General features: G+C 38.0%; 72 protein-coding genes, 1 tRNA gene, 2 pseudogenes and 3 riboswitches. Of the genes and pseudogenes, 19 read left to right on the top strand and 56 right to left on the bottom strand.

Going from position 1 to position 115,343, the window contains the following annotated elements:
• The first annotated feature begins 201 nt into the window (after positions 1-201).
• From BGC7_RS03445 to BGC7_RS03435, 3 genes are all read left to right on the top strand, one after another.
• Entirely contained in the window at positions 202-795 is a 594-nt protein-coding gene (locus BGC7_RS03445) for a hypothetical protein (RefSeq protein WP_157258649.1), read from the top strand.
• A gap of 166 nt (positions 796-961) precedes the next feature.
• Positions 962-2,992 carry a TonB-dependent receptor plug domain-containing protein gene (locus BGC7_RS03440; protein ID WP_050700171.1) on the top strand — a complete coding sequence of 677 codons (2,031 nt, stop codon included), beginning with the start codon at positions 962-964 and terminating at the stop codon, positions 2,990-2,992.
• 7 nt (positions 2,993-2,999) lie between these two features.
• The gene (locus BGC7_RS03435; RefSeq protein WP_050700170.1) at positions 3,000-3,635 is read left to right on the top strand and encodes a YiiX/YebB-like N1pC/P60 family cysteine hydrolase; all 636 of its coding nucleotides are present in this window, start codon (positions 3,000-3,002) and stop codon (positions 3,633-3,635) included.
• A 62-nt stretch (positions 3,636-3,697) separates the two neighbouring features.
• Here the strand turns inward: BGC7_RS03435 and tsf are convergent, their stop codons facing one another.
• The 11 genes from tsf to ruvA all read right to left on the bottom strand — a co-directional run bounded on the left by tsf (position 3,698) and on the right by ruvA (position 22,133).
• Complete coding sequence (gene tsf / locus BGC7_RS03430; protein ID WP_050700238.1) at positions 3,698-4,522, bottom strand: translation elongation factor Ts; 825 nt, start codon at positions 4,520-4,522, stop codon at positions 3,698-3,700.
• A 111-nt stretch (positions 4,523-4,633) separates the two neighbouring features.
• Positions 4,634-5,485, bottom strand: a complete 852-nt coding sequence (rpsB, locus tag BGC7_RS03425) for a 30S ribosomal protein S2 (RefSeq protein ID WP_050700169.1) — start codon at positions 5,483-5,485, stop codon at positions 4,634-4,636.
• Positions 5,486-5,674: 189 nt separating this feature from the next.
• Positions 5,675-6,061, bottom strand: coding sequence for a 30S ribosomal protein S9 (rpsI, locus tag BGC7_RS03420; protein WP_050700168.1), 387 nt, complete (start codon positions 6,059-6,061; stop codon positions 5,675-5,677).
• A 6-nt stretch (positions 6,062-6,067) separates the two neighbouring features.
• Entirely contained in the window at positions 6,068-6,523 is a 456-nt protein-coding gene (rplM, locus tag BGC7_RS03415) for a 50S ribosomal protein L13 (RefSeq protein WP_050700167.1), read from the bottom strand.
• A 243-nt stretch (positions 6,524-6,766) separates the two neighbouring features.
• Complete coding sequence (locus BGC7_RS03410; RefSeq protein ID WP_050700166.1) at positions 6,767-8,491, bottom strand: LIC_10190 family membrane protein; 1,725 nt, start codon at positions 8,489-8,491, stop codon at positions 6,767-6,769.
• Positions 8,492-8,685: 194 nt separating this feature from the next.
• Complete coding sequence (locus BGC7_RS03405) at positions 8,686-10,410, bottom strand: LIC_10190 family membrane protein (RefSeq protein ID WP_050700165.1); 1,725 nt, start codon at positions 10,408-10,410, stop codon at positions 8,686-8,688.
• Positions 10,411-10,457: 47 nt separating this feature from the next.
• Entirely contained in the window at positions 10,458-11,252 is a 795-nt protein-coding gene (locus tag BGC7_RS03400; protein ID WP_050700164.1) for a thymidylate synthase, read from the bottom strand.
• A gap of 187 nt (positions 11,253-11,439) precedes the next feature.
• Positions 11,440-12,156, bottom strand: coding sequence for a response regulator transcription factor RprY (locus tag BGC7_RS03395; RefSeq protein ID WP_050700163.1), 717 nt, complete (start codon positions 12,154-12,156; stop codon positions 11,440-11,442).
• A 27-nt stretch (positions 12,157-12,183) separates the two neighbouring features.
• On the bottom strand, positions 12,184-13,764 hold the full coding sequence (locus BGC7_RS03390) for a sensor histidine kinase (RefSeq protein ID WP_050700162.1): 1,581 nt from the start codon (positions 13,762-13,764) through the stop codon (positions 12,184-12,186).
• Positions 13,765-13,925: 161 nt separating this feature from the next.
• A complete protein-coding gene (gene sprA, locus BGC7_RS03385) occupies positions 13,926-21,416 on the bottom strand; it encodes a T9SS outer membrane translocon Sov/SprA (protein WP_087880037.1) in 7,491 nt (2,496 codons plus the stop codon).
• Between the two features lie 135 nt (positions 21,417-21,551).
• The gene (gene ruvA, locus BGC7_RS03380) at positions 21,552-22,133 is read right to left on the bottom strand and encodes a Holliday junction branch migration protein RuvA (protein WP_050700160.1); all 582 of its coding nucleotides are present in this window, start codon (positions 22,131-22,133) and stop codon (positions 21,552-21,554) included.
• A gap of 315 nt (positions 22,134-22,448) precedes the next feature.
• Here ruvA and BGC7_RS03375 point away from each other — a divergent pair, with 315 nt between their 5' ends.
• The 3 genes from BGC7_RS03375 (at position 22,449) to BGC7_RS03365 (ending at position 28,165) form a co-directional block, all read left to right on the top strand.
• A complete protein-coding gene (locus tag BGC7_RS03375) occupies positions 22,449-24,542 on the top strand; it encodes a M3 family metallopeptidase (protein WP_050700159.1) in 2,094 nt (697 codons plus the stop codon).
• 122 nt (positions 24,543-24,664) lie between these two features.
• Positions 24,665-27,085 carry an alpha/beta hydrolase family protein gene (locus tag BGC7_RS03370; protein WP_050700158.1) on the top strand — a complete coding sequence of 807 codons (2,421 nt, stop codon included), beginning with the start codon at positions 24,665-24,667 and terminating at the stop codon, positions 27,083-27,085.
• 180 nt (positions 27,086-27,265) lie between these two features.
• On the top strand, positions 27,266-28,165 hold the full coding sequence (locus BGC7_RS03365; RefSeq protein ID WP_050700157.1) for a PfkB family carbohydrate kinase: 900 nt from the start codon (positions 27,266-27,268) through the stop codon (positions 28,163-28,165).
• Positions 28,166-28,192: 27 nt separating this feature from the next.
• On the opposite strand, the gene BGC7_RS03360 is transcribed toward BGC7_RS03365, so the two are convergent.
• Positions 28,193-29,410, bottom strand: coding sequence for an MFS transporter (locus BGC7_RS03360; RefSeq protein ID WP_050700156.1), 1,218 nt, complete (start codon positions 29,408-29,410; stop codon positions 28,193-28,195).
• Positions 29,411-29,572: 162 nt separating this feature from the next.
• Here BGC7_RS03360 and BGC7_RS03355 point away from each other — a divergent pair, with 162 nt between their 5' ends.
• Positions 29,573-30,949 carry a C1 family peptidase gene (locus tag BGC7_RS03355; RefSeq protein ID WP_050700237.1) on the top strand — a complete coding sequence of 459 codons (1,377 nt, stop codon included), beginning with the start codon at positions 29,573-29,575 and terminating at the stop codon, positions 30,947-30,949.
• Positions 30,950-31,245: 296 nt separating this feature from the next.
• Here the strand turns inward: BGC7_RS03355 and prmA are convergent, their stop codons facing one another.
• Complete coding sequence (gene prmA, locus BGC7_RS03350; protein ID WP_050700155.1) at positions 31,246-32,085, bottom strand: 50S ribosomal protein L11 methyltransferase; 840 nt, start codon at positions 32,083-32,085, stop codon at positions 31,246-31,248.
• A 182-nt stretch (positions 32,086-32,267) separates the two neighbouring features.
• Between prmA and BGC7_RS03345 the strand changes: the two genes are divergently transcribed.
• Positions 32,268-33,119 carry a hypothetical protein gene (locus tag BGC7_RS03345; protein WP_050700154.1) on the top strand — a complete coding sequence of 284 codons (852 nt, stop codon included), beginning with the start codon at positions 32,268-32,270 and terminating at the stop codon, positions 33,117-33,119.
• 121 nt (positions 33,120-33,240) lie between these two features.
• Here the strand turns inward: BGC7_RS03345 and BGC7_RS03340 are convergent.
• The 18 genes from BGC7_RS03340 to BGC7_RS03255 form a co-directional block, all read right to left on the bottom strand.
• Positions 33,241-33,316 (bottom strand) — tRNA-His (locus BGC7_RS03340).
• 285 nt (positions 33,317-33,601) lie between these two features.
• Complete coding sequence (locus tag BGC7_RS03335) at positions 33,602-34,828, bottom strand: glycoside hydrolase family 88 protein (protein WP_050700153.1); 1,227 nt, start codon at positions 34,826-34,828, stop codon at positions 33,602-33,604.
• 38 nt (positions 34,829-34,866) lie between these two features.
• Positions 34,867-36,534 carry a glycoside hydrolase family 43 protein gene (locus tag BGC7_RS03330; protein WP_050700152.1) on the bottom strand — a complete coding sequence of 556 codons (1,668 nt, stop codon included), beginning with the start codon at positions 36,532-36,534 and terminating at the stop codon, positions 34,867-34,869.
• Positions 36,535-36,553: 19 nt separating this feature from the next.
• Complete coding sequence (locus BGC7_RS03325; RefSeq protein ID WP_050700151.1) at positions 36,554-38,917, bottom strand: heparinase II/III domain-containing protein; 2,364 nt, start codon at positions 38,915-38,917, stop codon at positions 36,554-36,556.
• 4 nt (positions 38,918-38,921) lie between these two features.
• On the bottom strand, positions 38,922-40,478 hold the full coding sequence (locus BGC7_RS03320) for a glycoside hydrolase family 28 protein (protein ID WP_242034392.1): 1,557 nt from the start codon (positions 40,476-40,478) through the stop codon (positions 38,922-38,924).
• 7 nt (positions 40,479-40,485) lie between these two features.
• Complete coding sequence (locus tag BGC7_RS03315; protein ID WP_050700150.1) at positions 40,486-42,417, bottom strand: glycoside hydrolase family 127 protein; 1,932 nt, start codon at positions 42,415-42,417, stop codon at positions 40,486-40,488.
• 147 nt (positions 42,418-42,564) lie between these two features.
• The gene (locus BGC7_RS03310) at positions 42,565-45,036 is read right to left on the bottom strand and encodes a glycoside hydrolase family 95 protein (protein WP_050700149.1); all 2,472 of its coding nucleotides are present in this window, start codon (positions 45,034-45,036) and stop codon (positions 42,565-42,567) included.
• 6 nt (positions 45,037-45,042) lie between these two features.
• Positions 45,043-46,965, bottom strand: a complete 1,923-nt coding sequence (locus BGC7_RS17575; RefSeq protein ID WP_082206449.1) for an alpha/beta fold hydrolase — start codon at positions 46,963-46,965, stop codon at positions 45,043-45,045.
• The gene (locus BGC7_RS03300; protein WP_050700148.1) at positions 46,962-48,578 is read right to left on the bottom strand and encodes a hypothetical protein; all 1,617 of its coding nucleotides are present in this window, start codon (positions 48,576-48,578) and stop codon (positions 46,962-46,964) included. Before BGC7_RS03300 ends, BGC7_RS17575 begins: the two co-directional genes overlap by 4 nt.
• Positions 48,575-49,990 (bottom strand): glycosyl hydrolase family 28 protein, encoded by a 1,416-nt coding sequence (locus BGC7_RS03295; protein ID WP_050700147.1) that lies wholly within the window; start codon positions 49,988-49,990, stop codon positions 48,575-48,577. Before BGC7_RS03295 ends, BGC7_RS03300 begins: the two co-directional genes overlap by 4 nt.
• A gap of 1 nt (position 49,991) precedes the next feature.
• On the bottom strand, positions 49,992-51,971 hold the full coding sequence (locus tag BGC7_RS03290; RefSeq protein WP_050700146.1) for a glycoside hydrolase family 97 protein: 1,980 nt from the start codon (positions 51,969-51,971) through the stop codon (positions 49,992-49,994).
• Positions 51,968-55,105, bottom strand: a complete 3,138-nt coding sequence (locus BGC7_RS03285) for a glycoside hydrolase family 2 TIM barrel-domain containing protein (protein ID WP_050700145.1) — start codon at positions 55,103-55,105, stop codon at positions 51,968-51,970. The genes BGC7_RS03290 and BGC7_RS03285 overlap by 4 nt, the downstream gene beginning before the upstream one ends.
• Positions 55,106-55,196: 91 nt before the next feature.
• Positions 55,197-56,438 (bottom strand): alginate lyase family protein, encoded by a 1,242-nt coding sequence (locus BGC7_RS03280; protein WP_050700144.1) that lies wholly within the window; start codon positions 56,436-56,438, stop codon positions 55,197-55,199.
• 24 nt (positions 56,439-56,462) lie between these two features.
• Entirely contained in the window at positions 56,463-57,653 is a 1,191-nt protein-coding gene (locus BGC7_RS03275) for an alginate lyase family protein (protein ID WP_050700143.1), read from the bottom strand.
• Positions 57,654-57,704: 51 nt separating this feature from the next.
• Positions 57,705-59,153, bottom strand: a complete 1,449-nt coding sequence (locus BGC7_RS03270; RefSeq protein WP_050700142.1) for an Ig-like domain-containing protein — start codon at positions 59,151-59,153, stop codon at positions 57,705-57,707.
• A gap of 30 nt (positions 59,154-59,183) precedes the next feature.
• Positions 59,184-60,908 carry a RagB/SusD family nutrient uptake outer membrane protein gene (locus BGC7_RS03265; RefSeq protein WP_050700141.1) on the bottom strand — a complete coding sequence of 575 codons (1,725 nt, stop codon included), beginning with the start codon at positions 60,906-60,908 and terminating at the stop codon, positions 59,184-59,186.
• 12 nt (positions 60,909-60,920) lie between these two features.
• Positions 60,921-64,115, bottom strand: a complete 3,195-nt coding sequence (locus BGC7_RS03260; protein ID WP_050700140.1) for a SusC/RagA family TonB-linked outer membrane protein — start codon at positions 64,113-64,115, stop codon at positions 60,921-60,923.
• Positions 64,116-64,255: 140 nt separating this feature from the next.
• A complete protein-coding gene (locus tag BGC7_RS03255) occupies positions 64,256-68,323 on the bottom strand; it encodes a hybrid sensor histidine kinase/response regulator transcription factor (RefSeq protein WP_199318972.1) in 4,068 nt (1,355 codons plus the stop codon).
• A 267-nt stretch (positions 68,324-68,590) separates the two neighbouring features.
• On the opposite strand from BGC7_RS03255, the gene BGC7_RS03250 reads away from it, so the two are divergent.
• Entirely contained in the window at positions 68,591-69,655 is a 1,065-nt protein-coding gene (locus tag BGC7_RS03250) for a linear amide C-N hydrolase (protein WP_050700139.1), read from the top strand.
• A gap of 88 nt (positions 69,656-69,743) precedes the next feature.
• On the opposite strand, the gene BGC7_RS03245 is transcribed toward BGC7_RS03250, so the two are convergent.
• Positions 69,744-70,067 carry a hypothetical protein gene (locus BGC7_RS03245; RefSeq protein ID WP_050700138.1) on the bottom strand — a complete coding sequence of 108 codons (324 nt, stop codon included), beginning with the start codon at positions 70,065-70,067 and terminating at the stop codon, positions 69,744-69,746.
• A 384-nt stretch (positions 70,068-70,451) separates the two neighbouring features.
• Between BGC7_RS03245 and BGC7_RS03240 the strand changes: the two genes are divergently transcribed.
• A complete protein-coding gene (locus BGC7_RS03240) occupies positions 70,452-70,820 on the top strand; it encodes a DUF1801 domain-containing protein (protein ID WP_050700137.1) in 369 nt (122 codons plus the stop codon).
• Between the two features lie 36 nt (positions 70,821-70,856).
• Here the strand turns inward: BGC7_RS03240 and BGC7_RS03235 are convergent, their stop codons facing one another.
• From BGC7_RS03235 to BGC7_RS17570, 22 genes and pseudogenes are all read right to left on the bottom strand, one after another.
• Complete coding sequence (locus tag BGC7_RS03235; RefSeq protein ID WP_050700136.1) at positions 70,857-73,604, bottom strand: substrate-binding domain-containing protein; 2,748 nt, start codon at positions 73,602-73,604, stop codon at positions 70,857-70,859.
• Between the two features lie 92 nt (positions 73,605-73,696).
• On the bottom strand, positions 73,697-74,584 hold the full coding sequence (locus BGC7_RS03230; protein WP_050700135.1) for a carbohydrate kinase family protein: 888 nt from the start codon (positions 74,582-74,584) through the stop codon (positions 73,697-73,699).
• 40 nt (positions 74,585-74,624) lie between these two features.
• On the bottom strand, positions 74,625-75,788 hold the full coding sequence (locus BGC7_RS03225; protein ID WP_050700134.1) for an MFS transporter: 1,164 nt from the start codon (positions 75,786-75,788) through the stop codon (positions 74,625-74,627).
• 12 nt (positions 75,789-75,800) lie between these two features.
• Positions 75,801-78,017, bottom strand: a complete 2,217-nt coding sequence (locus BGC7_RS03220) for a glycoside hydrolase family 32 protein (RefSeq protein ID WP_050700133.1) — start codon at positions 78,015-78,017, stop codon at positions 75,801-75,803.
• A 7-nt stretch (positions 78,018-78,024) separates the two neighbouring features.
• Positions 78,025-79,515 (bottom strand): glycoside hydrolase family 32 protein, encoded by a 1,491-nt coding sequence (locus BGC7_RS03215; RefSeq protein ID WP_050700132.1) that lies wholly within the window; start codon positions 79,513-79,515, stop codon positions 78,025-78,027.
• Positions 79,516-79,585: 70 nt separating this feature from the next.
• Positions 79,586-80,956: a DUF4960 domain-containing protein gene (locus BGC7_RS03210; RefSeq protein ID WP_050700131.1), complete on the bottom strand. Its 1,371-nt coding sequence runs from the start codon at positions 80,954-80,956 to the stop codon at positions 79,586-79,588.
• Between the two features lie 36 nt (positions 80,957-80,992).
• Positions 80,993-82,669 carry a RagB/SusD family nutrient uptake outer membrane protein gene (locus tag BGC7_RS03205; protein ID WP_050700130.1) on the bottom strand — a complete coding sequence of 559 codons (1,677 nt, stop codon included), beginning with the start codon at positions 82,667-82,669 and terminating at the stop codon, positions 80,993-80,995.
• A gap of 20 nt (positions 82,670-82,689) precedes the next feature.
• A complete protein-coding gene (locus BGC7_RS03200; protein WP_369799069.1) occupies positions 82,690-85,821 on the bottom strand; it encodes a SusC/RagA family TonB-linked outer membrane protein in 3,132 nt (1,043 codons plus the stop codon).
• Positions 85,822-86,093: 272 nt separating this feature from the next.
• Positions 86,094-86,453, bottom strand: coding sequence for a hypothetical protein (locus tag BGC7_RS03195; protein ID WP_050700128.1), 360 nt, complete (start codon positions 86,451-86,453; stop codon positions 86,094-86,096).
• A gap of 195 nt (positions 86,454-86,648) precedes the next feature.
• Positions 86,649-88,583: a glycoside hydrolase family 97 protein gene (locus tag BGC7_RS03190; protein WP_050700127.1), complete on the bottom strand. Its 1,935-nt coding sequence runs from the start codon at positions 88,581-88,583 to the stop codon at positions 86,649-86,651.
• A gap of 109 nt (positions 88,584-88,692) precedes the next feature.
• Complete coding sequence (locus BGC7_RS03185) at positions 88,693-89,700, bottom strand: GRP family sugar transporter (RefSeq protein ID WP_050700126.1); 1,008 nt, start codon at positions 89,698-89,700, stop codon at positions 88,693-88,695.
• Between the two features lie 26 nt (positions 89,701-89,726).
• Entirely contained in the window at positions 89,727-90,737 is a 1,011-nt protein-coding gene (locus BGC7_RS03180) for a nucleoside hydrolase (protein WP_050700125.1), read from the bottom strand.
• Positions 90,738-90,747: 10 nt separating this feature from the next.
• Complete coding sequence (locus tag BGC7_RS03175; protein ID WP_050700124.1) at positions 90,748-92,355, bottom strand: DUF4832 domain-containing protein; 1,608 nt, start codon at positions 92,353-92,355, stop codon at positions 90,748-90,750.
• A 6-nt stretch (positions 92,356-92,361) separates the two neighbouring features.
• Positions 92,362-93,981 (bottom strand): DUF4832 domain-containing protein, encoded by a 1,620-nt coding sequence (locus BGC7_RS03170; protein ID WP_050700123.1) that lies wholly within the window; start codon positions 93,979-93,981, stop codon positions 92,362-92,364.
• Between the two features lie 52 nt (positions 93,982-94,033).
• Entirely contained in the window at positions 94,034-95,446 is a 1,413-nt protein-coding gene (locus BGC7_RS03165) for a RagB/SusD family nutrient uptake outer membrane protein (protein ID WP_050700122.1), read from the bottom strand.
• A gap of 13 nt (positions 95,447-95,459) precedes the next feature.
• Complete coding sequence (locus tag BGC7_RS03160; protein WP_050700121.1) at positions 95,460-98,402, bottom strand: SusC/RagA family TonB-linked outer membrane protein; 2,943 nt, start codon at positions 98,400-98,402, stop codon at positions 95,460-95,462.
• A gap of 18 nt (positions 98,403-98,420) precedes the next feature.
• A complete protein-coding gene (locus tag BGC7_RS03155; protein ID WP_050700120.1) occupies positions 98,421-99,581 on the bottom strand; it encodes an Lcl C-terminal domain-containing protein in 1,161 nt (386 codons plus the stop codon).
• Positions 99,582-99,598: 17 nt separating this feature from the next.
• Positions 99,599-100,534, bottom strand: coding sequence for a ribokinase (rbsK, locus tag BGC7_RS03150; protein ID WP_050700119.1), 936 nt, complete (start codon positions 100,532-100,534; stop codon positions 99,599-99,601).
• A 21-nt stretch (positions 100,535-100,555) separates the two neighbouring features.
• Positions 100,556-101,485, bottom strand: a complete 930-nt coding sequence (rbsK, locus tag BGC7_RS03145; protein ID WP_050700118.1) for a ribokinase — start codon at positions 101,483-101,485, stop codon at positions 100,556-100,558.
• A 226-nt stretch (positions 101,486-101,711) separates the two neighbouring features.
• Complete coding sequence (locus BGC7_RS03140; protein WP_050700117.1) at positions 101,712-103,259, bottom strand: hypothetical protein; 1,548 nt, start codon at positions 103,257-103,259, stop codon at positions 101,712-101,714.
• 300 nt (positions 103,260-103,559) lie between these two features.
• The gene (locus tag BGC7_RS18020) at positions 103,560-103,748 is read right to left on the bottom strand and encodes a hypothetical protein (RefSeq protein WP_050700116.1); all 189 of its coding nucleotides are present in this window, start codon (positions 103,746-103,748) and stop codon (positions 103,560-103,562) included.
• Positions 103,749-104,372: 624 nt separating this feature from the next.
• A pseudogene (locus BGC7_RS17570) lies at positions 104,373-104,571 on the bottom strand (histone H1).
• A gap of 118 nt (positions 104,572-104,689) precedes the next feature.
• Positions 104,690-104,898, top strand: a riboswitch (cobalamin riboswitch).
• Positions 104,899-104,963: 65 nt separating this feature from the next.
• Between BGC7_RS17570 and BGC7_RS03130 the strand changes: the two are divergent.
• The 7 genes and pseudogenes from BGC7_RS03130 to BGC7_RS18280 all read left to right on the top strand — a co-directional run bounded on the left by BGC7_RS03130 (position 104,964) and on the right by BGC7_RS18280 (position 110,182).
• Positions 104,964-105,188 carry a hypothetical protein gene (locus BGC7_RS03130; protein WP_050700115.1) on the top strand — a complete coding sequence of 75 codons (225 nt, stop codon included), beginning with the start codon at positions 104,964-104,966 and terminating at the stop codon, positions 105,186-105,188.
• A gap of 153 nt (positions 105,189-105,341) precedes the next feature.
• Positions 105,342-105,544: riboswitch (cobalamin riboswitch) on the top strand.
• 114 nt (positions 105,545-105,658) lie between these two features.
• Complete coding sequence (locus tag BGC7_RS03125) at positions 105,659-105,898, top strand: thioredoxin family protein (RefSeq protein ID WP_050700114.1); 240 nt, start codon at positions 105,659-105,661, stop codon at positions 105,896-105,898.
• A 6-nt stretch (positions 105,899-105,904) separates the two neighbouring features.
• Complete coding sequence (gene nrdI, locus BGC7_RS03120) at positions 105,905-106,294, top strand: class Ib ribonucleoside-diphosphate reductase assembly flavoprotein NrdI (protein ID WP_050700113.1); 390 nt, start codon at positions 105,905-105,907, stop codon at positions 106,292-106,294.
• A pseudogene (nrdE, locus tag BGC7_RS03115) lies at positions 106,263-108,353 on the top strand (class 1b ribonucleoside-diphosphate reductase subunit alpha). Before nrdI ends, nrdE begins: the two are co-directional and overlap by 32 nt.
• 18 nt (positions 108,354-108,371) lie before the next feature.
• On the top strand, positions 108,372-109,376 hold the full coding sequence (gene nrdF, locus BGC7_RS03110; protein WP_050700112.1) for a class 1b ribonucleoside-diphosphate reductase subunit beta: 1,005 nt from the start codon (positions 108,372-108,374) through the stop codon (positions 109,374-109,376).
• 1 nt (position 109,377) lies between these two features.
• The gene (locus BGC7_RS03105) at positions 109,378-109,917 is read left to right on the top strand and encodes an epoxyqueuosine reductase QueH (protein ID WP_050700111.1); all 540 of its coding nucleotides are present in this window, start codon (positions 109,378-109,380) and stop codon (positions 109,915-109,917) included.
• A 37-nt stretch (positions 109,918-109,954) separates the two neighbouring features.
• A complete protein-coding gene (locus BGC7_RS18280; protein WP_082206448.1) occupies positions 109,955-110,182 on the top strand; it encodes a cysteine-rich CWC family protein in 228 nt (75 codons plus the stop codon).
• Here the strand turns inward: BGC7_RS18280 and BGC7_RS03100 are convergent.
• Positions 110,160-110,630: an Lrp/AsnC family transcriptional regulator gene (locus BGC7_RS03100; protein WP_050700110.1), complete on the bottom strand. Its 471-nt coding sequence runs from the start codon at positions 110,628-110,630 to the stop codon at positions 110,160-110,162. The genes BGC7_RS18280 and BGC7_RS03100 overlap by 23 nt on opposite strands.
• 159 nt (positions 110,631-110,789) lie before the next feature.
• Here BGC7_RS03100 and BGC7_RS03095 point away from each other — a divergent pair, with 159 nt between their 5' ends.
• Together BGC7_RS03095 and metE are read left to right on the top strand one after the other, a co-directional pair.
• Positions 110,790-111,911, top strand: a complete 1,122-nt coding sequence (locus tag BGC7_RS03095; protein ID WP_050700109.1) for a 5-methyltetrahydropteroyltriglutamate--homocysteine S-methyltransferase — start codon at positions 110,790-110,792, stop codon at positions 111,909-111,911.
• A 23-nt stretch (positions 111,912-111,934) separates the two neighbouring features.
• A riboswitch (cobalamin riboswitch) is annotated at positions 111,935-112,123 on the top strand.
• A gap of 40 nt (positions 112,124-112,163) precedes the next feature.
• The gene (gene metE / locus BGC7_RS03090) at positions 112,164-114,458 is read left to right on the top strand and encodes a 5-methyltetrahydropteroyltriglutamate--homocysteine S-methyltransferase (protein WP_050700108.1); all 2,295 of its coding nucleotides are present in this window, start codon (positions 112,164-112,166) and stop codon (positions 114,456-114,458) included.
• Between the two features lie 19 nt (positions 114,459-114,477).
• On the opposite strand, the gene BGC7_RS03085 is transcribed toward metE, so the two are convergent.
• Positions 114,478-115,248, bottom strand: coding sequence for a formate/nitrite transporter family protein (locus tag BGC7_RS03085; RefSeq protein WP_255351450.1), 771 nt, complete (start codon positions 115,246-115,248; stop codon positions 114,478-114,480).
• Positions 115,249-115,343: the final 95 nt, after the last annotated feature.

The raw sequence follows: 115,343 nt of genomic DNA, 5'->3' as shown, positions 1-115,343 counted from the left end.
TATCACGATTTACTTAATGCGGGGCAAAGATAGTATTTTTAATTGGATGTAGTGTTTTTTGAAATTATTTTTAAGGATAGAGTTAATTAAGCAAAATCTGATTTTCTAGTTTTAAATAATATTGGCTTGTATGTCGTTGAATATAGTACCGCTTATTCGTTTTTTTATATTATTTTCGTGGTGTGTTTCAATTTTTATAAAATGAGATATTTTTGTTTATTCATCCTATCGGTATTTTTATTACCTCTTCTTTACTTTTCGTGTGCGAAAGTGGAAGAAGATGATAAAAATAAGCCTACATTGTCTGATATTCATTTCAATATAAATGATACAATTGTATATTATACAAAAGACGGTGTTAGAAAGACCATACGGCTAAACGATAGCTTGTATCTGGAGGCTGGCAGAACGGATACTATACCCGTTGGCAAGTGGTTGTATATATCAGCCCATTTTGCAGATGATGTTGCTCTGTCTACATTTACAGTTAGGGGCAAGGTAGTGTATAAGAGTACAAAAACGAATGTGAAAGATTCGATTATGGAATTTGTGAGGCCGGGACGTAATATATTTGGAGAAAAAGAGAAATATGTATTTCGAAACCGCCTCATACAGATTCAAGATACATTGAGAGCCTCTATAAATAATACTATGACAAATTTTTTTATCGACACGGATAGGCCGATAGATTTATTCGTTGTCTGTATGGATAAAGCCGGAAATAAAGATTCTGTACAGGTTCCTGTAAGAATGCTGAGACGGAGCGAAATTATTTCTGCATTAGGAAATAAATAGTATAAATATTGAATTTCACAATACTTCTTTATATATAGAAAAATAGAGAAACTAAAAAATTAGAAGCATGAATCATTATTTGATTCATGTTTTTTTATTGCTTTTTTCATGCCTGACAGTATATAATGCCTACTTTTGTGACGATAATTTTAATTTTTTTAATAAAATGAAACAAAGACATTTTAAAGAACAAAAGGCTTATCGTTTTAAACGGTTTGCGAGAAAAGCCTACAGTGCATTCAACAGCATGCACAAGGTTGTAACCATTGGTGTTGTCACAGGCTGCGCCATCGCGTTTTTGCCAACAGGTACTATCAACGCTCAGAAGAAAACGGACAACGACCAGCAACAAAAAGTGATGGAAAAAGAGCTGGATGAGGTCATGGTCACGGCTTCGAGGGTAGAGATTCCTATCAATCAGGTGGCAAAGTCGGTGACCATAATCTCTAAAGAACAAATTGAGCGAGCACCGGTACAGAGTATTCAGGATTTGTTAGTTTACGCCGCTAACATAGATGTAATTCAAAGAGGCGGACACGGTGTACAAGCCGATATTTCTATTCGTGGCGGATCATTCGATCAAAACGCAGTACTTCTCAATGGAGTTAACTTATCTAACGCACAAACAGGACACTACAGTTTCGACATTCCCATCAATCTTTCAGATATAGAACGCATCGAGGTCATTCATGGCCCTTCGGCTCTGATTTATGGTTCGAGTGCTTTCTCGGGAGGAATCAATATTATAACTAAAAAGAATACCGACTATAAGGTCTATGCAAGTATTGAGTCCGGTATGCATAAACTACGAGGTATAGAGGTACGTGGTACTGCGCAGACGGGTATTGCTGTACATAGTCTTTCGGTAGGTAACAATTCTTCGTCCGGTTATATTGCCAATAGCGATTATGATATATATAATATGCTATGGCAGACACATCTTAAATTGCCAAATCGGTCGAAAGTAGATTTTCAATTAGGTTATAATGACAAAAAATACGGAGCAAATACCTTCTATTCAGCTGCATATCCTAATCAATATGAGCGCACAAGCTCTTATGTAAGTTCGCTGAAAGGAGAATTTGGCTCAATGCTAAAAATAATACCTATCCTATATTGGAGCAGGCATCACGATCAGTACGATCTGGTAAAAGATACTGACTTTGGACGTAATTTCCACCGTAACGATACTTACGGAGCCAATCTGATTTTTTCTTATAAATCGAAATTGGGAACTACTTCTCTGGGCGGAGAGCTCCGAAGAGAAGATATAATGAGTACCAATCTGGGGCAATTAATGAGTAAACCCCATCGAAAATATATAAAATACGATGATCGCACCAATACAAGTGTGTCTTTGGAACATACTGTAAATTTAGAAAAAGTTGTTTTGTCGGCAGGGGCTTTAATGAATCATAATACGCTATTGAATGGTAAATATAAATTCTACCCTTCGGTAAGTGTGACCTATAGGCCTATCGACAACTTGAATATATCGTCCTCGTGGAGTAAATCTACACGTATGCCCACATTTACAGATCTTACTTACAAAGCTCCTACACATGTCGGACGAAACGACCTTAAACCCGAAAAATCTGAGTCTGTCGAATTGGGGATCAAATATAAGACAGAGATGTTTAATGCTTACCTTACTGGCTTTATGCAGTGGGGGCGAGATGTTATAGACTGGGTAAAGGTTAATCCCACAGACAAAGAGTACACAGCATGGAATATGAGTAAAATAGATGGCAAAGGATTGGAAATGGGTGTTAACTTCCAGTTGGGAAGTCTACTTACTGTTTTGGGAGAGCAGTCTTCTTTGGCCTTAGACTATACCCGTATGTATCAGAATAGCAACACGGGAGAAATGATCTCTTTGTATTCTCTCAATTATCTTAGAGATAAATTTACAGTTAAGTTTAATCATGATATATATAAAGGCTTGTCTGTCGGATGGTTTTTCCGTTTTCAGAAACGAATGGGGATATATGAAAAGTATCAAGGGAAAGGTGTAGATCCTATAAAAGAGCATTTTCCGGCTTTTTCCACTCTTGATCTAAAGTTGAATTATAAATATAAGGACATTGTATTCAATTTGAATTTTAATAATTTATACGATACCTACTATTATGACAGAGGTGATATTCCTCAGCCCGGATTTTGGCTTATGGGAGGTATTAGTTATACACTAAAATAAAAAGACGATGAACGTATTATTATTAATCTGTATTTCTTTACTGGGAGTAAAGTCGGATCGACCTTTTGAACTTCGAGACGGAGATCTTATATTTCAGGAAGAATGTAGTGTAAAGACAGATAATACGATAAAGGCTGTGACATCGGGTATAGGAGATTATAAGTTCACTCATGTTGGCATTGTTTATATTGATGCCAAAGGTAGTGTATATGTTATAGAAGCTACTCACCCCAAAGTGAAAGTGACACCTTTGCAAGATTATTTGTATCCCAAAGACTCAGATGCTTGTCTGCCTGTATCTGTGGTTGGAAGGCTAAAGCCTGAATACAAGCATTGTATCCCACAGGCTATAGAAGAGGGTTTGTTGTTGGTTGGTAAAGATTATGACTATGGCTATGTATTGAATAATGATAAGTATTATTGTTCAGAACTTATCTATCATATTCTCTTGAAAGCCAACGAAGGTAAACCTGTTTTTTCCTTGAATGTTATGACTTTCAAGTCTCCCGATACGGGAAAAATAACTAAGGGTTGGGAAGAATATTTCGGAAGGTTGAACTTGCCTGTTCCAGAGGGAGAATTGGGCATAAATCCGGGGGCAATGTCCCGATCAGACGTTATTGATATTATACATAAATATTAAATGCAAAAAAGGTGCGATTATATAACAATCGCACCTTTTTTATATTCCAATGTATATCTGAATTATTCAGCGTTTAAAGTAAAACGTTTGAATGCAGTAACTGTCAATTCTTTATCGTGTGAAGCGATATATTGAGCAATTGTTTGTTTTGGGTTTTTCACAAACTCTTGTTGAAGAAGAGTAAATTCTTTGTAGAATTTAGTTAAAGCTCCTTCAGCTATTCTGTCAAGTAGGTTTTCTGGTTTACCCGCTTCAATAGCTTTTTCTCTAGCCAGAGAAAGTTCTCTCTGTTTTACTTCATCCGAAACGTCTTCAGGTACAAGAGCTACAGGGTTCATAGCAGCAATTTGCATTGCTATGTCTTTAGCTACTTGTTCGTCTACGTTAGGTTTGCTGAAACCTACGATTGCAGCAAGTTTGTTTCCCGGGTGAATGTATGCTACTACAGTAGGTGCTGTAACTTGCTCGTATACATTCAACTCCATCTTTTCACCTGTAACACCCATTCTGTCTGTTACAAGTTCTGTAATAGAACGATCTCCTACTTTCAGAGCCTTTAGGGCATCCAAGTCAGCAGGTTTGTTAGATATAGCAGCATCAAGAATAGATTTTGTCATACCTACGAAATCTCCGTTCATTGCTACAAAGTCTGTTTCGCAGTTTACTGCTACTATTGCAGCAAAATCTCCGTTAGTAGCTGCTAGTACACAACCTTCTGTTGCATCACGGTCTTCACGTTTTGCAGCAAAAGCTTGTCCTTTTTTACGAATTATTTCAATTGCTTTATCAAAATCGCCTTCTGCTTCATTTAAAGCATTTTTACAGTCCATCATACCTGCGCCTGTCATTTTACGAAGGTGTTGGATGTCAGCCATAGAAATTGCCATGTTTTTCTCCTTTTTTATTTGGTTTATAATTATATTCTTCAAAAAAGAAAGACCAAGAATTAGTCTTTAAGAAAATCTCTTAAAGGCAAATTCTTAGTCTTTAAACTTTATTTATTCTTCGCTATCTTTCGCAAACTTACTTGCTACAGCAGCGTTAATCGCGTCTTGATCTTCTTTTGTTACAGCTTTCTTAGCACCTGCTCTAGCTTTACGTTCTCTTTTAGGAGCTTCTTCGCCATCCTGTGCTTCAGCAGCGTTTGCATCAGCTTTTTCTATCTTTCTTTCTTCCAAACCTTCTTTGATAGATTCGCAAAGGCTTCCTAGAATAAGTTCGATAGATTTTCCTGCATCATCATTTGCTGGGATTACGAAGTCGATATCTTCAGGGCTAGAGTTTGTATCTACCATTGCAAATACAGGTATTCCCAGACGAGATGCTTCTCTTACAGCAATATGTTCTTTCATTACGTCTACAACGAATAATGCAGATGGAAGACGCGTAAGGTCTTGGATAGAACCAAGAGTTTTTTCAAGTTTAGCACGTTGGCGTGTTACCTGAAGTCTTTCTCTTTTTGATAAAGTATCGAAAGTTCCGTCTTTTACCATTTTATCGATAGTTGACATTTTTTTTACAGCCTTACGGATTGTAGGGAAGTTTGTCAACATACCACCTGGCCAACGTTCTACAACGTAAGGCATATTTACAGAAAGAGCCAAGTCTGCAACGACTTGTTTTGCTTGTTTCTTAGTTGCAACGAATAATACTTTTTTTCCTGATTTAGCTATTTGCTTAAGTGCAGCAGCAGCTTCTTCAGTCTTAGCTATTGTTTTATATAGGTCAATGATGTGGATACCATTGCGCTCCATAAAGATGTAAGGAGCCATAGCCGGATTCCACTTTCTCTTCAAGTGACCGAAGTGTACACCAGCATCTAATAATTGGTCGAATTCTAATTTTGCCATTTTTGTTTTTTGTTTCGTTTACTTTCTTTTTCTGTTAGCGAATTGTCGGGTAGCTCATTTTTGAAGTCCCGGCAATTTAGATACTAAACGTAATTTAAGAGATGAGGCCGACTCATCATATATTAACCAATCTGTAACTTTTAAGCGGCAAAAGCCGACAAAGCGTAATTGGGTAAAATAATATCCAAATTAACGTTTTGAGAATTGAAATCTTTTTCTTGCTTTTGGTTGTCCCGGTTTTTTACGTTCTACAACACGAGGGTCGCGAGTCATAAATCCTTCAGCTCTTAGAGCAGACTTATCTTCCGGATTGATCTTAACCAATGCACGTGCTATTCCAAGACGAGCAGCTTCTGCCTGTCCTTTGTAGCCTCCACCGTTAAGATTGATCTTGATATCGTATTTTTCAGCAACACCTAATTTGTTTAGAGGTTGTTGTACAACATACTGAAGAATAGTTGAAGGGAAGTAATTGTCTAGTTCTCTTTTGTTGATAACTATCTTTCCGGTTCCTTCGCTTACGAATACGCGAGCTATAGCAGCTTTACGTCTTCCTATTGCATTTACTACTTCCATTAATTATTATTTAAGAGAGTTAATATCTATTGATTTTGGTTGTTGAGCTTCGTGCTTGTGCTCATTGCCTGCATATACATGAAGGTTTTTCAGTATAGCTGCACCAAGACGATTCTTAGGCAACATTCCTTTTACTACCTTTAGTACAAGACGGTCAGCTCCTTTTTCCATCAATACGGCTGGAGTTGCTTCTCTCTGACCTCCGGGATAACCTGTATATCTTAGGTATACACGATCGTTCCATTTGTTTCCTGTAAGAACAACTTTATCAGCATTGATGATGATTACATTGTCGCCACAGTCTACATGCGGAGTGTAATTTGGTTTATACTTCCCTCTCAGAAGTTTTGCCACTTTGGATGCCATGCGTCCAAGTGTTTGGCCTGTTGCGTCAATTACAACCCATTCTTTATTCACGGTTGCACTGTTCGCAGAAATGGTCTTATAACTTAAAGTATCCACTTACTTAAAAATTAATTTGGTTAATGACTTTTTTTGACTCACACAACTTTTATCCGCTTATCGAGCTAAGATATGATAAACGATAATCGTCTGTTTGTCAATTTTTTACGCTTTTATTCGTAATAATCGGCTCGCAAAATTACAAATTATCAACGAATTAACAAAGAAATACTAATGTTTTTTCTTTAATGGTTGAATTATAGCTGTATATGAAAATCATGTTGTTTTCGAACTTATTTGCTATTATTTGTTTTCTTTTGCTTTAAAACCATCTTGATATGTGTTGCCTCGAGCTTCGAATAAATAGTATGATGTAAAGTTACCATAATGGAGGTCGGGAACTAATGGGAATTTGTCATAATCATACGAATCTTCCCTTATGTAAAATACAACATTTTCATTCAATCTATACTTGGGTTTAGCCTGGTCTGTTGTATAAGAATCTTTATAAAAATCTATTATAGTGTAAGGTGTACATAAAATATTATTTATAGATGAAGATTTATATAATTCTTTTTCGATTAGGTTGTTTTTTAAATTTGAGTAATATGTTATAGTGTATATTGTTATAATGATTAAAAATGTCGAGGGGATAATATATGCCAGTTTATTATTTAAATATAGATTTTGAGTTTTGAATATAATAGTTAGGTTTGTGATCAATATTATTCCCATTATGTATGGTACAAAGCGGAAATCGGGCCCACTAAAGAACCAGGATATGACTGTTGCCACAAGACAAGCAATGACAACAATGAAAGAAGCGGGTATCTCTTTCCTCTTTTTTATGTATTTATATATAGCTATGGGGGTAGTGATATACAATGAAGAGTATAAAATGAATATTCCAAAATCAACAAGTTGCGGGTCGCGATAGGTTTGCATAAGTTCTATTGCTTGCACTTTGAAAAACTGCTTGCCTACTATTTCTATATATTCTAGTTGCGATTGGGCTGCATCTATAGGAAGCTTCCAATCTACATCAAATAAATCTATTTGATAAAGTGGGTAAACCAAATAGCCTGAAATAATGATATTTCTAATCAACCAACATATTAATATAATGGCACTTGTGACACTTAAAAATAGAGTGCTTTTTATTTTTTTCTCTTTTATCAGATAAATAAAGATACATAGGCTTACTATCCCGAATATGGCGAATGATAGTTTGAATGTAATTAAAAGGAATGGTGTTGTAAAGAGCAGTAGTTTTGAGTTCTTCCAATCGAATCCGAATATACAAAAGCGGGATATTAAATAATAGATTATTGTATTGGGTAAAATGTCGGTAGAAGTATTATTTATGAAAATAATAGATAGGAGAGAAGATATCATAAATCCCGATAAGAATAAGGTTTCCATCATTCGGTATCTGGAACGAATCCATTGACGGATAAGCCATATGAAAATTAATAAAACAAATAACTGGTTAAGGGTATATATGTCTTTGTTGAATAAAAATCGTAAAGTATAGATTGATTGCAGTAGTAAGATGTTGGAATTAAAGCCAAAACGATCTTCTATGTTTGCAAGTCCGGGCACAATGGCGAATTCTTCGTTCCAGCGTATGTTTTGATAGTGGTAGTGTAGTGAGTCGTAAACATCTGGTTGCCAAAGACAATATGTAATGAAAACTACAGAAATGATCAGATATATTATTATCTCCTTTGATGTAAAGTTGTATAAGAATCTTTTGAGAGGGGGAAAAGATTTTTTTTTGAATACTTCGACTAGGTAATAGCAGCAACAGAGAGAAAAAATAATAAATAGGAAAATATGATTTGATGGTAGAAATAGCGACCAGATAGATAGGGGGATAATGATAGCTGTCATTCCCACAATTATCTGATCGATAAAACCATATGTTTCAGTTTGGGCTGTTATTCTATTATATAAGTTAATGAATACTCTTCCTGTTGTATACAAGGTAAATGTAATTATGATCCAAGATAATAATATAGATATCATATTTTAGGTAAGAATGTAAAATATTAAACTACCATTCAATAGAATAGATTCACTATACATAATGTTATTTTTTTGCTTAATATTTTAAGTACAGAATAAAATAATTAGATTAAGTTCACAAACTTATGAAATTATACATAAAATAAAGAACCTAGTCAGATATTAATCAATAATGCTTAATTGTTGATATGAGATTAGCACCCGGATTTCGCTCTATATCCTTCTTGTATGGTATTGCCTCTAGCCTCTATACAGTTTAGAGGGAGAAATTTGGCATAATGATAGTCTACGGTTGCCGGCAAAAAAATATCATATGGCAGTCCGTAGCTCACACTTATTGATAATCCATTGTTTATTGGTTGTTTCCAAAATCCACCGGGCATATCTATTCCTTTGGCTACCGCCTGATCTTTTATAGTGAAGGGTCTTATCATTTGTTGACTAAGCGGGTATATATTTTTATTAACGACTTGAGGCGCAAAGTAGGTGTAGCGAGAACCTGTCCATAAAACGATGCCAATAATAAATAGACAAATGGATAATTTCCCTAAGAGCCTAAACTGTCTCTCTTTGCCACGCAGAAGTATTGTACTTCCTATCAGTATGACAGAACATAATATTCCCGAGACGAACCTTATATCGGGACCTCCGAAGAACCAAATTGCCAGAGCAGCTACGGATGAGCAAAAAAGGAGATTTAGAGGGATGTTGCTGGAGTCCTTTTTGTTTTTTACGATATAATAAGCCGTGGTAATGATTGAAGCAAAGGCCAATATGTAAATAATATCTGTAAGTATATTTATAGTCCATGTGTCTCTTATGCTTTCGCCGGGGTATTTGAGTGCTATTCGCAGAAAATAATATCCTACCGAGCTTATATAATCCTTTTGTCTTATTGCAATATCGACAGGAACTTTCCAGTCGAAGTCGAACAAATCAACCTGATATAAAGGGTAGATAAGATAACCCGAAACTATAACGTTTCGTATCAACCAAGGAATAAAAATAAGAAGACAAATTATGAGAGCACTAATAACAGGCTTATATTCCTTCTTCTTTATTAAAGTATATATGAGATATAGACTGATAAAGCAGATGGGTAGAAAGGAAAGTTTACAGGTTACCAAGAATACAGGTAATATGATTCCGATCAATATGTTGTTTTTTAGTAAATGGGGATATAATAATATTCGGGCAAAGATGTAGAATACAACGAAATTTGGTAATATATCGGTAGATGTGTTTTGTAGGAAATAAACAGATACCCAATATAGTAAAAGAAAGGATGCAAATATTAAGATGCGCTTTATTTCGTATTTAGACTTGAACAGTTCGTACAAGATCCATCCGCCGCAAAGGGTTATAATGAGCGAATGAAGAGGAAAAAGAGCTTCTCCTAATATAAACCTAAATGAAAATACAGCACTCAACAGGAGGTAGTTGGAGTTGAAGCCCAATTTATCGTCCAAGTTGGCCAAGCCCGGAACAACTGCAAATTCTTCGTTCCATCTTATGTTTTGCATGTGATAGAAAGCCGAATCGTAGATATCCTGAATCCAGCTGAAGAAGAATAAAGAGGAGAGGGTAAAAGCAGTCCAAATTACGATCTCGAATAAAGGCACATCTTTTATCGACGTATTTCTTATTTTAGAGAATATCTTGCCGGCTCTTTTTACGTTGATAGTCCAGTAACAAATACAAATAAAGAGAACTATGGCTAGAAAGAGCTGGTTGGAAGGTAGCCAAAGCGACCACAGAGATAGAGGTATAATAAGAGCACATAGGCCTAACAATACTTTGTCGATAGGATTGTACTGTTCTTCCCTATGGCATAACTTGTTATATAGAGCAAGCAACATTTCTCCGAATGTGAAGAGGGCAAATGCTAAGACTATCCACGCGAGTAATGTTGCAAGCATATATTGGTTTCTATAATTTATTGATAGAAAATTCGTTTTTTCTCAGATTACACTGCCACTTCTCCTTTGATATGTGGATGTGGATCGTAGCCTGTCAGTTCGAAATCTTCGTATTTGAAATCGAAAATACTTTTTACATCCGGATTGATTTTCAACTCGGGCAATGGACGAAGTTCTCTGCTTAGTTGCAATTTTACCTGTTCCAGATGATTTGTATAGATATGTGCATCTCCCAATGTGTGTACAAAGTCTCCGGCCTCTAGTCCGGTTACTTGTGCCATCATTTTGAGTAGTAGGGCATAAGATGCGATATTGAACGGTACACCGAGAAATATATCGGCACTACGCTGATAGAGCTGAAGACTTAATTTGCCATCTGCCACATAGAACTGAAAAAATGCATGACATGGAGGTAGATTCATATTAGGAAGATCTGCCACATTCCACGCATTAACAATCATACGGCGCGAATCCGGATTGTTTTTTATAGTATTCACCACTTCTGTAATCTGATCTATATGCCCTCCGTTATAATCAGGCCATGATCTCCACTGGTAGCCATATATATGTCCCAAATCTCCATTTTCATCAGCCCATTCGTTCCATATCCGTACGCCATGTTCTTGCAGGTATTTCACATTTGTGTCTCCGGCGAGGAACCAGAGTAGTTCATATATAATAGATTTTAGATGTAGTTTTTTAGTGGTCAGTACAGGAAAACCTTCTGTCAGATTGTATCTGCTTTGATGCCCAAATACGCTGATTGTCCCTGTGCCTGTACGATCACTTTTAGCAGTACCTTCTTCTAAAACCCTTTTTAATAAATCGTGATATTGTTTCATTGAGGATATTATATTATTAGCATACAAAAATAGTGAAAAATAAGAGATTTTGTAGCATTATTTTATTTAGGGAAAATATGCTTTACTTTTTTGTAAGCAGAAGGTGTTGATATATTATTGGTTCCCTATTTAAAAAAAGCCGATGAAGGAATATTCACCGGCCTTTTACTTTTATAGGAAGTTGTTTTTATTCTGCTCCTTCTGCTTCTTCGTTTACAGGCGCAATAAGTTTGTAACCTTTACCATGTATGTTGATAATTTCTATACTTGGATCTGGTTTAAGCAACTTACGTAGTTTCGTGATATATACGTCCATGCTTCTTGCATTGAAGTAGTTATCATCTACCCATATTTGTTTCAGTGCATGATTTCTTTCCAGAATATCATTTGCATGAGCACACAATAGAGCTAGCAACTCTGCTTCTTTGGTGGTTAATTTAGTGCTTTCTCCTTTGATAGTCAAGATTTGTTTTTGAGTATCGAAGCTCATATCACCAAATTGATATACTTGCTGTTCTTTAGCTCTTTTACCTTTCACACGGCGGAATATAGCTTCGATACGAAGTACCAGTTCTTCCATGCTGAATGGTTTAGTGATGTAGTCGTCAGCTCCGGCCTTAAAACCTTCCAGGATATCGTCTTTCATATTCTTAGCTGTTAAGAATATGATAGGTATCTCAGTGTTTATCGCCCTGATTTCTTTAACCAGCGTGATACCGTCTTTCTTTGGCATCATTACATCTAATATACAAAGGTCATATTTTTCTTTAACAAAACCTTTATAGCCGACTTCGCCGTCTATGTAGAGGTCAGTGTCATAACCCTTTGCCTGAAGATATTCTCTTAGTAGCATACCAAGATTTTCGTCATCTTCGCATAAAAATAATTTTAACTTTTCTTCCATAACTTATTTACTTATTTACAATATTACTTATTCATTACTATTTTTCATAACAGGCAAGCAAATAATAAATTTGGTGCCTTTCCCCAGTTCACTTTCGGCCTTTATCGTTCCTTTATGATCTTCTACAATTTTTCTCACGTAAGCCAGACCAAGTCCGAATCCTTTTACATCGTGCCTGTTTCCTGTAGATACGCGATAGAAGCGTTCGAAGATTTTCTTCACATATTCTTTTTTTATACCTATACCGTTATCTTCTACCGATATATATAGTTTATTATTGTTGTTCCATGTACGAATCATCAATTCTAATGGAATATCTTCTCTTCTGTATTTTACAGCATTGTCTAACAAGTTGAACAATACGTTCGTAAAATGCATTTTATCTGCATTTATAGCTGATTCTGTAGCTTCAAGATCTATATCGAGATTACCTCCGAATTTTTCCACCTTCAATTGAAATGTATTGGCTACAGTAACCACTATATCGTTGGCATCCAGTTCTTTCAGCTTTAATGTAGCTCTTTGTTTTTCGAAAAGAGACATTTGCAGAACTTTTTCTACCTGAAAGCTTAAGCGCTCTGTTTCATCATTTATTACACCCGAAATGTGTTTGAAAACCTCCGGCGATTTGCTTATAGATCCGTCTTTAAGCATCTGTGCTGCCAGCGATATTGTAGATACCGGTGTTTTTAACTCATGGGTCATATTATTCATAAAATCACTCTTCATTTCTGATAAACGTTTTTGTCGGAACGTTATATATATCATTATTATGAATGTAACTAATAGTATAAAAGTGAATAGAATAGCCGGATATAGGAAAGATACTTCACTAAACAGATAACTGTCTTTGTCCGGAAAATAAACTTTCAGATATGCAACTTTGTCTGGTGGATCGTTCGGAAACAAAGGTTGAGGGTAATAATCCCTTTTGTTTTTTACCGAGAACAAAGGTTGTTGATATATCGGCTTGTCATTCCTGTCTACTACTTCGTACTGAAACGGCAACTCTATGCCATTCGATTTTATTTCGTTTCTGATGCTTGATTCAAGCCCTTTAAGGTTTACTCTTTCTTCAATAGGTAAATTACTTGCTGTATTTATTATCCTATTGGCTACTTCATTCATTATCTCGCTCTCATACAAGAATCTCTTTTTCTGTTCGTCTTGCATATCGAATATTGTTTTCGATATCGCATTCGTTCCACTCTTGCTAGGGGGTTGAAACACCTGGCTTTTAGGCCTCGATTGTACAGTACTTGATGTACTGTATTCTGCATTGAACTCAGACCCATCAGGAGCAATTACTTTAAATCTCTGTTGCTGGGTTACAGTCTCTTCCTGCAATTGGTTCCTTAATGTTAAAGATCTATTATATGCCGCAGTTTGCTTCTTCTGTGTTTCTATAAAGGCTTCGTTCAGATATTTTTTAGTCTGGTCTAATTCCAGATTTCTCGAAACCTGATATAAACTCCTATTTATAGCTCCATCAAATTGATCGCTCCTCAATCTTATCGATTCTCGGAGGTATGTTATTTGTAAGTACAATAGGCCAAAGAATGCAAATGCCATAATTGCGGCAAGTATCCATATTGTTGATTTTTTCATTTCCAGCCCTCTACTCTAGCTTTTAGTATCCATTGCAAATTAAAATGTAATATTATCTTCATTTGTAATTTCCTATTTAACAAATAAGACAAAGATATTGTTTAACATTTGAAAAAATAAACTTAAAGTAATATTTTTTTATTCAAACGAATCAATATCCTTTATTGAATCAATGTGAACTTCAAACTTATGCCGAAATTACTGTTGGTAGTCGGATATGCTGAAGTGGATATTAATGGTTTGTTTAGTATTCTGTCATAAAATGCCCGTAATGTAAGGGAACGGCTCATGGTATAATCTGCCGATATTTTTAGCGTAACGATAGTAACTCCATTCGTTGCCTGAGTGAAGTTCTCCTGTATCTTGCGAAGCAATGACTCAGTTGTTTTGTGAGACAAATCTGCTTTTATATTCAGGTCGTTGTTGAATTGCTTTGCACTGCGTTGATTTAGTCCTATCAAACGGTTAAATTCATTGATTCGATAGCCGAATCCTACCACCAGTTCTTTCTGTATAGATTCTATTATCTGATAAGATGTCATATTCAGACTTAGTGTACGGGCGTTATTGTATCTGGCATTTACCGACATATTGTTATTCAGAGTACCTTCTGCTCCGAATAGGGGGTTGAATACTTCTGCTATACCCACCGAGCTGATATTGTAAGGTGATGATGGTACAGGGTTTCCGCTTAGTACGTCTCGTATAAAACCAAGATCATCTCCGGCTTCCATCCAGTTAGAAAAAGAATTGTAATTACTTACCTGATAAAAGCAAGTGTATGCGTGATTGAGACGAATAGATTTGAACTTTTCTTTAATGAACGGTATAGTAGCCAGTCCGTCATAGGCTATTGTCCAGTTTGGTAATATGGATAGTAGAGACGGAAATGCCGATAGGGTTACTTTATTTGCACTTTTTCCTGTATAGGCTGATATAAAGGCAGGAATAAGCACATCGGCAGAGTTCAGATCTACTTCTCCGTTTGCTCTGTCGTATTGCTTATCTGATAATCCCGGGGTGTTTTCTCCGATAAAGCCTCCGCCAGGGTAATGCGTATCTGCATATTTAGCTTCGAGTCTGTCTTTGACGATATAGCGGTTCTTTAAAAACTTATCAAAAGCATCTGATTGATAATTTTTTCTGGCATTACTGCCTTTCAGTGCTGTGGATAAGGCAATCGTTGTCATAGAAAAATTACCGCCAAGAGATTTTGGTGCTCCGTCAAACATGTATTGTACTTCGGTGCGTTTATTATTTTCGTGGTTGGCATTCAGTTCTATTTTCAGATTCTTAAACGGTTCTATCTGTGCTCTGAATTCAAATTTTTCGGCACTGCTGAATATTGCCGGAGTGATGTTCATTTCGTTCATCACTAACCAATCTCTATCCAATGATTTGTTTATGAAATCTTCACCTCCATCTAATCCAAAAGCAAAACCAAGTCCCGGAACCATTCCGTAATCAGAACCTTTTTGTCCGAAAGCATCTCCTGTACCCGGTTTGAATCCTGATATATATGTTTCGTCTCGTCTCGAATAATTGAAACTGACAGTACGAATAGACATAAGGGCTCTTGCCGAATATTCTGCAATTTCCTGAAAAACCTTGGATGAACCGGTCTCTTTATATTTTCCTTCTATGCTCAATTGTATATTGGCAGAATCTTTGTTTGTGATAAGAATAGAATTCTCGTCTACCTTCTTAAATTTGATAGGATATGTTTTTCCATCCTTTTTGGCCAGTACTTCTATGTTTTTTGTATTTAGCTTATGGCTGATTGTGATTTTTCCTTCTTTAGTCAACATAACTTGTTGAGTAAAGCGTCGTCGTTGAGGCTGTTGTTTCTGCCTTTCTCTCTGGCTTGGCGATTGAGTTCTTTTTCGCCCGTCAAATCGGTCGTTTACACGTTTAAGGAACGAAGATTTATTGTACAGGTTTGTTAAGTTAAATCTGTTGTTTAACTCTAACGTTATATTGTTGTTGATACTGTTACCTATTTCTACACTGTCTATTTTTGCTCCGCGCTCCCATTGATATCCGCTTGTATATCCGGCATTGGAGTTTATCCACTCCAGAGCAGGAATATTGCGGAATGGTAATTGGTATGTAACCTTCGCTATTTGTCTGTAAGATAGTGGATCTCCAAGGCTTTTGAGGCTTCTTATTACTTCATCCTTCCATATTTCATAGTCGCCTCTGTTGAGTTCTTTGTTCACCTGCAAATAAGGTTCTTCTATTTCGGCTCTTGTACCCGATTGAAAAGAGAATTTGAGGTTGCGTGTGAGATCCCAACTTATATTGAAATCTCTATCCCACAGGAATGACTGGCTCCACGACAGGAATTGTTTATTTTCGTTAGCTCCGCCCAAAGAGTAATTCTCAATATCTCGCAATGCTGTTTCGGTATAGTAGCGGGTGATTACAGAATTGAAGTCTATACTACTTGGTATGTAGTTGAACCCGATAGATTTTGCAAATTTGGCTGCTCCCGACTTGCTCTTGGTTTTCTTAAATGGCTCCCATGTTTTTACCAGAGGTGCATACGAGTAGTTGAATGTAGCCTTATAGTTCTTGGTCAAGTCATATACAGTGGTTGGATTTTTTGTTTCACTATGGCTATACGAATATCCCAGACTGAAATTTGCAGGGTCGTAAGGCATAGGGGTTTTGCTTTGTATATTTACTTTTACATTGTTGAGGCTGATACTTCTTGTTGTTGTCTTATCCTGAGCCAGGCTTTTTATAGAATCTTTTTCTACTTTAGTTTCTACCAGATTAATGGACTCTTTCAATGTTACATCCTGATCGAATGGATCATACTTTGGAGTTGTCGTCTGGTTCGAATACGAATAGTAGAGAGGTAAACTAACCTTAGCTTTTTCGGGAAAGAATTTACCCAGTTCTACACTTGCTGCAACGTTGTATGTGTAATAATCGTCGGAACGCCTTTCCATCAGGCTTTGATCTAAAGCACCAAACCCTACAGTTTCTTTTCGTCCCGATATATTGATCGTACCCAGATCGGATAATGCTATGTTTAGGTTACCTTGAGCAGCCCATCCGCCTTCTTCGTCAAAGTCGGTAAGGCGTAGCTCGTTGATCCATATTTCACCCGACTTAGTCAGTCTGCTGTTGTTTCTTACACCTATCATTATCACATTTACTTCCGACAGAGACGGATTACCTATAACGCTTACCTTGTTTGCTTTTTTTTCAGGATCATATTCATGATATAAAGTAGTATAAGTCACTGTCGATCCTGCTTTTCTCTTTTCCCTGTTGCGGCTTAGTTTTACATCTTTCAATAGGTCTAGCGGGAAGTCGAACATATTGCTTGCAGGCCACACTGTATTTCTGTCGTTGCTGCTATTGTTGCTATATACTCCTTCGGGTGTTACAGTTAACGGAATTTCGTATTCGTAATAGTTGTTCTTGTAGTCAGAACCCAACCTCATAAATACAGTAAGATCTCCTTTGGCAAGATCTTCTTTGTTAATTAGCTTTTCGGCATGTACAAACATTTGAATACGTTTGTAGCGTCTTAGGTCATAATATGTATTCTTATAAATGGCACGGGCGTCTTCTGAGTCGAGGTCAGTGATTCGCATAGACAAAGCCTGCTCGTTTTCTTTTATCATTTGGGCCTGATTAGGGTCTATAGAGCGGCTAACACCCGGAGGCACTACATAATTGACAGGTTTACGATCCGAATTTTCTTCAATGTTTACTGTTGCTATATCTATAATTCCGCTACCCGATGGTTTGTTTTCTTTGTTCAGAGTTTGCTCATAGGCACGCCAGTCGCCACGTACAAGTTGTAACGTACCGAACCTCAGAAATGTATTTTGCGAAAAGTCGGTAAGGAACATACGCATAAACCGTATGCTCTTAAAGTCTTGTATATTACCTATCCTCTGTCCTTGACGAACCGGAATCTTAAACTGATACCATGTTACTTCCTCTTCTTTGCCATTGCGCAGGGATACTCTTACCTTACGGCTGTCAACGATGTAATTGTTCGCTCCTACATTCATCTTATTAGGCTTGAGTTCTATTTTATACTGAAAATATGCTTCTGTTTCGTTGAGCGTATTGTCCTGATCTATGTCTTCTACATCGGGTACTGTACGGGCAGCAGTAGAGTAGCTTTCTCCCGACTGATCTGTTGCCTGAGAGTTTCCTTCTGTATTATTGTAATATTTGTAACGGTCGAGTACACCTACTTGCTCTCTGTCGAAATCTGAGCCTCTATAGAAGTGATAGTTATCTCCGGCAGGGTCATTTAATGGAGAGAATTTATTGTTTCGTAAATCCTCCATAGCTGTTGTCGAGAGCTTGGTTTTGTAGCTCTCCAGATAATTTTTATATGCCGGAAAATCAAACTCTTCTGCTGTGCTAAGTCCGTTTAGCCCCACATCTTGTTTTATACGGGCTTCGGGGCCCAAATTATCGTCGAAAGCATATACTGTCGATTGTCGTCTAGGCACTTTTCCCCATGCTGTAGTGTCTACTGCATTGATATCATCATTTACAGGAAGTCCGTTTTCAAAAAACTTTTTACCATCTTTAAGAACATCTTCCGATATTTCTCCGAGGTTTATATATAGATCACCTCCTTCGTTTGGCGTGGCGGTTCTGTCGTTGTAAACGAAAGGATCCATCAACCAGAATTCGATATATTCTACATTAGATGCTTCAAAATCGCGTACATCCATTTTTCGGGTAATTCCTCCCCAGCGGGTTTCAGGTTTTAATAGACTCCCGTCTGTGTCTATATCTTTGGCATCGAGATTATAAGGACCTCTTTCGGTAGGGTAAAAAGAAAGGTTGAGAGCCGGTATTGTTGCAGCCTCGTTATATGCGACATCTCTGTTAGGGTATATCTCACTCATCAATATCTCTCGAACGAAATGATTTGATAGCTGGTCTTTATCATTTTTTATATGTTCGGGAGTCAAGGAAGAGCCTTGTCGTGTAAACAGTCCGTCTATCATAAACCAAGCAAGCCTTGCTCTTCGCATACCATATCTGACGTCGTTATTATATACAGCTTCGGGAAACAAAGGGGTGGCAGATGTTTTATCTAATGGGGTAGAGGCCAAAGTCCATGCGTAAGGGCTTTTGATGTCTATTCTCGATTGTGACGATTCGAAATCGTCCAGATATGAATGTCCTCCGGTTTCTTTATTTTCGTAGTGTCCCGGAATCATCTGAGCAAACTCTGCATTGAAACTAATTTGAGAAGGTTGCGTAGCTTCTACAAAAGGGAGTTTGTCTACCAGATTTGTGAGCCACATAGATTCGGTCTTGAATGATGTATTGAGTCCCCAAAGCGTATTTTTTACTGATTCATTACCTATTTCAGTTTTCATGGTCAGAGGTTTCTCATAATAATGCATTATGGTACCGCCGATATTGAAATTTTTGGAAATATCGTAACTTAGGTTTAGTCCTAAGAGAGTTTTTCGTTGCATACCTGTAGAAAATCCCTCATTCGTGACCTGAATAGGGACATCGGAGTCTAGCAAATTCTGATTGATAATGGTTACTTTTCCCGATATATAGTCGACTATATAGTCAACACCTTCCACCAAAGCTGCTCCTCCGGCTGTAAGCCTTACCGATCCTTGAGGTATATTGGTTGCATTCAGGTCTATTTCGGCATTGTTAGTTCCCGAACCCCGATATGAGCCGAATATCTTAAATTTATTTTTTTCTGCTATCTGTCTGGCAACAGTAAGAGTAGAATCATATAGTTCCTGATACACATATTTGTCAGCAATAGCTGTATTACCTATCTTTTTTCTTAGATGCGATCCGAATGGCTCCACTACAGGGAAGAATATACGCCCGTTCTGAGCCTTAACTGTATAGTCTTCTACAAAGTCGAATATTCCATCTCCTTTCGATCCGTTTTTGTCCGATACTTCATTGTTTCGCGAATCCAGTCTGTCCAGATTCATTACCCGTAATAGAAGTTCATTTTTGATACTACCTTCGGGTATGTAGTTCAGGTATGTACCCAGCGTATCGGACTGATAAGAGATATTGAGCCTGAAACGATCTTTCTGTATGGCGTTGTCGCTTATCTTATACACGTTTTTCATCATTAGATTCCATGTATAAGAATGAGGGGTGAGCGAAACAGGCTTTAGAAGTTTTACGAGCAATGCACCTGATTTGGGATTCGAGGCATCATATTTGTCTACTATATCGGTCGAAAACTCTCCTACCTGATACGTGCTTCCATTCATCGTGTATTCGTATGCTACGGCCAGTACTTCGTCTGCTTGCAATGCAGAAGTCAGGGAAATATATCCCAGTTGAGGACTGAATGTGTATTCAGACGTGCTAAGCATGCGTGCACTTTCTACTTTTTCGTAATCTTTGCCTCCTTCTATAAATCCATTGAACAACGACGTTACCTGAGAAATATCTCTTGCAGCAGAGTAAGAGCCTGTAATTGTAGAATATAAGTTGTTAGCATTATTATAGGGAGTTTGTATAGCTCCGTTTGGTGACCACAGAGGTGGTATGCTTTTTATCTTATATTCAGCTATTTCGGAGAAGGCGAGTATATTCCGTGCCTGAGTATAGTCGTTCATTCTCTTATTGGTAATCCATACCTCAATACGGGTAATGTTCACAGGTGATTGTATATACGGCAACTTGCTCATAGCCTTGTCGTAGTTGTCTCTGAAATAATGCCCTAAAAAGAAATGCCTGTTTTCGTCGTATTGGTCGGCTTTTATTTCATACTCTAATGTTTGTATACCACCTTTCGAGTTTGTGGATTGCGATTGAGATTCCTGTTGTGACACAACAGTATTTATTCTCAACTTCCCGAATTGTAATTCTGCATTGATACCAAATAGGGCAGTTCCTCCATTGATGAGAGAGTTGGTAGTAGACATACTTACATTTCCTGCCTCTATCCGTTTTATTATTTCGTCCTCTTTGCCTTCATAGGCCAATTTTAGTTTTTTAGAGTCGAAGTCGAACAGTGCTTTTGTGTCGTAGTTCATCCCGAAGTTTATTTTATCTCCGACCGAAGCAGTTACATTCATCTGTATATCTTCGTTGAACTCAAAAGCTGTTTTACTTCTGTTACGTTCCGATAGTGTAGGATTTTCCGAGCTAGAGTGTTTTATACCCATTCTGGCTTCTACATAACCTTGTGTATTTACTTTCACTCCTCCGGGGCCAAATAGTTTCTCGGCAGGCCCTATATTCAGTTTAATATCTTTAAGAGAAAACTCTTCTTTTTCCTCTTTTTTATCGTAATTTTCAGAATTCTTGGTCTTAAAATAATTAGCCATAGATTGTCTGAGAGTATAGTCCATATACTGTTCGGATGTAAGGGAAAAAGGAGTGGATATTTCCTCATCGCCCACCTTTGTTCTGAATATATACAATTTAGTATTAGGATCATATTCCACTGTCGTTTTCACGTTCGACGGATTTTTAAGGTCGGCAGGAGGATTAGCCTCTAAATCTTTGTAAGTGTTTATTTGTGTCTTTTTTACAGGAAAGCGTGGGGTAGTGTCGTTTGTGTTTAGATCGGGTGATATTTGTTCCGTATCGACAAAAAAATAGCCTGATTCTCCCGATATTTCGGAGAATAAACTTGCTGAGCCGATAAGAAGCATTAAAGCGAATAAATATTTGATATATTTTTTCAACTTTGTATTATGTTATAACAGTGTACGATGTTTATTATTTGATTTTTATTATTAAAACGAAAAGCAGAAATAAAGTTGTATTGTGCTTGTAAAAAAGTCCGATTATAATATCTTCAGTGCCGATTTTATTATCTGCTCTACTGTGCTGTCCGGTTTGTCTTTCAGAATTCTTCCCACAGCTTTTTGAGAGGCCTGTTGAGGAAATCCTAACATAACCAAAGCAGCTACAGCTTCTTCTGCCGACGGACTAGAAGCAGCGAGTGTGTCTATGTGCTCTATATTGCTTACTTTAATTTTATCTTTCAGATCTACAATTACACGTTGTGCGGTTTTCATCCCGATACCTTTCACTGTTTTTAGCATATCGACATTTCCTGAGGCTATCACATTGGCTAACTCTGTCGTATTTAGTGATGATAACATCATGCGGGCGGTTCCGGCTCCAATACCTGATACACTGATAAGAAGTAAAAACATTTCACGTTCTTGCTTATCGGAAAAACCGAACAATACATGAGCGTCTTCGCGTATTGCCTCGTATACAAATAATTGTGTGTTCTTTTTACCCGACAGGTTGCTGTAAGTGTTTAAAGATATATTTATAAAATAGCCTATGCCATATGCCTCTATTGTTGTAGACGTAGGAGTCAACTCTGTGATTTCTCCTTTTATATAATCAATCATAATTGTATTCTAATTACCAAAGTTAATAAATAACGAAAAAAAAAGAAAAAAAGTATATTGTGCTGTGTAAATATTTGCAAGCTCTTTAATATTCACATATCTTTTATTGATGGGCAAAGATAAAGTTTTTGAATTAGTTTTTATAACTTTGGCTTCTTCTATATAAATAAACAGAGGGAAATACAGCTAAAAACAGTAAGTAATGTAGATTGCAGCAGGATAAAATTGTATGCTTTCCTTTTGGTCGAAGAAATAAACTGAAATAATCGAAAACGAATATATTAATAGATTTTTTCACTTAATAATGCAATAAATATGAGAAAAGTATTTCTCCCTATTTTATTATCAATAATTACGATGACTACAATTACAGCTCAGAACCCGTTCTTTTCGGAGTATAAAACGCCTTACGGAACTCCGCCTTTCGACAAGATAAAGAATGAACATTACGAACCGGCGATCGATAAAGGTATAAAGGAACACCAAAAAGAAGTAAATGGTATAGTGGTAGTTCGTTCTGTACCTACCTTCGAGAACACTATTGTGCCTCTCGAAGAATCGGGAAAATTACTATCGAGAGTTACTTCTGTGTTCTTCAATTTATTGAGCTCGGAGAGTAACGATGAAATGCTGGATATTGCACGCAGAGTGCAACCAAAATTGTCGGCTCATTCTAATGAAATAACATTAAATGAAGGGCTTTTTCAGAAAGTGAAAGCTGTATATGATAAAAGATTCGAATCGGGTCTTAGTCCTGAACAAATCCGTTTAGTAGAAAAAACTTATCAGGGTTTTGAAAACAGCGGAGCTACTTTGGTTGGAAAAGACAGAGACACTTACAAAGACTTGTCGGCTAAGTTAAGCCAACTTACTCTTGCTTTTGGTCAGAATGCTTTGAAAGAAAACAATAAATTTGAGATGTTGCTGACAAACGAATCAGATATTGAAGGATTGCCTCAAATGGCTAAAGATGCAGCAGCGGCTAAGGCTAAATCGAAAGATAAAGAAGGTTGGTTGTTCGACCTTTCGGCTCCAAGCTATATTGCTTTCATGAAATATTCGTCAAATCGCGATTTGCGTGAAAAATTATATAGAGCCTATACAACACAATGTGCTGCTGGAGGTGAATTCGATAATCAGGAAAACGTAAGGCAAATAGCTAAAACCCGTATGGAAATAGCGAATCTGCTGGGGTATAAAGATTATGCAACATATGTGTTGCGTAACAAAATGGCTAAAGATAAAGAGCATGTTTATAGTCTTCTCGACAACTTGTTCGATGCTTATGCCATTGCTGCCCGTCAGGATGTGAAAATGGTAGAGGGATTTGCTGTTGGCATGGAAAAGAAAGATATTGATCTTATGCCTTGGGACTGGTCTTATTATTCAGAAAAACTAAAAGATGCTAAATACAGTGTGAGCGATGAAATGGTACGTCCATATTTCGAACTGGAAAATGTAAAGAAAGGTGTATTTGGTCTTGCTACAGATCTGTATGGCATTACATTTAAGAAAAATACTAAAATATCGGTTTATCATCCCGAAGTAGAAGCTTTCGATGTTTTAGACGAAAAAGGAAATTTCCTGGCTGTACTGTATACAGACTTTCATCCACGCGAAGGAAAACGTCAGGGTGCATGGATGAGCGAGTTTAAAGGGCAGTACATAGAAAAGGGTAAAGATTCTCGTCCTCATATTGTAATAGTGATGAATTTTACACGCCCTACGGATACAGAGCCGGCTTTACTTACATTCGATGAAGTGGAGACCTTCTTGCACGAGTTTGGTCATGCCCTTCATGGTATGCTTACTAAATGTACATACGAGTCTTTGTCGGGAACGAACGTATTGCATGATTTTGTAGAACTTCCTTCTCAGATAATGGAAAACTGGCTCACTGAAAAAGAATATCTGGATAAATTTGCCGTTCATTACAAGACAGGAGAGAAAATTCCTGCCGGACTGGTTCATAAACTTGTAGATGCAGCTAACTATAACGCCGGATATTTATGCTATCGTCAACTTTCTTTCGGTTATCTGGATATGGCATGGCATAGCCTGACCGAAGCATATAATGGAGATGTCATCTCTTTCGAACGTAAGGCTATGGACAAAACAGCCATGCTTCCGGTTATCGAAGGCTCAGCTATGTCTACATCTTTCGGGCACATATTTTCGGGAGGTTATGCTGCCGGATATTATGGATATAAATGGGCTGAGGTGCTCGATGCCGATGCATTCGCCCTGTTCAAAGAGACTGGTATTTTCAACAAAGAGACAGCAGAATCGTTCCGTAAAAATATTCTGGAAAAAGGAAACACTGAGGAGCCGATGAGTCTTTATATCAAATTTAGAGGACAGGAGCCTACAGTAGATGCACTACTGAAAAGAAATGGAATAAAGAAATAAGTTTTACTTATTATATTAAAAAAGAAGGCTGTGGATATTTTCACAGCCTTTTGTTTTTTTAACAAAAGGCGTGTGATATAATATAAAATACTTATTTTTATGGCTGAAATAAAAAACTGATTATGAAAAGAATTTTAACTCTGTTGTTTATCTTGAGTATAATTACTCCTGTTTTCTGTCAGGAAGACTTAGTGTATCAGACTCCACCTAACGAAATTCTCGAATTAGCGGATTTCGAACGGGCTCCGCAAATAAGAATAGACAGTAAGAATACAAAAATGCTGTTGCAGTATAGAAATACTTACCGAACATTGTTGGACTTGTCGGAGAGAGAGATGCGCTTGGCTGGTTTAAGAATAGATCCTAAAACGAATATCTCAAGTACAACACCTTATATAAACAATCTTAAGTATAAAGGTATAATGGATGCCGATGCCGTGCAGGTACAGGGTTTACCTCAAGATGCCCGTTTGAGTAATATAATATGGTCTCCCGATGAAACTAAGATAGCTTTTACAAATACTACAAAAAAAGGAGTTGAATTATGGTTCTTTGATTTTGAGACAGGAGTAGCCACACGTTTGACTGATGATAATATAAATGCTAATCTGGATAATCCGTATACATGGTTCAGGGATAGTAATTCTCTATTGGTAAGGGTGCTGCCTGAAGATAAGCCCGAACTTATTGAATCTGCCGACGCAATTCCTACAGGCCCTACGGTTTCGGTTAGCGAATCGGGTTCGAAGGCTCAAAATCGTACATATCAGGATTTGCTTCAAAATGCGACAGACGAGGCTAATTTCGAAACTCTAGTTACTTCCCAACTATATAAAGTAGACTTGGCAGGAAACAAAACGTTGTGGAAAGGAAAAGATATATATGCAGGTGAATACTTTTCGCCTGATGGCAATTATGTAATAATACAAACCATACACAGGCCGTATTCTTATATAGTTCCTCTCGATCGTTTTCCTTTTGCTACTACAATTTATGATAAAGAAGGAAATCTTGTTTGTGAATTTAACAAGAGACCGCTGACCGAGGTTTTACCCAAAGGCTTTATGGCTACTTATAAAGGTAAACGTGGTATTTCGTGGCGTGCCGATCACCCTGCTACATTGTACTGGGTAGAAGCTCTTGACGGAGGCGACCCCGAAACAAAAGTGACGCATCGCGACGAAGTTTTTCAGGTAGCTGCTCCGTTTACAGGAGTTCCAATAAGTATTGCTAAAACAATAAACCGATATGCCGGTATTACATGGGGCAATGCTACAACTGCACTCTTGTTTGATAAATGGTGGAATACAAGAAATACAAAAACATACCTGTTCAACCCGTCCGATGCCTCTCAACAACCGTCGATTTTGTCGGATCGAAACTATCAGGATGTGTATAGTGATCCGGGATCATTTGATACGAAGAGAAATGAATTTGGGCGGTCGGTACTGAATATTGATGGATCGAAAGTGTATTTGGTTGGAAAAGGATATACCGAGAAAGGACAATTTCCGTTCGTAGATGAGCTTGATCTGGCTACTAAAATGACAAAGAGACTTTATCAATCTGGTTATACAGATAAGAAGTTGGATATAGTATCGGTTACTGATGTGAAAAAAGGAGAATATCTCATTCGCTTGCAGTCTCCGACAGAATTTCCGAACTATTACATACTGAATATAAAAAAACGGATTGCACCGTTAGCTATTACTCATTTCGACAGTCCGTTTAAGAGTATCGCTAACATTCACAAAGAGGTGATTAAATATAAACGCGCCGATGGAGTAGAGCTTTCCGGAACTCTTTATTTGCCCGCAGGATACGATATGCAAAAGAAGGAAAAATTGCCAATGGTGATGTGGGCATATCCTACCGAATATAAGGATAAAAATAGTGCAGGACAAAATACTACAAATCCGAACGAATTTATATATCCATCTTATCTGTCTCCTATCTATTGGGTTACTCGGGGATATGCCATTCTCGACAAAGCAGCCTTTCCTATAGTAGGAGAGGGGACAATCGAACCCAACGATACTTTCCTCGAACAGTTGGTGGCTAACGCTAAAGCAGCAATAGATGCGGTTGACTCTATGGGTTACATAGATCGGGCACGTGTTGCGGTAGGAGGGCATTCGTATGGTGCATTTATGACAGCAAATTTACTTAGTCACTCCGATTTGTTTGCGGCAGGTATAGCTCGTAGCGGTGCATACAACCGCACGCTTACACCTTTTGGCTTTCAGGCAGAAGAACGCAACTATTGGGAGGTGCCGGATGTGTACAATACAATGTCTCCTTTTATGCATGCCGATAAAATGAAGTTGCCTTTACTTCTTATACATGGCAGTGATGACAACAACTCCGGGACATATACTATGCAAAGCGAGCGCTACTTCAATGCTCTGAAAGGTTTTGGAGCGCCTGCCCGTTTGGTGTTACTTCCTAAAGAAAGTCATGGATATGCAGCAAAAGAGTCTGTGTTCCATGTGTTGTGGGAACAAGATCAATGGCTCGAAAAATATGTAAAGAATAAAAACTAGAATATTCTTGTCTAAGAAATAATAGGGTAACAAGCGGTACTACAATATTTTGTACAGGTCGTTTTTGTTACCTTTCTTCTTTTCATCAGTCTCTTTTATTAAAGTCTGTTTATTCTTTGATGACAATAGACTGTAACATCGTATCATTTTTACTACTTTTGCATTTCAAAAAATATAATAATGCATTTACACGATCTTTGCTGCATAGGACATGTTACTTTAGACAAGGTGGTAACACCTAAATCGACAGTGCACATGCCCGGAGGAACAGCCTTTTATTTTTCACATGCAATTCGTCATTTCGATGATATAGATTACAAACTTATAGCCTCTCTTGCTGTTTCAGAAATGTCTGTTACTGACGATCTGCGGGCAAAAGGTGTGGATGTGGAAGTAGTACCAAGTCGTCATTCTGTCTATTTTGAAAACATATATGGTGAAAATCAAGACAACCGCACACAGCGTGTTTTGGCGAAAGCCGATCCTTTTACTGTACAAGCATTAAAAGAAACAGATGCAAAAATATATTTACTCGGAGCTTTGCTTGCCGATGATTTTCCTTTAGATATATTGAAATATCTTTCGAAGAAAGGACTTATTGCTGTCGATTCGCAAGGCTATCTTCGCGAAGTAAGAGAGCAAAATGTATATCCTATAGACTGGAACAATAAACTGGAGACGCTTAAGTATATTGACATTTTGAAGGTGAATGAACTGGAAATGGAAGTTCTCACCGGTATGTCGGATGTGAAACAGGCTGCACAACAGTTATACGATTGGGGTGTAAAGGAAGTACTTGTTACACTCGGCAGTTTGGGCTCGGTCATATACGACGGAAAAGACTTTTATAAAATACCTGCATATAAGCCCAAAGAGATTGTAGATGCAACAGGGTGTGGCGACACATACGTCACAGGCTATTTATATAGGCGAGCCAAAGGTGCGGGAATAGAAGATGCAGGAAAGTTTGCTGCTGCTATGGCTACAATAAAAATAGAGGCTTCGGGTCCTTTTTGCGGGACTAAGCAGGATGTGGAGAACAGAATAAAGACTGCCGAAAAGATATTGCCTGTTATCTGACAAGTAGAATAAATAATATTGTTCGGTTTATCTTTTAAGTGTTTTGCTAATAGAAACGATCAGTACGATACATGCTCCAAAAAGTCCTATAGTCAAGTAAGCCCATTCTAATCCGTATTTGTGAGATATCGCTCCCACCAGCAATGGTGCAGTAAGTGGGCCTACAAAGCTTATACTCGACATAATGGTAAGAGCCGTTCCTGCCGGAGTTTTTGCTTTTTCGCCAACAATACTATATAGGGTGGGCACTACGCAAGATATTCCCAGACCTATCATCATGAAACCGACAGAGTTTATTATCACTTTGGTGATCAGTGTATCTGAATACCCGATAAACATTGATGAAATAACAAATCCTGCCAGTATAAGAGTACCTGCTATTTGTAATACTGTTCTCTTCGACCATTTAGAATAAGCATAGTTAGCCAGCATACGTCCCGAAAACATCATTATCATAAAAACAAGAAAGCCTACTTGCAATGATTCAGGAGCTTTAATCACGGACTGAAAATATACGTCGCTCCACTCAAACATTGTATTTTCTACAATGAGTGCCAGCAGCCAAATCAGGCCCAATTGTATTAGTAGGGTTTCAGGTAAATGAAACCGTTTCTTTTTAACTGGAGTTTCTTCTATAATGATCTTCTCAGTTTTCTCTTTCTCAACAGTTGGCTCTTGCAGATATTTGTAATTAAATAATATAATTATAATAGATAAGAGCGAAATCAGTGAAAAATGCTGTAAGGTGTCTACATTTATATTTATCATAGCATATCCTATAAGAGCTCCTATACATGCCGATAGGCTCCAGCTGGCATGGAATGATGCGATAATTGGTTTTCCGTATATTCTTTCCACTTCTATGGCTTGCGTGTTGAGCGATATATCTGTCATATTCCAAAATGTGCCAAAAAGAAATAAGGTTATTCCCAGTCCGGTAATTCCGGGAACGATGCTAACCATTATTAACGATAAGGCATAACCTAATATACTTATCAGTACAGTTTTCTTACTCCCTATACGGGGTAGAAGAAAACCAACCAGAGGGATGGCTGCAAATTTACCCACAGGTAACAAAAACATTAGCAAGCCGTAGTGCAGATAACTTTCCACGCTGAAGTCCTTTTTTATGTCCGGCAATCGGCTAGCCCAGCTTGCAAAGCATAAACCTTGGGCTATGAACAGGCTCATTACTGCATAACGTATTCTTTGTTTATTATATGTAGAAGATTTTATTTCAGACATCCTATATTTTTGTTTTTGGTCGCGCAAAGGTAAATATTTTCATGTATAATAAACCGCATGAAAGATAAATAATTGATAGAAAAGATATTGTTTGGTGCCGGCTTATTCCTATTTATTTTTTACTTTTGTAAAGACACATTGAAACAATCAAAATATATATTTATGAAAAAAGTACTATTTACAGGTATGCTACTATGTTCTTTTGCCTTTTTGTCAGCACAGAGTATTACAGATAAAGACCTGAAGGAAATTCAGTCCGGCTTTAAAGAAGATGCTTCTACTAAGGCTATTCAAAATATTCTTACCACAAATGCTAACATTACGGCTAATGCACTAAACCACGAGTTGCAAGGCAAAATTGATCATTATTTCAAATATAGAGTAAATGTAAAAGGTATAACTGATCAGAAAAGTTCAGGCCGTTGCTGGATGTTTACTTCAATGAATGTCATTCGTCCGTCGATAATGACAAAATATAATCTGAGTGAATTCGATTTTTCACATAACTACTTATATTTCTGGGATATATTCGAAAAGTCCAATTTGTTTTTAGAAAATATAATTGCAACAAGCAAAAGTACTATGGACGACAGAACTGTCGAATATCTTTTTAAATCTCCTGTAGGAGATGGAGGGGTGTGGAATCTGTATTATAATGTCGGCGAAAAATATGGAGTAGTTCCTCAAAGTGTGATGCCCGAAACTGCTCATTCTAACAATACTCGTCAGATGGTCGGACTCGTGAATGAATGCTTGCGTGCAGGTGCATATAGCCTGAGAGAGCAAGCAAACGGAAAGAGTGCAAAAGATATGAAAGCAGCAAAAAATACTATACTGAAAGATGTTTATCGTATTCTCGCTCTTTGCTTAGGAGAGCCTCCTGTTGAATTTACATGGCGCTATAAGGATAAGAATGGGGACATTAAAGAACTAAAGAATTATACTCCTGTGAAATTCTATAAAGAAATAACCCCTGCCGATTATTCTCCTGACAATTATATAATGGTGATGAATGACCCGACAAGAGAATATTACAAATTATATGAGATTCAGAACTATAAAAATACTATTGAGGGTATCAACTGGCTTTATCTTAATTTGCCAAACGAAGATATAAAGAAAGCTGCTTTGGCCTCCATTAAGAATAATGAAGCCATGTATGCGTCTTGTGACGTAGGGAAACAACTAAACCGTGAATCAGGAATCTTGGATCCTTCTATGTACGATTATCAATCCTTGTTAGGTGTAAACTTATCTATGGATAAAAAAGCGAGAATCTTAACCCGTCAGAGTGGTTCCAGTCATGCGATGACGCTTATCGGATGCGATACAGACGATAATGATAAACCTGTGAAGTGGGAGTTTGAAAATAGTTGGGGCGCTTCTTCCGGTAATAAAGGTTATCTTACGTTTACCGATGATTGGTTCAGTGAATATATGTTTCGCTTAGTGGTGCACAAGAAATATTTAGAAAAGAAGGCTATAGATTGTCTTTCTCAGAAGCCTGTTCAATTGCCAATGTGGGATTATATGAATTGATTTATTAGCCTTTCTCTGCTTACTAAATGTAAATTAGGTTTGATGTATATAAATTGAGGCGTTAGCTGGATATGGAAATGTTAATTTTTATGGATATAATAAGTTAAAAGGCCGTGTTTAGTTAATGAAATTTATAAAAAATATGTTTTATAATATGTTTTTAAATTTGGAGAGGCTTTGTAATTGTCGTTCCTTTGTATCGATAACCAAACAATCTTTATTTACCTTAAAGCCTAATACCTAATTTAACTCACACATAAGAGGAGGTTTCATTCAGAAGCCTCCTCTTATGTCTTTTAGTCCTTAATGAATTTTACAGCAGTCCAGTTGTCCTTTATTGTGTTGTGACAGAATCTTAAGTTGTGCTTATTACATTCTTCTGCTATCACAGGTATATCTTCTTCATAGAATCCACTCATGTAAAGCGAACCATCACGATTAAGCACAGAGCTGTATGTTACTATATCATTTAAAAGAATATTGCGGTTGATGTTTGCCAGTATAACATCGAAAGTTTCGCCTCCTAACAAATCTGCTCCGCCGATTTCTACATCTATATTGTCTATGTTATTCAATCTTAAGTTCTCTATCGCATTATCATATGCCCATTTGTCAATGTCGATAGCTGTGATAGGGTCAGCACCTCGCATCGAGGCTAGTATAGCCAATATTGCCGTACCTGTACCCATATCGAGAACGGATTTCCCCTCGAAGTTTTCTTTCAGAATCTCTCTTATCATCAACTCGGTAGTCTGATGATGTCCTGTTCCAAAAGCCATTTTAGGATCTATGAAGATATTGTATTCGTAGTTGGCAGGCGCTTTATGGAATGTGCTTTGTATGATGCACCTATCCTCTATAACCAAGGGCTGGAAGTAGTTCTTTTCCCACTCTTCGTTCCAGTTCTTATCTTCTATTGACTTGAAGGTATAATTGATGTTTGCTTCTATCGGAAATTCTTGCAACAATTCATCAAGTTTCACTTTGTCGAATAAGTTACTTTGTATGTATGCAGTGGTTCCATCTGTGTCTTCAACAAAACTTTCAAATCCCATTTCGGCAATAGTAACAGATAGAATACTGTTAACTATTTCATTGTTTGGGGTACAAATAAATTTTACTTCAATATAATTCATGCTTTTTTTCTTGCAAAAGTACACTTTCTATTTGTAAAAGCCCTATATGAAATTGTAGATAAATCATTTTAATAAAAGGAATACTTGTCTTTGTCTTTTGTTGTCAGATATTAACTTTTATTGTATCTTCGCCGCGCGATATATAAATAAACTAAACAATTTCCAAATTTAACACTTTTATTATGAGACTATTATTCTTAAATCTTGCTGTTTTTTGTGCCTTAACCTTATTTGCACAAGAGCCTCAGACAAACGAGCAAGTGACAGAACCTCAAACTGTATTGCTCGAAGAACAAACTGAAACAACAGTTGTTTTAGCAGAGAAAAAACAATCTGATAATGGTTTTCTTTCTCATTTAAGTATTGCCTTTAGAGCTTCTACTATGGGAGGAGGACTTCAGGTTGCAACCCCTATCAACGATTACTTTAAACTACGTGCGGGTATAGATTATTTTAACCTCAAGCCAAGTTCTTCTTGGAGTATTGGACTGGAAGATGATTCGAACGGAAGTTTTGAGAAGGCTTTTGGATATATCCCGGATTATAAAATGAAAGGTAAAGTCAATTTCACAAATGGGAATGTCTTGGTAGATTTTCATCCTACTAAAGGCATATTTCATCTTACAGCCGGAGTATTTGTTGGTACTAATAAATTAAAGGCTGAGGGGTTTCTTGCCGATATGGACGGAAATCCGGCTGAACTGAAGGCTGGAGTAACTGAATGGCCTAATATTGATTTTGATGGACATCGACTAACATTGAATGATGCTAATCTGGACGCAGAGCTTCAATTAGGAAAGGTTATCAAACCTTATTTTGGATTGGGACTAGGACGTGCGATTGCTAACAAGCGAGTTAGTTTCAAATTTGAACTAGGTGTTATCTATCAAGGTAAATACTCTCTTAAGCAAAATGGGAAAACTGTGGATGTTGTAAAAGAGGCTTCTGAGAATTTTGAAGATATAGATACTTATACAAATATATTGAAGTGGTGGCCTATGATGAACTTCCAGCTATCATATAAGATATTCTAATAAATAGTATCTTAAAACAAATAAAGAAAAGCCACTCTGAAAAAGAGCGGCTTTTTTATTTTGTGATATATTTATATAAAAAAAAGAAGCTATCAAAAAAAATGATAACTTCTTCTCAACCGGGTGAAAGACGGGGCTCGAACCCGCGACCTTCGGAACCACAATCCGACGCTCTAACCAACTGAGCTACGATCACCGTGTTTGCAATTGCGGTGCAAATATATGTATTTTTATTATAATAACAAGGGTTATTGCCGAAAAAAATCAATCTCTTTACCTTTGTTGAAGCCAATATTAAGACAATCAATATTCTATCTGTTTCTGTCCGATATTTTTTTATTTATATATGCTCTCAAGGTTAGTTATAGATAATGTAGTAATAATTGAGAGAGCCTATTAATCAATCGATTTACAAATAGTTAGTATAATAAAAGTCTATATTTGATTCTTAATATAAAAATACATTATCTTTTACATCTCGCTCAATACCCAATAACACTTTTCCCATTAAGCATTTTCTTATATCTGGTTAATGCTTCGATGTAATAATAATCTGCATAGTTGATCGAAGCATCAATTTCCGATCCGTTAGGCCAATGTCCTGTAGAGTGGAGTAGGAGAGATGGCTTAGTTTCACGACTTTGGTATTTGTCTGATGATAATTCTATCAACATATTAGTTGCAGCCTCTTTATATTCTTTTGCTTTATCTGTATTATCCTCTAACTGAGATAATTCTAATAGAGCCGAAGCCACTACAGCTGCTGCCGAAGCATCTCTTGGGGCGTTTGGTATTGCAGGATCATCAAAATCCCAAAATGGAATATATTCACCTTTGGGTAATCTGGACAGATATAAATCAGTTACTTTCTCTGCAAAACGCAGGAATCTTTTATCCTGAGTTTCGCGATAAACAAAAGTATAACCATAAATAGCCCATGCCTGTCCACGAGCCCACAAACTACGATCTGCATATCCCTGATGTGTAACGCCTTTTATAAAATCTCCTGTTTCCGGATTATATAGTGCAACATGATAGCATCCTCCATCTTCGCGAAAATGATGATTCATTGTGGTTTCTGCATGTTTGGTTGCTATATCATATAGCTTCTTGTTTCCTCCATTCTTTGCAGCCCAATAAAGCATTTCCAGATTTATCATATTATCCATAATGGTATTAAAAGGAGCAAAACGTCCATTATCTACTTCTCGTGGCCAAGAAAGAATAGTTCCCACTTTAGGATTGAAAAGCGTTGCTAATGTATCGGCGGCATTTAATATTATTTGCTTGTAATCTTCTCTGCCAGTCAAACGATAACCGTTGCCATAGCTGCAAAATATCTGAAAGCCTAAATCATGATCGTAGGCAGACAAAGTAGTTAATGGCTTTAGTAGATCTGTATAATGCGTTGCAGTTTCAAGATCATCTGTATTCTTTGTGTTTTCGTAATTATACCAAAGAGTACCCGGCCAAAATCCGACTGTCCACTCACTGATTTCGATAGGAACAAGCTTCCAATGATTGAGACTATCCATTATATTGCGAGGCATCATATTCTTTCCCGAAATATCAGCTATACTCTTGTGAATCTGAGTCTCGCAATAAGATAATTCTTTGTCTACATCTAATAAATTATCTTTTTTTTCTTTGCATGAAGACAACAAGAGGATAGCTAACGGCAAAACCATTAGTCGTTTTACAAGTTTCATAATATAATATTTTTAGATTATTTCTTTTTTATATATTTTTATTTTTCAATTCTAAACCAATCTACATCTATCCACGATCGCTGCGTGTTTTTCGTTTTATTGAGAATAAACATACCTGTTTTAGCTCCAATCCATTTTCCCTGTTTTGCCTGAAAAGATTTTCCTATGTTTTGATATTTTTTTCCATCGGTGCTATACGAAAAAGTGCATAAACCTCCATCTTCTACTTTCATTCTGAAATAGAAATCAACATATTCCAATTTAGTCTGATAATTATATTTCGTTTCAATTTTTAGTCCGTTTAAGACGACTCTTCCCAATTCTTTTTCAGGAGTTTTTTCTTCCGCATCGATACAGAATATTTGCTCCAGTTCATAACCGTTTGCAGTTTTCATTAATGCGATGTATGAGTAATCCCAACCCATCATAATCAGTCCGGCTTTGTCTCCTTCATTTTGCAATACAGCTGTAGTTTTCATTGTAGCGGTAAATTCAGGAGCCGGTAGTTTCTGCATCAATAGATTTGGTATATTCCAAAAATTGACGAAGTCTTCGGGGTAATACTGTCCGTACATTCTATAATATCCCATTGATGAAGCATATCCCCATAGTTGCTGAGGGTTGGCATGCCACGACCATTGGAGCCCTAGCTTAGCAGAATTAAACTCATCGCTTTCGACAGGCGTTTCAATCGGGTATGTCTTACCCACATTTGGTTTTTTGTAATTCGAAACGGGTTCTCCGCAATAGTTTTTATCATTAATGCCCATCACAGGCCAACCATCCTTCCATGTTACAGGTTGCAGGTGAATAATGCGACCATAAACTCCTTTGTCTTGAAAATGAAGGAACCACCACTCTCCGGTCTGTGTCTGAACAAGACCACCTTGATGTGGGCCATTGATATTTGTACTTCCTTGAGCCAATACTTTCATCTCTTGGTATGGGCCATAAATGTTCTCCGACCGTAAAGCAATCTGCCATCCCGTAACTACACCTCCGGCAGGAGCCAGCAAGTAATAGTAGCCATCTTTCTTGTAAAACTTACCGCCTTCGGTTGTATGATTACCATCGTCTAATCCATCATAGATTAAAGATTCTTCGCTGATAACCTGTGTTCCATCTGCGTTTAATTCGCAAAGAGTCATTACACTATTCAGATTAGCACGGCTTCCTGCCCATGCATGAACCAGATATGTTTTACCATCGTCGTCAAACAATGGGCTCGGATCAATTCTTCCTTTGCCCGGCAAAACCAGTATCGGTTTATCCCATTTGCCAAGTATATCTTTGGTTTTTACAACATAGATACCGAAATCGGGATCGCCCCAATAGATCATATACTCGCCATTATGATAGCGAATACAAGGAGCCCACACACCCTTGCCATGCTGTGCCTTATCGAAAAAGCCATCGGGAATGCCATCCAGTTTCAGATCGGTGAGGGCGTAATTGACAATTCGCCAGTTAACCAAGTCTCTTGAGTGTAGAATAGGAAGTCCGGGTACACAATTAAAACTTGATGCTGTCATAAAATAGTCGTCGCCTACACGAATTACATCAGGATCGGAGTAATCGGTATATAGAACAGGATTCTTATAAGTCCCATTCCCTTGATCCGCTGCCCAGACGTCAGAATGATAAGGACTCTGAGCATGGAGAAAGCAAGAGACGAATAAACTGAATATTAAAATTGTTTTTTTCATTCAAAAAGACAGTTTATAATTATTTCGGTTGTTCGTTATAGCGGATAATCATTTCACCATACTTACCTTTTTCATAAGATGTTTGCTTTCCATTTACAACAAGTTTCGATGCTTTATTCTGAGGTAGTAAATGAAGTTTTACAATTGGTTGCCCCTGAAGAATAACGTTGGCTACACCATTGTTAGTTTCGAGATTCATGAATACTTTCGACAAGCTACTGATAACAGTATTATCGGGCTTACGAACATAGCTTCCGTTAGCAACGAAACAATTATTGAATTTCGAACTGCTTTCTCCTTCTTTATAAGTAAAAGACAATATATACGAATCGGTTTCCCATCCATCAATAACATTGTGGCTATTGCGGTGCATAACTCTCCCATCGGCAAGGAGATTAAGATATACATCTGTTACTTGCCCTTTTTCAGTTACACGTACACCGATCATATCATTTCCTTGCAGTCTTTCTATTTTAGGTAGCCCATGACGCATCTCTTTGGCACTCGACATTCCCTTCCAACCTGCACCTTCAATCGGTTTGTTCTTTTCGTCCAATAAGATGATAGCTGTAATGAACTTGGTTTGGCGAGATGATTCGTTCGGGAAAATAGAATAATAAGTTACCATCGTTTTAGGATCATGATCTTTCACTCCGGTACGCTCTTCAATCCTCATCTTTTCAGGAAAATCGTGAGGATAACCATTCGGAAGAGTTTCAGGGAATAGTGGACGTACCAATACCGAAGCATCTCCATCTGTTACTTCCATATCAATACCTTTTTTCTGAGCCTCTGACGATGTGTGTAGCAACCATTCGAATTTACCGGGTTCGTATGCTTTCAAGTCATCAATAATAAGAATTACGTTGCCGACCCAGAGTACATTACGATAATTACGTAAGAAATAGCGAGATGTAGGGCCTGTGGCATCGGCCAGTATGTATTTTAGATTTCCGGCATCCATTAAATGATACAAGTGTCCGGGAGTTTTTACTGCATGATATTGGTCTTGTGGCTCTTGGGCTTTACCATTAAACAACACCACATTATGAGCTTCGCTTCGTACCGAATAACTGCTGTAATATGGGTTTCCGTAGTTTACGTTACCTCCATCTATCAAGAGATTTTTTCCGTTATGGAATAAGATGAATGAACCGGCATCGGCATGAGCATGATTCCATGTATAGCCGGACTTGATTCCAAATAAGGTTGCATTGTCACTCCATGACGACCGCATTGATGCCCATCCCATATTACTATATATAGCCGATAGAGGCAGGTTGGGATAGATAGTCGATTTTGATATGATAGGGCTATATACCAGCCCTAAAGGTGTGTCGACAGAGAAGTCCTCTCTTATCTTTCCTTTAGTTGTCTGCGTCAGATACCATTCGTAATTCTTATTATTGAACCCTAATGCCATCATTAGTTTAATCGGTCGTTCCCCATTGCTGGTAATGCTACCATCTCCGAAATTCATCGACATTAATTGTCCGTTGTTAGGATAAGACATCTGAATAAACCAATCCATGGTATTTTGTAATAATCCGTCGTAGCTGCATTGGATAGCACCTACAGCATTAGTCCATGCCAATCTGAAAAGCAAATACTCTCCGACACCAAAATTGGCATAGCCCAGACTTTCATAAAAACCGCCATCAGGATCAAAATTAGAGGGTTTATTTTCCAATATACTTCCATTAAAGGCAAACCACTCATCTGCGGCTTCGAGCATATCTTCTGCCCATCCTTTTGCTTCAGGTATTTCTGTCATAACGGCCAGAGATGCTATACCTGCTTTGAATACCAATGAACTCCACCAGTTGTGCCCCATCGAATTGATTGTATGCAGGCGCTTATCGGTAGAAGTCCAATCGTCGAGCGATGGTTTTATTCCCAGTTCGACAATACGATTGGCCATTTCTTTTCGCTCTTGTGGACTAAGTATATCATAGATAGCATCGAATACATTGGCCGACAATCCGCTGTTGTGGGCTGTACCCAGTGCCGAATTCCATCTGGGAGTCCGGTCGTCTAATTGCTCCCACGCATTTCGTTTTAATAGATCTTGCAAAATTCGTTTGGCTTGTTCTCCATATTTCCTTTCTCCGGTCATCCGATATACAAGACTTAGCGCTTCCATATCTCCTCCCTTGCCGGATTGTACTACTTCGTCTGCTTTTTTAAGCATATCTGACCAGGCCGCATGGGCTTGTTGATCTTTCTTTATTTTTTCTTTTGTTTTTTCTATCTGTTCGTTAGCATAATACAGATATGGATGTTGCTTTACTTTCTTTATATATTCTTTTGCATATAGCGATGGTAACAAACAACAGCCCAGAAGCACTATGGCTATAAATCTTCTTTTTAGTATTCTGTCCATGGTATTATTCTTCTATTTTAATTTTTAACTTTTTATCTATATCAAACTGATCTACTTTGCTGAGGATAACATCTGCTTCAGATGGTTTCTTAACGGATATCTGATTTAAACTCAGATTGCCGACATTGACAGCAATTATAGAAGTACGTGGTTCTTCCTTTTCGGAAGAGAATGAAGCATTGCTAACCTCTATATTTTCTACATTGCGTATAAAAAGCCCATAGCTTGGCAGGTTAGCCCAAACCGTAGGCTGAGGGTAGCCTTTTTCATCTTCCGTCACGTATTTGAATGATTCTATATACTTTTCTAATTGCAGATCTTTAGCCATATCGTGGCGAGTTTTTGCAGATTCATCCATTTGACGAAAATTCCCTTGCTGTAATCCGCCTTTGTTGATAAAATGAATGTTGCTCAAATAAATATTCTGAATCTTAGCTTGAGGTATACCTGTTATTGAAGAACAAAAGTTGCCAGTATTGTAGGCTGTTATGTTACTTATCTGTATATTCTTCATCTTACCTATGAGTGGGGTAGGAGCTTCTGCTAAATGCTTGCGCCCTCTGTTGGCAAGCCTCACGTATAGCGGACATTCTGTACCTTCGATTAATATGTTGTTAATAGTTACTCCATCCATAATTCCGCCATCTACCACTTCGAGCGAGATAGCTGTTATACCGGAAGGTGTAGATTTTATTATGCGATCGCCTTTATTTTGGCTGGGCTTTATTATACAATCGGAAATTAGAATATTCTTATACCCTCCTGTCGATTCGGTTCCACATTTAATTGCATTGGCATAGCTGCTTACAATACAATTATTGATAATAATATCTTCACATGGAGCTGTACCTGTGCTTTTGAGCACTATGCCATCGTCATCGGAGTCTATTATACTATTGGTAAGTATAAACCGGCGACAGCCGTCTATGTCGATACCATCGTTGTTGCCGTTGGCATGATTGAAGACATATATGTTGCTGACAGTGACATCTTCACAATTGAGGTAATGTTGGTTCCACATAGCAGAATTATACATGCTGATACCTGAAATATTCACTTTCTTGCACGAAATGAAAAGTATATTGCGTGGCCTGCCATCAAGGTCGCCTCCAAATTCTTTTATCAGCCCTCTTCGTTTTTTGCCTCGCCCATCTATAGTGCCTTTACCTGTAATGCTTATGTTTTCGGCTTCTTGTGCAAAAATGAGAGCAACCCATCCTCCGGCATCTTTTAACGAACGATAATTGGCTTGGGGCATGATCACGAAATCATCATTATTATCGCTGGCTATCAGACGAGCTCCATTTTCTAAAAATAACTCTACGTTACTTTTTAGCAGGATTGTTCCTGATTTGAATTTTCCTGATGGAATAATAACTCTGCCTCCTCCATTCTCATGGCAAGTATTGATCGCTTTATTAATAGCTTTGGTGTGAACAATGGTTGTATCATTTGTAGCACCAAAGTCCAGTATATTAAAACTATCTACCCCTCTGCTCCAACAGAGTGCGGGAGCAAGAAGAGAAAGCATAACTATATATATTGTGAAACTTTTCGTCATTTTTCTTTTATTTTATATTCCAATATACTACATAGCGCTGATGATGTACATTGTGTATTGGTTCTAAACTGATATTATCTTTTACAGATTTAAAAACAAGCTTATTTCCATCTACCTTTACTATTGATTTGGAGAGATTGTCTCTGTCTACTTGCAACGATGTTTGCATATTTGCAGGAACATGATAGTCGTAAGTATAGTAATCGTTGTATAATGTAGGATCTGAAAATGGAGCAGGCGATTTCATACCATCTGTACCCATCATTCCTGCTAACACCAAAGGTCCATACATGATAGCTGCCATATCCGGATTGTCATTAGTTTCGGCAATATGCAGATTCATTGGGTAGCGAACCTCTATTTTGTCTCCATTTTTCCATGTTCTATCTAAGGTGATATAGCTCGATGGAGTTTGTTTTATGTTAACTTTCTTCCCATTGACTTTTACCTCAACTTTCGAAGCCCAATACGGATAGCGCAGATATATAGGCATGCGAGTTGTCTTATCAGTTGAAATGGTGAATAATACATTCTCATCATTTGGAAATTGTGTTTCTTGTTTTATACTTATTCCCCGCTCTTTCCAAGTCAACTCAGAAGGAATAAACAGATTAACGTAGACTCCTTTTCCATCGTTGTAGTAGATTGCTTCCCCATATTTTGCATGATTCTCGAAGCCTGTTCCTACACAACACCAAAATGAGTTTTCGGGTGTGCTATATACTTTATGTGCTCCGGGTAGCATGGGCAGAAAGTATGCTACCATACCCGATTGGGGATCTTGCTGTCCTAAAATATGGTTGTATAGTGCCCGCTCATAATAGTCGGCATATTTAGGATTGGCATCCCAGCAGAAAAGGTGACGAGTGAGTTTGAGCATATTGTTCGTGTTGCAGGTTTCTTGCGTATAACCGGTAAGGTTTTTTGATATACTATCAGACTGAATAAACTTTTCTTTGTGGCTATTGCCTCCTGTACAGTAAGATTGATGATCTACTACCGTGTTCCAGAAATAATGAGCTATATCTTTAGACCGTTCACTGTTATTTAATTCGTAGTTGCGGGCCTCGCCTATTACTTTTGGAATAAATGTATTGGCATGTTTGAAATAAAATTCATCCTTCTTTTGGGCCAATGCGTCTATTACGGCAGCATGATAGAAATATTCAGCAAGGAATTTATGCTCTTCATTACCTGTTATTGCATATAGATTATAAAAGGCTTCGTTGACTCCTCCAAACTCGTTGCGTAACATCAGAGTTCTTTGCTCTTCGGTCAGTGGAGACAGCTTCTGATATGCCCATGATGCAGCTTTACTTACAATATCCAATGCTTGTTGGTTGTTACAATACAAATATTGATCAATCAGCCCTGCATAAATTTTGTGCAGTGTGTACCAAGGTGCCCATACACTTTTACCTTCTATATTACGATTTATAAGGTTCTCTGAATAAGCGCTGATATAGCCTTTTTGTCCCATTTGCATAAGAGTGTTTTGTACATCAGCCAAGCCTTGTACAAGGCTATCTGCTTTTACTTTATACACGTCATCGCCTGTTGTAGCATACAGATAAGCCAAGCCCGACATAATGTGCCCTGTTGTATGTCCCCGTAGTTCACAGTCTAAAGATTCCCAACCTCCGAGTTTTTTCACAGTCATATATCCTCCTTCGCGGCCGGCATATGTTCCTGAAGTATTACGAAAACTATGTAACAGGCGATCTACTCCGAGAGAAAGTATCCATTTCGATTCGCGTTCCATATTTTCTTTGAATCGGGAATCTAATAGTTTTACATCTTGCATGTCGAAACTATATGCTTTGATTTCGCCTTTTATTTCTTTTGAAATTTTTGTTCCGTGTTGACCCGGATAAACAGATTGAGCCGACAATATATTTGAGGCTAAAAATAATGATAGTGTAAAGAGTATTTTTTTCATATGTTATTAAGTATAAGTTATTTCAATTTGCAGACAATGCCTATCGAGCTTTATCCTTTCCGGATATGGAAAGGCATCGTTCTGCGCATGTATAATAAATGACAAAAAGATGAAAATGATTGATATTTTAATAGCTCTATCATTATTCTATTTTGCTTTTATTTTATAAATTTTATCTTTTTGGGTTTCAAATACATTCAGAAAGTATTCGCCATCTTTGGTCTGAGTAGAAACTGCTCCCTGCACTTCGATAGGGGAAGAAGTTCTCAGTGTACATTTATTACCTAAATTAGATTTTATCACAGCTTGTTGCAACAGTCCATTTTTCCATACAATGTCTACTTCAAAATTACCTCTGGCTTTTAGACCTGTTACTGAGCCTTCTTTCCATGTATCAGGAAGCGCCGGCAAGAGATGTATTTCTTTAAGGTGACTCTGGAGAAGCATTTCCATAAACCCTGCTGTTGCACCAAAGTTGCCATCAATCTGAAATGGCGGATGTGCATCGAAAAAGTTTGGATAAGTTCCTCCTATTTGGCCATGTTCCGAATTAGGGTCCACATAATTCATTATGCCCCGAATCATTTTATACGCATGGTTACCATCCAAAAGTCGGGCTGCGAAGTTGATTTTCCATCCGCGACTCCACCCTGTACCTTCATCTCCACGTATTTCGAATGTACGCTCGCAGGCCTTCGCCAGTTCAGGTGTGGTAATAGGCGAGATCTGGCGTCCGGGGTGTAATCCAAACAGATGAGATAGATGACGGTGGTGAGGATCCTGATCTTCAAAATCTTTACTCCATTCTTGTAATTGCCCCTGCGATCCTATCTTATAGGGCAGTAATTTGGCACATTTCTCGGTTAGCTGCTTTCTGAAGTTTTTATCAATGTTCAGTATTTCGCTGGCTTCTATAAGATTGGTAAACAGATCACGTATTATAGCAATATCCATTGTAGAACCCTCTGTTACCGAATATCGTTCTCCTTTATCTGTTACAAATATTGCTTCGGGAGAGGTTGAAGGAGAGGTTGTCAGATGTCCATCTCTTTCGACTAACCAATCTATGGAGAATAGTGCAGCTTCTTTCATAATAGGGTATGCTACATCTTTAAGAAACTCCTTATCGCCCGTAAAACTGTAATGTTCCCACAAATGCTGACACAACCAGTTGCCACCCATATACCAATTTGCCCAATTTGGATTTCCATCACCTAAATTTCCAACAGGTGTACTCAATCCCCAAATATCGGTGTTGTGATGAGCAACCCATCCTCTGGCTTTATAGAACTCTTTAGCTGTTATTTTTCCTGTTTGTGACAATCCTTTCAGAAATTGAAATAGAGGCTTATGCATTTCCGAGAGATTGCCGACTTCGGCCGGCCAATAGTTCATCTCAGTGTTGATGTTGATGGTATAGTTAGAGCTCCATGGCGGACGAAACTCTTTGTTCCATAACCCTTGCAGATTAGCAGCCGAACCGCCGGGACGGGAAGAGGATATTAATAAATAACGTCCGTACTGAAAAAATAAGGCTTCTAACTCAGGATCGTAATTCCCGTAAGAATACAGTTTTAGCCGCATATCGGAAGGTAGTTTGGCATTTACATCCTTTGTTACTTCATTGTTGGGGATACTTAAAGTTACTCGGTCAAAGTATTTCTTATAATCTGTAATATGATCTGCCTTAATACGATCATAGTGCTTTGATTCGGTCTTTGTGATATATCTAAGAGAGATAGTCTTTTCATCTTTTCCTTCGCTATCGGGGCATTTGTCTAAGCCATTGAAGCTGGTTGCTGCCGATAATAATAGGGTTACACTGTTTGCATCTTTGATATGTATTCCTTCAGAATTGCTAATTATACTTCCCCCATCGGGTATGGCCTTTAGAATCATCTGAAAACGCATGCCGTTGCATCCGTTTGTATCTTCTTGAATGACAGGTTGCCTGTCCGCTTTATTGTAATAGCTGGGATCAACCCGTGCAGGTGCTTTCCCCTGCATTACTAATTGGTTATTTCCTTCTGCCAAAACATTATTCTTCAATAAACTTGTTAGTGACAAGTCTAAGGTCAGTTGCGCAGGTTTTGAAGCTGTTATTCTTATTACCATCACGCTATCGGGTGCAGATGTAAATATTTCTCTGGTATATCGTACTCCTTTGATTTCGTATGAAGTAGTTGCTACAGCAGTATTTAGGTTTAAATCACGATAATAATATGTTGGGGCTCCTTCGTCTTTATATGTCTGTCGAATATGCAGATCGCCCATAGGCATAAAACTTTCGGTATAATGTCCTTGCATTTTGCGACAAAGCTCATCAGCTAACTTATAATTCTCATCTGCCAAAGCTTCTCTTATCGGTTTCAGATATTTATAAGCTTCCGGATTTATATTATTCTTTTGTGGTCCTCCCGACCAAAGGGTACCTTCATTGAGTTGAATCAATTCATTGTCAACATTGCCAAAGATCATGCCACCTATAAATCCATTGCCTACAGGTAAAGCCTCAACCCAGTGTTTTGCAGGATTTTCATACCATAACTTAAGGTTTTCCTGCGCTAATATTTGAGCAGATAATAAGAGGACAGTTAACAAGTAAAATATTTTTCTCATGGTAAATTATTTAATTGTTCTATAAAATTCAGTTATTGCATTATTAAAAATATCCGGTTGTTCCATATTTAGCATATGTCCACAGTTTTCTAATACAATTAATTGTCCGTTAGGTAGATAGTTTAATATATCAGGGCTGTCTGAATAGCTGTTGTTTTCGGATTGTCCTTCAACTATCAGAACAGGAATAGTCGGTTTATTCAACTTTAGTTTGTCATAAGCATCGCCTCCCGCTATTACTCTGGCTTCTTTATGCAAAGGTTGCCATGCGTCCCACTGATAGATCATTGACCATAATGGATGACGCATCTGCTCTTTGTTGGTTCCTCCTGATTTTATGAGTCCGCTAAACCATTCTCGCTTCATTGCATCAATTCCTTTTTTCTTTAATGCTGCAATTTCCATATCTCTTTGCTCCGATTCTATCTCATCTATAGGAATACTCGGTTTAGGCAGAGGGCGTATATTACCACTTGCCAGTACTGCTGACTCAATTCGCTCGGGAAACCAACCTAGCATATCGGCTCCTATATATCCACCCAACGACAGTCCTATAATATGGGCTTTGCTTATTTTCAACGAATCCATTAAGGCTCTCAGGTCTTCGGCATGGGTAAATTGTTCACCTTCTTTTTGTGGCGACGAACAACCATATCCTCTGATGTCGTAGCGGATAGCACGGTAGTTTTTAGCAAACTCGAAAAACTGTAAATCCCACATATCCCGATTTAGCGAATGTCCATGTATAAAGATAACAGGCTCTCCCGCTCCCAGTTCTTCGCAATACAACCGAGCCTGACCAATGTTTATCATCGACTTTTTCAATTCTTTGGGATAATTGGATTGCTTGATTGCATCGCGAACAATAAGAGGTAATACAGCACTACCATAGAAGGATGAAAAGCCCTCGCCGAATGCTTTACCTTTCACTTTAGCCAAAACGAAGCCATAAACATTGTTTTTGCGATCTACCCATGGGTAGGTACCTGCCCATCCGGGGCTACTGATGAGTGTAGTTTTATTGTTTTCATCGATTTCTTCGCGCCAGCATCCCAAACCATATATTCCATTATGAAGATTTTGACGGGAACGAAGCACATAATTTTCAGAAGCTATAGTTGCATTTTTCACATGGTCTGCTTCTATTTCATCAACTGCTTTTTCTGACAGAATTCGTTTTTCTTCAAACAGCCCATTATGAGCAACCATATTCAAAAAGTTCATATAATCGTGTAGGCAGGTTTTAAATCCTCCACCAAGCATCGGATTAAAACCGGGCTCTTCACTTACCGGTACAAAATAACTATACTTCATATCCAAAGGTTTAGCTATTTTTTCTTGAAATAAGGTTTCCCAATCTTTACCGGTTGCTACTTCTGCCATGCGTCCGGCTACCTGCATTGCCAGTCCTCCGTATTGGAATTTTGTGCCGGCTATGGTATCGGCTGGCAAGTTCAGAATATTGTCTACAGCCTCTTTAAGGGTCTGATAGTCGTCTCTTCGTTTTCCTTCGGGCTGATAGTCTGTATAACCTGCCGTATGTGACATTAATTGGCTCAATGTCGCATCACCTTTTATGTCTGAAAATTCGGGTAAATATTTTCGTACCTCATCATCCCATGACAATTTTCCTTCATCTACAATAGCGGCTATTGTTGCCGCTGCAATCCACTTTCCGGCAGATGCAACATGAAGGGCTGTGGTATCGGTATATCCTCCATAATATGACTCGAAGAGTATGTCTTTATCTTTTACAATTCTTACGGCAGCTCCGTCGTAATAGCCGTTTTGGATCCACGAATCGATCTTTCGGTTCAGATAATCAAAGGCCGGGGCAGGGGCTTGTTTTCCAGAGCTTCCACCGCCACATCCTGTGATCAGGATAATAACCACAGTCAGAAACAAATTATATTTAAACAGTCTGTTCATCTCAATCTTTCTATATAAAATGTTCTTTCTATTGGTTCCGCACTTTGTATTTTGTCACCTTTGGTTTGTCCATATTGCCATGCAACAACTGTAACCTTTACAGGATATTTCGATCTTGGAGGTATTGGGGTAAATATCAGATTATTACCATCAACTCTAACCGGGCCTTCTTTTACATAATAATAGACCGGTAATCCTTTATCAGATTTGCCTTTCAGCGGAATAGATTGTATTCCTTCTCTTACATTGGGAATAGCACTAAATCTTATTTGTTGTTGTTTTCCTTCTGTTTGTGGATAAGAAAAGTCAATCGAAATTTCTTGTACCGATGTTTTATAAACATCATCTCCATTTCCTTGTGCTATCAGCCATATTGATGATGTACGGCGTTTGTTATCCAACCCCATATGGTAGAAACGAATGGTAAATGTAGAATCATCAATTTGTTTTACAGGGCCACAAAGGGGATAAATTCTTATCTTTTCCTTCGAATGTTTATTTGTTGTTTTTTCTCTCAACGTATCTGTATATTGGGTAGCTATATTAAACTTCAGATCACTGCCTAACGTCTCTAATCTAACTCTATACTTTCCATGAGCCTCAGCATGATATTTCATTTTCTGCCCATCTTGATAAAAACCAATAAACTGAGACTGTTTATTATTTTCTCTGCTATAATATGCTTCTGTGAGTTCTGCCATATCTTTATCGAAGTACCAGAAGGCATCGTGTTTGTCTCCCATGTAGTCTGCAAAAGGAGCTGTCCGGCTTCTGTTTTTCTGATTGGGATGCCAACGTTCTGCCAGCCATCCTTTTTGTACATCTAATTTAGTCAGTTCTGTCAATTTGTTCAGTGACATATTGTCCGGCAACCGATATTGTGCCGATTTTCTTAAAAACTCGGAGATATACGCTACTACCTCGTCCGAAACATCGAAGTGTCCGTGTCCGGCATCACACAAAAAAGAGACGCAGCTTTCGGGATACATCATCCGAAAAGCTAAAGCAGGATTTACTCTGGCTTCCCACCATTCGTATTCTCCTTCTATCATCAGCCCCGGTATTCCGTCAATGTTGCGGGTTCTTCCCCATTCGATATTTTCACGTCCATATCCGGTCAGGTTTGTACGGGGCGCATCGCCATGATAAGATATAATAGCAAGTGTACGTTCGGGATTCCACGCGGCAAAGTTCCATGGAAATGTAGCCATAGCCGAATGTCCGAGAGGAACAATTGGTGCATATTTTAGTTCCGAATAACCGCTGATGTCAGCCAAATCACTTATCATAGTATCGAAATGCCGCTGACATCCATTGGCTACATCCCATTTTTGCTCAAAGCCCGGTGTAACCCATACTATTGCAAACCCTAGTTCGCTCATCGTTTTTCTGAATGTAGGATGCTCAAAAATAGTTTCTTCACACATATTGTGTTGTCCGAAAACAATAGCTTTCACTTGCTTACAATCTTCGGGTATCCATAAAAAAGCACGGGGATGACTATTGGTTTCTGTTGAAATAAAACTGTCAACCTCAACAGACCATTGCCAAACTGCTGCCTGAGAATGGATTGCAAACATAATTAATACGATATATGTTACTATTCTTCTCATCTCACAAATGTTATATTATCAACATGTTCGCCAATAAATATGCGAGCGATATCTGCTGTTTTGTAAAATCCCGGTTTGTCAGGCATATCATCAGAAATAACAAGTCCGTTTATTTTAAGATTCTCGAAGCGAATATTCTTTACTTTACGTTCTTCATTATACCCTACAATCATAGATAACTCAGCATTACCTCCTGTGTATGTGATGTTTTTGAATAAGACATCTTCGATTCCTTTTCCCGGTGCTTTGCAATATTTAGGATTATAGAATATACGAAGATTGAATAATTGCCCTTCTCTGAAATTTTCAATTCTGATATCTTCGAAACGAACTTTTTTAATCAGATTATTATCTCCTGCATTGATAGCCAAACATCCTTGGTAATCTATCTGTGATTCTCTGTGATCCAGAATGTCAATGTTTACATAGTTCAGATTTTCAATTATTTCCGGCTCTTCGGCATTTCCATGTATTCCGATAAAGATGGGATGAGCAACATCAGCCCACAATACAGAATTTTGCATTGTTATATTCTTACAACCTCCTTCATAGCCTAATCTTGTAGCATAAACAGTGGTGCAATCGTCCGAGTTGCGACAAAACACGCCATCGTGTAGTACATTATTGCTCGCAAAAACATTCATTCCGTCACCCCAACCGTAATAGCTTATGCTTTTTACATTGCGGATGGTTACATTTTCAGAGCCTCCGGTCGAGCATTGTGTGGCAAAAAGCCCTTCTACTAATACGTTTTTAGAATTGGATATTTTTATACCATGTTTTACTGTATGGCAAATCATACCTCGCCCTAATATTTTCACGTTTTCGGCACTGTCGACAACTAATCTGCCTTTCAAAACAGCCCCACCGGCTACATAAACAGTTTTACCCGAAGGTATTTTAAGCTCTCCGTTTGCTATTTCATGTATTCCGGCTCCAAAATATATCAAATCCGGATCTTTGGTATTGGGAATATATTCTTCCATAGGGTTAGCAAAAAGATGTAGATTGTGGAATATATCATCATTCACCTCTACCGATATATTTCGGGGTTGATTGAGTTTAAATGTGATGGTATTCCCGTCTATTTCATGTTTAATATTATTGGCGAGAGGTCTGACTTTAGCCGTATTTACTGCTCCCTTATTGTATGTAACGGATATTTCAACCTCTCCGCAAAAGTCGAAATAGCACATTGATGCATCTTCTACGAAACGTTTCAGACCTTCCACCTTCTGTACTTTGACTAGATGAGAAGGAATTTCATTCCACTGAGAATTGTGCTGTCGAACCTTTATCGTGAAGTCACTATTCAATAGTGCTCCTTTAGGTGCAGGGTATGTAACTAACTTATCGATGGCATAAGCTGGTAAAAATATAATTGTGAATAATACGATAAGTGTACTTTTCATATTATAATATTTCTTGCTTTTTATACGATTTGTATTTTCTTAAATCTTCTTTTGTTGCAGGAGTAAAATGGGCGGCATATCCACCTTTTGCTTTTAATTGGAAGTTTAAAATGGTTTGAGAATCTACAATCACGCGTGTAACCCGTACTTGTGTTTTTGTATTCATCTTTTCATCGTCAGTATATATGCTGGCTACATATTTACCGGCTCCTAAAAAACTAAGGGGAGTTGTAACCTTGCGGGGCTCATTATTACCTAAAGTGCCTAAAAACCAATCTTTGTTGCTGCGGCGAGCTATGGTTACAAACTCCCCCGGTAATCCATCTATTGGTTTTGTGTCGTCCCAAACAGTTGGTATCTTGTCGAAAAACTCTATTTCTGGTTCGCCTTCATATTTTGTCGGATTATCGTACCAATACATGAACTGTAACGGACTATAATATACGGCAGCCATGGCCAGCTGATGTGCATGCGTATTTTTTAATCTTTTATCATAATAGCAGATTGTATAATCTGCTGCTCCTGCAAGAAAACGAGTGAATGGCAATATGGTATTGTGTGTGGCATCGGGAAATTCTTCATTGCCTCTTATCCCTTCCTGAGTCAGTAGGTTAGGATATGTACGGCTGAATCCTGTTGGGCGATATTCGTCGTGTATATCGACCAGAATTTCGTATTCGGCACATTTTTTGACAGCATCGTGCATCCATGTTGTCCAATGCTGATTACCTATTTGTACAAAACCAAATTTTATACCTTTTATTCCCCATTTTTTGTAAAGAGGTAATATTTCATCTAGTTGTTGGAGTAATGCCCGCTGATTGACATATATCCAAATGCCAATGCCCTTGTTGGCTGCATAGCTTGTTAGAGCAGGAAAATCTATATTCTTATCTTCTCTCACTTTTGTTGCGTCCGATTTCATACTTACTTCGGGGCCGTACCAACCCGCATCGAGATGTACATACTGTAAGTTTCTCTCAGCAGCGAAGTCTATACAAGCAATAGCTTCTTCTTGACTCAGACCTGAACGAATGACTTTTCCCGGTTTTATCCACGATGTGTCTTTTATTTTATTCTCAGGGTTCAGGTTCAGTACAATGTCATTATTTGCGATGAGGTCAACGGGTTTTTCTCCAACCATAACCACGCGCCAAGGAGTGCTGTATGGGGTTATTATATCTACAGAACTGTAAAGAGACGACTGCAATGTATTTGCTTTCTGATTGCTTAAACGAAATTTCATACGAGAATAGTCTACCATTTCTGCTTCTGTGAGTGCAACGGTCAGCCCATTCTGTAGTGTCATGGTCAATGGACGTTCGCACTCGTCTGTCCAATTCTTTAATGGTCGTAATGAATATGGCCCTTGAGCCCAACGTTCGTAATAAGCCATTGTGCCTTCGGGTAAGGTGAATTGAGTTTGCTCTCCTACAATATGTATGAACAACCCGTTATTCGCCTCAGGAAAATGATAACGAAAAGCAACACCTTCATCATAAGCCCTTACGACAAAATTCATCATGTAGTAACGGCGTTTGTCGTAACCATGCTCTCCTACACCAACAGCTTCGGCTCCTTTTTTGAATTCGAGCGTTAGTTCATTGTAGCTATCTTTAATAATATTGCGTTCACCATATAAAGGATTCCATGTTTTATCGACCGACTTTGTGTGTACATCGGTTAAAGTCAGGTTTTCGCCCCATAGTTTACAGCTATCATTTGGTATACCTAAGGCTGATTCAAATAATCTGTTTTCAATCAGGACTCCTAATTCCGATTCTTCAACCACCGATTTCCCGTCATAGCTGATAGTGTAATACATTTGTTTAACATCGTGTGCAAACTCTTTCTGATAAAATTCGAAAATATATTTCCCGTTAGGCGATACTATTTTCTGGCGAGTATTTTCTAATACCGTTTGTCCATAAAGGTTTAACAGAAGGAATAAGGTGATTATATTTAAAGTTATTTTTTTCATTTTCCTATAAGTTTCAGAGTGTAACTATATGTGTATTTCTTGTCCAACATTCTATATTCTCTGTGAGGGAGTTCGCCCCAACTGTTGTCTCCTCCGACACCTCGCTGCTTCAAATCCACATGTAGAATTATATCTTTACGAGGTAGTATGTCTATAGAATGTTGCAGTTTTCGAGTTAGCCCCGGATCTAAATCTTCGGGAGCCGAGTGAAGTGCCGAAAAAGCAATGGGTTGAACTCCTGTTACTTCTAACCCTACACCATTTTTATCTGTGAGAGTCAGCCAACGAACATCGGTTTTATTGCCTGTCTCCTGAGGACGACTATACCAATAGAATTGGTCGGCTACTTTACTTTCATATTTGCCTACGAATGTACTTGTCCAGCGGTCTATGTAGTTTTCTTCGGGTCCTCGACCGTAATAAGTAAGGTTATCATAGTTACGGTTCACTTCCATGCGCATACCAAAGCGTGGTAGTTCGGGTAACGATTTCCCTTCCATGTTGATGGATGCTGTTACTTGTATCGAAGCATCGTCTAGGATGAGATATTCGACGGTATAGGGTACTTGTATATCGTTCAATATATATTCTATTTTTACCGGAAGTCCTTTTTCCATCTTCTCTCCTACACTTATATTCTTTATTGTTTTGTTGTAATGGGCTGTACGCCATACTCCCATATTCAAGGGCATTTTGTTTCCAAAGTCGTTGTCGTTAGGTGCACGCCAAAATGCAGGTTCAGGATATTGCCACTTGTTGATAGGTTGTTTCCCATCTATTTCATAATCGTATAGCAGACCCTTTTTTAAGTCTATTTTACCTGATACTTTTCCCGATGAGAATGTAAGGGTATTATCTTTATTCTCATATACCAAGCTACCCTCTATCTTTGTTTTATTATCAAAGTAAGATGATTTATTCAGCTTGATTTGCTCTTTAGCAATCTCAAATTCGGCAGGAACTAAGTCTGTCGGCTTTTGAGTGTAGGCATATAGATTAAGAAAATATTCGTTTCCGTCTTCTTGAACAGAAGGGATTTCTAATTTTACTTCTTTCTCCTGATGAGGAGCCAATGTGACGCTAAACTTACCTTCTGTATCTTTTACTCCATTTTTGTATATCTCCCATTTGAAATTATACTCGTTCAGATTCGTAAAGTCGTATCTATTTTTGATAGAGATTAGCCCTTTTGATAAATCTTTTTCTTTGAACTGGATGTATTGATATACTTTTTTTACTTCGTATGCTTGTGGTTTAGGTACTCCATTAGCCGATATCATACCATCTGTACCGGTATTGAATTCGCTTCTCTTATCCTCTACCCATTTGTAGCTACCCATTTTGCCATTGTATGTCCAATAGGTGCGTCCGTCCTGAGCTTCAGTTTTCATTTTGAACCCCTGATCCATCCAATCCCATATAAATCCGCCCTGAAGATTAGGGCTGTCGTAAATAAGATCCCAAAGATCCTGAAAGTTGCCATTACTGTTGCCTTGAGCATGCGCGTATTCGCACATGATGAACGGACGTCGTTTGCCTGACTCTCTGTATGCTTTTATCCGTCCCACACTAGGATACATATGACAAACAACATCTGTATTCCAGTCTTCCCATGCTTGCTCGAACTGAACAAAGCGGCTTGGATCGTACTTTTTGAGGCGTAGATATTCGTCATGGAATACCTTACCGTTGCCACATTCATTTCCTAACGACCACCCAATGATAGATGCATGGTTTTTACTTCGCTCTACCATTCTGGTTATGCGATCGACGTGTGCATCGTACCAGTCGGCACGATAGGCAGGGTGGGGGATTGTATCTTTGAAATAAGGTACAGAACCCATACCATGTGTTTCTATATTGGCTTCATCTATTACGTAGAGACCATATTGGTCACATAACTTATAAAATAACGGATGATTCGGATAGTGGCTCAAACGAACAGCATTGAGGTTTAATTGCTTCATCAGTTTCAGATCGTGCATCATTATCTCTTTTGTCTGTACATGTCCCAGCGTGTCGCTATGTTCGTGACGATTAACTCCTTTAATGTATGTAGGAACACCATTGATATGGAGTTTTGCATTTTTGATTTCTATCTTTCTAAAGCCTGTTTTATAGCTGGTTATTGCTATAGCTTTATTATTATCGTCGAATAGAGTAATAACGCAATCGTAGAGATTGGGCTTTTCGGCACTCCATTTGTCTACATTTTTTACGTTACCCGAAAAATTGAGACGTGTTACTTCTCCCTTTGCTGCAAAATTCTTTTTCTGAGAAAGAACTTGTTTTCCGGCTTTGTCGAATAATTGTAGAAGGACAGAGCCTTTTTTCAGATTGTTATTTTCAAATTCCCGAAGGTCTACTGTAGCATTGAATATTCCGTTCTTATACTGGCTGTCTAAATCGGGCTTTAGGAAAAAATCCCAAATAGTAAGTTTAGGAAATGCCTGAAGGAATACATCTCTCTCGATTCCTGTCAAACGCCAAAAGTCTTGGTCTTCCATATAGCTGCCATCGTGCCAACGATATACTTGAACTGCTAAAAGGTTTTCGCCGGATTTCAGATGTTTGGTTATATTAAACTCTGCCGGTGTTTTTGAAGCTTTGGTCATCCCAACTTTAACCCCATTGATATACACCTGTGCATAACCTGTAATGGAACCAAAGTGGAGAAGTATCTCTTTATCTGACCATTGGGCAGGGACTGTAAATGTTTTACGATATGTTCCTACAGGATTGTCAACATCTATAAAAGGAGGATTAGGTGAAAAAACATATTGTATATTGCGAATAATGGGTTCGCCAAATCCCTCTAATTCCCAGTTGGATGGTACTTTTATATCATCCCACTTTGAATCGTTGAAACTTGTTTTGTAAAACTCTTTGTTACTATCTGCTATAGTTGGCGCATAGGTGAATTTCCATGTTCCATTTAACGATTTATACCACGGCGAATCGGTAGCTATATCTTTAATAGCGTCCTCGGTGGTTGTATAAAGCTTTAAATCGACATGTGGCTTCTCTTTGTTCCACTCATAAACAGTCGGATTCTCCCATTCGTTTTGCTGGGCATGTAAAGTATATGATTTACAAAATAATAATACTAAAGAAAGTATAATTGTTCTTTTCATGTCTTACCTATTCCTATTTGTATTTATGATAATTATCCAAGTAAGATTGAGTCAAAAGCTTTCTTATAAAAACTTTTGACTCAATAGTTATTTATTTAGCTTCTCTTGTATACATCAATGTGCCAAAGCCCAGATCATCTTGTTCTCCTCCTTGGCCACCACCACCTTCAGGCCTTTGTTTTTCGGCAAACTTTTGAGAATATGTAGCATCTAATCCTTTGATATTTGCATAATGATTGTATATAAGTTCCCATCCCGGACGAGCTCTGCCTCTGTACTCATCGGAAATCACATTGTGCCACCCTTCTTTCAGACTGTAATATGGTGTATATGGCATGTTAACCGCTTGTGTAATATCAACATTATATTTAGCAGTGTATTCACACAGGGCTAATATTTTGTTGTTGTCATAAGCAAATAGATCAATCCCTATATTATAAGCCGTTTGGCAAAAGTATCCCAATAAAGGCGGATCTAGGGTAGCATGGGCTTGATCTCTTCCCATTTCCTGACTTTGTCCGATAATTTTCCCCGAAATATCCGGATCTTCGTGCATGGCTACAACCATGTTTTTTATACATCCCGGGCCGGCTCCGTTGTAAAAGTAATTCAAGGCAAAGTTTATTTTATCGGCATCGTCGCATAGTATTCCGATTGAAAAGATTGTTAACATTGCCGGAGCATCCCAACTTAGCCATGCAGCTTCGGCTTTAGTGCTATAATGGTCTGCTAGAAATTCATAGCAATGAGGGTAGAATACGTCGGCAATCCATGTTTTGAATTTTTCGAAATCTTCTGTTTTCCAACCTTCATAATCTCTCATCAACTCGGCAGCATTAGCAAATTGATAGCCAATGAATCCGGCAACAAGCAGCCTGTGACCATCTGTCCTTGCTATTGATTTGCATGTACTGGCCCATGCGTTTAACACCTTTACAGATGCGTCTGCATATTGCGCATCTCCGGTGAGCTTCCATCTTAATGCAAGCTGATAAGCAGCAGCACTATCGTGTCCGGAGCGTGCAAAATTACCACCCGAACTATTTCTTTCTAATATTTCGACAGGAGCAGCAATATAAGACGATTGTGCTCTTGAACTGGCAATCAGTTTATTCCATCCCGATAGCCAAGGCTCCTTCTTTGCATCTACTTTTGCTTTAACGTATTCAAAATCAGAATTAGTATGAACTAGACAAGGATGATTAAGATCATATTCGTTTGGTAAGGTTGGGGTTAAGTCTATTTTTGCAGGGCTGTCGTCAAATTCTTTGCCACAACCCGAACTGGCTAACGTAAAACAAGATATTGCTATATATAAAAATGCTTTTTTCATAATTTCAAATAGCTATAATTATTATTAATTATTTTCATCACAGAATTGAAATACATCATAATCAATTCCGTCTCCGTCATATTTCCCTGTCGGATGTTTCTCTAAAACTTTAGCTGTAAATGGCATTTCCAATCCTTTACGTGTTACATAATGATTGTAAGCCAGAGCGTAGATAGATCTGAATTCGCCCCTGTAAAGATCACTTATGGACTTCCAGTTACTATATTTTCCGGTCACATCCTTCCATGTAACAAAAGGTAGGTCATCATATCCTAGATTGTACTTGGCAGTGTATTCATAGCCTTTCAGCAAGCGATTTTCCAACACTCCATATAGGTCATTACCTTGCTTGTATGCTATTTCGCAAATAGAGCCTAATACTCCTATGCCCAACTGTGCATGAGCTTGATCCCTTCCACTTTCCTGACACTGGCCTTCTTGGTTTATATAATTAGGGATTGTGCCGTTATCATTTCCTTGCAACAGAGTTTCTACAGCCTTCTTGTACATATCAGTATCATCCCACAAAATAGCCATGGATATATAAGCCCTTGTTATTACAAGACCCCAGTTCCCATTTGTGTATGGAGCTGTGTTATAGAAGTTTTCTATTACAGGCATAAACACTGTTTTGAGCATATTATCGATTTTATCAGAATCATCTTTTGTTATTTTACCATAGGTGTGTTTTAATATCTCTAAGGCAAAAGTAATTCTAAAAGCTTCGAATCCTGCTAATAAGGGAGCATCGTTGGATGGAGCTACGCTTTTTAGCTTATTGGCATATGCAAGTAGTATTTCGAGTGACTTTTGGGCATGTGCTTCATCCTGATCTATAGCCCACATCAGAGCATTCATATGAGCGGCAGCAAAATCGGACTCGAAACTGTTTTTTGTATATGCATAGTCTCCGTCACGGGCAATGATTTCAAATGGGCCTCTGATTGTATAATTGGATTGGGAGCGGCTATCATTCTTAAACTTTAGGTATGCCTGATAAGCTGGAGTGTTGCTGTCTGCACGCTTTGCAATAGTGCGCATATGTTCTATGCTTTCAGATGTATGCAGTATGCCGGGATGCTCCAGTTTGGGAATATAGCTTTCTTCTTTTTTATGAGATAAGTCTATATTAGCCGGAGTATCATTAAATTCGGAAGTACAGCTTATGTTTGTTAACATAAAGATTCCTAGCATCAGTAATATTATTTTTTTCATAAAAATATTTTATAAAGGGGAGGGTGGATGTTTCCATCCCTCCCTTTTTTATTACTCATTATCTAAATAATTCTGTAATTCAGATTCAGTCTTAAATGTTTTTATCCATGATACTTCCAATACCGGAGCAGCAGAGGTAGCAGATTTCATTTCCCATATTTCGAAAATAAAATGCTGTATTGTCGACAGTTTGTTGTCTTCTATCACGCTAGACCCAAATTTCGCACCTGATGCACTATTGAGACGAACAAAATGAATGACGCTTCCATCTTTGGCATTCTTCCTCTCCATGGCATTATTTCTGTGACCTCCATTAAGAGTATATTTTCCGCCGGTAATATCTCCGCCCCATACGTCTAGCACAAAGTTTGGATTATTGCTGCTGGCCAGCCCTGTCAAATTGACTTTGAATGCAAGAAGTGGGTAGATTGTCGGATTGACATCTGTGTATACGCTTCTTTCAAATTGTATTTTGTATTGCGTTGCGTCTTGTGCTACCGATTTTACATATAGTTTGCCATTTTTAGTCTCAGTTACAGAATTCCCCGAACGTGGAATCCAAAGACTTTTGTAAATAAATGTATCGTTAACCTTTCCTTCGGGAACTGTAATTTTAAATGCTTTTTCTACTTTCGAACCATCAGCATATGTTCCTGTTGCTGTCAGAGTAGTAGTTCCTGCACCTACGGCTGTAAGAATACCGTTTTCGATGGTTGCAACTTCCTTATTGCTACATGTCCATACCAAAGATGATGCTGTTGCATTGGATGGTGTTACTGTAAATAATAGCTTAGCTACTTCATATTTTGCAATATCCAGCATAGAAGGATCTAATTCTACATCTGTAACGGGAATTATTGGTCTTACAGTGATTGTTACAGATTTAGAAACATTTGTACCATCAACCGATGTTGCCGTAATAGTGGCAGTACCTTCTTTTATCCCTGCTACAATTCCATTAGCTGATACTGTTGCTACAGATTCGTTACTGCTTGTCCATTTGAGTGCATAATAAGTTACGTCGGAAGGTGTAAGGGCAGTTTTTAGTTGTAGTTTATCGGTTTCGTATACTTCCAAATCCGTATTTGTAATAGTTATGTCTTGAGTATAGACAATCCTATCTATTACTCTTACCGGAATGGTGGCAGAAGTAGCATATCCTACTTTAGGAGCCACAGTGATATATACTTTACCGGGGCTTAATCCTTTGATTCGTCCCGACTTATCCACTGTAGCTATCGTCTTATCTCCCGAACTCCATACTACAGTTGTGTCTGTGGCATAGTCCGGAGTAACAGTGTATGCAAAAGTAGTATCTCTTCCTACCAATAATGGAACAGTATCCATTGTGGTGTAGATTTTAATATCTGACAGAATATGATTCTCTCCCATTTGCTCTTTGTAGTCATCATTGTCGTCGCAGGAAGTGTATAGAATCAAAGTAAAACTTCCAAGCAAGACAGACATTGCTATATATTTTAATAAAGAAATATATTTCATATTATTCAATTTAAATTATTAAACATTGGTCTAGTTCCAACCCGGATTGTTTCCAAGATTTGGATTAAGTTGCACCTGATCGGCAGGTAATGGCAGTAAATAATTCTTTTGCTCCCATTTTCTTCCTGTTTCCAGAATCAGACAACCGTCAGAGTTTTTTGAATATGAAACGTTAGGCCATTTTGTTTGAAACTCTGTTCCGAGCCACTTAACCCCCAGTAGATCCATTGGCATTTCTACTTCTGCTGTTTTCCAGCGTTTTAAATCGTCTAATCTAAATCCTTCGTCAAATAGTTCTACAGTACGTTCTCTTCGTATCTCAGTTCTCATATCCAATCCATTGACAGATACAAAGTTGTTACTTAATTTTGGCATATCAGGATTTACTCTCAAACGAACAAGATTTAAAGAAATATTCAAATCCTCATCAGAGATGTTTTGGTCTCTTTCGAACACTGCTTCAGCATAATTGAGAAGAACTTCAGCATAACGGATAATCGGGAAATCATATCCTTCTCTAGTATCGGCAACAAGTCTTTCTGTAGCCCATTTCTGATTTTGGTAGCCACTTCCGTATACCGGATTTAGAGATTTAATAGCTGCACTTGCAATATCTTCTGTATCGCCTGCCCATGTTACCCGTGCTCCGGCATTGCTCCAATAGGTTTTGCCTGCAACCATCAATGAGTTTGTCATTCTGTTGTCACGGTTTTTAAATTCGGAGTCCATTTTGCTATAATCCCATGTTGATGGGTTGACAGGTAAACCATTACTTTGAAGATACATATTTGTCATTTTCCGAGTTATAAAATTTACCCCCGAGTTTGCAAAACGGCCTTTAGTAATGTTATATCCTATCGCATTAATTGACTCATCATGTCTTCTTGCAAAAATATATTCTTTGTTTGCTGTCTTTCCTATATTAGCAGGATTAGACTGTACGTTTTCCAGTATAAAGAGATATTTATAGGATTGTGTTCCCAATTCTTCAGGATTGAAGAGCGCAAAAGTTTCAGAATCGATAACATCCTTTGCTGCAATTGCTGCTACATCGAGCAATGCTTTGCCGCGGGTTTCATTGTTTCTTGATTTTTGCCATGTGCCTTCGTATAGAGCTACACGAGAAAGGAAGGCAGAAGCTGCTTCACTACTTACACGTCCTGCTTCTGATGTAGATATCGTTTTATGTGCAGGTAGTTTAAGAATGGCATCTTGCAAATCTTCAATAATAAAGTCTACAACTTCTGATCTTGGATTACGGGCAGTCTTAAGTTCGGGCGATGTAATATCTAATGTTTTTTTTACTATAATAACATCTCCAAACAGTTGCAGTAATTCGAAATAGAGATAAGCCCTGAAAAATTTAGCTTCTCCTACATATGTTTTAATATCGGTAGGAATAGCGTATGATTCTGACTTCTCTAGCAATATATTTGCCTGACGTATTTTGTTGTAAATATCTTTATAGGGAATAATGTCGTTGTCCGAAATTGGGATCGTGTTTGTTCCGTTACTATATATATCTGTAGTAGATGCTGTAACCAGATCGGAGCGTCCGTCCCAATGTATACTTGCATCCATAGATTTAAAATCTCGGGTCCATCCGTAAAACTGACTTGCAAAGAGTCGGTAATGTTCTGCATTTTTCCATAGGTTTGTTTCGGCCAGATCGGCTTTAGGATCCAAATCTAAGCATGATTGGAGAGATATGCTTAATAAGAGGATGAATGCTATACTTATTTTTATTAATTTCATGATAGTTCTGATTTAGAAAGTTACGTTTATACCTGCTGTAAATGTTCTATTGAACGGATAACGGTCTTTTTTTTCTATTTTTCGGGTTGCTTCCGGATCCCATCCATCATTGATGTATGTTTTTTCCCAAAGATCTGCTCCTGAAACGTAGATACGGGCACTACTTATAGCTTTTGTTTTAAGCAGAATACTCTTTGGTAGTGTATATCCGATAGTAATATTCTTTAATCTCAGATAAGCTCCGTTCTCTACAGACCAGCTTGACGGCATATAGTTGTAGTTGTTTATATCTCCATTGGTTGAGTAAGACGGATATCTGTTGTTAGGCGTTTCTAAGCTCCAAACTTTACCTATAGATTGATTAGTTGTATTCAGATAGGTAGATCTAAAAGGTACTTTCCATGTATCAATCTCTCTAAGGATTGTTCTTTTGCCAACTCCTTGAAAAATAGCGGAGAAGTCGAAATTATTCCATTCAAACCCGAAATCGAAAGAAAAAGAGTACTTCGGATCGTCGGATCCAAGATAAACAAGGTCGCTGGCATCGAGTTTTCCATCATCATTAACATCTGCAAACATATGGTCTCCTAATCTTATATGAGCAGGCATTCCTATGCTATTGCTCGTTAGATATTTAGCTTTATATGCTTCCAGAGTTTCTTCATCCTGAATTTTACCTGCATAGCGATAACCGAATATCGAGTTGAGTGGGTATCCATTTACAGTTGAGTTATATCCGGCTGTTATTGTTTCATTACCACCACTTTTCAGTTCATTAGTCATGTAAGTAAGAGTTCCACCAACATGATAATTTACATCTCCAACTTTAGCTCGCCAGATTATTCTACCTTCATATCCTTTGCTTTCAAATTTGCCATCATTCGTTTGTGGAGCTGTTCCTCCCAATACTCCCGGATAGACAATACCAACAAGCATATTGTTGTTCTTTCTCTGATAAAGATCGAAGCTACCCGACAAACGATTATTAAATGCTACAAAATCTATCCCTGCATTATAAGTATTAATTTTTTCCCATGTGCGTACTGTACTTACAAGTTCTTTTTTAGCAGCAATATAGGTTACATTAGAGCTTCCGATATATGCACCCGATCCGGCTTTGTATTCGTACAACTGTATTCCATCATAATTAGAAATTCCGTTTTGATTTCCGACTTCTCCGTATGATGCTCTCAGTTTCAGTTCATCTACATATTCTTTAATTCCTTTGGCAAAGGCTTCTTCTGTTATACGCCATCCTCCTGATACACCATAAAAGAATTTCCATCTGTTTTCCGGGCGAAATTTTGAAGAGCCATCATATCGTGCATTTACATCTAACAGGTACTTCGATTTGTAGTCATAGTTTAACCGAGAGAAGTAGGATAGAGTCGCAATTTCATATTTGTCCGGAGCTACAAGGTATATAGTTCCACTACCATTGATAACTTCCAGTTCCGACATTATATTACGAGCTTCAGAGCCACTATAATCGTACTGTTTGAAGTCATATTGGGTTCCTGCCATCAGATTGAAATTGTGAATTTCGTTTAGGCTTTTAGAATAATTCAAATAAGCGTTTGCCGAGTAGTTATCTGTTCGGGCATTCGTTTTCTTATAAGAGCTTTGGTCGGCAGTGGGGTAGTATCTGCTGTCACCTTTATGGGGTTGGCCATTATAGCTGAACCACTCTATCGAATTGTATTGTTCGTCTCGAGATGCGCCATTGGTCGAATATCCGAAAGTCCCTGTAAAATCCAGCCCTTTCATCAGTTGATATTTGAATGTTTCGTTAATGTTGAATGTTGTAACAATCAATTCATTGTCGCCTCCTAGTTCTGCCAACCAGTTAGGGGCTCTTTGTCCTCCCCATGCGTAAGCTTTTCCGTCGATAGTTGCAGCAGGTAGTCCGGGCTGAGGGATAGAAACTCCTAATACAGAGTTGATCATAGTAGGTGCAACCTGTCTTCTTCTCGATGCAGAGATTACAGACTCTATAGAGAAGCGGTCTGTCAACTGGAATGTATTATTCAGACGTGCATTAAATTGCTCATTCGAATTATTACCCCATTGCAGTGTACCTTCATCGTATAAATAGCCGAGAGATAGACGGTATTTCGACTTTTCGTTTCCGCCCGAAGCACTGAGGTTGTGTTGTGTAGAACTGGCTCCACCCCACAAAACATCTGTCCAGTTGATATCCTGGAAAACAAAGTCGGCAACACCTTGAAATGCTCCCGGTATGGGATCAGGATTTTTACCGTTGGTAAGATCTATATAGCGGCCTTTGTTGGCTTTTGCCAGATTTGCATATTTAATCCAGTTATGATCGGTGTAACCATCATTATTCAATGCCTGAATAATACCATCGGTCCATTCGTCAAGGTTCATCAGACGAGGTTGAAGCCCTACTTTCTTATATGTATAAGAGCCACTATATTCTATTTTTGTTTTGCCTGCACTTGGGTTTTTAGTTGTAACTAATATAACCCCTCCCGCAGCTTTCGATCCATAGATTGCAGCCGAAGCATCTTTCAGAAAGTTGATAGATTCTATATCTGAGGCATTCAGGTTTTGGAGTTCACCTGTTCCATCGGCCGGTACACCATCTATAATTAAAAGAGGATCTGTTGCATTTTTAGAAACAGCTCCACGAATAGAAACCTTCCAGCCCTCTTCTCCGGGTGCAGCTGAAGATCGGGTTATTCTAAGACCAGCCACTTGTCCCTGCAATGCCTGAAGAGGATTGGAGACAGTACCTTTATCTTTAAACATTTCTTCGCCGATCACAGTAACCGATCCGGTAAGAGTTGCTTTCTTTTGTGTACCATAACCTACAACAACGACCTCGTCCAAGATCTTGGAGTCTTCTTCTAAAACAATATTAATCTGGGACTGATTTCCTACAGTTTCTGTTTTTGTCACAAATCCCAGAAAGCGAAACTCTAAGCGTGATTGTCTGTTTGGGACATCTATCTCATACTTTCCATTGAGGTCGGTATTAGTCCCTTGTGTAGTTCCAACAACAACAACCGTAGCTCCTATGATAGGTTCTCCGTCTTTATCTACGACAGTTCCGGTTATTTTGGTTTTTTCTTGAAGAATACCGGCTATTCCGTTTTCTTCAGCATAAATGTCTATTGCTATAATATTTATCAAAAGGATAAACAAAATTAGTGCAACAGACCTTTTAGATAAAAGTCTCTTCATGATATTAGAATTAGAATTTATATTTATTTCACAAGTCAAAAGTAGACTAAAAAATACTATAGGGTTGAGATAATTAATGCCAAATGTATGGTCATTTTGTCCCAATTGCAGCCGGAAAGCTACACTACAAGAGAGCTTTATTAATCTATATTGTCAGATCGGTATTGTGTCGGCGTAGAATCAAACTGTTCTTTAAAATATTTATTAAAGTATTTAATAGAGTTAAAACCTACCATATCCGATATTTCGGAAATATTGTAAGAACTGTCTTTCAATAATTGTGCAGCACGCTTTAATCGTACCGACCTTATAAAGTCGTTTGGAGTTAAACCTGTTATTGATTGGAATTTTCTATACAGTTGAGTACGGCTCATGGCTAAGTCGTAGCTCAGTTGATTAACTGAATATTCTGTGTTGTCGATATTATCTTCAACAAATTTTACTGCTTTTTTTACAAACTCCTCATCTAAGGATGTTATTGTAATACTGCTCGGAGATATTTCTATTGTCTTATGAAATGCTTCTTTTCTTTTTTCCAGTTGTTCAAAGAGCATATCTATTCTTGCCAACAATACTTCCAGGTTGAAGGGTTTGGATATGTATGAGTCTGCTCCGGCCTTGTAGCTGTCTATTCGTGCCTCATCAGATATTCGTGCTGTGAGAAGAATAAATGGTATATGTGAAGTCTGAATATTACTTTTGGTACGGGTACAAAGTTCTAAGCCATCTACCTTTGGCATCATCAGATCTGAAATAATCAGATCCGGCGATTTCTGAATGGCTAACTCTTCTCCTTTTTCGCCATCGTCGGCTTGCAGGATATTGAATTTGTTACTCAGTTGCTCTACCAAAAAATGTCGAAATTCTGTATTGTCTTCTACTATCAATACTGTTTTCCGTTCTGTATAGTCATGAGTGATTTCAATACCTGATGGGTGCGATTCTGTTTCTTCTATTTTGTCTCCTCTCAGGTCTGTAGGCAAGAGCAGAGAAAAGATGCTGCCTTCTCCCTTCTTGCTGTTAACCGAAATTTTACCTTCGTGTAGCGATACATATTCTTTTACCAAGTGCAAGCCTATACCCGAGCTTGCTCCAGCCAGATTCTCTGAATGACTCTGATAGAAGCGATGAAAAATAAATTCAAGATCTTTTTCGTCGATGCCACATCCTGTATCCGCAATGTCAACAGACACAAACTCTCTACCGTCTTGCTGTACCAGCCTGATGTTAGTAGATATAAAGCCTCGGTCGGGTGTAAATTTAAGAGCATTGGAATATAAGTTGTTCAGAATTTTCTGCATTTTGGATTTATCAAAATACATATATAATTCGGAACACTCGCTTTCTATAATAAAATCAATGTTGCGGTTTACTGTTGTTTCTTTGAATGATGAATAGACATATTTTACAAATTCTATAAAATTAGCGTTATTTAATCTCAGTTTTTCTCCACCCATTTCTAATTTACGGAAATCTAATAACTGATTAATCAGATCCAGCATGCTATTAGCGTTTCTGTAGATAGATCTTAACTTATCTTTCAGGGGATTTTCCGATTGTTGTATCAGAGTATTCAGCGGAGTCATAATCAACGTTAGAGGCGTGCGAAACTCATGGCTTATATTAGTGAAAAACCTAAACTTCATTTGATCCAGCTCTTCCTTTTGCCTGTTGCGTTCCAATATTTCCTGCTCCAGTTGCTTTTGTAACCTTCTTTTGTTTAAGTATCTAAATATAAATACGATCGCAATGCTGACTAATATAGTGTAAAGAATATAGGCATAGATAGTTGCCCAGAATGGTGGTTTAATGGTAATAACCATCTCGGCAGGTACATCTCCCCATATTTTGTCATTATTTGCAGTATAAACAATCAATTTGTATTCTCCCGGATGCAAATTGGTATAAGATGCACTTCCTCCACCCGAAGTTTCTATTTCTGTCCATTCTTTATCGTAATTTTCTAATTTGTACCGATAATAAGTGTGAGACGGATTAACATAGTTGAGCCCTGCAAACTGGAACGAGATCGAGTTTTCTGTATGTTTAAGCTGTATCTCAGTCGTATTATTTATCGGATATCTGAGTATAGTATGCCCGTTATATTCAACTTCATTTTTTACTAGATTATTAAACAGATAGAAAGCTGTAAATACAGGTTTGTTTTTATTCGTATTATAATGTATTTTATCTGGTTTCAGCCAATTTATTCCATGATGTCCACCAAAATAAAGAACTCCTTTACGAGACTTCAACGAGGAGCGATCGTAAAACTTTCCACTTTGTAGGCCATCTTCCTGTCCAAAGTTTACTACGGAAAACTCATAATCGCCGGAAGTTTCCTTTATTTCAATTTTTGCTATGCTATTTACTGTCGATACCCAATATATGCCATTTTCATCTTCTTCTATTGCCGAAACAGAATTGTTTGACAGACCATTGCTTACATCAATAATATATACTTTTTTTCTCTTGTCGTCCCAAATACGTATACCTTGCTCTGTTCCAAACCACTCTAAACCTTTATTATCTTTATAGATATAATAATATCTGACATTAGGCCCTGCATATTTGAGGTTTTCAGGATCGTCTATTTCGGGTATGAATATTTTATCGTTTTTGGTATCGTAATAGTAAATACCATTTTCGCCGTATACAGCAAAGGTATTGTTATTTATCGGATAAAAGCTATAGTCTATTTTGTGAAAGTTTATTTCCGGATGCCTGTCCTTGAGCATTAATATTTTGCCTGTTTCGAGATTTAACTCTCCAACTCCTTCATTGGCTACGCTTACCCAGAAGCGACCTGTAGGATCTTCGTATATGGCTCTCGATATATTCTGATTAGGGTATAGCTCCATATTGGAAGATGACTTGTTGTATATTTTTATATTACTGCCATCTATGCAATAGAAACCGTTTAGATATGTCCCTACCCACAATCGGTTTTTTCGGTCGTGATACAATGAGAGGCATAAATCGTCTGACAGGATTCCTGCAAAAGCATTGGATATTTTTCCTGATGCAGGATTGTAGCGTTTGAGTCCATGAGAGGTTGTACCTATAAGTATATCTCCATTATTATCTTCTATGAGGCAGCGTATCGATTCGTTGGTGATTAAAGTTTCATTGCTGATTGTTTGTATCAACCCGAACTTATACATACTGGGATTGTAATAACATACACCCTGCCATAATGTACCCACCCATAGACCGTTGTTGTCGTCAATATACAAACATTGTATATCGTTATTCAAGATACCTCCATTGCTAAGCCTCAACCCTGATATAACTTCGATGGCATGACTTTTTCCATTTATTTTTCGTAAACCCGACCAGGAAGTGCCAACCCATACATTTTCATCTTTATCTAAATCCATGCAGGTAAAAAAATTGGAGACGCCTTTTATTGTTGCAACTTCTTTCCACTTATTTTCAGTCCGGTTGTAGTAGCAAACAGCATTATTGTACATCAGCCATAAATCTCCGGATGATGTTGGTATAATATTTAGCCGATCTGTAGTATCCGATATTTTGCCGACAAAAGAAGTATCCTGAATCGTAAATTCACCTGAAGCGGAATCCCAGCAACGGAGTATCCCACTTGAATATATAATATAGTAAAGATTCTTATATTGTGCAAGTTCGCATGGAACTCCATACTTAGAGAAAGAGCTGTCATTTGCATCTTCTATTTTTATCAATTCTTTTTTGCGAATATCATATAAATAGAAAGAGTTATCTTCTGTAAGAAACCAATAATTTTCACTTTGATCTATAAATAGGTTTTTAAGTTTTTGGTTGATACCGAATACTTTCAACTCGTGGTCAATATCATAAATGAATTTGTTCGTTTTCAGATCAAATAAAGACAAATATCCTGGAGCCTTCATCCACATACGTCCCTCTGCATCGTGATATTCTTTAAAAATCTGATATCTGTTAAAGTCCCATTTATAGTCTTTCCTCCTATCATGATAGAAATGCTCGAAGGTAGCACCATTATATATATTAAGAATAGAGACAGTGCGTATGGCTATGCGCCCGTCGGGAGTCATGGTGAAATTTCTTATTTGGTTGTCAGATAAACCATCTACTATATCCCAATGACGAAAAGTATATTGAGAATGTATTTCTGAAATCCCAATAAAAAATAGAATAATTATAATACTGAGTGTTTCGCTTATCTTAATGTTTTTCCTAACCATAAATCAAAATTAAGAATAATCGTTTATGTAAGAGTATAAATGACAAGAGATTTTTTTCTGCTTATTTACTGTACTCTAATCTATTCCGATTGAAGCTGCAAAAAATATTGCAGATAATTGATTAAATAATGAGCAAATCTATGGTTAAAAACGTTATAAAGAATATAATTAATAAAAAACAATTTGAACATCTATTTTCTGCAATAAATGCCTGATTTTAATTTAATATTATTATACCTTTAAACTTATTTATTAATTCTTGTTAATATGAAAAAAACTACCAAACTGACCGTATGTCTATTAATTATCTTAACGACATTACTTTCTTCATCTTACAGAGCCGAAGCTTGCACAAGAGTGGTCTATAAAGGTCCCAATAACACAATTCTTACTGCACGGAGTATGGATTTTACAATACCTATTCCTTCTAACCTATGGTTGTTTCCAAAAGGGATGGATCGAGATGGCAGCACCGGTAAAAATACTATGAAGTGGACTTCTAAATACGGAAGTATGACAACAAGCTCTTGGGATATTGCAATATCGGACGGAATGAATGAAAAAGGGCTTGTAGCCAATATGCTTTGGCTTGTAAGCTCAAAGTATCCTGACTTTAAGAAAGATAGTAAAGACGGGAAGAAAGGCTTAGCAGTCTCCCTTTGGGCACAGTATGCGTTGGACAACTTTGCAACAGTGGCTGAAGCTGTAGAGCAATTTAGTAAAGAAGAATTTGTTGTGGTTACAGATTTTATTCCGGGAACAGACAAGTTTACTACTGTTCATCTATCTCTATCCGATGCCAGTGGCGATAACGCTATATTGGAATATATAAACGAAAAGCTGGTAATTCATCACGACCCTTCTTATACAGTAATGACTAACGATCCTATCTTTGAAGAACAGTTAGCTATAAACGAATATTGGAAAGGTATTCCGGGCAATATATTTCTTCCTGGAACAAACAGGGCTGCTGACAGATTTGTAAGAGCATCTTACTATATCAAAGCAATACCTCAAACTGACGATACCAGAATTGCATTGGCCGGAGCCTTCAGCGTTATCAGACAATGTTCGGTGCCTTACGGTATTTCTACCGAAGGTTTTCCTAATCTGTCTACAACACGGTGGAGAGTAGTTTCTGATCAGAAAAATCTGGTGTATTATTTCGAAGATGCTCTTAGTCCGAATGCGATTTGGGTTGATCTGAAGAAATTAGATTTCGGTAAAAATGGAAAAGTAAAGAAGCTGGCTTTAGATGAAAATCAAATCTATGGTGGAGAAACTTCAAGTTTGTTTGTTGAAACAGAGCCATTCAAATTTCAAGGTATATAATTCAGCCTCCTTTCAGCTTTAGAGATAACAAAAAAGAGATAGCAAGCAGCTGTCTCTTTTCTTTTTTAGGAGAAAGAGAATAAAATACTTATTCTTTTTTTATTATAACTTTTTGTTCTTGTATATGAGGAGGATAGAATCTATTAAATAAAATTAGTTCGCCGTTAAGGAAGTGTAATAGATATGGTACATCCGAAACTGAATAAAATTTGAAAACTTCCAACAACCCATCTTCTTCTTGTGAGGTAGACTCTATAATATATTTATTACCCATTATTTGAAATACTTCTTGTTTAGTCATACCAAGATGTATCTTTTGTATTTTGCTGCTGTTATTATAGTTATCCCCGTAGAATACAGCGCACGAAGAAGATATTAGAGCAATTGCCAATAGAAGAATATATTTTTTCATAGTTGTTTTTTTACCAAATATAATAAATAAAGATAATTAAGTCAAATAAAAATAAAAAGGTTAATGAGTTCGAAAAGGTAGTCCTCTTACAATATATTTTATTTCAGGTTCAGTATAATATTCTTCAGAGATAGCCAAATAATAAAAAGCTGTTATTACTGATAGTATAGCAATGATAAGAATAAAGTCAGAATATTTAGATATAACCTTTCTTCTGTACATGGGGACATTTGTAGGATGTGGAAAAAGAATGTAATAGGAAAGTATGTGTTTAGTAAGTGAAAATTCTCATGTTTTTCTTAAATTTACAAATGCGATAGTACCAAATACGGATTATGGGCTGTTATAATTATCTTCTATAATTTATCTTTACACAAAATTACTATGCAGAGCCTTGATGATTTTTATATTGAAAAAGAAGAACCTCACAGAGGTTGTCTATTGGCACTGAGACACCTTATTTTGTCACAAGATGTCAATGTATCCGAAACCATAAAATATGGGATGCCTTGCTTTTGTTATAAGAAGAAGATGTTTTGCTATCTGTGGACTGATAATAAAACCAATGAGCCTTATATTCTGATGGTTGAAGGCAATCTTTTAAATTTCCCTGAATTGGAAAAAGGAACTCGTTCGCGGATGAAGATACTGAGAGTCGATTCAAACGAAGATCTGCCTGTTGAGCTGATAAGCGAAATATTAAATACAGCTTTAGATTTATATAGAGACAATGTAATAAGTCTGAAAAAGTGATTTGTTACATAGCTGTATAGTCTGAAAGATTCTTTTTCATTCTATTTTTTCCACATATTCGGTTGGGCTTTCACCGTAAGTATCTTTAAAGCATTTAGCAAAATAGGCAGGCGAAGAGAAGCCGGTTTCATAGGCAATTTCCGATATTGATTTTGTTTTCCCGTTTAACAATTGTTTGGCATACTTTAGCCTTATAATTCTTATCAATTCGTTTGGCGAATAATTGGTAAGAGACTTAATTTTTCGATATAACTGTGAGCGTGACAGTTTTAAATGTTCGGCAAGTTCATCTACATTCAACTCCGAATTGGATATATATTTTTCTACATATTTCTGAAAATCATTGATAAAGTTCTGCTCTATTTCTCCCAGCGATTCTTTTTTTGTGTCGTTGATCAGATTGCTGCCAAATGCTTCTTTTATCTTCTGACGGTTTTCGATAAGTTTGCGAACTCGTATCTTCAGCAAATGCGCATTGAAAGGTTTAGGAATATAAGCATCTGCTCCGTTTTCGAACCCTACCGACTTTTGTTCGTCCAACGAACACGCCGTGAGTAGTATAATAGGAATATGACTGGTCGAGATGTTCTCTTTTAGCGAAAGGCACAACTCGAATCCATCTTTCTCCGGCATCATTACATCACTTATAATAATATCGGGAATATATTTCTTGGCTTTGATGAGTCCGTCTGCTCCATCTTCCGACTCTATAATATTGTATTCTTTGCTTAAAACATGTTGTATAAATTTACGCATGTCCGGATTGTCTTCTACAATAAGTACCAAAGGTTTGTCTTCATCGAAGGCAGATGATGCTTGCAGATGGGTATCCGATGGTTCGGCCTCCAGTTCCAAACGGGCTTCTATATATCCCGACTCGTAGGAGGTCGACGGAGTTACTTCATTTTGTGCAAACGGAAGTGATACGTAAAACGTAGTACCTGTACCTTCTTCGCTCACAACATTGATCTTACCCCCATGAGCATCAATAAGGGTTGCACTTAGCGATAGCCCGATTCCTGTTCCTTCTCCGCTTTGATCTACCTTGTAGAAACGGTCGAAAACATTATTGAGCATCTGGGGTGGGATATAAGACCCCGAATTGAATACTGATATCTGGGCAAAAATGCCTTCGGGCATTATTTCTTTTTTTAGCTCTACTTTTATTTCTCCCGAAGTATTTACAAACTTGAGAGCATTGGATATCAGGTTGAAATATATCTTTTCCACCTTCTCTTTGTCAAAATCCACATCGAAGATATTGCCATCCGGCATAAAGCTAAAATTGACACGCTTTCTCTTTATCCATTCACTAAACAGAGGATTTATTTCTTCTATGAAAGTCTTTAAGTTGCCTTTAGTAAAATGTACCTTCATTTTACCATTTTCGTAACTCCTAAACTCAATTATCTCGGAAATAAGGTATAGCAACCGATTACTGTTTTTCTTGATTAAGGTAAGTAGTTCCTGTTGTTCTTTGGTTGGCCTTGTATCGTTTAATAAAGAATCTACCGGACCTAAAATAAGGGATAGGGGAGTCTTAAATTCGTGAGATATATTTGTGAAGAATACTAACTTGGAATGTGTGGCTTCTTCCAGTTGTTGCGATATAGAAAGTAGCTGTTCTTTCTGTTCCTGAAGTTCTTCTGCCTGACGTTTTATTTCATTGTTTTGCTGTTCGAGCAGCTTGTTAGCTCTGCTTTTAGCACGATAGGCATAGAAAGAAACGAGGAGAAAAAAACTGACAAGTATAATTGCAATAATGGAAATATAGAACAATGTCTTTTGGTTCGAGTATCTGGTCAGGCTATCGTTCAATGATGAATTTATGGTATCTATTTTGGCTTGTTGTTCTGCTACCTGTTCTGTTTGCAATTGCAGTACCCGCACATTACTCTTATCCACAACTGTGGTGTATAGAGTATTCTCTCTTTGGAAAGGCTTGCCTGTCAATATCTTCATTGCCAAGTCTACAACCTTGTCGCCTCCTGTGGGATATATGAAAGAAGCATCTTGAATGTTGTTTTGTATATTTTCTACTCCGCCGCCTTCTCCTGTCAATGCATCTACCCCGATTATGAATGGTTTTTTTCCATTGTATTTCAATGTTGCCTCATATACACCTGTTGCCATAGGATCATTCATTGCAAATATGAGGTCGATCTTATCGTATTCGCGTAAAACATTAGCCATCTGATTTTTTGCTTCTTCTTTCAGAAAGTTTCCCCGTGCTTCGGCTATAATCTGTATATTAGGATAGTTTCTCAGACCATCTATAAATCCTGCGTGACGCTCGGCATCGGATGTGGATCCGTTCCAGCCGCGCATCTCTATAATATTTCCTTTTCCATTTAGTATTCCGGCAGCATAAAGTCCTACTTCTTTTCCTATCTGATAGTTATCGGCTCCTACATAGGCTGTATAATCGTCGGTATCTATTTTCCTGTCTACTAATATAACGGGAATACCGCTTTTGTAAGCTTTTTGTATTACCGGAGTAAAGGCAGTAGATTCGTTTGGGGAAATAATTAATAGATCCACTTTCTGTTCTATAAGCCATTCTATATCTTCTATTTGCTTTTTTGTGTCGTCCTTTACGCTTTTTATAATAATGTTCACATCTTTATAAAAACCGATTTCACGTTGCATTTCTTTGTTCATTGTTTCTCGCCACAAATCGTCGCTACATTGCGATACTCCGATTGTGTACCGTACTTTTTTATCTTGTTTGCAGGACAATAAACAAAGTAGGAGAAGAAGATAAAGCAAAGTCTTAAGTTTCATGTCATCAGATTTTACAAAAGGTAACAAATATATAAAAGCACTATCACATACGGATATAATAGTGCTCTTTTAACTGTATTATAATTTATAGATCAACCTCCGTTGCGAAATAATTCTAAATAAGCATCGGGTAGTTTCGGCATAGCTCCATGTTGCAGGCAAACATATGCTGAGACCTCTACTGCCAGCTGATGAGCATCCTCGATCCGTTGGCCATGCAGATAAGCTGCTATAAATGCAGCTGTGAACGAATCTCCTGCACCAACTGTATCTGCAACATGTACTTTAGGTGTTGGCTGATACGATGTTTGGCGAGGTGTAAACACAAAACTGCCTTCAGTCCCTTTAGTAAGAATAAGAATATTCAGATTGTATTTCTCGAGAAGCTTTCTGCATATATCCTGTTCTTCTCCATCCCAGCCAAATAAATTTGCTATTTTAATCACCTCCTCATCGTTTATTTTCATCATATTAGCCATCTGCAATGACTCTTCTATGATTTCTTTCGTATAATAGTCTAAGCGCAGGTTGATATCGAATATTTTCAGGCTATCTTCGGGCATAGCAGCTAGAAACTTACGTATCGTTTCGCGCGAAACGGCACTTCGCTGAGCCAAAGATCCAAAGCATACTGTTTGAGTATTCTTTGCCAGATTTTCGGTACGGGCTGTGAAAGGGATATTATCCCAAGCCACATTTTCACAAATTTCGTATTGTGGCACTCCTGATTTATTCAGAGATACTTGCACTGTACCTGTCGGATAGTCAGTCGTCTCTATCAGATAGTTGAGCTTTTTATCTTCCAGACTCGATAAAATCTCTTTGCCCAAAAGGTCTTCACCGATAGCACTTACTGTATAACCATTAAATCCGAATTGAGACACATGATAGGCAAAGTTAGCCGGTGCTCCTCCCAAGACTTTTCGTTCGGGAAATACATCCCAAAGAATTTCTCCTAATCCTACAACAATATTTTTCATCTTGTACTTTTATATGTTTTTCTTGTTTTCTTAATTTATACTATGCGTTTGCAGTATTTCCTTTTAGCTTGAACGACATGAACAACAGATAAACAACACCTATGCTCATAACTGCCAATGCTCCTGCCTGTGAAGCCAGAGAATCGGTAGCCAGTCCCATGAAAAATGGGAATATTGTTCCTCCAAAAAGTCCCATAATCATAAGTCCCGAAACTTCATTTTTCTTATCCGGATTTTGCAACAGGGCTTGCGAGAAGATGATAGAGAATACGTTCGAGTTGCCAAAACCAACCAAAGCAATAGCTGTATACAGCGCTATTTTACTGTCGAATGCAAAGAAGCCGATCATAGCCAAGATCATACAGATAACGCTGATGCCAAAGAATTTTTTAGGTGAAAAGCGAGCCAAGATGAGTGCTCCACTAAAACATCCGATAGTGCGGAACAGGAAATAAACGCTGGTGGAGTAAGTTGCATCTTGCAGACTAATACCCAGACGTTCCATCAATATTTTGGGTGCTGTAACATTTACACCTACGTCAATGCCCACATGGCACATTATTCCAAGGAAGCAAAGCAGTACAAATTTGTTGCCTAACAAGGCAAAACATTCTTTGAACGAAGCATTTTTGCTATCTTCTTTTTCTTCTTGTATCGATGTAAATCCAAGCCATACGATAGCGATGATTGCTATTATCATAAACAGAGGAAATAGAAGCCGCCAGTTTTCGAACGAGAGTGCAGCCCGTGCCATTATAATGGGGGCTATGAAGGAAGCTATTGCTTTCACAAATTGTCCGAAGGTGAGTGAGCTGGCTAGCTTGTCTCCTTTAACGATACTTGACAACAGAGGATTGAGCGACACTTGCATCAATGTATTGCCTATTCCCAGCAACGAGAAGGAAACAAGCATGGAAGTGTATGAGTATTCGACAATAGGTATAACCAGCGATAGAACAGTGACAACAAGACTGGCTATTACAGTCTTGCGTCGCCCTATTTTCCCCATCAGTACACCTGTAGGCACAGAGAATAACAGGAACCAAAAGAAAACCATTGAAGGGAATATATTGGCTTCTGTATCGCTCAGCACCAAGTCGGCTTTTACGTAGTTGGATGCAGTGCCTACAAGGTCGACAAACCCCATACAGAAGAATGCCAACATAACGGGCAACAGGCTTGCGTATATACTTTTTTGTTTCATAACAGATTGTTATTATTTAAAATTATAGATATTGATATCTTCCACACTGATTGAGCCGTCATTAACATCGAAGGTCAAAGAGTTATAAACTTCGGTAGGGAAAACCTGATTGGTCTGCACCACTTCTCCATCGTTGACAAACAGTTCGGTAGACGACTTGTCTACAAACAGTCTTATCTTATAAGCTGCTTTTGTTACAAGAGGAGCATTGATCATTGCCTGTGCAAAGTTGGCGCTGAAATCAATAATTCCGCTTTTTGATCTGTCAACCGAAAGGATGTTTTTCTTCAGGTCGAAAACGAAACGGATATTTTCACCTTTGATGTTAACCAGCTTAAATTCAAAACTGTTCTCATTTTTAGGTTTTACGGTAAACTCAATTTCATAAGTACCCTGATTATCTTTTAGCAATTTTTCGATTGTATATGTTTTCTCCACTTGCTTGTTTTCAAGTTTTTCTCCGTCTCTTCTCATATCTGTCGTTTCGGAAATGGGAGGATTGGCTACAACCAAATACTTGCCGTTGTGTACTAATTTCAACTCACGGATCAACGTATTTGCACTTGAGAAATCGACAGGAGGAACAGAGTTTGCATAATCCCAGTTGTTCATCCATCCGATAAACAAATGACGCCCGTCTTTGGCGGGTACATTACTCCATGTAACGCCTGCATAGTTATCCCGGCCATAATCGAGCCACAACGGATAGTCCATGTCATCGGCCTTGAAGGTTTTGCCATCGAAGCTACCGATGAAATACTGAGTTGCACTACCTCCGTTAGGTCCTCCGGGATTGATGCTTACAAATAGCACCCACTTGGTCTGACCATTATAACTAAGAGGAAATAAGTCGGGGCATTCCCAAACACCCTCATGCGAGCCTAGTCCTTTTCCAAATTCGCTGAGTTTGTTCCATTCTTTAAGGTTTGCAGAACCATAGAATGTTATTGTTTGAGATGTAGCCAAAGACATTATCCACTGTCTCGAAGCATCGTGCCAGAATACTTTCGGGTCGCGAAAGTCTGCGATATTCGGGTCTGATAAGACAGGGTTATGTTCGTATTTGGTAAAGGTACGTCCTTTGTCGGTGCTATATGCAATAGACTGTGTTTGAGACTTTCCTGCCGATGTGTATATTGCTATCATGGCATCTCGCCCAAAGCCTGCTGTGTTGTTTTTGTCTATAACAGCACTACCCGAAAATATTGCGCCCAGCGAGTCGGGAGCTAATGCGACAGGCAGATACTCCCATTTTTTGAGGTCTTTGCTTACACTATGCCCCCAATGCATGTTTGCCCATCTCGAACCATAAGGGTTGTATTGATAAAACAAATGATATTCGCCATCGAGGTAGACCATTCCATTGGGATCGTTCATCCATCCGTATTGAGGGGTATGATGATACGACGGGCGATACGCTTCATTGTAATTGAAATTGAATGTATCGGATTGCTTTATATCGTTGAGATGTTTGTCTGTTTTCTTTGCATGTGCAAAAGTCAGAGTAACTTTTTTCCCTTTATATTTTTCGATGTCGATAGGAACCCAATAACCGATTTTTTCGGTTTGTGCAACCCTGATATACATCGGAACTCCTACAACGGCTCCATCTACATCAAGAGTTATTAAAGACTCGGGTGCATCGTCGTCTATTGGCACTAAGATATATTTCTTGTCTGCCTCAAACACCAGTTTGTGATCTACCATAAAAACACTCTTTTCAGTATTACTTTGCTCTATCTGATCGACAAGGATATGCCCCCATCCGCCACGTTGATTATCAACAATACGAATAATGGCACTTTTGCCCTTACTTTCTCTTACATCCCATGTCATCCATTGCAGTGTTTCGGATTCTACAACAGAACGAGACTTGTAAACGCTTTTGCCATCTACAACAAGCTCGATGTAAGTATCTTCGTGCATGCCTCCGCCGATAAGGAAATTGATGTAATCACGCTCTATTGTAAATTCTTTCGAGATCAGTGTACCCCGCGAATCGTCACCTCCATTGAAACTATTAGCAAGGAATTTTCCTGAAAATCCTTCTACATTTTGTTGCCCCTGATAGCCGCCTGTAGCAGGAGTAGCTCCAAAAGCATCGCCCTCGACAGTCCATCCGTCGAACGTACCCGACTCAAAGTCTTCGATTGTTATATCTGATTTTGTCGTACAGCCAATGAGAACAAGGGCTAAAATGGCATTACAGATTATTTGTTTTTTGTTCATCTATATTTTATTTTGATAATTTGACATCGGAAAAAGTCGCAGAACCACTATTAGAGAATATTCCCCAAGGATTTTGGTTCATTCGGTAAGAACGGGTAGATAGTGCTATCTGATTATTTACATAAATGACAGCGACCGATCCTTCTGTTATCACTGTTACATCAAACTCTTTATTTGCAGGAACAGGTAATTTTACGGACGCAAGTGTAGAGGGTGATTGTCCTCTTATGTTTTTGTCCATGCGTAACTGACTGTTTTTTAGGTCGAATACAAGATCATATACTTCGCGCAGGTTGCCACATGCACCAAAAGAGATACCAAAGCTTGTAGATGTACCTGCCTTTATTTTTGCTGTTATTTTGCAAGCACTTTTGGGCAGACGGTCGAATACTTTAACTTGTCGTTCTGAAGCATTCAGTTCTGTTGTACCAATAGCTGTTACATTCGAAAACTTATTGTTTAGCGACTCCGCTATTGTTACGTTCAACGTTCCGTCGCTATTCTGAGTCAACCGATGAACTGCCAGAGATCCTCCCCAATCGTACACACCATCATCCTTGTAACCGCCTTTGGTAGGTATCCACCCAAATAGATATCGGCTGTTTGTATCTGCTGCTGTTTTGGCGGCGTAGAATGCTACTCCGTCCAATGCACTGTTGGCAGGAGTTATCCAGTTGCTGGTACCTGTTTTGCGATACTTGTAATGTACCAACCGATCTCCTATACCCGAATAGATGAGGTACTGATAGTTACCCTCGGTAAAGACATCGGGACATTCTACCATGAAGGCTTCGTCATCAATGTAAAAGAATGGGTTTGCAGCATCCGGCGACCAATTAAAGAGATCGTTCGATTCGAATTGTGCGACAACTCCCTTCCATGCTCCGCCACCTACATCGGCACGAGTACTCACCAGCATTTTATAATTTGATCCTTCTTTGAAGACAATCGGGTCGCGAAACTCGTTACGGTCATATCCGTTGGGAGCTTCAAGACTGAACGAAGTTTGTTTGTTCCATGTTTGCAAATTGGTCGATGTGGCCAGATATATTTTTTCCTTTGGGTCTAATTCACCATTATGAGCTGTGTAAAAGGCGTAATATGTGGTTCCGTCTTTAAATACCGATCCTGTACCAAGTGCATCTTCCTGCGATTTGTCTTCTCCACAAGGAATAGCTTCACCTTTATCCTGATAACTGGTGAAATCACTTGTCGTAGCCATATACCAAGGGTGGAAAGTGGTTCCGGCAGGACGTTCGTCCTGAAGATAGAAAACATAAAATTTTCCGTTTTCATAAAAAGGCATCGGATCGCCTACCCAAGCATTAGTAGGGCGAAAGAATATATTATAATCAAAGTGCAGGTCGTTTACATCGTAACATGCAGGTGCATTGGGGTCTGCATTAGGATCGTTGCTTACATAATCAAGATCGTTACCGCAAGCACAGAAGCTCAATGCGCATAACGAAAGGGATGGTAGTATATATTTTAGCTTCATTGTATTTTATTTTTTCAGGTTGAAGCAGTCCGATATAGAAAGTGTTACCGAACTGCTTTTAATATAAAACTTATCTTGAAAGATATTCCAATATGTTTGATGTAAGCAACTCTATATTGCCTATATAAGTGTTAGCAGCGGAATTGTCTTCGTTGTACCAATCGTAGCTTTCGAGACCTATACATATAGTCCGTCCGCTATTGCCCGTTTTTGGATATTCGAAGATGCCCGCACGATTCATATCTTCGTTCCAGTGGAAACTAGCCAGATTGAGAGCTCCGTTGTTGGCTGTCCAGGCCGGAATGTTGTTAGCATAATCTCCCCATTCGAAATTCCATAATGCGTTGTGGGCTTTTGCTTTAACTCCTTTGCTCAATAGGAATGCCACATAGTCCGAACCTGCTTTTTTAGCTAATCCGTCAAATATAGGGTGAGACTCATTTCCTTTGAAACAGATTCCCCAATCGTCTCCGATAACAAACGGGTTGTTTCCTTGTCCCCACATATTATTTGCCACCTTGCCGTCTTTGGCTATGCCAAGACTTGCTACATATTGTACTGCCCACGAGGAGAAGAAGAACGAACCTCCATTCTGATAATAATCTTTCAGTTTGTTGGTTACTGAAACCGCATTTGCCTCCGACGGCAAGTTGCTGTCATCGCCATCCAGGTGCCACCAGATAGCCTTATAATTCTTAACGTTTACCTTTTCATCTTTAATGTCGCTAAATGAGATATAAGTGAAATCGGCAACATTTTCGCTAAACCACTTGTACGCTGCTTTTTCGTCTTCATTCGTTATTGCCGAGGCAGATTCTGCTGTGCCTAGAAAAGCAATCGGCTCGAAGCTTGTAGGTACAATAGTTACAGTGTATTCGAACGTTTCGCCCATGTATGACATTGTATATTTTACAGGATTGGTAAAATCATGTGCTGTTCCCGATTGTGGGTCGACCTTTGCCCCCGGAGTTGTGGTAAATACAGGAGAGAGAGCCGTAAGAGGTTGTCCTATAGGATATTTTACAATGATTTCCCCCGTTGTATTATCTATTTTTCCTTTGTAGTTGCCAATAGTAAATGTAAGCATCTTGCTGTGCTCTGCTTTTACGGTATAGTCCCAATATAGATTTCCATTTATCACTCTGTATCTAACTCCTTTCGACAGATCTACATTCGAAGCATTAGCCGGCGTAACCGTAGCCCCCTCCGGTACTTCTATTTGTGTTGTCATAGAAGTGAGATCGTGCGACCACGGGGAATATATAGTTATAGTTTGTGCTTCATCGTTTATCGTTCCGCTCACATTGTTGGCTTTGAATGATACGATAGATGCGTCTACATCGACAATGAGATCACCTTTATTGCTTTCGTCACACGATAGTAGAGAAATTCCACACACGAATGCCAAAATATATAATAGTTTATATGATACTGTTTTCATTCTTTTTCTGTTTTTAATACGTTAACAATGGGTGTTTTACCAGCCGTAATTTTGCTTATAAATTCCTTTAACATATCCTATCTGATTTTGAGGAACAGGTATATATTCGTTCTTGTTCTTGGTAAAGCGGGCACCTGCATAAAGTGTCGAGCGTCGACTTACTTCGGTAGAATAATAATCGTTGATTACCTCATCTGCAATTCCCCAACGAACCAAATCGAAAAAGCGACTGCCTTCCATTGCAAACTCTAAACGGCGTTCCCACCTCAACGCCTCACGAGCAAATTCCTGATTCCAAGTACAGTTTGTTCCCGGAACGTAAATGGCAACATTCATATTAGGTGCATAGCCTGTTAAGGTCGTACTGCGTTTTGCTCGCTCACGAATCTGATTGATATAAGTTAATGCTTCATTGCTTCTGTTCAGTTCGATAAGAGCCTCAGCACGCATCAGCAACACATCGGCAAAGCGCATGATAATTCTATTCTTAGAGTTTCCACGAAAAGGATTGACGTTTTTGAAACAGTCGCACGATGGGTCTACATTCTCTTTGAGAGAGGCATATACTCCGTACACGTTTGTATTACGATTCCAATCGCTTTCGTATATCAGCTCCGAATTGTATTTGTATGGTAGTCCGGGCAATGCAACAGTGTGAAACAGGCGAGGATCTGATTTGTCTGTAGACATGTTGTAATTCTGATTATCGAATGTTTCGAATAACGGAATACCATTATTTGTTTTGAACGCGTTAACTAAGTTTTGGCTGGGTTTATGAAAGTCGCAACATCCTAGTTTTTGAGGAGTAGACAACACGTCGCCCCAATTTAATCGTCCATATTGTGTTCCGTCTTCGATAGAGTATTGAACAGCAAACATAGACTCTTTACCATTCTGATACCCACCCGGAAGAAAATTAAATCCAAAATCATGCTCTAAGCCATATCCCGAAGTCATGGCAAAGGCAGTGTAGGTTAGTACCTTGTCAAGGTCGGATGTGTCTATGTTTGTTACATTATTCTTCTCGTCCTGACGATACGCCTTGTATAAGTACGCTTTGGCAAGATAGGCTGCGGCAGCATATTTGTCGGCACGCCCTACTTGTGTCTGGCTTGTAGGTAAAAGATCATATGCTTTCTTAAAGTCTCCTGCAATCCAAGTCCATTGTTCATCGTTAGATAATGTATTTGGTGTTTTTTCGTATTCGTTATCGGGAGTAGTTTCGTCTACAAAAGGAATATGTCCGAATACTTCTTTCAGCATGAAATAGAAGTGTCCCCGTAAAAAATACATCTCGCCCATACGTACATCTCGAAGAGGCATATCCTCAAGGCTGAGTTGTTTTAGCGCAGCTAATGCAGTATTGGTACGTGAAATTGCCTGATAGCAGTTAAACCACAACCTGTCAGCTTCTCCAAAAGTCGGATCAATATTCTGAGCGGTTTCGTAATAGTGGAAATGCTGAATGTCGTTAACATCTCCTCCTCCTTTATAGGCATCGTCGGAGCGGACATTGCCATAAGGCCAAAGGCTAAACGGAACATCGTAATGATCGTTTCCTAATGCAGAATAAGCTGCAATAACCAAACCTTCGGTCTGAGTCTTTACTTCGTCTTTGGTCATAATGCCCTGAGGGTCGCTGTCGAGAAAATCGCAACTGGTAGCTGTCAATATGGCTGCAAGGGCAATAGCTGTATATTTTAGTTTTTTCATTTTGGTAAATCGTTTATAGATTAGAAAGTAGCATTAACACCTAGTGTGAATGTGATAGGAATAGGATATCCGAAATTTGGATTCTCAGGGTCTTGTCCGGTGAAGCTTTTACTCTTGATGGTGAATAAATTTTGTCCACTGGCATAAAAGCGCAGTTTGCTAAGTTTTACTTTCCCGAGCAACGATGTTGGAAGTGAATATCCCAGCTGTATATTTCTCATCTTCAGATACGAGCCGTTTTCTACGAAATAGGTCGAAAAACGAGCTTCGTTATTTGCGTCGTTGTATGCTATGCTCGGTATATTCGAATTTGGGTTGGAAATAGGATCGTAGGCATCAAGTAGGCGTTGGCCTTTATTTGAATATACATCTATTACACTCCAAAAATCGGTATGCCTTTTTACATCATTTATTATATCTACATTATGAAGTCCCTGAAAGAACATAGAGAGATCAAAATTCTTGTATTCGAGATTAATATTCACTCCATACATAAAGTCGGGATAAGGGTCGCCGATCCAGGTGCGGTCGTCTTCGTCTATATATCCGTCGTTGTTAAGATCCTTGTAACGAATGCGTCCAATGCCTTTTCCATCCTGACGGGCGTGCTGATCTAATTCGTCCTGCGATTTGAATATACCATCGGCGACATAGCCATAGTAGGATTGGTATGGGCGTCCGAGAATGTTGTCCCATTTACCGTTTCCGCCATAGGCATTGATTACTGATTCGGGTAGGGTAGTTACCTTATTTTTATTAGTGGATATGTTGGCATTGATATCGTAAGCTAAGCCGAAATTTGTTTTGTTGCGATATCCGACAGAAAATTCGAATCCTTTGTTTTCCATTCCTGCACCATTTACCCATTGGGTAGCTCCTTCTCCTTTTATTCCGGCATAAGGAGGTTCGACAAGAATATCTTTAGTTTTCTTTATATAATATTCGGCTGATCCGTACAAAGAGTTGTCAAGAAAAGCAAAGTCGAGCCCCACGTTGGTTTGTGTAGTTGTTTCCCATTTCAGTTTATCGTTTCCGAGCCTGTCTCTTTTAAACCCTGAAGAAAGCTGTCCCGAACCTTTACCGTCCATATCATATGATGTACTCCATATTCCGTTCGAAGCCCAGATATAATCACCTGTAACGCCATAGTATGGTGTGTAAATATCGTAAATGGAATAGTTGCCTATTTCCTGATTCCCGTTTTGTCCCCATCCGAAGCGAAGTTTAAGATCGGAAATATAATCTTTAGTTTTATCCATAAACGGTTCTTGTGTGATTCTCCATCCGAGATTGAAGGCAGGGAAAGTTCCCCATCGGTTATTTTTATGGAAACGTGAAGATCCATCGCGACGTACGGTTGCCGAAGCCAGATATTTGTCATCGTAGGCATAGTTAACTTTACCGAAGAAAGATAATAACTTATAGCCTGTTGCATCGCCTCGTCCGGTAATGGCTCCTGTGCCAAGACTAGGCCACATATATTGAGGGGTCTCCAGTGCAAAATTGTTGGCTTGTATAGCAAAGCTAATATCATCCTGATAAAACATTTCCATACCTGCAAGAGTTTCCACACGATTTTTTCCTATCTGAAAGTCGTAAGTGGCGGTATTAGACCAATTCCATTTTGTCCAATGCGATTGTTCTATCAAGGAATAATTCTTTTCTTTACTTTCTTCAAGGAAGCCCGATACAAAAGAATGATTGAGCGATCGTTTATAAAAGTTGCCATAATCTACTCCAAAATTGGAACGGATATTTAATTTGCTAATAGGGCGAATGTTTATAAAAGCATTACCAAATACTCGCCAATAATTATATCTGTTGTCTTTGTTATGATATACTAAGCGTGCAGGATTCTGTCGGTCGGGTAGGGATCGTACAGGGCCTCCCCAGCCGCTTCCATCTGCTGTATGAACAGGAATAAAGGGGACAGCCATCATGGCTACTTCTGTTATCTGATAAGGCTGCTCTACTTCACTTGTGCGGTTTATAGAGAAGTTTTCTCCAATGGTTATTATATCTCCTACGAGTTTGTAATCGGAGTTGATGCGTGCCGATATGCGAGAGAAGTCGGTATGTTTTACCAATCCATTATTGTCATAGTAGCCCAACGAAAAGAAATAATTGCCTTTGTCTGTTCCGTTAGTTACCGACAAATTGTAAGACTGTGCTACACCTGTACGTGTGATTTCATCAAACCAGTCGGTATTGGCAGGAATGAGTTTGTTTCCGGCTTTGTCATAATATTGTTTCGGGAAATATGCGTTATTCAGAGTCTTACGGCCGTTGGCGTCTGTAGATTCATCATAGTAGATCCCTAAGCCATTGCTGTTGGCATCAATCCCATCATTTACAGATGCTTTCCACAACACTTGTGCGTATTCGCCTGAGTTTAGCATTTTCATTCGTGAATGGAAATTGGAGATAGTTACATAGCTGTCGAAATCAACTTTGAGTACTCCGCTTTTTCCTTTTTTAGTAGTGATGATGATAACTCCGTTGGCTGCACGTGATCCGTAAATGCTTGCAGCCGAAGCATCTCGGAGTACTTGTATACTTTCTATATCGTTCGAGTTCAGTTCGTGCATCCCTCCCTGCGATGGTACGCCATCAATTATGTAAAGAGGGTCGTTGTTGTTCATTGTGCCGATACCCCGAATACGAATTGTAGCTTTTCCGGCAGGGCCTCCGTTGTCTGTCACCTGCATTCCTGCCACACGTCCTTGCAGAGCTTTCATCGGATTGTTTTCGGCAGCCGACATCATTTCGCTAACCTTTACCACAGAGACAGCTCCGGTCAGGTCTGCTTTACGTTCGGTACGGTAGCCGACTGCAACAACTTCTTTTAGCATTTGAGAGTTTTCTTCCAAATCTATATTGATCTCCGGCTTGCCTTTAATCGAGATATCTGTAGTTTTGAATCCTACATAAGAGAAGACTAATGTGTCGTTGGTGTTAGTTGTCAAATGATAATTACCTTCTGTGTCGGTTATAGTCCCAATCGTTTTGTGTTTCACAGTAACGCTAACTCCAATGAGTGGCTCGCTATCTGTTTTCGATTTCACAATTCCTTTTACGTCTATTTCCTGAGCATATGCCGAGATGCAGGACGCAAAGAAAAATAATAAGAGGATTTTTCTCATTCTTTTCATCATGGTATTAGTATTATAAATTTTGTATAATTCAATGCAAAGAACCTCTTAATTTAAATTCCTTATGATAAAAAATTGTTCAAAAGCAATGAAAAATGTAGCATGAGAAGAATTTATACAGGCTGGTTGGATGAATTTTAGAATCTAAAATATTCTGATTGTAAGGCTCTTGCATTCAGTAATAGCGGGCAGTAGACTTCCCAATACAGTGCTTAATGGCTTGGAAAATAAAGAAGGAAAAGGATAAAACAAGAGAAAAAGGATATAAGGGTTTAGTTTTCTTGTTTATGATTGATTAATTTATTTTTTCTATCATAAATATAAATTGAATCGTTATTAGCTGGTTTGTAGATATAATAATCACGCTTAATAAACCACGCATCACGTAAGCTGTACTTTCTCCCATTGGATAAGTCAATAAGAGTAATTCCTTTTTCTTTTATATATCTTTCTTTTAAGACAAATCCTTTCACTTCTGTTTTAACAGAATCGGGTAAGTATAAAGATTTTTTTATATTGTTTTCTATTTTATTGTTATCATAATTATAAAAAAGAATCATCAGAGGAATACCTACAATGAAAACTATAGCAGGAAGTATTAAATCCCATTTGGTCAATTTAGTGTCACTCATAATCAATAATTAAAACAAATCAAATATAACAAACAAATTAAAACATCACCCCATGAACGATAAAAAGATAGGACTGAAATCTACGATAATCTTGAATAAATATCCCCAAACTAAAAATATAAAAGCTGTATATTAATTAAATATACAGCTTTTATGTTCGATTTTTAATGATCTTTGAGTAAGATTCAGGCTTTATTATCTAATAATACCTATATATCCGCCACCTCTGACCATATCTATTTTAAGTTTATGATTGGTTATTGCGGATTCTACTACTCTAAAATCTTTTGCTTGTTGTGAAGCATTCACCCCGTCTATATGCGCTTTTATCTTCTTAGCACCCTGTCCCAGAAAAGATAAATCTACGTCAACTGATCTAGGAGTATCTCCATTCATAGCACCGATGTACCATATATTTCCTGATCGGCGTGCAACAATGATAAATTCTCCGATTTCGCCTGCTAATGGAATAGTTTCATCCCAAACGGCAGGAGTATTTTTTATAAATTCAAAACTTTCCTGATTTTCCTCATACTTGGTCGGGCTGTCCGAAATCATTTGGAGAGGACTTTCGTATACTACATACATAGCTAATTGATGGCTGCGTGTGCCTTGGCTCATTGGCTCACGCTGATTGTCGTAAAATGTTTCAGGATGAGCATTTAGCATAGCTCCCGGTGTGTAATCCATTGGCCCCACCCACATGCGTAGGTATGGAATAATGACATCGTGTTTCACTGTTGCACGTTTACTCCATTTGTTATATTCAAGCCCAACAACACCCTCACGAGTCATCAGATTTGGATACTTGCGGCGCATACCTTCATTGGGGTACGATCCGTGAAAATCGATTAAAAGTTTATTCTCAGAACCTTTAATAGCTACTCTCTCGTAGAAATTTACCATTTTGGCATCGTTTCTGTCCATAAAGTCTATCTTCACTCCTTTTACACCCCATTTTACAAATTGGTCGAAAGCTTCGTTTAATTGTCTGTCTACATTAACCCATTTGGCCCAAAGCTGCACACCGACACCTTTTGTTGCAGCATATTTACATATCTGAGGAATGTCTACTTCAGGGTTCAGAGTCAATAGGTCGTTACGGGCAGACCAGCCTTCATCTATCAGAATATATTCTATTTTATGCTTAGCTGCATAATCTATAAGATACAGATAGGTCGCTGTATTAATTCCACTTTTGAAATCTACATTGTATATGTTCCGGTCGTTCCACCAGTCCCATAATACTTTTCCGGGTTTTATCCACGAATAATCTGCGCCTTTAGCTACATCTTCCGAAAGTAAAAAGATTAGTTCGCTGTTCAATATATCGTAGTCGCTGTCGAAGATGCCTGTTACACGCCAAGGAAAAGAGCGTTTTCCGCATTGAGGCACAATATAATCTTTGCGGGTTGCAGCATATATTTTATTGTCGCCATCGGCAGGCTCTTCTTTGTCAGGATAATAAGCAAAAACTCCATTGAAGGACTGTTCGCCCGGTCGGAGGTACATTCCTGCATAATTGTAGAGGTCAGCTTCTGCCAGTAACACCCTATATTTATCCACTTTGACCATTACCGGAGCAACAGAAAAGCTATCTCGAGGAAGAGTGTTGATATTCTTAACAGTATAGTCTTGTTCAAACCAGTTTTGCAACTGATCTGTCAATAAAGTATAGCTTAGATGATCTTGAGTGAAACGATATTGTATTTGTTCTTCTTTCACCGGCTCATTATTCTCGGCAGTACTGATAAAACGATAAGCTACACCATCGTTATACACTCTGAATTCTATTTTATATCCTTTATAGTTTAATAGAACCTGATTATAGTTATTCTGAGTCTTTTTGTATTTGCGGGGAACAATAAAGCTTACCAGCTCAGAAACGCATTTTCTCTCGACCTTTTCGCACTTTTTATCTTCTCCCCAAATACGATTTCCTACAGTGAGAGACAGCGGTGAGTTTGTCAATATTTGAACTCCTTCGCGAAAAAAAGAATAGGATACTTTTCCATCTGTCTCTATTACTGCTTTGTTTTTCCCATCAGGCGATTTCACCTCAATAGGCTTTGCATAAGCGCAAATAACAGAGCAAATTAGAGTTAAAACTATTAAAGATATCTTTTTCATTATTTAATGTGATTTTTGAAAATTTTAAAAATTAGTTAGCTCATCGCCAAGAGGCTTGCTTTTGTTCCGGATATGTGCTTGGCTATTTCTATTTTCTTCATATATATATTTATGAATTTTCGCCAGCCATGACAATCAAAGACAATCCTGCGATGAATAATAGAAACATCAATAATAGAAGCATATTGACGCTTTTATTAGCTCCTTTAAATTCTTTCCAGATAAACACACCCCAAAGAGCAGCTATCATGGGTGCACCTTGTCCTAAAGCATAGGAAATTGCAGCTCCGGCTTTTCCGGCGGCAATATAACTTAGAGCTGTGCCTAGTCCCCAAATACATCCACCCAGAATGCCGACAAGGTGAGTTTTCGATTTTCCGGAAAAGTATTCTTTGTAGCTGACGGGTTCACCAACAAATGGCCGTTTCATTACCACCGTGTTGAAAACGAAGTTACTCAAGAAAATACCGATAGTGAATATAAAAAAGGCTGTATACGGTGTCGCCATGCCGGGAGTTGGTGCTTCGAAATTATCCAGATCCATTGCCGCAGCAACAAACCGATAGAAGAATGACATAAGTATGCCTGCTACAGCTGCCAGAATGATTCCTTTTCTATTTCCTGAAGATTGCTCTCCTCCCTTTTTTCCTGAAGCTATTCCATTGCAGATAATAGCTATTACAATGAGGAATACACCTAAAAATAACAATAGTGGATCTCCTTTGGGAGCACTGAAATAATTGATGAATACACCTAGCACCAGAGCCAAACCAACGCCCAGAGGAAATGCCACAGACATACCTGCCATGGATACGGATGCTGCCAAAAGAATATTGGAGGCATTGAAGATTACGCCACCAATGATGGCACTAACGATATATTTCGATTCCAACTGTTGAATATCTTCAAGGAAGCTACGTCCCGAATCGCCGAAACTGCCCAGCGTAAATACCAACAGTATGGCAAACAACAATATACCGATGGTGTAATCCCAATAGAACAATTCATAACGCCATTTTTTACTTGCAAGCTTTTGGGTATTGCCCCACGATCCCCAACACAACATAGTGATGAAGCAAAGCAGAATGGCTAACGTATAACTGTTTACTATAAACATAATCTCAATCTTTTATTGTTTATACCTTATTTCTTTCCTGTTACCTGATTTACTATTGCCTTCAGGGTAGAGTCTACACTGTCTTTATCTATTAGCATATAGCGATGTTTTCCTTCCTCATTTGCGGTAAAAATACTTTTGCCGACACTGTCGATAGCTATAATGCCTTTTGGAGACAGACTGAAATATCCTTTATCCGGCTCTATGGCTTGTATTACGGACGTTAAATCCCAAGTCTGCCTGTCGTAAGGCATTTTTTCGTATATCTTATAAGAAACACTGATAGGATGATCAGAGGTGAAGTCGTTTAGAATACTCTGATGTGGGTATAGGAGTTTGTTTCCGAGTTCCCATCCGCTGGCAACTATTTCGGTTGGCCATTCGGCAAAAACTTTTTGAGAAGCTTTCAGATCTTGTACGATATTCCATTCAGGAAAATCAAATTCATTACCATACAGTCCTCCCATGATAGATAGTAGCTTCACTTTCTTTTTCACAAGGGCTTTTCCGTCCAGATCACTATATTCGTCAGCTTTCGATTCAAGCAATCTTGCCAGATTAGTCTCAGGACCTACTGCAATGAATACAATAGAGGCATCCTTCTGAGAAGCGAGCAACTTACGCAAAAGTTTATATCCTTCGGGTAAACTGTCACTTAGGCTCCGTTGAGGCTGTAGTATCTTCTTACCGTCAATAACGGTATCTAATGTCGGGCGTAAATACTTATTGTCTTCCGGATTTACTCCATTATAAGCAAATCCGAGAGGAATATCACCCCTGTCATTTAATCGGCAATAGCCATCTACATACTGTATCGAATATGGATTGCATTTTCCGATAGTGATACCCAAAAGGTTTATCTTACCTTCCTTTTCATAATTGAAAAGCATTTGCAGAGCCAGAACGTCGTCAATGTCATTTCCCACATCCGTGTCGAATATTACTGCAATGGGCTCTTGTTTTGTCCCCTTTTTGCCTTCACATGAGCAGAAAGCGAAGACAAGCATGGCTAATAATGTGTACTTCAATATTTTCATATAAATAGATTTAGTTATTATTCAGGTTATATCTTAACGTTTTATCGCTTTGTATATCATAGAACAAAGACTTGTCTATCATAGCTTTTCCAGGTTTTTTATTCACACCAATATATCCCATCGGATGATACCCTCCTTCAAAATAATTCTCATTTGCAAAACGTAACGAAGGAAGCATTCCCGCCGGATCGAGTACAGAAAGTGCTATGATATATTCTCCATCAGGTAAACTTTTGTCTATCGAAATAGAGCTTTTTATTTCGTTTATGGGAGCAGGCTTTTGATAAGCTTCCTTTTCTATAGTCCAATCATCGCCCGGCATCCAATCCGAAATATTTACATTGTCTAATGTCTTGCTCCAAACTTTCTGATGGGTTTTAGCATCCAATAAAGATACCTCAACCGGCCAGTTGTAATAAAAAGGAGAAGAACCTGTATTAACTACTTTGAATGAAATATTCAATGGCTTTTCGTTCTTTATTTCCGATGGATAAGTAAAGTCGGATAGGATAAAGCGGTAGCCCATAGCTTTTTGTAGTATTTCAGCATTCTTTCTAAACTCAGGGTCATTAAAGTTAGCCCAGGTAATGCCTCCGAGATGATTACAATGTAAGTTCCGTATCTGTTCGATAGTATATTCGCGTGTATGCTTGTCAGCTACAACTTGCTCAAAAGATTTGAACTTCGCTAAGTCGCCCCAGTTCCATGTTATTTCACCACCTATTGGCTGAGTTTTCCAGCGATCGCCGAGTTTTTTCATTTCTTCGTAACCACGAACTTGTTCCTGAGGTTGCGACCACGAATCCCAATAGATGCCAAATTCGTAATCTTTGAATTCGTAAGCATAACGAACCATTACTTTTTTGTTCTTGAAGGCTTTGGTAAAAGCATCTCCCAGAACTTTTTCCATACCCGGTACCCATGTGCGGTTTGCAACATGCTCTGGCTCATCGTGTGGAGGCCAGTAAGTTGATAGATCAGGATCGTGATGTTCGCCCCATTCGCCGATTATACCCATTTCTACATAAGCTACACGCGGATCGTTATCCCATGCCTGACCTATTTTTTCTACAAGCTTTGCAACTCTTTCGGGAAAGGCAGGATCGAAATATCCTCCTATGATCGGAGTCGTTTTGTCTTTAGGATCAACGTAAGCTCCAACCGATCCGGGTATCTGTTTGTAAGGACTTACCTGCGGCGAAATTCCTTTTGGCCAGTGCCATCCGTTTAAGTCGTCCGGATTGTTCGGATCTTTGGCTTTTCCTCCGTGCCATGGTTCTACCCAGACAAGGAGCACTCTGAGTATTACCTTCATATTGATATCCTCAACTCCTTTCCACCGATGATTGCTATATGCTATAATTTTATCGATGCCGTCTGATGAATCATCTTCTATCATATTCCATTGCATATATTCTTTTGTCATCGAACCATACGGATAAGGATATTCTGCTCTTATCTTATCCTCTCCTGGGCCAAAGTATTCCCTAAAGCCTTTCATCGGGTTACGAAAGGCTTTTGTATATTCCGGATAAGATACAGTTACCATGTCTTCTTTGCAGCCGGATAAAACGGCTGCAATGAAAAACAGTGCAATGAATCTTTTTATGTGCTTCATTGTTTATTAGTTTAACTTGTATTTCAATGTCCTATCCAGCCTCATATCCATGAATTCGCTGGATTTCACTTCATAATATATAGGTTCGGCATTAACACCAATATGTCCCATAGGATGACGTCCTCCCTCAAAATAGTTCTGGATGGCAAAGCGAACCGATGGAAGCATTCCTGCCGGGTCGAGTATTGCAACAGAGATAATATAATCTCCTGTATCGAGGTTTGTATCTAATGTCAAAGATTCTTCTACGTGTGTTGCAGCAGCAGGCACTGTATATTCTTTCTTTGTATTATCCCAGTTGTCGCCCGGCATCCACTGTGATACTTTAGCGCCGGAAAGAGTTTTGCTCCATACTTTCTGATGAGTTTTTGCATCCAGCAATGCAATTTCTACCGGCCAGTCGTAATAGAATGGAGATGAACCTGTATTCACAACATCGAACGATACAGTAAACGGTTCGTTCTGCTTGATGCTTGTAGGATACGTGAAGTTGGAAAGAAGAAAGCGATAGCCCATTATCCGCTGCAACATGTCGGCATTGGGAATAAAAGATTGATCGTTGAAGTCTGCCCATGTGATGCCGCCTAAGTGATTGCAATGCAGATCGCGAATTTGCTGAACTACTAAATCGCGTGTTGCCTCGTTTCCTACAACTTCTTCGAATGATTTATATTTGGCCAGACTTCCCCAGTTCCAAGTTATTTCGCCGCCTATCGGTTGTTTTTTCCAACGGTCGCCAAGTTTTTTCATTTCTTCGTAACCTCTAACTTTTTCTTCGTCCGCAGACCACGAATCCCAATAGATGCCAAATTCGTAATCTTTAAACTCGTAGGCATAGCGTACCATTACTTTCTTGTTCTTGAAAGCTTTTGTAAAAGCATCGCCCAGCACTTTTTCAATTCCCGGTACCCACGTGCGATTCTCTACATGATTGGGTTGATCGTGAGCTGGCCAATATGTTGTAATGTCAGGGTCGTGTTGTTCGCCAAATTCTCCGATAATACCCATTTCCACATAAGCTACACGTGGATCGTTGTCCCATGCTTCACCGGCTTTTTCTACTAATTTTTTTACTCTATCCTGAAACGATGGAACAAAATATCCTCCTGTGATGGCTTTGTTAGGATCTTCACTGTACACTTGTCCCGGTATGTCGCTAGGCCAGTGCCAACCGTTCAGGTCGTCAGGATTGTCTGTATATGTATTTTTGGCGTAACCTCCATGCCAAGGTTCCATCCAAACTATATATATGCGTGGTATTACTTTTACATTGATATCTTCTACGCCTTCCCAACGGTGATTGCTATAAGCGATTAGTTTATCTACCCCGTCATCGGCTTTATCTTCCAGCATATTCCACTGCATGTATTCTTTGATTAAAGAACCATATGGATATGGATATTCTCCTCGAACTTTGTCGTATCCGGGGCCAAAAAATTCACGTAGTCCTTTCATCGGATTGCGAATGGCATATGTAAATTCGGCAGGATTGACTGTTACTTTTCCATCTTTTACTTCAACTGATCCTCCTCCTTCGATTGGAGGTAATACTCCATGGTCTTCGTCACTACAAGAAACATAAAGTGCTGAAATAAATAAGCATACTATAAAAATCAGATTCTTCATAAGTATTTATTTTTTAGCATAGGGAAGCATAAGCTCCCTATGCCTGATTTAATTAATAACCTGTATTGTTTTCTGTAATAGCATCATTTGCATCTATAGCAGCCTGAGGTAGCGGATACAAAACGTGGTATGGCTGGATGTTTACTCCGGCTCTGTCTTTCATATATTCTGCCAGTTTGCCAAAGCGTATTAAATCCCAGCGACGCATATGTTCGCAACATAGCTCATGCATGCGTTCCTGTAGCAGCAATTCTGCAAACTGTTCTTTGTTCAACCCATCGTCCTCTGTTATAGAGCCTAATCCTGCTCTGGTGCGAACCAAATTCAATGCCTTATATTTTTCGTCATTATCTCCTGTCGCATTCAGAGCCTCAGCTTTCATTAAAAGAACGTCAGCGTAACGCATAAGTATAAAATTAAGATTGTCGTCTTCTATTACATTTCCGTATTCCGAGTCCCAAAACTTAGCCGAAGATGGAGGAGACTGTACAACGCCATTATATTGGGTAAAGAAGAATGCTTTTTTCCGCTTGTCGATATTGTCATACGAGTCATACAGGTATTGAGTAGGCCCGAAACCACCCCAACCACCAAAGTTGGTAGGTCCTCCCACATTGCGCGGGCCCCAATATGAGTGCTGTAAACTTCCTTCGAGACCCCATGAGCCGGAATGCTTGAACTGTACTTCAAATATATTTTCATATTCCTGATTCTTGTTTTTAGGGTCGAATATGTCTTTCAGATTATCATACAATTTGAACTTACCATCCAGCATTTTGCAGTATTTCAAAGCCTCGTCAGGCTTTCCCCATTGCAGATATACACGGGCAAGAAATGCTTGTGCTGCTAGAGAAGTGGCACGTCCCTTGTCTTTGGCATCACTCCATGTGGTTGGCAGCTCTAAGGCCGAAATCATATCTTCGGTAATCAAGGTATATGTGTCGTCTACACTGGCACGAGGTTTCATAACATCATTTCTGTCGAAAGCCGCTTTTGTCCACAAAGGCACACCACCGTACATTCTCACCAGATCGAAATAGTATAATGCTCTTAGAAAGCGAGCCTGTGTAACCATCGAATTGCGCATATCGTTGCTCACAACACCCGAAGGTATGTCTATAACGGCATTGCAGCGTTTGATTCCTTCATAACATGCTCTGTAGTGGTTGTCTATAAATTCGTGTGTTGCAGAGAAAGTATAGTGATGCAACTGAGCATAAGCAGCCCAGCCCATATCGAAAGGGATGACTTCATCTGTTCCAAATTCGGATAGAGTAATCGTATATTTTCCAACAAACACTTGTTGTAACGATCCGTAGGCTGCATTAAGAGTCTGTTGCCAGTCTTCGGGCTTGGTATATCCATTGTCAGGAGTGAGTACACTCTTCGGATCCTGATCCAGAAAACTGTCACAACTAGTCATTGTAAGGCAACCAAGCAATATGATGATTAAATATTTTTTCATAACAATTGATTTTTTAAAAGTTCATGGATACTCCACCGATAAAGCTGCGTGCATTAGGATAAGGATTGGTATTGTCGCTAGACTCTACATCAAATCCTGTAAACTCAGTAGCAGTAAATAGATTTTGAACAGAGAAATAGAATCTTATATTTGATGCTTTGATATTCTTGAGAATAGATTGAGGCAATTTGTAGCCCAATTCCAGATTACGCAATCTAATATAATCACCCTTCTGTAGGTTCGCATCTGTGCCGTCTCCATTTGCATAAGCGCTTCCGATACGCGGAGCCGGATACTTATTGTTAGGGCGGTCTTGTTTCCAGTAATAGGTATAGTAATCTACACTCATATTACCCCAAGTATTGTAAGAGTTCATATATCTGTTGAGTGAATTATTGATCATATGGCCTCCTGCAAAAGTGAAGAATGTAACCAAGTCGAACCCTTTGTAAGCAAACGTGTTAGTGAAGCTTCCATAGAATTTAGGTGTATATACTCCACCAAAGTCGCGGTCTTCTCCATTGATTACATTGTCCTTTTTTAAATCCCGAATCTTGCGATCGCCCGGCTGAGCATTGTATTTCGCTGCTTCCGACGCTTCGTTTATTTGCCAAATACCATCTGAGTGTAGCAAGTATATCTGATCGATTGGCTTGCCTACAAACAAATACTTACCTACGTCTTGTTTACCATCGTATAGTTCTTTTATTTCATTCTTATTGTAAGAGAAAGTCAGTGCCGAAGTCCATAAGAAATCTTTCACACTCATATTTACCGTATTCAATGAAAACTCAATCCCTTTGTTGTCTATCTTGCCTATGTTGGTCAACGAGCTACCAAAACCAGATTCGAGAGGTAGCGGTACTTGCCACAACAAATCGGTTGTGCGTTTGTAATAGGTTTCAATAGTTCCTGCAATACGGTTATTGAACAGCCCGAAATCAATACCTAAATCAAACTGATTAGCTTTTTCCCAAGTTAGTTCGGGATTGTCTATCGAAGTTTGTACAGAACCTGTTGCCAGCCCATTTCCAAACACATAGTTAGCTGAAGAGCCTCCAAGGGCAATAGTAGATGAGTATGCGAAATCCCCAATATTCTGATTTCCTAGTTTTCCGGCACTAACTCTCAATTTTAGATTACTAATAATGGATGTATTTTTCTTGATAAAACTCTCTTCCGAAAGACGCCAAGCCAAAGCTAAAGAAGGGAAGAAACCCCAACGATGACCGGGTGCAAAACGTGATGATCCGTCGCCACGCATTGTAAGAGTAGCCAAATAGCGGTCGTCGAAATTATAATTGAAACGCCCGTAGAACGAAGCCAAAGAGGAAGAAACTCCGTAGGAGGCGTTAGGCCCATGTTCTTCAGCACCACCCAAATTGTAATATTTCAATATTTCAGATAATTTCTTAGAGTCTGCTGTTACCTCTTCGTATTCTACTTCCGAGGCAGAGAACCCAATCATTGTTCCAAATTTATGTTTCTCATTCAGATCGAAATTGTAAGTTGCTGTATTTTCTGTTTGCCAATATTTCTTTTTGTTTGCCATTACATTGGCGTGTCCGCCTTCGGTATAATGTTGTCCCATGCGTCCGTCTTCATACATATTCACCTTGTAGAATACGAGTTCTCCTCCATTATCCGACTTTATTTTCAAATTCTTTATTGGTTCTATTTCTAGGTAAGCAGAACCTACAATTCTCGTTTTCAGGGTTGCTTTGTCTAATAAATCAACCATTGCTACAGGATTTGCTTTAGTATTAAGAAATCCGTCAAAATACTCTCCGTCCTGAGTGTAAATAGGAGCTGTAGGTTGGGAGCTGATAGCACTAAACATTGTTCCATAGCCCGAATCTGTTTCTTCATTTATGTTATTTAATTTAGATTCGATAACATTGAAGCGCACTCCGTATCTAAACCAATCTGATCCGATAGCATCTACATTGTAACGTACAGTTAATTTATCAAATGACGAATTTTTGATAGTTCCTTTCTGGTCGTACCAGTCTACGCCCAGATAGTGAGAAAGCTTCTCTGTTCCGCCGGTAATAGAAATATTGTAATTCTGATAATTCCCATTTTGTGTTACTGCATCTTGCCAGTCGGTAGACTCTCCACGGCTTAGCAGGCGAAGTTCTTCCGATGTCCATTTGTAGTCGGGCTGTGCTATTGAAACCAACTCGTAGTATTGCTGAGCATTCATCAGATCTTGTTTATTCAGCATTCTCTGTGTTCCGTACGAGGCATTGAACGTTACTCTCGTTTTGCCGGCCGTACCTTTTTTTGTAGTCACCAATATTACTCCGTTCGATCCTCTTGAACCATAAATAGAGGCTGAGGAAGCGTCTTTCAGTACTTCTATAGATTCTATATCTACAGATGAAAGGTCTTGAAGCCCTCCTTGTACCGGTATCCCATCTACAACATATAGTGGTTCGCTACCCGCACGAAGAGATCCGACTCCCCGGATAACAATCGTAGCGTCGCCTCCGGGTTTTACCGATCCTGTACTGACCTGTACACCGGCAGCAAGACCCTGTAGTGCAGATGTTACAGTTCCTACTTTAGAGTTGGTCAGGCTTTCAGACTTAATTGAGGCTACAGCTCCTGTCAGGTCACTTTTTTTAGATATACCGTAACCAATAGTTACCACCTCATCCAAATTGATAGCATCGGCTACCAATCGTATATCTATAACATTCTGATTATTTACTGTTACAGACTGCCCTATCATACCTACAAGGGAAAAGTTCAGTACATCGCCTTTCTTTGCCTGTATGGTATAAGTACCGTCTATGTCTGTGATAGTTCCTGTAGTTGTTCCTTTTATAGATACGGATACTCCCGGAAGAGTTTCTCTATTCACATCTGTTACTATTCCTGTTATTTTCACCTGCGCACTCAACAGACAGGTAAAGAGGATAGCTATATTTAGTAATATGATTTTTTTCATTGTATCAATTTTATAATGTTAATATGATCTGACAGGGCGAACTCCTATTTTCCAACCACTTTTTGAAACAAACTCTGATATTATGTTCGTATCTTCATAGAAATTAACATAGTATGCTGCCCATCCTGTATTTCCATCTGCTTCACTCGAAGACCAATAGTTGTTGGGCGAAATTGCATATCCTTTAGCTGTCATCACACTCTTAACCTTAAATAGCTCGATTAACTCTTCTCGTGAAGGCAAGAACCAGTCGGTATAGGTAAGATTGTTTTCTGTAACAGAGAATTCTTCACACAGTTCTGCTGCTATCTTTGTATTTTTCCATTCTGGCCAATCGTTTATGCTACGAAGCTGAGCCATTTTTGCTGCTATTTTTTGCGAATTCGATTTGCCGCTTCCCATAGCCTGACTTGTTCCTGAGGCATTAACGGGATCTACCTCGGGGCCAAACTGCTCGGTGGCTGTGCCTACATTTGTTTTACTTACTATGTATCCATGGGCTTTATTGGCATCTACCCAGAATACAATACCACCGCCGAGTACATCGCCAACGTTGGTTGCTGCTATTATTGTTCCTAAATTCGATTTTCGGTTTCCACGCTCTATTACTATCGTATTTATACCATAAGTACCTTTTGGTAAGTTGAATTTTGCACCTTCGGAAGTCAATGTTACAGGTATACTGTATTCTGTTCCGTCAGGATAGAATGTCGCTGTCAGTTTTGCCACGTCTCCGGCTTCGAATCCTTTACCTTCGATGCGAACTTCTCCTTCTTGTGGAATAGCTGTTGTAGGTAATACTACATCTGTTAAAGGCACAACGAAAGGTACTTTTAACTTACTATTTAGTGTAGTTTGCTTTTCGGCGCGCTCTATCGTAACGGAATATTCTCCTCCGGCATCGATAGGTACAACAAATTTGATATAACTATCGGTAGCTTCCAGCACTTCTACTTCTATTGTGCCCTCAGTACCTGTTAAGAAGATTTTGTCTTCATGTGCAAAACCAAGCCCTGTTATCTGGGTTGCCTGTCCGGGAATAATACTCATCTCGCTCGGCATTTTTACCTCCTTGAATATAGGCGATATAGGTTCCGCAACATGTTTGTCATCATCATCGCATCCAAAAGCCAGAAATAATAATCCGGTAATGAATAATAATTTAAAACACTTTTTCATGATCTATTAGATTATAATTAGTTAAGGGCTGTTTCTTCTTTTTTATGATCGGCAAGGAATTGTACTACCTCGCTCAACATAGGAATAGAGGGTTGGGCTCCCGAACGTGTGACGGCAATGGCCGCAGCAGCATTCGAAAACCGAAGGGACTCGTAGTCTATTTCTTTTTGAGCACAGACTACAGCAAGTGCTCCGCAGAAAGTGTCGCCGGCGGCTATTGTATCTATGGCACTAACCTTGAATCCGGATATACGAAAACTTTCTTTTCTGTTTTTCATGTATGCGCCATCGCTGCCGAGAGTGATAACTACATTTTGTGCACCGGCTTCGATTAGGCTGTCTGCTATAAATTCAATATTATTTTTTGTGTATGTGATACCTGAAATAAATTCTGCTTCAAGCTCATTGACTACTAATATATTTATAGCTTTCATCAGTTCAGGGTCTATGTGGCAAGCGGGAGCGGGATTGAATAATACTTTTTTACCCCTTTTAGACGCATCCAACGCTATATGTTTGATTGTGTCGTAAGGAATTTCGGCTTGCATAACTACAATATCTGCATCATCCAGCACTTCGGAAAAGTTACTTACCATTCCGGGCAATAAGGAACCATTTGCACCGGGAGCTACAGCAATACAGTTTTCTCCGCTATCGGCAACAAAAATCAGAGCAATCCCTGTAGGATTGGCTGAATCGTCGACTATATAATCGGTGATTATGCCCTCCTCACGGAAATGTCCTTTCAATACCTTAGCATACATGTCGTTACCCAGAGAGGTTACAAAAGTCACAGATCCACCCAACCGAGCCGCAGCTACGGCTTGGTTGGCACCTTTGCCCCCAAACGATTGCATGAAACGGGCATGACCTACCGTTTCGCCGGGAGCAGGAAGATGATTAACCTGTGCAACCATGTCAATATTGGAACTTCCAACTACAACTATTTTCATAGATTTTACTTTTTTAGATTTTTACTCGACCCTCACTTCCGATCTGTAGGGAATGGCACTCTGAGCTCCCATGCGGGTAACTGCAATAGCTGCAGCAGCGTTTGCAAACCGAACCGATTCTATAAGAGAATGACCCTCAGAAAGATATACGCTTACTGCTCCGCAAAAGACATCGCCTGCTCCTGTTGTGTCTATTGTTTCCACCTCAGTGGCAGGAGTCATTACGAAGCTATCGCGCTCTTTTACAAAGGCTCCTTCTTTACCTAAAGTGATTACTACATTTTCAATACCTTTACTGCTAATTGCTTTTGCTGCTTTATAGGCACTCTTTTCGTCAACAACCTTAATTCCTGAAAGCATTTCTGTTTCGATACGGTTGGGCAAAACAGCATATACTTTTTTCAGAAAATGATTACTTAAAGCTGATACGGGAGCGGGATTAAGTATGACCTTTTTCCCATAGTCGTAGGCCATAGATGCTGCATATTCTACTGTTTGCATGGGGATTTCGAGCTGCATAAGTACAATGTCGGCTTCCAGTATTCTGTCTTTTGCTTTGTCGATATCTTCAGGAGACAGGGATTGATTTGCTCCCGAAGCCACGATGATGCAATTCTCGCCAAAAGAATCGACCGAAATGAGTGCTACGCCTGATGGTTTTGTCTGGTCAGTAAATACATAATCGGTATTTATCTTTTCGGATTTATATATTTCCATGGCTTGTAAACCGAAAAGATCATATCCGACTTTTGAAATAAATGTTACGTTTGCTCCTAATCTGGCTGCTGTAATTGCCTGATTTGCACCTTTACCACCCGGATTCATGTAAAAGGTACCACCTAGTATGGTTTCTCCGGGAACAGGTAATCTGTTCGCTTTGACCACCATATCGGTGTTGCAACTGCCAATAACTATAATTTTAGGATTGTTTTTCAAGAGTACGTTTTCCATAGCATTTACAATTAGACAAACAAATATAAATACTTAGATATGCGCATTTTTTACATAAAATGCGTATTTATATAAGTTCAAAATTCAATAAAATGATGTATTTATGCTTATTTACAATATAATATTCTATTTATTATCTGTTTTATATAAAATCAAATAATAAACAGGCGCTATTTGAATACACTTAGGGCATTAAAAAGTATGTTTTCAAATAACGAAATTTATTTTATCTGAATCTTTGATATCTGGCTTCTGCATGTACCAATAATATTTCGGATAAATTTTCTTTTAATATTTTAGATTCCATCCATGCTGTAAAATCAAAAATTCGCAACAGTTGATTTTCATATTTGTCTTCATGCAAGCTTTGGATGCTAGGCAATAGCTTTTGGTGCATAATCTCTCTGTCTTTCCTCAATATGGGCAAATCTCTTTTATTCAAAAACCACAATATGGTATGTTCGGTTTTGAAAGACTTTTCTTTTTTCAAAGACATACCTCTTTTTATCGACCGCGATTCGTAACTGATCAGATCGAATTCGTTTGTTTCGTAATATGCAATCAGCCGTACTAGCCGTATTGTTCTCATCAATGGTAGATAATCGATATTATGATCGAGCGTAATCCGGTTTATGTGCTTCTTTGCCATTTGGTAATTACCGTTTCCGATGGATACAATGGCGGTGTATAGAAACAGTTCGCTTTTACGCACAGGGCTTAGCCACGATTCTTTTTCGAAGAGAGGAGTTTGATATTTTTCTATTATTTTATTACAATTAGAAAAATCGCCTTTATCCAAATATGGGAAAAGTTCATATTGGAATAGCACACATATTGTATTCGTTTTGAATTCGAGAGAAGAACTTTCTGCTAATTGTTCCAGCTTTTGCATGAAATAGGGCATTTCGTTATAGTCGCCCACCGAACGTAAACTATCGAGCACACCTTCGATCACAGACAGATAATATATTGGAGGATTTGCCCAGAATTGAGGATTTTCTTCAAATAGCTTGTTTAGTTCTTTGAAAGAATTTAGGGCAGCTCGATAATCACCTACACTGGTCAGATAGTTTGCCTGAAACAGTTTATGATTTTTGGTTATTTCGAAGTTGTGATTGGGCTCTGTAGATGCTGCAATATAGAGCTCGTTTACCATAAGGTCGTTCATATCCTGCTTTTGTTTTTCGGTTCGGATAAAACCTTTATGTGCCAATCTATATTTCAGCAAATTGAAAAGAGCTCCTTGTTCTGTTATCTTTCTGATCTTTTTCAAAGCATCATTTTGCATGAAATGCCTGTGGTAAAGCTCCTGCTCCGACATGTCAGGAAAATTGAGTCGTAGAAGATATTCGAGCTCCAGCTTAGTTGCAATCAATAATATTTCGTGGCTCTCGTAAAATTCTGCTTGCTTGATTGTTGTTTCTAATATTTCGAAACATTCATGAAATGCTGATCTTTCATATAGCATCCGGGCTTTTGAAATGTTTTGATATAGATCGTAATAAACATCTTTGTTCTTGCGAAGCATCAGTAAGGCATCCAGCAGTTTTTCATACAGGTATTGCACTGATATCTCAAACGAGCTGTTGGGCCTGCGTTTCCGAAACTTATCTTTTACTACATTCCCATCCTGTATCTTATCATTTGCGATAATATTATATATAAGCTGGAAGTCTTTATCCTCATTGCCTTTGACAACGTGAAGGGATAAGTGTTTTTTCTCCGATTTAGACAAAGAGTATATCAAGGATATGATAGAATCTATTCTTCTCATAGCTATTAATTAAAAAAGCAAGTACCTCTAATATTTTGAAGTCGAGATACAGTGAATTTATTCCAATGTATTCAACCCTTTTATCCACAAGGGTGTGAAAGCATAGTTCGATACCGGTCTCCACGCGGTGATAGATTAACCAACTCCCCTTTCAGCCCATTTGGCAAACTTACAAAAGATATTTTGTTATTATATTAATATTGAATTTACTTTTCAGAAATAACTGATCAATACAGATGTAACTAACTGGCAATTGGCAAATATAAGTTAATAAGCATCTTGAATTGTAAATATGAAATCTTATTTGATATTATCAAAACCTTTTCCAGGATACCAATCAAGACCAATAGCTTTAGGTCCAAATAGAATAAATAAGAGAAGTCCTATTGCACAAAGAAGCAGAAGTATTCGAAGCCAAATAGGCAAATCAGAATGTTCTTTATTATGTAGTTTTCTGTTTCTATTTTTTATTTTTTGCTTATTACTCATATTCTCTACATTCTGGAATTAATCAACATTTGGTTCTAATATTATCTTTATTATTCTATTGTTCTTTGAAAAACTTTCTAATATCCTGTTGATCTTAAATGTTGTCATTAAGATGAAAATAGAAGTCTAAACTATTTCTAAACATTCCAAGAATATTCATCGCAACATGCGGTGTTCCGATGTGTCCTGAATGTAGTGAGTAAAGCCAATTAGAACAGAAAAAGCGACTACGTTCATTGTAATCGCTTTATTCTTGGTAGTGATCCGAACGGGATCGTTATTTTATTATCTAAATGACATATTGTCTGTAATTTATTGTTCTTTTTTCATGGGTGTGGTAGCGATTTGGTAGCACCTAGAAAAATTGCTCTGTCAACCATATAGCAACACCATGTTATTCAAATAATTATACACAAATATAGTAGTTTTTTTATAAAGAAAGAATATAATCCAGTTATTCCCATTTTGTAATTATAAAAGAATTATGAATTTCTACATCAGACAGAGAGGGGATTGAATATCCTTCCGTCTTTAGTTTACCAATCTAAAAGGTAAAATTTACTACAGAATAACTACTATTTCAAATATACTATTTTTAGTAGTTATTTTTATTCAAAAAATCTCTCATTTACTGTATCTTGTAAGAAGGCTGTCTGGTATTCTTTTTTTCGATTCTTCAATAGAATCTTTACGGAATTCTTCCATAGCTTTTTCTATTTCTAGTGCGTTGTCCGGCAGTTTTATTGCCATTCTCTACTTGAGAGTTTGGTTCTTTTGAAAAGTCAGGAAACAAATAATTTAAATTCCCCACTAAATCTTTCATTACTATCATATTTTAAAATCGAACAGTAAAGATTAATTTATTATTGAATACTCCTCTAAATTTATTTATAATACCAAAAATCATTTTAGAACCCTTTATTATTAATTAAAAAATTAATACATTTACCCTCGATTTTGGTGTCGCATTTCATATTTTCAGAAATGTGGTGAAAAGGGAATCAGGTGTAAATCCTGAACAGACCCGCTGCTGTAAGCTCCACCAAAAGTCTTTGAATAATACTCAATCCACTATTCAATAATAATTGAATAGGAAGGGCATTCAAAGATGGAGTAAGTCAGAAGACCTGCCAGAATATTGAGGTTTTATGCCTTCGGGAAATGAGGTGAAAAACATTAGTATTATTTCGAATATTTTATTGTCAGAAAATAAGAATGGAACAGATTGTATTTTTATACAATCTCTTGACTAAAATTAGAGAAAACCATTCAGAAAAGATAATTTGTTCCCCAAAGAAAATATTGGGGAATGTAACATATATGCACTTTATGTTAGTGCATTACAATAATAAAGAACTCAATTCCTCGGAAGTGTCAAATCCGCTGTGGGAAGCTGATTTGATGTTAGAATTGACCCCTGAAATGGAGAAGTTGGGATGACTTTTCCATTTTTGTATTAGTGAGCAAATAATATTTTATGAAAACTACATATGATAATTTTCAAATAATATTTTCTTTTTTGATAAATAATAGTTGTATAATTTAAATAAAAATTTCTATTTCTGGAAAACTTTTATCTCGAAATATTGTTACATATTTGTAGTAATCTTTGGTGTTATTATTCTAAATTCTTAGAAATAATGAAAAGGGAATCAGGTGTAAATCCTGAACAGACCCGCTGCTGTAAGCTCTACCAAAGTCTTTGAGCAATACTCAATCCACTATTCTATTACGAATGGGAAGGACGTTTAAAGATGGAGTAAGTCAGAAGACCTGCCAAAAAGAAAATATTTTTCTTTCGGGATATAAAGAAAATATTATAAAAAAGAAATTATAAATTCAAGTAGGATTGCATTATAGTTACAGGAACTATGTATGCCCTTGTTATATATATAATAAATTAACCCATCATGAAGAAAATTATAAAATTCGAAAAAGCAGATTGTAACCCATGTGTTATGGTATCTCAACATTTAGATTCAAAATCAATATCTTTTGAAGTCATAAATCCTTTTGATAATCCCGAACTTGCTGTAAAATATAGAGTTCGCTCTGTTCCTACAACAATATTATTAAAAGACAATGACGAACTAATGAGAACTATTGGGTATCAACCGGAAGAGTTGAATAAAATGATTGCTGCCCTCTGATAAACAATGATAATATATTACGATAGTAAGACCGGTAATGTTGAGCGATTTATAGAAAAAGTAAGATTGCTGACAGAATGGAATTGTGTGAAAATATACGATGGAATAACCGTTCATGAAATTGGGCACTTGATTACGTTTACCACTCGAATAGGGCAGGTCCCTCTCTCAACGCTCCTATTTATGGACCAATGGCATCCTTATATTATTTCTATTTCGTCGAGTGGCAATATGAATTGGGGAACCAATTTTGCGCTGGCAGCTAATGCTATTTCTCAAAAATATAAGATTCCGATATTACTTAAATTCGAACTAGCTGGTTTGGATCGTGATGTAAATAGTTTTATTCAAAAAGTAACAGACTATGCAAATAAAGAAATGGATACTCCTCAATAATGAGGTAATGATAAAGAAGGATGATGATTATCAGCTTGATAAAGATAAAGAAGCTGTACGTTCATATTTTCTTGACTATGTAAATAAGAATACGGTCTTCTTCTATACATTGAAAGAAAAGATTGATTACCTGATCGAAAACAATTACTACGAAAATCTTTACGAACAATATACTTTCGAAGAAATAATGAGGGTATATGCACTTATATATGAGCGGAAATTTCGTTTTCCTTCTTTTATGAGTGCTTTTAAGTTCTTTCAAAATTATGCACTTCGAGATGATAGTGGTGAAAAATTCTTGGAACGCTACGAAGATCGAATAGCCTGTATTTCATTGTACCTGGCCCAAGGAAGTGTAGAGCAAGCGATAAAATATGCTGAACTATTAGTAAATCAAGAATACCAGCCTGCTACCCCTACATTTTTGAACGGAGGAAAACGCCGTTCGGGGGAATTAGTATCTTGTTTTCTTGACGAAATTGGCGACAGCCTTAACAGCATAGGCTATGCAATTAATTCATCTATGAAGCTTTCCTCTATTGGAGGAGGAGTCGCACTAAATTTATCAAAGTTAAGAGGTCGATCTGAGGCAATTAAAGGAGTTGAAGGACGAGCAAGCGGAGTACTTCCTATAATGAAGTTATTGGAAGATGTTTTTTCCTATGCCAATCAATTAGGACAACGTCCTGGAGCTGGAGCCGCCTATTTGAATATTTTTCATTCGGATATTGAAGAGTTTCTGGATTGCAAAAAAATTAATGTGGATGAGAAAGTTCGCATCAAATCGCTTTCCATTGGGGTTGTTGTTCCTGATAAGTTTATGGATTTAGCCGAAAAAGATGAGCCATATTATATATTCTATCCTCATTCAGTATTTCGTCAGTATGGACAATATCTCGATGATATGGATATGAATAAGATGTATCACGAGCTGGTAGATAATCCCAAAGTTCGAAAAAAACGCTTGAGTGCACGAGTTATGCTCGTTAAGATTGCCCAGACTCAAAAAGAAAGTGGTTACCCATACCTGTTTTTCAAAGATAATGCGAATAGAGAACATGCTTTGAAAGATATCGGAGAAGTGAAATTCAGCAATCTATGTACTGAAATTATGCAATTATCGGAAGTCTCAGAGATCAACGATTATTATCAAGAAGATATTATCCGCAGAGGCATTTCGTGTAATTTAGGATCACTAAATGTTGCAACCGTGATGGAAAACAAGCGAATCAAAGAAGCTGTTTCAACCGCAATAGATGCACTTACTGTAGTCACAGATATTTCAAATATTGATGTTGTTCCATCAATAAAAAAAGCGAACGAAGAGTTGCACAGTGTTGGTTTAGGAGCTATGAACTTGCATGGCTTTTTTGCGAAAAACTTTATTTCCTACGAAAGCAAAGAGGCTCTCGACTTTTGCAATGTGTTTTTTATGATGATGAACTTCTATTCTTTGCAACGTTCAAAGGAAATAGCCAAACAACGGAAAAAGACATTCAAAGATTTTGAAAAATCGGAATATGCAAAAGGTACTTACTTTGACAAATATTTGAAATTAGAATATCTACCTCAAACAGATAAGGTAAAATCTTTATTTGACGGTATTTCTATACCAAGTAAGAAAGAGTGGAAGGAGCTGAAAGATCAAGTTGTAGAACATGGTTTGTATCATGCCTACCGTTTGGCTATTGCTCCCAATCAATCTTCATCATATATAATGACATCGACTGCCTCCGTAATGCCGGTAGTAGACACTATCGAAGTTCGTGAATATGGAGATAGTACCACTTTCTATCCGATGCCTTATTTAACGAATGACTATTTTTTCTTTTAGAAGACGGCATACGATATGGATCAGATGAAGGTTATGAAACTTATTTCCGTAATACAACGACATGTCGATCAGGGTATTTCTACTATACTTCATACTAAGAGTAGTGATACTACTCGCGATTTGGCTCGTTATTATATTTATGCACATAAAATAGGATTGAAATCGTTGTATTATACACGTACCCGAAAAGCAACTATTGATGAGTGTGTATCTTGCTCTGTATAAATTCAAAGAAAAAGCATTATGAATACAAATAAACAATTCCACGCCGTAAACTGGAATACACCCGAAAATGATTATGTCGAAATGTTTTGGGAGCAAAATCTCAAACAATTCTGGATTGATACGGAATACATACCATCAAAAGATATTGATTCGTGGAAATCTCTTTCTCCCGAAATGAAAGAGGCATATAAAAAAGCACTCGGGGGACTGACTTTATTGGATACAATACAAAGTCACACCGGTATGCCCAAAGTAATAGATCATATAGATGGACTACAAAACAAATCGGTATTATCATATATGTGTATGATGGAATCTATTCATGCAAAGTCATACTCTACAATATTTACAACGGTTGCCACAACTGCCGAAATAGACGAGATATTTGAATGGGCATCGAATAATGAGCAACTGCAATTTAAAGCCAAAACCATTGATGCCAATTATCGGAAACTAGACAATGAGAATGCTCCACCCGAAGATGTTTACATGGCTTTGGCATCGTCTGTCATGTTAGAAACTTTTTTATTCTACAGTGGGTTCTTCCTTCCACTTTGGCTTTGTGGACAAGGACAGATGGTTGCAAGCTGTGATATCATAAAAAAAATTGTAGCAGACGAATCTATTCATGGGGTATTCGTGGGGCTTTTGGCGCAAGAGATTTATAACAAGTTTGATGAAAAAAAGAAGAATAAGATAAAAGAGAATTTATTCAAACTCATGGATGTGTTATACGAAAATGAGTTGAAGTATACCGATCATGTGTATAGTGATGTTGGGCTAACAGGTGAAGTGAAAGAGTATATCCGCTACAATGGTAATAAGGCTTTGATGAACTTAGGCTTTGAGTCTCGCTTCGAAGTGGGAGAGGTAAACCCTATTGTCCTCAATGGATTGAACGTTGAAACGACACAACATGATTTCTTTTCGAAGAAATCTACCAATTATGAGAAGACGTTAGAGGTAGTACACCTGCATGATGATGACTTTAGTATGGAGAAAGAATTGAAAATAGAAATATAATATGGAACAAGTTCTGCTTCATTGTTGCTGTGCACCCTGTTCTGCACCCATTATAGAATGGATGTGTAATAATGAAGTGGAGCCCATTCTGTTCTTCTTTAATCCGAATATATATCCGCAAGAAGAGTATTTGAAACGAAAAGAAGAATGTATGAGCTATGCCAAGTCACTTGGATTGAAATTTATCGATGGTGATTATGATCATAAATCTTGGTTAGAGAAAATTAAAGGGCTAGAGACTGAGCCCGAAAGGGGAAGACGATGCTGTCAATGTTTTTCAATACGACTTGAAGCTACGGCTATACTAACCTCAGAACTTCAAATTAAAAAGTTTAGCACAACTCTCTTAGGCTCTCGATGGAAAAGTCGGGAACAAATACTTGATGCCGGTTTAGGAGCTATATCTCTTGTGAATAACGTTCTTTTTTGGGATAAAGACTGGCGTAAAGGAGGATTGACCGAAAGAAGAAAGATTCTATTGCAAGAAAACGATTTTTACAACCAACAATATTGCGGTTGTGAATTTAGTATCCGAAAATAATTTGTTACATTTATTGGTATAACAAATTCATGAAGCCATGGAAAAGAGATGCCCCTGTTGCGGTAAAATATTTGAATGTAGGCACAATGATATTTTATCATGCCAATGTACACAAATTCATCTTTCGGTAAAAGAGTTAGCTTATATAGATGCGCTGTATCCGGGCTGTCTTTGCTTGCAATGTTTAAAAGATCTGAAAGCGAGCTTCTACAAACAAGGGCTAGACGAAATCGAAGAGCTTCTTACTCCCAACAAATCGGAATAGAGTTTGTATTCTTCACTTCTCCAATTACAAAAGTGCTGTGTAGGCTTCCAATAGCATCAATCTCCCCAAGAGTATTGAGAACAAAATCCTGATAATGCTTCATATCCTGCACATAGATCTTCAGCATAAAATCATAATCTCCCGAAATATTGTAGCAGTTAGTTATCGTATCAATTTGATTAATAGCTTCCATGAATTGAAACCCATTTTCTTTGGTGTGCTGTTTTAACTTTATACTGCAAAAAACAATCAGATTACACCCTAATTTTTCAGGATCCAGTTCGGCAGTGTATCGCTTAATATATCCGTCCCTTTCCAATCTTCTTTGTCGTTCAAAAACAGGTGTTGGAGATAAATTTACAAGTTTAGCAATTTCTTTCGTGGTCAATTTTGAGTCCTTTTGTAACACTCCTAATATTTTAATATCCGTAGCATCCAGTTTTTCCATAGGGAAAATTTCTTTAAAAAGTGTTTTTACTAGTTTTTTTATCTGATAATTGCATTGTATTATGCAAAAATAGAATTTTTATCCAAAAATAAATACAGATACAGATATATTGTTTGCAAATATTAAATTTGATGGATTATTAATTTGAAAATTACAATTATGAATTTAAAACAAAATGCACCCTTTAGGGCAGATGTTGTCGGCAGTTTTCTACGTCCCGACAGATTAAAAGAAGCCAGAGAAAAGTTCTCTCAAAAACTAATCACTCTTGAAGAATTAAAACAGATAGAAGACGAAGAAATACAGAAACTGGTTCACAAGCAACAAGAGGTTGGTTTAAAAGTGGCAACTGATGGTGAATTTCGTCGTAGCTATTGGCACTTAGATTTTTTCTGGGGTTTCGATGGTGTTGAACACAATATAATGAAGCAAGGCTATATGTTTCATGGAGAAGAAACCCGGGCAGATTCAGCTCGTTTGAATGGGAAAATTCGCTTTACGAGTCATCCATTTCTTGACCATTTTAAATTTTTAAAGAGCATTATTTCTGATGATGTTGTTGCAAGGCAAACCATCCCAGCTCCATCTCAATTTTATGCTGAATTATTACGCGGAGAAAACGAAGAAAAAGTAAATGAGTATTATCCAAACAGAAATGATCTGTTGGAAGATATAGCAACTGCTTATCGTGCTGTAATATTGGAGCTCTACAAATTAGGTTGTAGAAATATTCAACTGGATGATTGTACATGGGGAATGCTTTGTGATAAAAACTTCTGGCAGACAATGGCTAATGGATACTACAATCCAATAAGTTTACAAGAAATTTATTTGAATCTAAATAATAAAGCTATCGAAAATCTACCTGACGATTTAATTGTCAACACTCATGTTTGTCGGGGTAATTATCACTCTACATGGGCGACTTCGGGAGGTTATGAACCTGTTGCTGAAAACCTGTTCGGAAAAGAAAATGTAAATGCCTATTATTTGGAGTTTGATACTGATCGTGCAGGAGGATTTGAACCATTACAATATATTTCATCAGACAAAAAAGTAGTACTCGGTCTTATTACCTCTAAGTTTCCACAACTAGAAGATAAAACCCTGATAAAAGAAAGAATAAAAGAGGCTTCTAAATTTGTTCCGCTAGATCACTTATGCTTAAGTCCGCAATGTGGATTTGCATCAACCGAAGAAGGCAATATCCTTACCGAAGAAGAACAATGGAAAAAAATTGCATTGGTCTGTGAGGTAGCACAAGAAGTTTGGGGAAAATAAATACATCTAAAAAGTTTATCATCATGTTTGAATAATCGAAAGGTGCTTTTGCATAAAGGAGAATAGGGAATCATGTGTAAATCGTGAACTGTCGCGCAACTGTAACCACAGCTATTTAATTCTGTTTAATAGTCCACTGTCTATATTTATTAGATGGGAAGGAAAACAGAATAGTGGAAGTCAGGAGACCTGCCATTGGATTACAAATAGAGATAAACTTTTAATTTAAAAATAAATTTAATTGAATAACAAATGAAAACAAACATTCTCGGTTATCCGCGCATTGGTAGCCATCGTGAATTGAAAAAAGCCTGCGAAAATTTTTGGTCAGGTAAAATCAGCAAAGAACAGCTTCTCAAAGAAGGAGCTTCAATCAGGGCATTGAACTGGTACTTGCAAAAAGAGTATAAAATTGATCTTATTCCGTCTAACGATTTTTCGTTTTACGATCAGGTTTTAGACCTGGCAATGTCTTTAGGTGCAATACCTAAACGCTATACTCCTCTACTAAATAACAAAATTGAACTTTATTTTGCAATGGCGCGTGGATACCAGAAAAACGGATGCGATATCATTGCAATGGAAATGACTAAATGGTTCGATACCAACTACCATTATATAGTTCCCGAATTTACAAAAGAGCAACAATTCTCATTGTTCAACAACAAGCCTCTTGAAGAATATAAAGAAGCTAAAGCTTTAGGGATCGAGACCAAACCTGTAATCATTGGTCCTATCTCGTTCTTATTACTGGGAAAAGAAAAAGAATTGGGTTTTGACAAATTAGATTTAGTAGAACATCTTATTCCGGTATATACTAAGATACTAAAGAAATTAGAAGAAGCCGGAGCTACTACAATTCAAATAGATGAACCTTTCTTGGCAATGGATATAAATGATAAGGTAAAATCTCTATATCCCACTGTTTATAAACAAATAAAAAATGCTTGTCCAAAACTAGAAATTATCCTGACAACCTATTTCGAAGGATTAAGAGATAATACCCAACTAGCTCTTGACTTACCTGTCGATGTTTTACATATTGATTTAGTTCGTTGTCCACAACAACTAGATTCCATTCTATTGTCATTGCCGGCAAACCAAAAACTGTCTTTAGGTATTGTCGATGGTCGAAACATTTGGAAAAATGATTTTTCAGATTCATTGAACACAATCTACAAAGCTGTTAATAAGCTTGGAAAAGATCGGGTTTTGATCGGAGCATCATCTTCTTTTTTGCATGTCCCCTACGACTTGGAGCTGGAAACTAAAGAAAACATACTGACTCCCCAGATCAAACAATGGATGGCTTTTGCCGAACAGAAAGTAAAAGAGTTATCAGCTCTAAAAGATTTACTGCAGGAAAGTCCATCAGAACAATCGAAGAAAGAACTTGAAGCGAATAAAAAAGCGATTCAAAGCAAACAAAGTTCGAGTCTGATTCATAATATAGAAATAAAAAAGCAAATCAAGAATATATCTGTTGATGATAGTAAACGGCAGAGTATATTCGCAGTTCGTCGTCAGAAACAACAAGGAATATTAAATCTGCCTCTGTTTCCGACAACAACAATCGGATCTTTTCCTCAAACTAAAGAAGTACGTTCATGGAGAGCTCAATTTAAGAAAGGCAATTTGTCTGAAAAAGAGTACAATGACTTATTAAGAGCTGAAACCCAAAAGGCAATAAAATGGCAAGAAGAAATTGGCTTAGACGTTTTGGTGCATGGAGAGTTTGAACGCAACGATATGGTTGAATATTTTGGAGAGCAATTAGCCGGATTCACTTTTTCTCAAAACGGTTGGGTGCAAAGCTATGGTTCACGATGTGTAAAACCTCCAATTATTTATGGAGATGTTTCACGTCCTGATCCGATGAGTGTATATTGGACTACGTATGCTAATGCTTTAACCAATAAACCTGTTAAAGGTATGTTGACCGGCCCTATAACTATTTTGCAATGGTCTTTTGTTCGGGATGATCAGCCTCGTTCTGAAACATGTAAACAGATTGCTTTAGCCATCAGAAGAGAAGTAGAAAATCTGGAACAAGCAGGCATTCAGGTCATTCAAATTGATGAGCCTGCCATAAGAGAGGGCTTACCGCTACGTAAACAAGACTGGAAGCAGTATTTAGACTGGGCTGTAAATTGTTTTTGTCTATCAGCAAGTGTAGCTAAAGATGAGACACAGATACATACACACATGTGCTATTCTGAGTTTAATGATATTATCGAACACATAGCCCTGATGGATGCAGATGTCATTACAATAGAATGTTCGCGTTCGCAAATGGAACTACTGGATGCATTTGCTGAATTTAAATACCCGAATGATATCGGTCCGGGTGTTTACGACATTCACTCACCACGTGTGCCAAATATGGAGGAGATGGTTAGTTTGATGAAAAAAGCCATACAAGTAATCCCTTCAAAGCAATTGTGGATCAACCCCGACTGTGGACTTAAAACAAGAGGATGGGACGAAACCAAAGAGGCTCTTGTGAATATGGTCAAAACTGCAAAAGAATTGAGAAAAGAATTTTAATTTTCACTCATAATAGCCACTAAGTTAAACTTGTGGCTGTTTTTCTTTTACTGCCATTTCCTTCCTGAGAAATAGATACCAATAGATGCAACCAACAAATACTCCCCCCTCCTATGACATTGCCAAGTGTAGCCGGAATAAGATTTTGTGATATAAAACTAAACCAAGAAATATCTGCGCCTGAATAGATAGCTGCCGGAACAAAAAATATATTAGCTATAGAGTGTTCATAACCTAATGTGACAAATAGCATTACAGGAATCCATATACCAATACATTTACCCAAAATATCTTTGGCGGCATACCCCATAAACATACCTAAGCAAACAAGCCAATTAGCTCCAATGCCTTTTATAAATACCTTGATGAAATCTTGGTTTACCTTAGTATCGCAGTAATGGTAAAGGTATGCCTGCCAAGGATATTTGTCTAATAATCCAACTTCATAAGAAAGCAGAAAAGCAACGATTTGAGTGCCTACAAAATTGAATAAGTAAGATAGGAGTAAGTATTTACAGAAAGTTTGTATTTTAATTTTTCTTTGTAACGAAACAAATGTAAAAGCAGCACAATCACTAGTGAAAAGATCTGCTCCTGTTATTGACACCATAATCAGTCCAACGGGAAATAATAATCCCGCTACAAATTTGACTAATCTGGGATTCATGACACCAACACCCGGTATCCCCCCGGCAACCACTACTGATAGTAGTCCTCCAAAAGCAATAAAAACTCCGCCTAAAATAGCAAGTAAACAAAATTGGGGTAGAGGTAGATCTTTTTTATTAATAGCCGAAGCGGCAAAATATAGGGTTGTTTCTTGAGGTTTATAATAATTAGCTATTTTTATATTTCAAATAGGTAGTCCATAAGATTTGAATATAT

Origin of the sequence: Dysgonomonas sp. BGC7, from assembly GCF_001261735.1 — a bacterium.
Taxonomy (GTDB): domain Bacteria; phylum Bacteroidota; class Bacteroidia; order Bacteroidales; family Dysgonomonadaceae; genus Dysgonomonas.
Note: the sequence above shows the minus strand (reverse complement) of the source record. Positions and strands in the feature narration are given on the sequence as shown.

Coding starts and splice junctions, on each gene's coding strand:
- BGC7_RS03445 (WP_157258649.1), top strand. CDS start 202: ATGAGATATTTTTGTTTATTCATCCTATCGGTATTTTTATTACCTCTT.
- BGC7_RS03440 (WP_050700171.1), top strand. CDS start 962: ATGAAACAAAGACATTTTAAAGAACAAAAGGCTTATCGTTTTAAACGG.
- BGC7_RS03435 (WP_050700170.1), top strand. CDS start 3,000: ATGAACGTATTATTATTAATCTGTATTTCTTTACTGGGAGTAAAGTCG.
- tsf (WP_050700238.1), bottom strand. CDS start 4,522: ATGGCAATTTCTATGGCTGACATCCAACACCTTCGTAAAATGACAGGC.
- rpsB (WP_050700169.1), bottom strand. CDS start 5,485: ATGGCAAAATTAGAATTCGACCAATTATTAGATGCTGGTGTACACTTC.
- rpsI (WP_050700168.1), bottom strand. CDS start 6,061: ATGGAAGTAGTAAATGCAATAGGAAGACGTAAAGCTGCTATAGCTCGC.
- BGC7_RS03410 (WP_050700166.1), bottom strand. CDS start 8,491: ATGATATCTATATTATTATCTTGGATCATAATTACATTTACCTTGTAT.
- BGC7_RS03405 (WP_050700165.1), bottom strand. CDS start 10,410: ATGCTTGCAACATTACTCGCGTGGATAGTCTTAGCATTTGCCCTCTTC.
- BGC7_RS03400 (WP_050700164.1), bottom strand. CDS start 11,252: ATGAAACAATATCACGATTTATTAAAAAGGGTTTTAGAAGAAGGTACT.
- BGC7_RS03395 (WP_050700163.1), bottom strand. CDS start 12,156: ATGGAAGAAAAGTTAAAATTATTTTTATGCGAAGATGACGAAAATCTT.
- BGC7_RS03390 (WP_050700162.1), bottom strand. CDS start 13,764: ATGAAAAAATCAACAATATGGATACTTGCCGCAATTATGGCATTTGCA.
- sprA (WP_087880037.1), bottom strand. CDS start 21,416: ATGCTTCTTATCGGCTCAGCAAGTTTATTCTCCGAAATATCGGGAGAA.
- ruvA (WP_050700160.1), bottom strand. CDS start 22,133: ATGATTGATTATATAAAAGGAGAAATCACAGAGTTGACTCCTACGTCT.
- BGC7_RS03375 (WP_050700159.1), top strand. CDS start 22,449: ATGAGAAAAGTATTTCTCCCTATTTTATTATCAATAATTACGATGACT.
- BGC7_RS03370 (WP_050700158.1), top strand. CDS start 24,665: ATGAAAAGAATTTTAACTCTGTTGTTTATCTTGAGTATAATTACTCCT.
- BGC7_RS03365 (WP_050700157.1), top strand. CDS start 27,266: ATGCATTTACACGATCTTTGCTGCATAGGACATGTTACTTTAGACAAG.
- BGC7_RS03360 (WP_050700156.1), bottom strand. CDS start 29,410: ATGTCTGAAATAAAATCTTCTACATATAATAAACAAAGAATACGTTAT.
- BGC7_RS03355 (WP_050700237.1), top strand. CDS start 29,573: ATGAAAAAAGTACTATTTACAGGTATGCTACTATGTTCTTTTGCCTTT.
- prmA (WP_050700155.1), bottom strand. CDS start 32,085: ATGAATTATATTGAAGTAAAATTTATTTGTACCCCAAACAATGAAATA.
- BGC7_RS03345 (WP_050700154.1), top strand. CDS start 32,268: ATGAGACTATTATTCTTAAATCTTGCTGTTTTTTGTGCCTTAACCTTA.
- BGC7_RS03335 (WP_050700153.1), bottom strand. CDS start 34,828: ATGAAACTTGTAAAACGACTAATGGTTTTGCCGTTAGCTATCCTCTTG.
- BGC7_RS03330 (WP_050700152.1), bottom strand. CDS start 36,534: ATGAAAAAAACAATTTTAATATTCAGTTTATTCGTCTCTTGCTTTCTC.
- BGC7_RS03325 (WP_050700151.1), bottom strand. CDS start 38,917: ATGGACAGAATACTAAAAAGAAGATTTATAGCCATAGTGCTTCTGGGC.
- BGC7_RS03320 (WP_242034392.1), bottom strand. CDS start 40,478: ATGACGAAAAGTTTCACAATATATATAGTTATGCTTTCTCTTCTTGCT.
- BGC7_RS03315 (WP_050700150.1), bottom strand. CDS start 42,417: ATGAAAAAAATACTCTTTACACTATCATTATTTTTAGCCTCAAATATA.
- BGC7_RS03310 (WP_050700149.1), bottom strand. CDS start 45,036: ATGAGAAAAATATTTTACTTGTTAACTGTCCTCTTATTATCTGCTCAA.
- BGC7_RS17575 (WP_082206449.1), bottom strand. CDS start 46,965: ATGAACAGACTGTTTAAATATAATTTGTTTCTGACTGTGGTTATTATC.
- BGC7_RS03300 (WP_050700148.1), bottom strand. CDS start 48,578: ATGAGAAGAATAGTAACATATATCGTATTAATTATGTTTGCAATCCAT.
- BGC7_RS03295 (WP_050700147.1), bottom strand. CDS start 49,990: ATGAAAAGTACACTTATCGTATTATTCACAATTATATTTTTACCAGCT.
- BGC7_RS03290 (WP_050700146.1), bottom strand. CDS start 51,971: ATGAAAAAAATAACTTTAAATATAATCACCTTATTCCTTCTGTTAAAC.
- BGC7_RS03285 (WP_050700145.1), bottom strand. CDS start 55,105: ATGAAAAGAACAATTATACTTTCTTTAGTATTATTATTTTGTAAATCA.
- BGC7_RS03280 (WP_050700144.1), bottom strand. CDS start 56,438: ATGAAAAAAGCATTTTTATATATAGCAATATCTTGTTTTACGTTAGCC.
- BGC7_RS03275 (WP_050700143.1), bottom strand. CDS start 57,653: ATGAAAAAAATAATATTACTGATGCTAGGAATCTTTATGTTAACAAAC.
- BGC7_RS03270 (WP_050700142.1), bottom strand. CDS start 59,153: ATGAAATATATTTCTTTATTAAAATATATAGCAATGTCTGTCTTGCTT.
- BGC7_RS03265 (WP_050700141.1), bottom strand. CDS start 60,908: ATGAAATTAATAAAAATAAGTATAGCATTCATCCTCTTATTAAGCATA.
- BGC7_RS03260 (WP_050700140.1), bottom strand. CDS start 64,115: ATGAAGAGACTTTTATCTAAAAGGTCTGTTGCACTAATTTTGTTTATC.
- BGC7_RS03255 (WP_199318972.1), bottom strand. CDS start 68,323: ATGGTTAGGAAAAACATTAAGATAAGCGAAACACTCAGTATTATAATT.
- BGC7_RS03250 (WP_050700139.1), top strand. CDS start 68,591: ATGAAAAAAACTACCAAACTGACCGTATGTCTATTAATTATCTTAACG.
- BGC7_RS03245 (WP_050700138.1), bottom strand. CDS start 70,067: ATGAAAAAATATATTCTTCTATTGGCAATTGCTCTAATATCTTCTTCG.
- BGC7_RS03240 (WP_050700137.1), top strand. CDS start 70,452: ATGCAGAGCCTTGATGATTTTTATATTGAAAAAGAAGAACCTCACAGA.
- BGC7_RS03235 (WP_050700136.1), bottom strand. CDS start 73,604: ATGAAACTTAAGACTTTGCTTTATCTTCTTCTCCTACTTTGTTTATTG.
- BGC7_RS03230 (WP_050700135.1), bottom strand. CDS start 74,584: ATGAAAAATATTGTTGTAGGATTAGGAGAAATTCTTTGGGATGTATTT.
- BGC7_RS03225 (WP_050700134.1), bottom strand. CDS start 75,788: ATGAAACAAAAAAGTATATACGCAAGCCTGTTGCCCGTTATGTTGGCA.
- BGC7_RS03220 (WP_050700133.1), bottom strand. CDS start 78,017: ATGAACAAAAAACAAATAATCTGTAATGCCATTTTAGCCCTTGTTCTC.
- BGC7_RS03215 (WP_050700132.1), bottom strand. CDS start 79,515: ATGAAGCTAAAATATATACTACCATCCCTTTCGTTATGCGCATTGAGC.
- BGC7_RS03210 (WP_050700131.1), bottom strand. CDS start 80,956: ATGAAAACAGTATCATATAAACTATTATATATTTTGGCATTCGTGTGT.
- BGC7_RS03205 (WP_050700130.1), bottom strand. CDS start 82,669: ATGAAAAAACTAAAATATACAGCTATTGCCCTTGCAGCCATATTGACA.
- BGC7_RS03200 (WP_369799069.1), bottom strand. CDS start 85,821: ATGAAAAGAATGAGAAAAATCCTCTTATTATTTTTCTTTGCGTCCTGC.
- BGC7_RS03195 (WP_050700128.1), bottom strand. CDS start 86,453: ATGAGTGACACTAAATTGACCAAATGGGATTTAATACTTCCTGCTATA.
- BGC7_RS03190 (WP_050700127.1), bottom strand. CDS start 88,583: ATGAAAAAGATATCTTTAATAGTTTTAACTCTAATTTGCTCTGTTATT.
- BGC7_RS03185 (WP_050700126.1), bottom strand. CDS start 89,700: ATGTTTATAGTAAACAGTTATACGTTAGCCATTCTGCTTTGCTTCATC.
- BGC7_RS03180 (WP_050700125.1), bottom strand. CDS start 90,737: ATGAAAATATTGAAGTACACATTATTAGCCATGCTTGTCTTCGCTTTC.
- BGC7_RS03175 (WP_050700124.1), bottom strand. CDS start 92,355: ATGAAGCACATAAAAAGATTCATTGCACTGTTTTTCATTGCAGCCGTT.
- BGC7_RS03170 (WP_050700123.1), bottom strand. CDS start 93,981: ATGAAGAATCTGATTTTTATAGTATGCTTATTTATTTCAGCACTTTAT.
- BGC7_RS03165 (WP_050700122.1), bottom strand. CDS start 95,446: ATGAAAAAATATTTAATCATCATATTGCTTGGTTGCCTTACAATGACT.
- BGC7_RS03160 (WP_050700121.1), bottom strand. CDS start 98,402: ATGAAAAAAATCATATTACTAAATATAGCTATCCTCTTTACCTGTCTG.
- BGC7_RS03155 (WP_050700120.1), bottom strand. CDS start 99,581: ATGAAAAAGTGTTTTAAATTATTATTCATTACCGGATTATTATTTCTG.
- rbsK (WP_050700119.1), bottom strand. CDS start 100,534: ATGAAAATAGTTGTAGTTGGAAGTTCCAATATTGACATGGTTGCACAG.
- rbsK (WP_050700118.1), bottom strand. CDS start 101,485: ATGGAAAACGTACTCTTGAAAAACAATCCTAAAATTATAGTTATTGGC.
- BGC7_RS03140 (WP_050700117.1), bottom strand. CDS start 103,259: ATGAGAAGAATAGATTCTATCATATCCTTGATATACTCTTTGTCTAAA.
- BGC7_RS18020 (WP_050700116.1), bottom strand. CDS start 103,748: ATGAGTAATAAGCAAAAAATAAAAAATAGAAACAGAAAACTACATAAT.
- BGC7_RS03130 (WP_050700115.1), top strand. CDS start 104,964: ATGGAACAGATTGTATTTTTATACAATCTCTTGACTAAAATTAGAGAA.
- BGC7_RS03125 (WP_050700114.1), top strand. CDS start 105,659: ATGAAGAAAATTATAAAATTCGAAAAAGCAGATTGTAACCCATGTGTT.
- nrdI (WP_050700113.1), top strand. CDS start 105,905: ATGATAATATATTACGATAGTAAGACCGGTAATGTTGAGCGATTTATA.
- nrdF (WP_050700112.1), top strand. CDS start 108,372: ATGAATACAAATAAACAATTCCACGCCGTAAACTGGAATACACCCGAA.
- BGC7_RS03105 (WP_050700111.1), top strand. CDS start 109,378: ATGGAACAAGTTCTGCTTCATTGTTGCTGTGCACCCTGTTCTGCACCC.
- BGC7_RS18280 (WP_082206448.1), top strand. CDS start 109,955: ATGGAAAAGAGATGCCCCTGTTGCGGTAAAATATTTGAATGTAGGCAC.
- BGC7_RS03100 (WP_050700110.1), bottom strand. CDS start 110,630: ATGGAAAAACTGGATGCTACGGATATTAAAATATTAGGAGTGTTACAA.
- BGC7_RS03095 (WP_050700109.1), top strand. CDS start 110,790: ATGAATTTAAAACAAAATGCACCCTTTAGGGCAGATGTTGTCGGCAGT.
- metE (WP_050700108.1), top strand. CDS start 112,164: ATGAAAACAAACATTCTCGGTTATCCGCGCATTGGTAGCCATCGTGAA.